We start from the raw sequence: 115,343 nt of genomic DNA on the forward strand, positions 1-115,343 counted from the left end.
GGCTTGCAGGCGGATCTGCTCGCGAACGAGCCGCGCCGACTGACTGAGCACGGCGAGTTCGAGGAAGAAGCCGCCCTGATTGGTGCGAGCGGATGCTGCGCTGCCGAAGTCCGCCGCGTCGAGCCACGCCGTGAGGCGCTCGGCGTCGCCGGCCGAGGCTCGTTCGGAAGCCCGTTCGGCGACCCCGGCGAGGATCGCCCCGAAGTACACCGACATGTCGCTGAGCTCGACCATCGCGAGCCCGCGCAGTCGGGTCGTGATGAGGGAGCGGTGATCGGCGTCGTCAGCCACGACGAAACTGCCGCCGTCGCGACCGCGACGGGTCTCGACGAGGCCCGCCTCGCGCAGGATGCCGAGCCCCTCGCGCACGGTGATGAGCGCGACGCCGAAGCGGCGAGCGAGATCGGGCTCGCTCGGCAAGCGCTCGCCCGCGCCGAGCACACCGAGGATGATGCCGTCGGTCAGGCGCTGGGCGACCTGCTCGGCGCGGCCGGCGTCGGCGAGCTGGGCGAACACGGCCTCGCGCGCGCCCGGTCCGACCCTCGACTCCATGCGTTCAGGCTAGCCGAGCGATTCGGGCGCGGGTGGCGGCGCGCGCAGAAATCATTCAAGATAGGATGAATTGAAGCGGCGTGCTGGCCGCCGACATGCGAAGGCGGATGGGATGCACGAGCGACGCACCGGCGACGAGACCGTGCTGCCTGCAGGGGCGCCTGCCGGCGTGCTCGCCGGCGTGCGGGTCGCCGACTTCTCGCGCGTGCTCGCAGGGCCGTACGCCACGATGATGCTCGCCGACTTCGGCGCCGACGTCGTGAAGATCGAGTCGCCCGGCGGCGACGACACCCGCCACTGGCGCCCGCCCGTCGACGCGAGCGGCCAGGCCACCTACTTCGGCAGCGTCAACCGCAACAAGCGATCGGTCGCCCTCGACCTCACGGATGAGTCGGGGCTCGCCGAGGCGCGGCGGCTCGCGGCATCCGCCGATGTGGTGATCGAGAACTTCCGGCCCGGCGTCATGCAGCGCTTCGGGCTCTCGTACGACGACGTGTCGGCGACCAATCCCGGCGTCGTCTACTGCTCGATCACAGGCTTCGGCACAGGAGAGGGCGCCGCGCTCGCCGGCTACGACCTGCTCGTGCAGGCTGTCGGCGGGCTCATGTCGATCACGGGCGCTGCCGACGGCGAACCCGCGAAGGCCGGAGTCGCGCTCGTCGACGTGCTCACCGGGCAGAACGCGGTCGCCGGCATCCTGCTCGCCCTGCGCGAGCGCGACCGCACCGGCCGCGGCCAGCTCGTCGAGGTCAACCTCATGCAGAGCCTGCTCTCGGCGTTGACGAACCAGGCGGCATCGACCCTCGCGACGGGCGTGCCGCCGCAGCGCCTCGGCAACGCGCACCCGAGCATCGCTCCCTACGCCGTGTTCCGCGCCGCCGATCGCGAGCTCGTGATCGCGGTCGGCAACGACAAGCAGTTCCGGGCGCTCGCCGAGGTGCTCGACGCTCCGCGCCGGTCGAGTAGCGAGCGAAGCGAGCGTATCGAGACCAAGCCGGGTCTCGATACGGCCCTGGCGGGCCTACTCGACCAGCGATTGCCGGCGCTGGCCGACGACCCGCGGTTCGCGAGCAACGTCGAGCGGGTCGCGCATCGCGCCGAGCTCACGGTGCTCATCGAGGAGCGGCTCGCTGCGGCATCCGCTGCGCAGTGGATCCAGGCCCTCAGCGTCGCCGGCGTGCCCGCGGGGCTCGTGAACGACGTCGGCGAGGCGATCGCGTTCGGCGAGACGCTCGGCCTCGAGCCCGTCGCCGAGATCGCGTCGGGTGCCCGCACGAGCCGCACCGTCGCGAACCCGATCGGCCTCTCGCAGAGCCCTGCCGTTTACCGCACTCCGCCGCCTTCGCTCGACGAGCACGCCGGCGCCGACTGGCATCCGACCCCCTCGAAAGGAACGCACCCGTGACCTCAGCCCCCTCGATCGACGCCGTGTTCGACCTCGACGCCCTGCTCAGCGCCGAGGAGCGCGACTGGCAGCTGAAGGCGCGCGCGTTCGCGCAGGAGCGAATCCTGCCGGTCATCGAAGACGACTTCGAGGCCAAGCACTTCCGCCGCGAGTTCGTGAAGGAGCTCGGCGATGCCGGCTTCCTCGGCATGCACCTGCAGGGCTACGGATGCGCCGGAGCGGGCGCCGTCTCATACGGCCTCGTGTGCCTCGAGCTCGAGGCGGCCGACAGCGGCTGGCGCACCTTCGTGTCGGTGCAGGGCTCGCTCGCGATGAGCGCGATCCACAAGTACGGCTCCGAGGAGCAGAAGCAGCGCTGGCTTCCCGGCATGGCCGCGGGTGACCTCGTCGGCTGCTTCGCGCTCACCGAACCGCAGGGCGGCTCCGACCCAGCCGGGATGACGACGACCGCGCGCCGTGACGGCGACGGCTGGGTGCTCGACGGTGCGAAGCGCTGGATCGGCCTCGCATCGGTCGCCGACGTCGCCGTGGTGTGGGCGAAGGTCGACGACGCCGAGTTCGGCGGTGGCGACGGGCGGCCCACGGTGCGCGGCTTCCTCGTGCCGACCGCGACGCCCGGCTTCACGGCGACGCCGATCGACGGCAAGCTCTCGATGCGCGCCTCGGTGCAGTGCGACATCGAACTCGACGGCGTTCGCGTCGGTGACGACGCGCTGCTGCCCGGAGCGAAGGGTCTCTCGGGTCCGTTCGGCTGCCTGAACGAAGCGCGCTACGGCATCGTCTGGGGCGCGATGGGCGCCGCGCGTTCGTGCCTCGAGGCGGCGATATCGCGCTCGACGTCGCGCGAGGTGTTCGGCAAGCCGATCGGCGCGAACCAGCTCATCCAGGCGAAGCTCGCCGACATGTTCCTCGAGGTCGAGAAGGGCGTGCTGCTCGCCCTGCACCTCGGCCGGCTCAAAGAGCGCGGTGCGCTCACGCCCGCGCAGATCAGCGTCGGCAAGCTCAACAGCGTGCGCGAGGCGCTGCACATCGCGCACGAGGCGCGCGCCATTCTCGCGGGCGACGGCATCACGAACGCGTGGCCGGTCATGCGGCATGCCGCGAACCTCGAGTCGGTGCGCACCTACGAGGGCACCGACGAGATCCACCAGCTGATCCTCGGGCGCGAGCTCACCGGGCTCAACGCGTTCTGAGGCACTCCCACGACCGAATCCGCTCGCTCGCACGTCGAGTGGGCGAACCTGGCGATTCGGCGGGCGAACGGCAACCAAGATCGCCCACTCGAGGACAGGCGCATGATGGACGGCAGCAGAAGCGGAAGGTACCGAGATGACTGAGACGAACATGGCAGCGGAGGCCGCGCGCGTGGCGCCGCGCGACGAGCTGCGGCACGACGACGATCCGATCGTGACGGATGCCGCGACCGACGTCGAGGTGGCGGTGCGGCTCGCCGCGGCCTCCGGAGTCGATCGCTCGTCGCGCGCCGATCGGGCCCGCTGGCTGACCGCTCTCGCCGACGCGATCGAGGCGCATCGCGACGAGCTCGTGGAGCTCGCCGGCGAAGAGACCCACCTCGGTGCCGCACGTCTCTCAGGAGAGGTCACGCGCACCGCGACGCAGCTGCGCTTCTTCGCGGGCGTCGCCCTCGAGGGCTCGTACGTCGAGGCGACGCTCGATGCGCCCGATGCCTCGCTCACCCCGCCCCGCGCCGACCTGCGCCGCATTCTGCGCCCGATCGGCGTCGTGGCGGTGTTCGCCGCATCCAACTTCCCGTTCGCGTTCTCGGTGCTCGGCAACGACACCGCTTCGGCGCTGGCCGCCGGATGCGCGGTCGTGGTCAAGGCGCATCCCGGCCATCCCCGACTCTCGCGGCGCGTCGCCGAGCTCGGGCGTGCGGCGCTGGCCGGCGCGGGCGCTCCGGCTTCGGCGCTCGCCCTCGTCGACGGCTTCGATGCGGGCACCGCGCTCGTGCGGCATCCGCTGGTCTCGGCCGTCGGCTTCACCGGCTCGACGCGCGGCGGCCGCGCGCTCTTCGATCTCGCCGCGGCACGGCCCGCGCCGATCCCGTTCTACGGCGAACTCGGCTCGATCAACCCGGTGGTCGTCACGTCGGCCGCGGCGGCTGCGGATGCCGCGGGCATCGCCTCGGGGCTCGCCGGCTCGTTCACCCGCGACGGCGGTCAGTACTGCACGAAGCCCGGACTCGTGTTCGTGCCCGAGGGTGCCGGGTTCGAGCGCGAGCTTGCGACCGCGCTCACCGAGGCGCCGTCGCAGGCGCTGCTCACCGACGGCATCGCCGCGGCCCACGACACCGGGTCGGCGGCGCTCGTTGCCCGTGACGACGTCGAGTTCGTCTTCGCCGGCGAACGGATAGCGGATGCCTCGACGCCCGTGATTGCCGCCGCGCCCGTCGTCGTCGCGACCTCGGCTGAGGCGTTCGTCGCAGCACATGAGGTGTTCCTCGAGGAGTGCTTCGGGCCGCTCACCGTGCTCGTGCGCTACGCCGATGCCGCATCGCTCGCCGCCGCGCTCGCGGTGCTCGAGGGGTCGCTGACCGGCACGATCCAGCACGCCCCGGGCGAAGACGTCGCCGAGCTGACCGTCGCGCTCGAACGCGTCGCCGGCCGGGTCGTGTTCAACGGCTGGCCGACGGGCGTCGCGATCGCGTGGGCTCAGCACCACGGCGGTTCGTGGCCCGCCTCCACCGCGTCGGTGCACAGCTCGGTCGGGGCGACGGCCATTCGCCGCTGGCTCGCGCCGATCGCCTATCAAGACGCCCCGGCGAGCGTGCTGCCGCCCGAGCTCGCCGACGGCAATCCGCTCGGCATCCCCCGACGCGAAGACGGCGTGCTCATCTCCGCGCCTCACTAGCTGCTGACGAGGGGCCGGCCGCACGGGCCGCCCCCTCGTCGTGTGTCGAGAACCTCAGTTGATGCCGGGTATGACGAGCCAGCGGTTGACGAGAATCAGCCAGAGCGCGATGAGCACGATCGCGGCGATCGTGATGCTCAGCCCAGTGCGACCGCGGACGATGAGTGCGACCACGAGCACGATCAGGGTCGCGATGCCGAGCACGAGCGAACCGAACGGGATGCCCGGCAGGAACAGCGAAAGTACGAACAGCGCCGCGACGATGACCTCGATGATGCCGACGATCGAGGTGCCGCGGCCGCGGAGGCGACGAATGCCGTCGATGAGCGCGAGCACACCGCCGACGAGAGCGATGACGAGAAGCCAGGACAGGGTGAACACGGGTAGGGGGTTCCTTCCGATCGGTGTGGGGGAGCACCACGGCGACGGAGGGGACTCCATCGCCGCGGCCCAGCCTATCGACGGGCCCCTCTGCAGCTCGGGAGGGTTGCGCGGGGCGCTCGACCACGGTATGCCGCAAACGGAATGCGATCGCGGGCACGGACGGCGCGAGTTCCCGCCCGGCGGGGAATGAAACGCGGGGTAACGCCGTTTTCTCCACGGGCGAGGTCGTGATGGACTCGACTCGAAACCCGATCCCCGTGCACGGCACCACGTCGCGGGCACAGCACTCCCCACGAACGGAGCTCCACATGTCTCGCGCACCCCGCGTTCGCACCCTGCTCGGCCTCGCCGCAGCATCCGTCGCCCTCGTCACCCTCGCCGCCTGCTCGAGCGGCGCGCCGGCATCGAGCGATGCCGCGAGCGACGACGAGTACGGACTCGTGAAGGCTGGAACGCTGACTGTCGCGACCGAGGGCACCTACCCGCCCTTCACATACCACGAGGGCGGCGCAGGCGAACTCGTCGGCTATGACGTCGAGATCGCCGAGGCCGTCGCCGAGAAGCTCGGCCTCGAGATCCAGTTCGAAGAGACGCAGTGGGACGCGATCTTCGCGGGTCTCGACGCCGGCCGCTTCGACGTCATCGCGAACCAGGTGTCGATCAACCCCGAGCGCGAAGAGAGCTACCTCTTCTCGACGCCGTACACGGTGTCGCCGAGCGTCGTCGTGGTGAACGAGGGCGATGACTCGATCTCGAGCTTTGAAGACCTCGAGGGCAAGACCACGGCGCAGTCGCTCACGAGCAACTTCTACCAGCTCGCCGTCGACGCGGGTGCGAACGTCGAGGCCGTCGAGGGCTGGGCGCAGGCCGTCGCCCTCCTCGAGCAGGGCCGAGTCGACGCGACCGTGAACGACAAGCTCACCTACCTCGACTATCTCAAGCAGACGCCCGACGCCAAGCTCGCCGTGGCCGCCGAGACCGATCCGAGCGAGAGCGCCCTCACGTTCGCGAAAGACAAGACCGCACTCGTGAAGGCCGTCGACGAGGCACTCGCCGAACTCCGCGAGGAGGGCGTGCTCGCTGAGCTCGGCGAGAAGTACTTCGGCGAGGACGTCTCGCAGTAGCGCTCGACCGCAAACACCGGCGGATGCCGCGTTCCCCTGATTCGCACGGACGACAGCGTCCGAGTGGAATCATGGGGGGCGCGGCATCCGCCGTATTCCGGAAGGCGGTGAGGCGATGACCGAGTGGCAGCTCGCGCTCGACTCGTTCTGGCCATTGTTCTGGGGCGGCATCAGCGGCACCATCCCGCTCGCAGTGGCCTCCTTCGCGCTCGGCCTCGTGCTCGCGCTCGGCGTCGCGCTCATGCGCATCAGCCGCAATCGGGTGCTGAGTGGCATCGCGAGGTTCTACATCTCGGTGATCCGCGGCACGCCGCTGCTCGTGCAACTGTTCGTGATCTTCTACGGCATGCCGTCGATCGGAATCACGATCGACCCGTGGCCGAGCGCGATCATCGCATTCTCGCTCAACGTCGGCGGGTACGCGGCCGAGGTGATCAGGGCGGCGATCCTCTCGGTGCCGAAGGGGCAGTGGGAGGCCGGGTTCACGATCGGCATGTCGCCGGGCACGACCCTCGTGCGGCTGATCCTGCCGCAGGCGGCTCGAGTGTCGGTGCCGCCGCTGTCGAACACCTTCATCTCGCTCGTGAAGGACACCTCGCTCGCCTCGCTCATCCTCGTGACAGAGATGTTCCGAGTGGCGCAGGAGATCGCCGCGTTCAGCCGCGAGTTCCTGCTCATCTACATCGAGGCTGCGCTCATCTACTGGCTGTTCTGCCTCGTGCTCTCGAGCGGGCAGAACCTGATCGAGAAGAGGTTGGATCGCTATGTCGCCCACTGACGCCGACCCGCTCGCCCCGATCGCCGCGCCCGACGACTCCGTGCTGCTCACAGCCCGCGGCATCCGCAAGTCGTTCGGCGACAACGAGGTGCTGCGCTCGATCGACCTCGAGGTGCGGCGCGGCGAGGTCGTCGTGCTCATCGGCCCGAGCGGCTCGGGCAAGACCACCGTGCTGCGTTCGCTCAACGGGCTCGAGACGCCCGGCGGCGGCACCATCGAGTTCGCCGACGGGCCGGTGCTCGACTTCGCGAAGCCGATCACGAAGGCGCAGCGCTACGCGCTTCGCGATCGATCGGCGATGGTCTTCCAGCAGCACAACCTCTTTCCGCACATGACCGTGCTGCAGAACGTGATCGAGGGCCCGATCCGGGTGCAGCGAGTGCCCAAGGCGCAAGCGATCGCTGAGGCATCCGCTCTGCTCGACCGGGTCGGCCTCGCCGAGAAGCGCGACGCCTACCCGTTCGAGCTCTCGGGCGGGCAGCAGCAGCGGGTGGGCATCGTGCGAGCGCTCGCCTTGAAGCCGCAGGTGCTGCTCTTCGACGAGCCGACGAGCGCGCTCGACCCCGAACTCGTGGGCGAGGTGCTGCAGGTGATCAAGGAGCTCGCCGACGAGGGCTGGACCATGGTGGTCGTCACGCACGAGCTGAGTTTCGCCCGGCAGGCGGCCGACGAGGTGCTCTTCATGGACGGCGGCGTCGTGGTCGAGCGCGGCGAGCCCGGCACGATCTTCACCAACCCGACGCACGAGCGCACGCGGCGGTTCCTCGACCGCATCCTGCGGCCGCTCGAGGATGGCGGCGAGGCTCCGCCGGTCGAGTAGCGGAGCGTATCGAGACCCGCATTCAGGTCTCGATACGGCGCTGGCGCGCCTACTCGACCGGCGGCGCTCGTCGCGGCACGCCCGCTAGCGTTGAAGCATGGCCGGCTCGCGACGCACCAGCGCTGACGGGCAGCAGCGGGCGCGGCGGGCGCTCGGAGTCTTCCGGCTGCTGGTCGCGGTGCTCGAGATCGCCGCGCTGGTCGGCAACTTCCAGTACGTGCTCGGCTTCCGGCTCTTCGCGACCGCCAACTTCTTCAGCTACTTCACGGTGCAATCGGCGTTCGCGGCGGTCGTCACGCTCGGCATCGCCGGCGCGTTCGCGCTCTTCGCCCCGCGCGACCCCGCGTGGCTCGGGGTGCTGCGCACCATGGTCACGGTCTACGTGCTCGTCTCGGGCATCGTGTTCGCGATCATCGTCGCGCAGGCGTCGACCCGCGACTACCGCATGGACGTGCCGTGGTCGGACACCGTGCTGCACTTCGTGGTGCCGGCGCTCGCCGTGGCCGCGTGGACCGCCGACAGCATCATGGCCGTGAACCCGCGGGTGCCGTGGTCGACCGCCGGCTGGGTGCTCGTGTTCCCGTCGATCTGGCTCGTCTACACGTTGCTTCGCGGCGCCGACATCGGCTGGTACCCGTACTTCTTCCTCGACGAGGCACAGGTCGGTGGCCCCGTGGGCGTCGCCATCTACTGCCTGCTCGTGCTCGTGATCTTCGTGTCGCTGACGGCGGGGCTCGTTGCCATCAATCGAGCGTTGTGGCGAAGGGCGCGAGCGCCTCGAGCACCGCTGCCTGGAACGCCTGATCGTCGAGTGCTTCGAGCCGAGTCGCCTGCCCTGCGGCGATGAGGCCGACGAGCACGGGCTCGCCGGTCGCAGCGCCGACATCGATCCACGCGGCCACGGGGGAGGGCGCCCCGACGACGGTCAGCACCTCGACGGTCGGGGTCTCGTCGGGGTCTTCGGGTTCGCCGCCCGGGCCGTCGAAGTCGCCATCGGGCGAACCGGGTGCGCCCGTGGCATCCGCTCGCCAGAACGCCTCGTCGAAGCGCAGCCAGACCGTGTCGACGACTCCCATGCCGAGCATGGCGATCGCCCGCTGGTGCATGAGCGGCAGGGCGGGGCTGAAGCGCACGGTGTCGGTCTTGAGCACGCCGAGCGGCACCGTGACGATCGCCCGATCGACGTTGAGGGACTCGCCGGAATCGAGCCGCAGGCTCACTCGGCGATCGTTGTAGGCGATGCGCGTGACGACGCTCGATACGGCGATGTCGAGGGGCTTCGCGAGCTCGTCGACGTAGTCGGCGAGGCGACCGGTGATGAGGTTGCCGAGACGCTGCAGGCGGCGCGGGTCGTAGCGGCCGGCGGACACCGCGGATGTCGCTGCACCGGTCGACGGTTCGACGCCGCTGCGGATGGTGTGCGCGAGCCAGTCGGCAGGGCTCACGCCCGTGGCGTCGGGCGAGGACGACAGTGGTGCGGCGCCCGAGCCGGCGAGTGCGGCCGCGAGCGAGACGTCGGCCGGCTGCTCGCTCGCCCACTGCTGGGCGGTCGCGATCGCGTTGGGCCCCGTCGCCGGGATCGGCACGCGGGCGCCCTCGGCGGTGGTGGCCGAGAGGTCGGGAACGAAGGGCACGGTGTCGACGGATGCCTCGTGCATGGCGTCGAGCAGGGCCGCGTCGTCGCCCGCGAACACCGTGCCGAGCTCGATCGGCGTGTCGAATCCCGCGGCGTCGACGGAGTGCGCCCGCCCGCCGAGCCGGTCGCGCGCCTCGATCACGACGACCTCGAAGCCGGCGTCGACGAGTTCGCGCGCCGCCGTGAGGCCCGCGATGCCGGCGCCGATCACGGCCACGCGTTCGCCCGGTTCGCCCAGGCGGGCGATGTCGTCGGCGGCGCGCAGCCCCGATGCTCGCGCGCCCTCGAGCGTGCCTGGGGCGTCGGCATCGGTCGCCTCGCCGGAGATGACGATGCGCTCGCCGACCGGTTCGCCGAGCCGCTCGCGCAACTCGGTCGGGGCACCGACGGCGTCGAAGCTGAACGCGCCTCGCGCGAACGGGTCGCGGCCCCAGCGCGAGCGCCGCATCGCGGTCGGCAGCGGCACGCCGTTCGTCGGCGAGGGCGGAGTCGTGGTCGGCGCCGCGGTCGTCGGCACGGGGCTCGGGCCGGGCTCCGACCAGGTGCAGCTCGCGAGAGCGAGCGTCGCGATGCCCGAGAACGAGGCGGCGAGAAAGGTTCGCCGGCCGATGCCGCCGGGCGCCGCCCGAGAGTCCATGTGATTCAGGCTAGCCGACGGCCCGGCACCCGGGAGGTTGCGGGCTCGCTCACGCGGAGATCGACGGGTCCACCGCGCGGAATGCGGTCGCGAATCGCGGCAGGCTCGCCTCGATGGTCTCCATCGTCGCCGTGAGGCAGATCCGGAAGAAGCCGGGTGTCTCGAACATCCGGCCCGGCAGCACGAGCACGCCCTCGCGGTCGAGCGCCGCGGCGAAGGCGGCATCATCGCCGATCGGTGACTCGGGGAACAGGTAGAACGTGCCCTCGGGCACCGTGACTCGATAGCCGATGTCGCGGAGGGCGGCCACCATGACGTCGCGCTTGCGCTGGAAGAGCGGGAGGTCGAATTCCAATGTCTCGAGCTGGGGGAGCGCATACTGCATCGAGGCGTTGGGGAAGAGCCATCCGCCGGTGATCTGGATCGCCTCGATCGCGTTGCGCAGCAGCTCACGGTCGGGCATCGTCGGTGGCACCGCGAGGTAGCCCATGCGCTCACCCGGTGAGAGCAGCGTCTTGCCATAGCTGTAGGCGAGGAAGCTCCAGGCGTAGAACTCGACCGGGCTGCGGAACCGCGTGCCGTCGAACACGATGCGGTTGTAGGCCTCATCGGAGATGAGGAAGATGCGGCGGCCGTTGCGCTCGGAGGCGGCATCGAGCAGGGCGCCGAGCCGCTCGAGCGTCTCGACGGGGTAGATGCGGCCGGTCGGGTTGTTCGGGCTGTTGACGATCACGATACGCGTGCGGGGCGTGATCGCTTCTGTGATCGCGTCGAGGTCGAGGTCGAAGGTCGTGCGATCGATCGGCACCTTCACCGGCACGAGGCCGGCCTCGCGAACGAGTCCCTCGTAGAGGAACCACGGCGGCAGGCTGTACACGACCTCGTCGCCGACATCGCCGACGATCTTGAGGGCGGTCGATATCGCCGCGAATCCGCCCGTCGTGAGGTGCACGTCCTCGTTCTCGAACGGGATGCCGACATGCCGTCGCAGAGATTCGGTGGCGGCCGCGATCGCCCCCGCGTCACCGAAGTTGTATGCGAACCATAGCTCGTGCTGCGGGATCAGCGCCTCTCGAAGGATCTCGACGTACGCCGCAGACGGCTGGTCGTGCGGGTCGCCGAAGGTGAAGTCGAGCACGCCGGGCTCGTGCCGGCGGCGCTCGTATCCCGAACGTCGATAGAACTCGTACAGCAGCTGGAACGGCGTCGCGCCCTCGACGTTCGCAACGCGATCGGAAGTGAGTCGTTCATCCATGAGCGCTTCCCTCGGGTTCTGGGAGGCTCCGTCGGCACGGAGACCCCGTGAATGCCGCCATGGTACTCCGCAGAGAGGCCCGCGTCCTCGGGGAGAGCCCGGGCGCGGGCCTCAGTGCAGTCGTTACACCGCGAGGTACTCGTCGGCGACGCTCAGCGCCTCGTCGATGATGTCGAGCCCGCGCACGAGCTCGGCTTCGGTGATCACGAGCGGCGGTGCGACGTGCAGGCGGTTGAAGTGCACGAACGGCCAGAGGCCGGCACGCTTGCATGCTGCCGCGACGGCCGCCATCGGCGCGGCATCCGCCCCGCTCGCGTTGAACGGCACGAGCGGTTCGCGGGTGCCGGCGTCGCGCACGAGCTCGATCGCCCAGAACAGCCCCATGCCGCGCACCTCGCCGATCGAGGGGTGGGCCGCTGCCATCGCGCGGAGTCGGGGCTCGACGACCCGGGCGCCCAGGTCGCGCACCCGCTCGAGGATCCCGTCGCGCTCGAACACCTCGAAGGTCGCGACGCCGGCGGCGCAGGCGAGCGGATGCCCCGAGTAGGTGAGCCCGCCGGCGAACGCCACCGTGTCGAAGTGCGAGGCGATGCGCTGCGAGATGACCACGCCGCCGAGCGGCACGTAGCCCGAGTTCACGCCCTTGGCGAAGGTGATCAGGTCGGGCACGACGTCGAAGGCGTTGACGGCGAACCACTCGCCGACGCGGCCGAAGCCGACCATGACCTCGTCGGCGATGTAGACGATGCCGTAGCGGTCGCAGAGCTCGCGCACTCCCTGCAGGTACCCGGGCGGCGGCACGAGCACGCCATTGGTGCCGACGATCGTCTCGATGATGATGGCGGCGATCGTGCCGGCGCCCTCGAGCGTGATGACCTGCTCGAGGTGCTCGAGAGCGCGCGTCGCCTCGTGCTCGGGAGAGTCGGCGTGGAACGAGGAGCGGTACGGGTACGGGCCCATGAAGTGGGCGACGGAGCCGTCGCTCGGCTCGTTGGCCCAGCGGCGCGGGTCGCCCGTGAGCGAGATCGCCGTCGCGGTGCCGCCGTGGTAGCTGCGGTACATCGACAGCACCTTGCGCCGGCCCGTCACGGCGCGCGCCATGCGCACGGCGTACTCGTTGGCGTCGGCCCCACCGTTCGTGAAGAAGACCTTGTCGAGGTCGCCCGGTGCGACCTCGGCGATGCGACGGGCGAGGTCGCCGCGCACGTCGTTCGCCATCGACGGCTGGATCGTCGCGAGCCGCCCCGCCTGCTGCTGGATGGCGGCGACGAGGTCGGGATGCTGGTGCCCGAGGTTCAGGTTCACGAGCTGGCTCGAGAAGTCGAGGTACGCGTTGCCGTCGTAGTCCCAGAAGGTCGAGCCCTCGCCGGCCGCGATCGGCAGCGGGTCGATGAGCGCTTGCGCGCTCCACGAGTGGAAGACGTGTGCCCGGTCGTCGGCGCGCACCTGAGCCTCTGCGGCGGCGTCGGGCAGCGGATGCACCGTGCCGGACCGGTCTGCGTACACGGCTTCGGTCTCGGCGGTGATGGTGTCGGTCATGCGGTTGCCTTTCGGAGCCTCGCCGGTCGAGTAGCGAAGCGTATCGAGACCTCTCGGGTCTCGATACGGCGCTGGCGCGCCTACTCGACCGGCGGAAGGGATCAGTGGTTCTGGGGGAAGCCGAGGTTGATGCCGCCGTGCGCGGAGTCATTGCGCGTGGCCGGGTCGATCCAGCGGGCGGTCACGGCCTTCTCGCGGGTGAAGAAGTCGAAGCCGTGGGTGCCGTAGGCTTTCGCGTCACCGAACAGCGACTGCTTCCACCCGCCGAAGGAGTGGTAGGCGACGGGCACGGGAATCGGCACGTTGATGCCGATCATGCCGACCTGCACCTCGTTCTGGAAGCGGCGTGCTGCGCCGCCGTCGTTGGTGAAGATCGCGGTGCCGTTGCCGAACCGGCCCGAGTTGATCAGGTCGAGACCCTCGTCGTACGTGGCCACGCGAACGATCGAGAGCACCGGGCCGAAGATCTCCTCGGTGTACGCCCGCGAGGTGGTGGGCACGTTGTCGATCAGGGTCGGGCCGAAGAAGAAGCCCTCTTCATGGCCGTCGACCGTGAACCCGCGGCCGTCGACCACGATCGTCGCTCCGTCGGCCTCGGCGATGTCGACGTAGGAGGCGACCTTGTCGCGGTGCACGTCGGTGATGAGCGGGCCCATGTCGGGTTCACTGAGCTTGCCGTCACCGGCGTCGATGCCTGCGCCGTTGCCGATCTTCAGCTTCGCGATGCGCTCGCTGATCTTGCCGATCAGCTCGTCGGCGACCGGCTCGACGGCGAGAACGACCGAGATCGCCATGCAACGCTCGCCGGCGGCGCCGTACCCGGCGTTCACGGCCTGGTCGGCGACGAGGTCGAGGTCGGCGTCAGGCAGCACGAGCATGTGGTTCTTGGCGCCGCCGAGCGCCTGGACGCGCTTGCCGTGCTTCGACGCGGTCTCGTAGATGTACTGGGCGATCGGGGTCGATCCGACGAACGAGATCGACTGCACGATCGGCGAGGTGAGCAGGCCGTCGACGGCGAGCTTGTCGCCCTGCAGCACGGTGAACACGCCGTCGGGGAGCCCAGCGTCCTTCCAGAGCTGTGCGATCCAGAGCGCCGCAGAGGGGTCCTTCTCGCTCGGCTTCAGCACGACGGCGTTGCCGGCGGCGATCGCGATGGGGAAGAACCACATGGGAACCATGGCCGGGAAGTTGAAGGGGCTGATGATGCCGACCACGCCGAGCGGCTGCTTCAGCGAGTACACGTCGATGCCGGTCGAGACGTTCTCGGAGTAGGCGCCCTTGATCAGGTTGGGGAACCCGGTCGCGAGTTCGACGACCTCCTGGCCGCGCATGATCTCGCCCATCGCATCGGAGACGACCTTGCCATGCTCGGCCGTGATGATCGCCGCGAGCTCGCCCTTGCGCGAGTTCAGCAGCTCGCGGAACGAGAACATCACGGTCTGCCGCTTCGCGATCGAGTAGCCGCTCCACAGCTCGAACCCGGCCTGCGCCGACGCGATCGCCGCGTCGATCTCAGCCTGGTCGGCCAGCGCGACCTCGGCCCGCACTGCACCCGTCGCTGGGTTGTACACCGGGGCCGTGCGGCCCGAGCCCGACGCGCGCAGCGCGCCGTCGATCCAGTGTCCGATCAGCCGCACGTCGGGGGCCGACGCAGGCGAGGAAGCGGTCTCGGTGATGCTCATGGCAGTTCCTTCGCTGGTGTGCCCGCGGGCGTGTCGATGCCGAAATCGGACAGAGTGGCCGACGTCGACTAGGCTTCGTGTTTCCAGTGTTGCAGAGGAGGAACGGTGAATCCCGTGGCAGAACGTCGCGAAGATGAGGCGATCCAGACGAATCGTCCGGTCGGTGCGATCGCGGGCGACGGCCTTCCGACGGTGCGTGAGATCCTCGCGATCCCCGCCGTGGCTCGGGGTCTGCCCGAGGTGCTCTCGAGCGACGCGACGCTCGATTCGCACGTGCGCTGGGCTCACGTCTCCGACAGCGCCGGAGTGGCTCGACTGCTCGACGGCGGCGAGCTGCTGCTCTCGACCGGGTCGGGCTGGCCGACCGAGCCGGCCGACCTCACCGCGTTCATCGTCGGGCTCGTCGAGGCGGGGCTCGCGGGTCTCGTGCTCGAGCTCGGCGTGCACTACCGCTACGTGCCGGCCGTGGTCGAGACGGCGGCACGCGAGCACGGGCTCGCCCTCGTCGCGCTGCACCGCGAGGTCAAGTTCGTCGTGCTCACCGAGGCGGTGCACAGCCGCATCATCTCGGAGCAGACCGCGGCGCTGCGGGCCCGCGACGAGGTGCGCGAGCGCTTCACCGCCCTCGCGCTGCGGGGTTCGCCGCCCGACTTCATCGTGCAGCAGCTGGCCCAGACGCTCGGCGCCGCGGTCGTGCTCGAGAACCTCGCTCACGAGGTCGTCGCCGCCGAGGTGCCGCTCTCAGCCGAAGAGGAGCTCTTCACCAGGTGGGAGGCGCGCTCGCGGCTCGCGCATCGCCAGCATGACGAGCAGCGCCGGCGCACCCTCGGCGTCGCGGCCGACGAGTGGCTCATCGTGCCGGTCGAGGCGCGGGGCATCCGCTGGGGTCATCTCATCGCCCTGCCGGGGCCGGCGCACCCGGCCGGACGCACGAGCGTGCTCGAGCAGGGCGCGATCGCCCTCGCGCTCGGTCGTCTCGCCGACGGCGCCGCCGACGAGTGGGTGCGCCTCGGTCGGCAGCGGCTCGTCGACGGACTGCTCGCCGGCAGGTTCGCCGGGCTGCCGGCCGCGTCGGCCCGGGTCGAGGCCGCCGGCCTGCCGATCGACGGCGCCCGGCTCTTCGGCCTCGTCGCTACGGGTGCCGTCGTGACCTCGACGGCAGCGGAGGTCGCGGCTCGCGAACTCGGCGGGCGGGTGCTCGCCGGCGCGGTGCCCGACGGCACGCTTCCGATGCCCGGCATGGTGGCGCTGCTCTCGTTGCCGGCGTCGCGCCGGTTCGACGACGCGTCGGCCCGAGCGCTCGCCCAGGCGCTGGTTGCCGGGGACTCGGGCGCGCTCGAACGCCTCGTCGTCTCGATCGGCTCGGAGGCGACCACACTCGAGGCGCTGCTCGGCTCGGTGCAGGAGGCGATCGACCTCGCGCGCGGGCCGGCACCGCGAGCGGCTCGCGGCCCCGTGCTGCGACGCGCCGACGATCGCCCGCTGATGAAGCTGGTGACCGCGCTCCGTGACGACCACCGCCTGCTCGAGCACGGCGAGCGCATGCTCGAGCCGCTCATCGACTACGACCTCGCGCGCAGCGGCGACCTGCTCGACGTGCTCGCCGCCGTGCTCGCGCATCCGGGCAACCGCACCGCAGCGGCATCCGCTTCGCACCTGTCGCGATCGGTGTTCTACCAGCGGCTCGCGCTCATCAGCGAGCTGCTCGGGGCCGACCTCGATGACGGCGAGACGCTGACTGCGCTGCACCTCGCGCTGCTCGTGCGACGCAACATCGTGCGGTGACCTGAGCGGCGTCGACGCGCCCTGCGGTTGCCTGGGGCCACGACCAATGGCGCTCCGGTGGCGATCCGGTGGTCGATCCGACCGGCGGCGCGCCATCGTCAGGTCAGTGTGTGCGGACATCGACGGTGCAGGCGGCAGGGATCTTTACGCCGCAGCCCAGCGACCCCTAACGTCTCCCCAGCCCCGAACTGCATTCGGGATCTTCGGATTGGAGCACGGATGGCGCAGCACAGCGGACTTCGCAGCAACGCGGTGGGACTCGGCGGGGCGGTCATCATGTCCGCCGCGCTCATGGGCCCGGCGGTCTCGGTCTACTTCAACCCACAGGTGGTGGCAGGCAGTGCCGGCCCTGCCATGCCCCTCGTGTTCGTCATCGCACTCGTCGTGATGCTCGTGCTCGCGAGCAGCATCATGGCGATGGCGCGGGTGTTCCCGAGCGCCGGCTCGTTCTACACCTACGTCTCGCGCGGGGTCGGCCCCCGCACGGGCTTCGTGACGGGCGGCCTGATGTTCCTCGCCTATGCCTTGCTCGTGCCCGCCGAGCTCGCACTCATCGGCGTCTACGCGCAAGACGTGCTCGCCGGATACGGCGTGCACGTGCATTGGACCATCATCTCGGCGATCTTCACGGTGCTGATGATCGTGCTGTCGCTGCGCGGCATCTCAGGGTCGCTCCGCACCGCAGCCATCCTGTTCTGCGTCGAGGTCGGCGTCATCGTAGTGCTGAGCGCGATCGTGCTCGTGCAGGGCGGCGCCGATGGGCTCACCCTCGAGCCGTTCAACCCGGCGGCGTCTCCGACCGGCCTCTCGGGCATCGCGCTCGGCATGACCTTCGGCATCCTCTCGTTCGTCGGTTTCGAAGCCGCGACCACGCTGGGCGAAGAGGTGCGGAATCCGCGCCGGAACGTGCCGCGCGGCATCCTGTACTCGCTGCTGCTCGTCGGTGCGATCTACGTCTTCTGCACCTACAGCGAGATGATCGGCTTCGGTGTCACCGGGGTCGGCGAACTCGCCGGCAGCGCCGCACCCTTCAACGTGCTCGCGCGCGAGTACGCTCCCTGGCTCGAGCTGCTGATCGGCCTCGCCGGAATCTCGAGCATCTTCGCCGTCACCATGAACGCGAACAACGGCATCGTGCGCATCATCTTCGCCATGGGGCGCGAGGGGATGCTGCCGAGCGGTCTCGGCCGCATCCATTCCGTGCATCGCACCCCGACGAACGCGATCTGGCTGCAGGCCGTCGTCTCGGTCGTCTTCACCTTCGGCCTGGGGCTGCTCGCCGGGCCGTTCAACACCTACGTCTACCTCGGCTCGATCCTGACGCTCGCGATCATCCCCGTCTACATCCTCACGAACATCGCGTGCATGCGGCACTTCGCCCGCGAGGGCCGCAGCGAGCGCGCGGTGTGGCGGCATGTGGTGCTGCCGGTCCTCGGCATCCTGTTGCTCGCCATCCCGATCTACGGGCAGGTGTATCCCGTGCCGGCCGAGCCGCTGCGCTACTTCCCGTACGTCGTGCTGGCGTTCATCGCGATCATGGCGGTCGTCGCCGTGGTGTTCGGACGCCGGCGCCCGGAGGTGCTCGCCCGGGCCGGTGCGGTGCTCGCGGGCAGCGACGCGGATGCTTCAAGTGACGCGGATGTCCCGGAGCGGCCGGACACCTCGGGCACCGTGCCGGAAGGTGCCGCCGCGGTCGGCGAGCAGAGCGATGCCGGAGGCCGCTGAGCTGCGGGCGGCCGTCTCGATCGGGCTCGACCTCGCGGTCGAGCTCATCGGGGCGGCTCGCCGCCGCGCGGAGCAGATCGGGGTCGCGGTGAGCATCGCAGTCGTCGACGGCGGTGGGCATCTCGTCGCCTTCGCCCGCATGGACGGCGCCGAGATCGCGGGACCGACCCTCGCCGTCGACAAGGCGTTCACGGCGGTCGCCCATCGCGTTGCGACGTCGGAACTCGGTGCGCTCGCCGCTCCGGGCGGGTCGCTGTTCGGCCTGCATGCGAACGGCGGCGGGCGATACGTGCTGTTCGCGGGCGGCGTGCCGCTGGCGATCGACGGCGTCGTGCTCGGTGGAGTCGGGGTGAGCGGCGCCGACGCGGCCGACGACGAGTCGTGCGCGTACGCCGCCTCGGCGGCGTTCGCGGAGGCCGGCTCCGCGCGCTGAATTCGGTGGGTCCTGTCGTTTACTTGCTATTGACAAGTGCACTTGCAAAGAGCAAGCTAGGTCTCGCAACACCACCCAGACCAGTTCCAGCCATCGGAGGCCACCATGACCGCGACCAGCATCTTCGTGAATCTGCCCACCACCGACCTCGACCGCTCGAAGGCGTTCTACGAGGCGCTCGGGTTCAGCATCAACCCGATGTTCACCGACGAGAACGCGGCCTGTGTCGTGCTCGGCGAGAACATCTACTTCATGGTGCTCACTCGTGAGTACCTCGGCACCTTCACCGACAAGCAGATCATCGACCCGAAGACGCAGGCGCAGGCTCTCATCGCGCTCAGTCGCGAGTCACGCGATGACGTCGACGCGGTGCTCGGCAAGGGACTCGCCGCCGGTGGCAACGAGCCGCGCGAGGCGCAGGACTTCGGCTTCATGTACTCGCGCGACCTCGAAGACCCCGACGGCAACATCCTCGAGTTCCTCTACATGGCGCCGGAGGCCGCCGAGAAGGGCCCCGATGCCTACCTGAGCCAGCAGGGCGCCGACGCGGCGTCGACGCCGGCCTGACCGGGTCGGCCTCGTGGCCACTCGCGGGGCTCGCGGCTTCGGCCAGCACAGCGGCGCGGCTCGGGCGCTCGAGCGGGTCGGCGATCGATGGGCGCTGCTCATCGTTCGCGACCTGCTCGTCGGCCCGCGCCGTTACGGCGACCTGAAGACCGGGCTCCCACGCATCCCCACCAACATCCTGAGCGACCGGCTCAAAGAGCTGCAAGAGGCCGGCGTCGTGCGGCGTGTACCCACCGTGCGCGGCGGCTACGAGCTCACCCCGCTCGGGCGCGGCCTCGAGCCGGTGGTGCTCGCCCTCGAACGCTGGGGATGGTCGGTGCCCGGCGAGCCGGCCGACGATGACCGAGTGTCGGGCGATGCAGTGACCATCGCGCTGCGCGCGGCATTCCGGCCGGATGCCGCAGCGACGCTGCCGCCCACCGAATACGTGCTGCACGTCGGCGAGGTGTCGGTCTCGGCGATCGTCGTCGGCGCGAGCCTCGACGTGATGCCGGTCGGCGCAGGCGCGCTGCCCCAGCCGCGACGCCGCTCAGCCTTCGAGCCCGTGCCGCAGACCGTGCTCGACCTCGAGGTCTCGCCCGCGTCACTTCGCGAGTTCCTCGCCGGTGATGCCGGCCTCGCGACCGTGCTCGCCGGCGAGACCGAACTGCTCGGGCGCTTCGGATCGACCTTCCGCATCGAGCCCGTCGGTCCGTCGAACAATGCGTCGTCGGCCGCAGCCGCAGCAGCCTGAGAGCGGGGCTCAGCCGATGAACACCTTGCGCAGCGTCTCGCGCACGGTCCAGATCGTCTTCATGCCGGCCTCGAGGCGCACGACGGCGCCCGGAGCAAGCACGATCGGGTCGGCGGCAGGGTGCTCGAACTCGACCGTCGCCGCGCCCGCGAGCACGACGAAGACCTCGTCGACCTCGACGTCGCGCATCGCGCCGGGCGTCATCTCCCAGACTCCGATCTCGCCGGCGCTCGAGGTGTCGAGGGCGAGGTAGCCCGTGGTCGGTGCCCCGGCGACGATCTGCTCGGCCGACACCGGTTCGTGCGCGAGGCGAGCGGATGCGGCATCCGTCACCGTTCCAGCGAGAAGCCGCAGCTCGTCGCTCATGAGTCGAACCCCAGCCCGAGGGCGTCGAGCGTCTTCAGCAGCACGTTGCGCTTGCCGCGGTCGTGGTCGGCCCGGTCGAGCGACCAGCGCGTGGCGTTGATGCCGATCGCGGCAGCCGGCTCTGGTGGGAATGGCAGCGGGCGCTTCCGTACCATCTCGAGCGAGGTGCGCTCGTTGTCGCGACCCTCGAGCAGGTCGAGCATGACTTCGGCGGCGAAGCGCGTCGAGCCCACGCCGAGGCCCGTGAAGCCCGCCGCGTAGGCGATGCGGTCATCGCGGGCCGTGCCGAAGAACGCCGTGAACTGGGTGCTCGTGTCGATCGCGCCCGCCCACTGGTGGCTGAACTGCAGGCCCTCGAGTTGCGGGAACGTCGTGAAGAAGTGGCTCGCGAGCTTCTGCCACGTCTCTGGCCGGTTCTCGTAGTCGCTGCGCACCTTGCGGCCGTAGTGGTAGATCGCGTCGTAGCCGCCGAAGAGGATGCGGTTGTCTTTCGAGAGCCGGTAGTAGTGGAACTGGTTCGCCATGTCGCCGATGCCCTGGCGGTCGTTCCAGCCGATGTCGGCGAGCTGCTTCGGCGACAGCGGCTCGGTCATCAGCACGTAGTCGTAGACCGGCACGGTCATCAGGCGGTTGCGCTTCAGCAATGACGGGAACACGTTCGTGGCGAGCACGGCATGCGCAGCGTCGACCCGGCCGCCATCGGTGACGACCGAGACGGCGCCCGTCGATCCCGGCGTCTCGAGGCGCTTGACGGGGGAGTGCTCGAAGATCTCGACCCCGAGCTCTTCGGCGACCCGGGCGAGCTCTGCGGCGAGCCGTGCCGGATGCAGCATGCCGTTCGTCCGCTGCTCCCAGACTCCCGCGAGATAGGTGGGCGAGGCGACCGAGGCCTGCACCTGCGCCTCATCGAGATAGACGATGCCCTCTTCGCCGCGCGCGACGGCCTCGGCATGCCACTCGCGCAGCCACTCGACCTGGTGTTCCTCGATCGCCGGCGCGAGCTGGCCGGTGCGCTCGAAGTGGAAGTCCATGCCGAGCTCGGCCTCTGACGCTTCGATCGCGTCGAGGTTCTCGATGCCGAGGCGGTGGAGCGTCGGCATCTCCTTCGGCCAGCGGGCCATGCCGTTCTCGTCACCGTGAGTGAGGCTCGCCTCGCAGAAGCCGCCGTTGCGGCCCGATGCCGCCCAGCCGATGGACTTCGCCTCGACGAGCACGACGTGCGCGTTCGGGTTGCGGCGCTTGGCGAGCACCGCGCTCCAGAGGCCGGTGTAGCCGCCGCCGACGACGACGAGGTCGGCCACGCGCCGCCCCGTGAGCTTCGGGCGACCGCCGACGGCGCCGGCGGGCAGGTCGTCGAGCCAGAACACCGAGTGCCTGGTGGCGGCGAGTGCGTGCTCGACGACGGATGCCGGCGGCTGACGTCGTTCGAAGACGGTGGTTCCCACTGCGATCACTCCGATGCGGTTGTGGTGGATTCCATCCTCCCGCGCGCACAGTGCCCGCCGCTATGGGCCAGGTGTCGCGACATCCGCTCGCCTCCGGACAGGGTGGCCGGATACGGCGGATGCGTACATGTCGGTGCGGGCACGCGAAGATGGCACGTGACCGATTCGATCGACTACTCCCGTTACGAGATCGAGTTCGACGCCGACTTCTCCGGCAGCGACCTCGACCCGGCCCAGTGGCTGCCGTACTACCTGCCGCAGTGGTCGAGCCGTGAACGCAGCCGCGCCCGCTACGAGATCGGCGAGGGGCGTCTCACGCTGCGTGTCGATGCCGACCAGTCGCCGTGGTCCGAGGAGTACGACGGGTCGGTGCGGGTGTCGAACCTGCAGACGGCGGTGCGTTCCGGGCCGCTCGGCAGCGCGTCTGGTCAGCACCCGTTCCGCGAGGGGCTCGTCGTGCGGGAGGCGCAGCCCGACGTGCGGCTCTACACCCCGCGCTATGGAATCGTCGAGGTGCGCGCCGCTGCGACCGTCGGCGAGCACAGCATGGCGGCGCTGTGGATGATCGGCGTCGAAGACCGGCCAGAGCAGTCGGCTGAGATCTGCGTGTTCGAGATCTTCGGGCGTGAGATCGGCGAGCACGAGGCGCTCGTCGGCATGGGGGTGCATCCCTTCAACGACCCGTCGATCCGTGACGACTTCGCGCGGGTGGCGATGCCGGGCGACGCTCGGCAGTTCCACGACTACGCCGTCGAGTGGGCGCCGGGGTCGACGGTGTTCTTCATCGACGGCCGTGAGGTGCATCGCAGCGACCAGTCGCCTGACTATCCCATGCAGTTGATGCTCGACCTGTTCCACTTCCCGCCCGAATCGGGTGAGGGCGTCGAATATCCGCAAGCGTTCACGGTCGAGTGGGTCCGGGGCTACCGCCGCCTCGCGTAGCGGCAGGGGAGGGCAGGAACGTCAGGCCTGCGGGGCGTGCGCCTCGAGGAACTGGTAGACCTCGGTCTGGTCGACGCCGGGGAACGTGCCGGTCGGCAGCGCCGCGAGCAGCGAGGTCGGGGTGCGGGCCGCCGGCCACGAGGCATCCGCCCACCGATCGGCGAGGCTGGTCGGTGCCTGGCAGCACGCGGGGTCGGGGCACCGCGACACCGCACGATGCGGTGTCTCGCGCCCGCGGAACCACTTCACGTGCTCGAACGGCACGCCGACCGACACCGAGTACTCGCCCTCTTTCGCCTTCTCGATGCGCGAGGTGCACCAGAACGTGCCCGACGGAGTGTCGGTGTACTGGTACCACGGGCTGAACCGGTCTTCGACGTCGAACACCGTGCGCGCGGTCCAGTTGCGGCACATCGTCGTGCCCTCGATCGCGCCGAGGGCATCGGACGGGAAGCGCACGCGATCGTTCTCGTACGCCTTGATGATCGTGCCCGACTCGTGCACCTTGGTGAAGTGCACGGGGATGCCGAGCCGCGCCGTCGCGAGGTTCGTGAACCGGTGCGCCGCGGTCTCGTACGAGACGGCGAAGGCGTCGCGCAGCTCCTCCATCGAGATGCGGCGCAGGTTCTTCGCCTCGGTCAGGAACCGCACTGCTGCCTGCTCGGGCAGCAGGATCGCGGCCGTGAGGTAGTTCGTCTCGATGCGCTGGCGCAGGAAGTCGGCGTAGCCGGCCGGCTCCTCGTGGCCGAGCAGGTGGCTCGCGAGGGCCTGCAGGATCGGTGAGCGGGAGTCGCGCGACGGCGACTGCTGTGTCGGCAGGTAGACGCGCCCGTTGCGCTTGTCGGTCACCGAACGGGTGGAGTGCGGCAGGTCGCCGACGTAGTGCAGCGAGTAGCCGAGGTGGCTCGCCATGTCGGCGACCAGCTGGTGAGAGACCGGGCCGCCGGTGTGGCCGACCGCTTCGAGCAGCTCGGCCGCCTTCGCCTCCAGCTCGGGATAGAAGTTGTCGCGAGCCCGCATCTCGTCGCGCAGCTGGGCATTCGCGCGGCGCGCCTCTTCGGGGGTCGCGGCACGCTCGCGGTGCAAGCGGTCGATCTCGTTGTGCAGGCTCAGGATCGTCTGCAGGGTCTGGTCGTTCATGCCCTTCGCGACGCGGAACGACGGCAGGCCGAGCGCGGCGAACACCGGCCCGCGCTGTGCGCGCTCGACGGCGATCTCGAGGGCGGCGCGCTCCGAAGGGGCATCCGCTCGCAGCAGTTCGTCGACGCTCGTGCCGAGCGCGAGGGCGATCGTGCGCAGCATCGAGAGTCGCGGCTCGCGCTTGCCGTTCTCGATCGCGCTGACCTGCGAAGGCGCCCGGTCGATCGCCGTGGCGAGCTCGCCGAGGGTCAGGCCACGGGCCGTTCGGCGATCGCGGATGCGGCGGCCGAGCGTGAGCGCGTCGACCTCGTCGGCACTCGACTCGGCAAGGTCGGGGGAGGGATTCGCGCTGCGATCCGCGGTGATCATGCCTTCGATGGTGACACGGGCGAGGGGATGCCGCAAACGGAAGAATCTCGAAACTTCTGCCGTTGGCCAGTGGATTCCCGATATTCACCTCGATCATGTCGAATGCGGCGTTGAAAGAACATGATTCTGCGGCGGACGCTGCTCAAGCCGATGGACTCAGTCGTGGTTTCAGCTCGTTCGCGAAGAAGTCCATGAACCCGTCGGGGTCGGGCCCGTTGTTCATCAGCACGACGTGGTCGTAGCCGACCTCCTCGTACCTGCGGATCGCGTCGAGGTGCTTGGCGACATCGGGCCCGCAGGGCATCGTGTTCGCCACGTCCTCCGGCCTGACGACTTCGGCGGCCGCCTCGAAGTTGGACGGATTCGGGAGCTCGCTCATGACCTTCCATCCCGTGAGCGACCAGCGGCTCGTCTCGAATGCCGACTGGACCGCCTCCTCCTCGGTCTCCGCCCACGCGAGACCCACCTCGCCGTACCTCGGGCCATCGCCCCCTGCAGCGCGGTACGCCTCGAGCAGCTCGGTCTTCGGCTCGGTGCCGAACATGCCGTCGCCGAGTTCGGCGGCGAGCTCGGCGGCATCCGGGCCGCCTGCCGCGACCGCGATGCCGGGCAGCTCGTCGGGAAGGTCGAACACGCGGGCGTCCTCGAGGTCGAGGTACTCGCCTCGGTACGACTGGTACCCGCCCGACCACAGCAGACGGATGATCTCGATCGCTTCACGCAGCATATTCTGCCGCTCGGCGACCGCCGGGAATCCGCGCCCCACGACGTGTTCGTTCAGGCGCTCCCCGGAACCGACGCCGAGTGTGAACCGGCCGTCGGAGAGGAGCGCGACGGTGGCGGCCGCCTGGGCGATGATCGCCGGGTGATATCGCACGGTCGGGCACGTGACGCCGGTCGCGAGCCCGAGCCGCGAGGTCTTCGCCGCGATCGAGCCGAGCACGCTCCACGCGAACGGCGAGTGCCCCTGCGAGTCGAGCCAGGGATGGAAGTGATCGCTGATTTCCACGAAATCGAATCCGCTCTGCTCTGCGAGCTCGGCCTGGCGAACGAGTTCTCTCGGAGCGAAGGCTTCAGCAGACAGCTTGTAGCCATATCGGATCATCGGTCCCCCTCGCTGGTCGGTGCAGGGCCGCACCTTCGACGGTGCTGTCGAATCGGCCCGCGATACCGTCGACGTCGGCGACGCTACCCGTGCGTCATCTGGCTCGGAAGCGCTTGCGGCGGACACCCGCAAGGACGACAATGCGCGGGTTGCGCTCCGACCGGTCTGACGTTGCCTGCAGCCAAAGCGCGCAGGCCCGTAGGCGCCCGTTATACGCCGCCGTCGCCGGCCGCGCAAGTCCCTTCTCGCGCGAGCAGCCCCGCTCTAACGTTGCGCGCATCAGCCGGCGTCGACCTCATCATCCTGTCCGACCCCGGCCCATCCCGACGGCGCGACCCGACTCCGAACCGGCATCGATCGACGCTGACCGACACCACGGAAGCGAGAGCAAGATGACCGAGAACACCCCATCCCAGCATTCGGACGACGTGCCGACGACTGGCTCCATGCGTGATGTCGACGCCGGTGCCGGAACGAGCACCGGAGGCGGTTCCGGCGCGACCGGGCGCCACCCGGGCGGTGTCACCACCGACTCTGCCGGCTCCACCGGCGCGGGCCGATCGCCCTCTCTCGCCGACGACGCCGCCTCGGTGGCCTCCGACGCCGGGGAAGCCGGCCACCGAGTGGCCGACGTCGCCAAGGAGGAAGGCAAGGCCGTCGTCGAGGAGACCACGGAACAGGCGCGCCGGCTCGCCGACGATGTCACCACCGAACTGCGCGAGCAAGCGGCGGTGCAGCAGAAGCGGGTAGCCAGCGGACTCCGGTCCGCGGGAGCGCAGTTCACGCACATGGCCGAGGATTCCAGCGAGCCGGGCTACGCCGCCGACCTCGTGCGCCAAGCGGGCCGGCGGGCCGACGATGTCGCCCAGTGGCTCGATGCACGAGACCCCGGTTCTCTCGTGCAAGAGGTGAAGTCGTTCGCCCGCCGGCGACCGGGAGCCTTCCTCGCGATCGCGGTCGGAGCCGGCGTCGTCGTCGGACGGCTGACGCGGGCACTCGCGACGCCGCCCGACCACGGGTCCGCTGCGTCGGAGTCCCGAGCGTCCGGATCGGTTGCACCCGGCGCGAGGACGGTGACGCCTGCCGCCGCCGGAATCCGAACCCCCGGTGCCGGCCAGCCTGGATCAGTGGGTGCACGATCAGTCGGTGCGCCTGGAGGAGGCGTGGCACGATGACCGACGAACCTCGTATCGGCGCGCACGATGCACGGTTGGGATCGACCGATCCGAGAGCGGGCGCGTCCGCGACATCTGCCGACCTGCCCTCGCCATCGCCCACGCCCTCCGAAGTGCACGCCGAGACGACCTCGCTCGGCGACCTCTTCGCAGAGGTCAGCCGTGATGTCTCACTGCTCATGCGGCAGGAGGTCGAACTGGCCAAGGCCGAGATCTCGCAGTCGGCGAAGCGGGCCGGAAAGGGTGCCGGCATGTACGGCGGCGCCGGCATCGCCGGGTTGCTCGCCGTGCTGTTCCTCTCGATCGCGCTCTGGTGGGGACTCGGCTACTGGATCGGCAACGCCTGGTCGGCCGTCGTCGTCGCCGCCATCTGGGCCGTCGTTGCACTCGTGCTGGCGGTCATCGGCAAGAAGGAATTCGACAGCGTCGAGGGCATGCCCGAGACCGTCGAGAGCATGAAGAAGATACCCGAGACGCTGAAGAGAAATGAGGAGAACCGATGAGCGACCCCGAACTGATCCGCTCGGACATCGAGCGGACCCGACGAGAACTCGGTAGCGACGTCGATGCGCTCGCCGACAAGGTCAATCCGGCGAAGATGGCTCACCGCCAGGGCGACCGGATGAGAAACGCGATCGGCCGGCTGACCGACCGGGTCATGGGCACGGCATCCGACGTGGTCGAATCGGCTGAGTCGGCCGTCGACTCGGCAGGCGAGGCCGTGGCCGGAGCACCGCGGAAGGTTGCATCGGCCACCCAGGGCAACCCCATCGCGGTCGGCCTCATCGCCTTCGGCGTTGGATGGCTCGCCTCATCCCTCATCCCGGCATCGAGGCCGGAGCGGGATCTCGCAGAGAAGGCGAAGGAGGCGGCGGCCCCGCTCATCGAGGAGGCGCGAGATGTGGCGCAGGAGTCGGTGGAGCACTTGCGCGAACCCGCCATGGAAGGAGCCGAAGCCGTCAAGGAACGCGCGACCGAGGCGGTCGAAGCCGTGCGCGACGAGGGAGCTTCGGCGGCATCAGACGTTCAGGCCGAAGCCAAGCATGCTGCGGAGCGCCGGATGGAGTGAAGATTCGACGAGCGGATGACGCGAAGCACCCCGCAGAGGACCGGCATCGAAGCCGGAATAGTCAGCTGAGAGGCCACGCCGAGCGTGAGCGCCCGTCGGAGACGAGCGCGGGCTCGCACAGTGTCTCCCTGACGCGTCGATGGGGAGTTCTCCCCGTTCTCGCTGGCTTGCGGCAACTGGTTGGATGGACGGGGCCGCATCGGCCCGCATCAGAGGGGAAAACACACACCATGACTGCAACACGCCCGATCGCCGCCGCATCGCTGGCTCTGCTCGCCCTGCTGTTCACCGGCTGCGCGGCCGGCACCGCCGACACCGGATCGTCGGACGGCGCCAAGACCGAGGCGAGCGTCGAGGCCGAGACCACGGCCGATCAGTCGACGCAAGAGGCGTGCGACCTCATGAAGGGCAGCCTCGAAGAGCTCGTGACCCTCACCAGCGGCGAGAACGCCGGTGCGCTCGCAACCGATCCCGCCGCCGCGGTCACCGCGCTGAAGACCGCTGAGGCGAGCATGCGCGAAGCCGCCGCCGACGTCACGAACGCCGAGATCGCCGCACCCGCGACCGCCGCCTCGGGCGCGATGACGGAGTACGTCGCGTTCCTCGACACCGTGGTCGCCGACCCGGCGAACGCCGACATGGCGAAGCTCGGCGAGCAGGTCACGGCACTGCAGACCGGCATCACCGGCCTCAGCGAGGTCTGCACGCTCTGATCGCCGACGCGATCTGACGAAGCGGCGTCGCGGCCAGGTTCCCCGACGGGGGTGGAAGCACGAGCTTCCACCCCCGTCGGCATTCGGGGATGGGGTGGGGCGCCGGCCGGGGCGCTCAGGCGCTCAGGCCTCGGATGCCGCGAACACCCGCTCGCCCTCGACGAAGGTCTGCAGCACGCGGGTGGCGCCGATCTCAGCGACCGGGCCGGCGAACGGATCGCGGTCGAGCACGACGAGATCGGCGAGCTTGCCGACCTCGATCGTGCCCGTCTCGTCGAGGTGGTTCACGAACGCCGATCCGGCCGTGTACGCCGTGAGCGACGACGCGAGGTCGATCGCCTGCTCGGGCAGGAACGCCTCGAACTTCCCCTCCTCATAACCCGGGGCGGCGATGCGGTTGACGGCGACGTGAATGGCGGCGAGCGGGTTCGGCGTCGACACCGACCAGTCGCTGCCGGCGGCGAGTACCGCGCCCGAGCGCAGCAGGTCGCCGAACGGGTACTGCCACGCATCGCGGGGCGAGCCGAGGAATGGCAGGGTGAGCTCGACCATCTGCGGTTCGAGCGCGGCCCAGAGCGATTGCATGTTCGCGATCACGCCGAGCTCGCGGAAGCGCGGGATGTCGTCGGGGTGCACGACCTGCAGGTGCGCGATGTGGTGCCGGTGATCGTTTCGGCCGTTCGTCGCGATCGTGCGCTCGACCGCGTCGAGGCACTCGCGCACCGCCCGGTCGCCGATCGCGTGGAAGTGCAGTTGGAACCCGAGTGCGTCGAGCCGCGGGGCCGCCTCGTTCAAGATCTCGGGCGGCACGAACGAGATGCCGGAGTTGGAGGTGTTGTGGCCGTGGCCGTCGCAATACGGTTCGAGCATCGAGGCGGTGAAGTTCTCGGCGACCCCGTCTTGCATGATCTTGATGCTCGTCGCGGCGAAGCGCCCGCCCCGGTACCGCGAGCGCTTCTCGACGAGCTCGGGAATCTGCTCGAGCCCGCGCGTGCGGTCCCACCAGAGGGCGCCGACGACCCGACCGGTCAGTGCTCCGGATGCCGCGGCGGCGAGGTAGGCCGGACCGGGGTCACCGGCATCCCCGTAACTGCCGACGATCGCGTCCTGCCACGCGGTGATGCCGTACGAGTGCAGGTAGCGCTGCCCGAGCAGCAGGGCCTCGGTGAGCTGCTCGACGGTCGTCTCGGGAAGCAGCCGGTTGACGAGCGACATCGCGCCCTCGTGCAGCGTGCCGGTCGGTTCGCCCGAGGCATCCCGCTCGATGCGCCCGTCGGCCGGGTCGGGGGTGTCGCGGTCGATGCCCGCGAGGCGCAGCGCCGCCGAGTTCACCCACGCGCCGTGGCCGTCACGGTTCGGCAGGAACGCCGGCCGATCGGGCACCACCCGGTCGAGGGATGCCGCGGTCGGCGTGCCGCCCGGGAACGCCGACATCGACCAGCCGCCGCCGAGCACCCACGGCTCGTCGAGGTGGCTCGCGGCGTAGGAGCCGATGCGCTCGAGGTACTCGGGCTCGGTGACGAACTCCGACAGGTCGCAGCGCATGAGGTCGAGGCCGCCCCACACGGGGTGCACGTGCGCGTCCTGGAAGCCGGGGGTCAGCAGCCGGCCGTCGAGGTCGATGACCTCGGTGCCCGGCCCGATCAGCTCGCGCACCTCGTGGTCGGCGCTGACGGCGACGATGCGGCCGCCGCGCACGGCCACTGCCGAGGCGCGCGAGCGCACGGTGTTCGCGGTGAAGACGGGCCCGCCGGTGAAGACGAGGTCGGCTTGGGTCATGGATGCATCCTTACGTCAGCTGCCGGTCATCGTGCGGGCGATCTGCGTCGCCGAGTCGCCCGCCCGGCGCAGCACCAGCGCCACGAGTCCGAGCGCCACGAGCGTCAGCACGAGCATGATCGTCGAGACCGCCGCGATCTCGGGCCGCAGCCCGCTGCGCAGCGCGCTCAGCACGTACACCGGCCACGGCGTCGTGCCCGACACCTGCACGAACGCGGCGATGACCGTGTTGTCGAGGCTCAGCGTGAACGAGAGCAGGAACCCGGCGAGCACGGCGGGCATCGCGAGCGGCAGCGTCACCCGGCGGAACGTCGTGAACGGCTTCGCATACAGGTCGGCGGATGCCTCTTCGAGCTGTGCATCGAGCCCCACGAGTCGTGCGCGCACGATGTACGAGACGACCGCGATCGAGAACAGCGAGTGCCCGACGACGAGGCGTACGATGCCGTCGTTGAAGATGCTCAGGCCCGCGTCTTGGCCGAGCAGCACGAGCCACGGCAGCAGCGCCACGGCGTCGACGATCTCGGGCGTCACCGAGACGAGCAGCAGCAGGCCGATGAACCAGAGCGCCCACTTGCCGGGATGCCGTGCCATCGCGATGCCCGCGAGGGTGCCGAGCAGGGTGGCGAGCAGTGCGGCGATCGCGCCGGTCTGGATCGACACCCACACCGCGTCGCGGATGACCGGCCGCTCGACGATCGCGAGGAACGCGTCGAATCCGAATCCGCCCCACGAGACGAGCAGGCGGCCCGTGTTGAACGACGACAGGATGATCACGACGATCGGTGCGAAGAGGAACAGGAAGACCGCGACGCTCCACACCGTCAGCGCGACATCCGACCACGACCGCTGCTTCATGCCGCCACCTCCTGCGATCTGGGGGCGACAGATGCCGCGGGTTCGGGCTCGCCGAGCACGAGTCGATTCTGCAGCCGGAACGGCAGGGTCACGAGCCACACGAGCAGCCCGCCGATCGCCACCGTGAGCATGATCACGAGGATGAGGAGCACCGCCATCGCCGAGCCGAGCGCCCAGTTCTGCGCGGTCTGGAACTGGCTCGCCACGAGCTGGCCGACCATGTTGCCCTTCGCGCCGCCGAGCACCGTCGCGGTGATGTAGTCGCCCATGAGCGGGATGAAGACGAGCAGCACGCCCGCGATGACGCCTGGCCGGGCGAGCGGCAGCGTGATGCGCACGAAGGTGCGGGCCTTGCCCGCGCCGAGGTCTTTCGAGGCCTCTCGCAGGGGGTCGCCGACCCGGTCGAATGCGACGAAGAGCGGCAGGATCATGAGCGGCAGGTAGTTGTAGACCACCCCGAGCAGCACCGCGCCGCGGGTGTAGAGCAGGTCGAGCGGGCCGCCGATGATGCCGACCGACTGCAGTGCGGTCGACAGCCACCCCTCAGGTGCGAGGATCACCTGCCAGCCGATCGTGCGCACGAGGAAGTTGGTCCAGAACGGCACCATCACGAGCGCGAGCAGCAGCCCACGACGCGACGGAGGCGCCTTGACCGCCATCCAGTAGGCGACGGGCAACCCGACCACGAGGCAGATGGCGGTGCCGGCGATACCGATCCAGAGGGTGTTGGTGAACGTCTGGAAGAACGTCGGCGAGAGTGCTTCGAGGTAGCGGTCGAAGGAGAGCACGTCGTTGGCGTGCGTGCCGAAGATGCCGGGCTTGTAGCCGAAGCTGAACCAGACGACCATCGCGACCGGCGCCACGAAGAACACCAGGAGCCACGCCCACGCGGGGATCGCGAGCGCGAAGCGCGGCATCCGGAAGCTACGCACCAGCGGCCGCCTTCGTCTTGTTCCAGATGTCGACGCGACGCTGTTGCGCCTCATTCACCTCGCCCTCGCGCATCGTGTCGATCTGCTCTGGTGTGAAGAACACGAGGTCGAGCATGGGCAGCCCGGCGTCGGCCGCAGCCTGCTCGATGCCCGTCGCGCCCGTGTGGTAGCCGATGTAGTCGAGCTCGGCGAGCGAGTTCTCGGGCTCGAGCACGTAGTTGATGAACGCGTGTGCGGCCTCGGGGTTCGGCGCGCCGGCCGCGATGGCCCAGTTGTCCATCCAGATCTCGGTCTCGGGGCCGGGGAACACCCATTGCCAGCGGTCGGGGTCGGGGCTCTCGAGGATGCCGAGGCGTGAGTCGCCGTTCCACGACTGCATGAGCACGTGGGTGCCCTGCGGGATCGCCGAGCCGCCGGGGTAGGAGTCGAACGCCGCGATGTTCGGCGCCAGCGTGTTCACGAGGAAGTCCTCGGCAGCGGCGAGTTCGTCCTCGTCGGTCGTGTTCCAGTCGATGCCGTTCGCCCAGAAGTACGCACCCGTGAGGTCCCCCGGATCGTCGAGCACCGACATCCGGCCGCTCGCTTCGTTCTGCGCTGCGTCGAGGAAATCGGCCCACGTCGTGAGCTCACGGGTGATGACCGTCTTGTCGTAGACGAAACCTGTCGTGCCCCACGCCTTGCAGATCGAGTACGCGTTCTGGGGATCCCACGCGCGGCCGAGGAACGCGGGGTCCATGTACTCGAGGTTCGGGATGAGATCGAGGTTGAGCTCGCTCAGCAGGCCGTTCTCGATCATCTGGGGGATGAACACGCCGGTCGGCACCACGATGTCGTAGCCCGAGGTGCCCTTCGCCGCGACGAGCTTCGAGATGAGCTCTTCATTCGAGCCGAAGGAGTCGAGGGTGATCTTCGGGCCGAGCTCGTCGGTGAACGCCGCGAGCACGTCGGGAGCGTCGTAGTCGCCCCACGTGTAGATCGACAGGTCGCTCTCGAGTTCACCGCCGGTCGCGCGGGGCGCTGTGCCGGTCGCTCCGCCCGGGCTGCACGCGGCGAGCAGGCCGGTCGCGCCGGCCGCGGCGGCGAAGCTCAGGAAGCGGCGACGGGAGAGCTCGGAGCTGATGATCTTCGCGGCGCTCGTGCTCGCGAGGATGCGGACGTGGGGGCGGTTCTCGCTCATATCGGTCTCCGTTGGTCGGTTCGCGGTTGCGGTTGGAGGTGATCTGGTCAGTCGGTCGGCGGGGCGACGTAGCCCGCCGCGGTCGCCGCATCGTCGGCGGGGAAGAGCAGCACGCTCTCGGCGCTCCACGAGCAGACGACGGCGTCGCCGAGGCCGAGCGCCGGCGCCTCGGGGGTCGGGCGCCGCACGATGAGGCTCTCTTCGCCCACGCGCACGAGGTACTGCATCGTCTCGCCGAGGTGCGAGACGCCGATGAGCGTGCCCCGGGCGGTGTTGACGGCAGCGGATGTCGCGGCCGCGGTATCCGCCTCGATGTGCACGAACTCGGGGCGCACGGCAGCCTGGCCGTTGCCGCCTGCCGCGAGCTCGGGCCGAAGGCCGCGCACGAGCGCGTGAGGGGTCTCGACCGCGGCGCCGCCCTCGGCGACCTGCCCGCGGAAGAAGTTCTGCTGGCCGACGAACGCGGCGACGTAGGCTGACGCCGGGCGGGCATAGATCGTGTCGGCGTCGGCGAGCTGCTCGATGCGGCCGTCGCGCATGATCGCGATGCGGTCGCTCATCGAGAGCGCCTCGCCCTGGTCGTGGGTGACGAAGACGAAGGTGATGCCGAGCCGCGACTGCAGCAGCTTCAGCTCGAGCTGCATCTCTTCGCGCAACTGCCGGTCGAGCGCGCCAAGCGGCTCGTCGAGCAGCAGCACCGCCGGCCGGTTCACGAGGGCGCGGGCGAGCGCGATGCGCTGCTGCTGCCCGCCCGACAGCTGGGTCGAGGTGCGGTCCGCGAAGCGGCGCATCTGCACGAGGTCGAGCGCCTCGATGACGCGCTCGCGCACCTCGGCCTTGGGCGTGCGCCGCTGCTGCAGGCCGTAGGCGACGTTCTCGGCGACCGACATGTGCGGAAAGAGCGCGTACGCCTGGAAGACGGTGTTCACGTCGCGGCGGTACGGGGGAGCGCCGAGCACCGAGCGCCCGGAGATGCGAATGTCGCCGGCATCGGGCTGCTCGAATCCGGCGATCATGCGCAGCGTGGTGGTCTTGCCGCAGCCCGACGGCCCGAGCAGCGAGATGAACTCGCCGGCCTCGATCGTGAGCGACAGGCCGTCGACCGCGGTGGCCTGACCGTACCGCTTCGTCACCCCGTCGAGCACCACGCTGCCCGCCGTCTCGTCGGGCTTGCCCGCGGGCTCTTTCGGGGAGACCGCCCTGGCCTCGGTCGCCGGTGTCGTTGTCACGTGATGGCACCTCCCGTTCGCTCGGACGCCACATCGCGTTCGTCGCCATTCAATCCGTGCGACACCCGGTGCGCAATGGCCGAGCCGACGAACGGGACAAACCATCGGGCGGGGCTCACCCGCCCGACAGTTCGTCCGGGAGCCCCGTAACGCCCGCGAAACCGACGCGAGTGGACGCGTCGTGCCGGAATGCCTGACGCAGACCGGCAATACGCGTCCACTCACGTGATCGTTCAGGCGTTCAGCGCGGCGGTCGGTGAGGTGCGGGCAGCTCGTGCCGCCGGAAGGGCGCCCGCGATCGCGCCGACGATGACTGTCGCGCCGACGCCGGCGGCCAGCACCAAGGCGGGCACAGAGACGAGCCAGCCGTTCGCGGCGGCGACCACCGCGGTGATGCCCCACCCGATCGCCGTTCCCGCGATACCGCCGTACAGGGCGAGCAGCATCGCCTCGACGAGGAACTGCGAACGGATGTGTCCGCGCGTCGCGCCGAGGGAGCGGCGCAGCCCGATCTCCTGCCGCCGCTCGAGCACCGTGATGACCATGGTGTTCGCGACCCCGATGCCGCCGACCAGGAGCGCGATCGAGCCGACGCCCACGAGCAGGCCCGTGAACGCCTGATCGATGGAGTTCTTGGCGGCGAGCGCGTCGGAGGGCCGGCTCACCTTCACTTCGCTCGGCGACTCAGGGTCGATCGTCGCGGGCAGGAGCTCGCGCACCTCGGCCACGAGTTCGTCGTCGCCGCGCTCGTAGATGGTCGTCGGCGCGCCCTCGAAGCCGAAGAGCTCGCTCGCGATCGGCCCGCCGATGAGGGCGACGGTGTCGAGCTCGGGCGCAAGCGGGGATCGGTCGAGAATGCCGACGACGGTGAACTGCTTGCCTCCGAGGAGGACCCGGCTCCCGACGCTCACGATGCCGAGACGCTCAGCGGCTTTCGCCCCGAGCACGACCGCCGGGTAGCGCTCGGTCGCTTCGTTCAGCCAATTGCCCGATGCAAGGGGCGTGCTCGTCGCGCCGAGCAGCTCGAGGTCGGCGGCGGCCACCGTGAGTCCCTGGGTCGCGCCGGCGTCGATGTGCTCGTTCCGGTAGACGTGCACCTTCTTCAGCGTGGAGGACCAGCTCGCCTGATCGACGCCCGCGATGCGCCGCACCCGGTCCACCGCATCGACGGGCAACTCCGTATCCTCTCCGAAGAAGTCGGTGCCCGCCGCCGCCGTGAGCAGGTTCGTGCCGAGCGCGGCCAGCTTCTGCTTCACGAGTGCCTCGCTCGAGGTCGAGATACCGACGACCGCGATCATCGCCGCGATGCCGATCGCGATGCCGAGAGCCGAAAGTGCCGCACGCATCGGTCGGGCGCGGAGCCCGTGGAACCCGAGCCCCACCAGGTCGCGCGCCCGCAGCCGCGAACGGAGGCCGTTCACGAGGCGGTCCCGACGAGGTCGCCGACCCGGCGGTCGCCGACGAGTTCGCCGTCACGGATGCCGAGCTGCCGCGGCATCCGCTCGGCGACCTGATGGTCGTGCGTGATCACGACAACCGTCGTCCCCGAGGCGTTCAAGTCGGCGAGGATCGATACGACGGCCGCCCCCGAGCGAGTATCGAGCGCCCCGGTGGGCTCGTCGGCGAGGATGAGCGCCGGCTCGCCGACCACGGCGCGGGCGATCGCGACCCGCTGGCGCTCGCCGCCCGACAATTCCTGCGGTCGATGGTGCGCCCTCGCCGAGAGGCCGACGCGATCGAGCGCGATCGCGGCGCGAGCGCGCCGTTCACTCGCCGGCACTCCCGAATAGAGCAGGCCGGTGGCGACGTTGTCCACCGCGCTGACCCCCTCGGCGAGGTGGTACTGCTGGAAGACGAAACCGATGGCGAACGCCCGGAGCGCCGACAACTCGGAGTCGCTCATCGCACCCGTGTCGTGTCCATCGATGTGGATGTCGCCGGTGCTCGGCCGATCGAGGGTGCCGATGAGGTTCAGCAGCGTCGACTTGCCCGAGCCGCTCGGCCCGACGATCGCGAGCATCTCGCCGCGATCGATGTCGAAATCGACGTGCGAGAGGGCGACGGTCGGCGGCGAGCCATACGAGCGCGACACGCCCCGCAGCGAGACGAGTGGCACGCTCATTTCGCGACCACGACCTCGTCGCCGGCTTCGAGATCGCCGCCGGTCACCTCGACCATGCCGTCGGCGAAGGCGCCGAGTTCGATCGGAACGACCTTCGATTCGCCATCCACGACGACCTCGACCGCCGAACCGCCGCCAGAGGTCGCGAGGAGCGCGAGCACCGGCACCAGCAGAGCGTCCTCCCGTTTCACCGCGGTGAGTTCGCCGGTCACGCCCACATCGTCGAGTCCGTCGGCGGATGCCGCATCGTCGAGGGTGATCGTGACGGGCAGCTTCAGCTTCTTCCCGCCCTGACCGTCGTCCTGCTCGACCGGCGCGCCGACGGCCGAGACCGTACCCTCGGTCGGGCCGCGACCCGGCAGGCTCAGCTGCACTTTCGCTCCCACCACCGCGACCTCCTTGAGGTTCGGCGCGAGGTACGCGGTCACTCGCTTCTCGGTGCCCGAGACGGTGACGATCGCCGGCCCGGCCGGATCGCCGACGACGGCTTTCGCCCCCGAAACACGCAGGGGGCCCGCAGCGAAGACGATGCGACCCGGCTCGATCGTGCCCGTCTCCTCGAGGCCGAGGGCCTCCTGCCACTCCTCGATCGCGTCGGCGGTCGAAGCGGCGAACTCGGTGTCGGGCTCGCGGTCGAAGTAGCCGAGCGCGGCGAGGTTCTGTTCGAGTTGCAGCACGTCAGGGCCGTCGTCCATCCCCGACGTGAACGGCCGCCACATCGGCAATGAGCCGAGGAAGAGCACGACCGGCTGGTTGTCGACGCGGAACAGTTCGCCGCCGCGATCGATCACCGACCCGGCGCCGGGAAGCGCCGTGACCGTGCCGCCGAGACTCGTGCCGAGGTCGCGCACGGCCTCGTAGGCGAGTCGACCCGTCACCCGTACCCGCTCGGTGAGCGGGCCGCGCGCGACGGTTTCGGTCGGAGCGTCGACCGCGTTGCCGATTCCGTCATCGTCGGCAGCCGACGCCGGCGGACGATTCAGCACGAGTACGGTCGCCACGACGCCGATCACGGCGACGCACGCGCCCGCGACGAGCCACGGGGCACGTCGTCTCGGCCGCCGTGTCGTGGCTGCGGCACCCGGAACCTGCTCGTCGGCGGTCATTCGTCGTCCTTCGGCATCTCCGGGAAGCCGGCCTCTTCGTTGCAGGCGTCCATGACCGCCGGGTCGATGTCGTCGGCGGGCATCGCCTGCATCGCGACCACGCCACCGTCGCTCGAGATCTCGGGGTCGGGGAAGTCGTAGCCGGCCTCGCGCATGCACGCAGCGAAGGCGAGCATCGCCTCGTTCATTTCGTCGGCGTCGGGCATGCCCGGCTGCACGGGCGGCTCGCCGACCTTCTCGATGCAGGTCTCGTGCGCCGCATCCATCGCCTCCATGTCGAGCTCGTCGACGTTGAGCGTCGCCGCTGAGTCGTCGCTCGTCTCGGTCGAGCTGGTGGTGCCGCTCATCGAGACGTCGACGCCCTGTTCCTTCATGCAGTCGCCGAATTCGAGCGACCAGTCGTCATACTCGGCCTGGGCGTCGCCTGACGCGAGGTCGGCGCCGTCCGACGCGCCGTCCGACGCGTTGGGCGCGCACGCCGAGAGCGCGATCAGCAGGCCGATGCCGGTCAGGGCGAGCAGTGCACGCGCCCGGCGGGGTCGCGGCCTGGTGAGGTTCGTCATGGGAGTTCCTTTCGTCGCACCCTCGAAGGGCGGGGTCAGGTCCCAGCACACTCACAGCACGGTCGTAGGGGAGTAAAAGCCAGCACTGACGAATTCCTTATGCCGGGCGCGCTTCACTGGAGTCCGGCACGCCTCACCCGAGGACTGCCGAGCAATGGAGGAGCCCCGTGCGCGTGCTGATCGTGGAAGACGAGCCCTACCTCGCCGAGGCCGTGCGAGCCGGACTCGCCCTCGAGGCCATCGCCGCCGACATCGCCGTCGACGGAGCGACCGCGCTCTTCGCGATCGACGTCAACGACTACGACGCGGTGCTGCTCGATCGCGATCTGCCCGGAATCCACGGCGACGAGGTGTGTCGCACGCTCGTGGCGCGCGAAGAACGTCCCGCGATCCTGATGCTCACGGCAGCCCGGCGCCTCGGCGACAAGGTCGGCGGTTTCGAGCTCGGCGCCGACGACTATCTCGCGAAGCCGTTCGAGTTCCCCGAACTCGTCGCGCGGGTGCGGGCGCTCGGGCGGCGCCGATTCACGGCGCTGCCGCCGCGACTCGAAGCGGCGGGAGTGACGCTCGACCCGTTCCGACGCGAGGTGTTCCGCGACGGGCGCTTCGTGCGCCTCAGCCGCAAGGAGTTCTCGGTGCTCGAGGTGCTGATGCGGGCGTCGGGTGGCGTGGTCAGCGCCGAGACACTGCTCGAGAAGGCGTGGGACGAGAACGCGAATCCGTTCACGAACTCGGTCAAGGTGACCATCTCGACGTTGCGCCGCAAGCTCGGCGAGCCGTGGATGATCCGCACCGACCCCGGTGCCGGCTACGCGATCGACGTGCCACGTGGCTGACGCCGCGGTGTCCGCGCCCCGCTCGTTCCGGTTAACGGTCCGAGCGCGACTCGCCCTCACCTACGCCGGACTGCTCACGATCGCCGGCGTCGTACTCCTCGCGATCATCGCCTTCTTCGTCGGCCTCGTGCCGACGTACGACTTCGTGGACGCCACCGCGCTCGACTCGACCGGCTACGGCATCGCGGAACCGGGCGTTCCGGCCGGTGAGGTGATGCCGAGCGAGGGCTGGATCGCGACCGACGAAGGGCTCGCCGCCGCGGCGACGACGGTGCCGGTCACGGTCGCCTCACGCTCCGACATGCTGCAGTTGCTGCTGTGGGTCTCGGGCGGCGCCCTCCTCGTGCTCGCCGCGGGTGGAACCTGGGCAGGATGGTTCGTCGCGGGACGGATGCTGCGCCCGCTGCAGGAGGTCAATCGCGCAGCGCATCGTGCGGCCCGCGGACACCTTGACCATCGCATCGCACTCGCCGGCCCGCGCGACGAGATCACCGATCTCGCCGACACCTTCGACCAGATGCTCACCGAGCTCGAGCGCTCGCTCGGCGCGCACCGCCGGTTCGCGGCGAATGCCTCGCACGAGCTGCGCACGCCGCTCGCGACCACCCGAACGATGCTGGACGTCGCGATCAGCTCGCCCAGATCCTCCCGCGAACCCGGCCTACCCGACATCGCGCTGCTCGAGCGCCTGCGCGAGACGAACGAGCGCAGCATCGCGACTGTCGAAGCGCTGCTGGACCTCTCCGAAGCCGAGGCCGGAGCCGCGGCGACGGTGCCCGTCGAGCTCGCCGAGCTCGCGGCATCCATCGTCGACGATGCCAGGCCCGAGGCCGCGCTGGCCGACGTGCGAATCGAACTGGCCACCTCGCCCGAGACGATCTCGGGCGATGAGGTGCTGCTCAGGCAGATGCTCGCGAACCTCGTGCAGAACGCGATCCGGCACAACGTGCCCGGCGGCGTCGTTCGGGTGTCGACCCGCTCGTCGAGCCGGTGGACGACGATCGAGGTGGCGAACAGCGGAGACGTGCTCGAATCGGCGACGGTCGCCGAGCTGACCGCGCCGTTCTATCGGGTGCGGGGTCGCACGACCGCGGCCTCTCAACGCGGCAGGGGCCTCGGCCTGTCGATCGTCGAGGCGATCGCCGCGCGGCACGGCGCGACCCTGCACCTCGCGCCGCGGGTCAACGGCGGGCTGCGGGTCGCAGTGCGGTTCCCGCGCTGAGCGCGCTGAGCGGCGCTGAGTCCTCAACGCGCCGCGCGTTCTTCCGCGGCGCAGAAAGAACGCGAAAGTTCACCCCGAGATCATTGGTTCGAGGGTGTCGAGCGGGCGCAGTGTGGATGCCAGGCACCCCGAACGACGTCGAGTGAGACGCCGAACGGGAGTCACCGAAGCATCCGCTCAGCACCACTCGGAGGACACCATGACGACGACGAACCGCCCCGGCGACCAGACCCAGACCGCTGCCGAGCTGCAGCTCGAGTGGGACGCCGACCCGCGCTGGGAGGGCGTGAGCCGCGACTACACCGCCGCCGACGTCGTCGTACTTCGCGGCCCGGTTCGCGAGGAGCGCACGCTCGCCAAGCGCGGCGCCGAGCGCCTGTGGCAGGACATCCAGCAGAACACCGGCACAGCGTTCGCGCCGCAGGATGACCCGCAGTGGTCGGCCGCGCTCGGTGCCCTCACCGGCAACCAGGCCGTGCAGCAGGTGCGCGCCGGCCTCAAGGCGATCTACCTCAGCGGCTGGCAGGTCGCCGCCGACGCGAACCTCTCTGGCCAGACCTATCCCGACCAGTCGCTCTACCCCGCGAACTCGGTGCCCGCCGTCGTGCGCCGCATCAACAACGCGCTGCTGCGGGCCGGGCAGATCGAGTACGGCAACGAGGCGCAGACCGGCGTCTCCGACTGGATGGCCCCCATCGTCGCCGACGCCGAGGCCGGCTTCGGCGGCCCGCTCAACGCCTACGAGCTCATGCACCAGATGATCGAGGCGGGCGCCGCGGGCGTGCACTGGGAGGACCAGCTCGCGAGCGAGAAGAAGTGCGGCCACATGGGCGGCAAGGTGCTCGTGCCGACGGCGCAGCACATCCGCACGATCAATGCGGCGAGGCTGGCGGCGGACGTCGCCGGCGTGCCGTCGATCATCATCGCCCGCACCGACGCCCTCGCCGCGACGCTGCTCACGAGCGACCACGACGAACGCGACCGCCCCTTCGTGACGGGCGAGCGCACCGCCGAGGGCTTCTACGAGGTGCAGAACGGCATCGAGCCGGTCATCGCCCGTGGGCTCGCCTACGCCGAGTACGCCGACCTGCTCTGGGTCGAGTCGGCCGAGCCCGACCTCGACCTCGCGCGCCGGTTCGCCGAGGCCGTGCACGCGAAGTTCCCCGGCAAGCGCCTGAGCTACAACTGCTCGCCCTCGTTCAACTGGAAGCGCCACCTCGACGACGACCAGATCGCGAAGTTCCAGCGCGAGCTCGCATCGATGGGCTACGCGTTCCAGTTCATCACCCTCGCGGGCTTCCACGCCCTCAACCACTCCATGTTCACGCTCGCGAAGGACTACAACGAGCGGCACATGAGCGCCTACGTCGAACTCCAGGAGGCGGAATTCGCCTCGGAGAAGCACGGCTACACCGCCACGCGCCACCAGCGCGAGGTCGGCACCGGCTACTTCGACCAGATCGCCACCGCGCTGAACCCCACCAGCGCAACGCTCGCCCTCGTCGGATCGACCGAGGAAGACCAGTTCTGACTCATCCGCTGGTCGAGTAGGCGCGCCAGCGCCGTATCGAGACCTGGTGACCGGGTCTCGATACGCGCTTCGCGCTACTCGACCGACGAACCGAAGGAGACACGATCATGAACACGACACCCAGCATGACCATCGAGCGAGAGCGCACGGATGCCGCGGCATCCGCTGCACCGCACCGTTCGACCTCGCAGCCGAAGCCTGCCACCGGCAGCTTCCAGACCGTCGAGCCTCGCATCGAGATCACGGCGGCCCTCGGCGAGCGGTACGCCGAGATCCTCACGCCCGAGGCGCTCGCCTTTCTCGCGGAGCTGCACGACCGCTTCGCCGGCACCCGGCACGAGCTGCTCGCGGCACGCCTGCAGACCCGCGTCGACGCGGCGAACGGACGCGACCCGAAGTTCCTGCCCGAGACCGAGCGCATCAGGAACGACGCCTCGTGGCGGGTGGCGGGCGCCGGCCCCGGCCTCGAAGACCGCCGCGTCGAGATCACCGGCCCGACCGACCGGAAGATGGCGATCAACGCCCTGAACTCCGGTGCGAAGGTCTGGCTCGCCGATCAGGAGGACGCCACGAGCCCCACCTGGCGCAACGTCATCGAGGGTCAGTTGAGCCTCTTCGACGCCGTGCGCGGCCGGCTCGACCACACGAGCCCCGAGGGCAAGCAGTACCGCGTCACGGCCGAGCAGACCCCGACGATCGTCATGCGGCCGCGCGGCTGGCACCTCGTCGAGAAGCACCTGCGGTTCCACGATCGCGCCGGGCGCGCGATGCACGCCTCGGGCTCGCTCGTCGACTTCGGCCTGTACTTCTTCCACAACGCGCAGGCGCTCATCGCCGCAGGGCGCGGGCCGTACTTCTACCTGCCGAAGCTCGAGTCGCACCGCGAGGCGAAGCTCTGGAACGACATTTTCGTCTTCGCGCAGCAGCGCCTCGGCATCGCGCAGGGCACGGTGCGCGCGACGGTGCTCATCGAGACGATCCAGGCCGCCTTCGAGATGGACGAGATCCTCTACGAGCTGCGCGAGCACTGCGCGGGCCTGAACGCCGGGCGCTGGGACTACATCTTCTCGATCGTGAAGACGTTCCGTTCGCGCGGGCGGCGCTGGGTGATGCCCGACCGCAAGGCCATCACCATGACCGTACCGTTCATGCGCGCCTACACCGAGCTGCTCGTCGCCACCTGCCACAAGCGGGGAGCACATGCCATCGGCGGCATGAGCGCGTTCATCCCGAACCGGCGCGACCCCGAGGTCACCGAGCGCGCACTCGCCGCGGTGTCGGCCGACAAGCGCCGCGAGGCATCCGACGGCTTCGACGGCACGTGGGTCGCGCACCCCGACCTCATCGAGACCGCGCGCGGCGAGTTCGATGCCGTGCTCGGCGACCGGCCCAACCAGGTCGATCGGCTGCGCGACGACGTGCACGTGACGGCGGCGCAGCTGCTCGACATCCCGTCGATCGGCGGCGAGGTGACCGAGGCCGGCGTGCGCGACAACGTCTCGATCGGCATCCGCTACATCGAGTCGTGGCTGCGCGGCACCGGTGCTGCGGCGATCGACAACCTCATGGAGGACGCGGCGACCGCCGAGATCTCGCGCTCGCAGGTCTGGCAGTGGCTGAACGAGAACACGGTCACCGCCGAGGGCACTCGCATCGACCAGACCTCGATCGTGCGCATCATGGCGGCGGCCGTCGCCGAGCTGCCGCGCTTCGAGGGCGACCGGTTCGACGACGCGATCTCGGTGTTCCGCAGCGTCGCGCTCGAGCCCGAGTTCCCGACGTTCCTCACGGTGGGCGCGTACGCGCGCTTCCTCTGAGGCTCAGCCCGAAGGGGCCGGCCCGACCGCATCCGGCGATCCCGGAAGGTGCAACGGCCGGGGCGGCCCCTTCGTGCTGCCAGTGACCTCTGCCAGAATCGATGCTCGTGACCCAGACGACAGAGACCACCGTGCGCATCAGGCCCGCCGAGCCGACGGATGCCGCAGCGCTCTCGGCGCTCGCCGCCGCGACCTTTCCGCTCGCCTGCCCGCCGCACACCACGGCTGAGGCGATCGCGGCCTTCATCGCCGAGCACTTCGGTGTCGGCCACTTCGCGGGCTATCTCGCCGACCGCGACCGCATCCTCCTCGTGGCGGAGGAGCCGGCGACGGATGCCGCGGGCGAGCCCCGGCTCGTCGGATACACGATGCTCGTCGCGGGCGAACCGGCCGATGCCGATGCCGCACGGGCGGTCGCGGCTCGGCCGGCGATCGAGTTCAGCAAGGTGTACGTGCTGGCCGATGCGCACGGCACCGGCACGGGTGCCGCGCTCATGCGCACCTCCCTCGAGGCGGCGCAGGCGAGCGGCGCAGCGACCGCCTGGCTCGGCGTCAACGAGGAGAACGCGCGAGCGATCGCCTTCTACGAGCGCCACGGGTTCGCGAAGGTCGGCCGCAAGCACTTCACCGTCGGCGGCCGCGTCGAAGACGACTGGGTGTTCGAGCGCCCGCTCGCCGTCCCGCCGGTCGAGTAGGCGCTCCAGCGCGCCACACCGCCGGTCGAGTAGGCGCTCCAGCGCCGTATCGAGACCACGCGACGGGTCTCGATACGCTCCTGCGTCGCTACTCGACCGGCGGGTGGGTCGCGCCGATCGTGCGCGCCGCATGGCGCGCGATCCACCAGATGCCGAGGCCAGAGGCGAGGAAGATCCCGCTGAGCACGACCCAGCCCGAGAACCCGTGCTCGATCGCGGTCGCGTTCACGACGAGGGGTGCGGCGAGCGCGCCGACCGAGTAGCCCATGCCGAACACGCCCTGGTAGCTGCCGGCCTGCACGGGGTCGGCGAGCTCGAAGCTCAACCCCCATCCACCGGCCTGGGAGAGCACCTCGGCGAAGGCGTGCGCGACCGCGGCGAGCACGAGCACGGCGACGGCGAAGCCGACCGGCAGCCCCGCCGCCGCCGCGTAGATGATGCACGCCGCCGCCATCAGCCACGCCGCGATGCCCGAGACCCGGGCCGCGACCCGGAGATCGTGCGTGCCACGCGAGAGGGGCACCTGGAAGATCACGACGATCACGGTGTTGAGGATGAGGAGCGCCGCGACCAGGGCTTCGGGCGCCGTGGTCTCGCGCGCGATCCAGAGCGGCACCCCGAGCTCGGCCACTCCGAACTGCATGCCGAAGACGGCGCTGATCGCCGTGAAGAGCAGGTAACGGGGGTCGCGCCAGGGGGAGTGCCGTCGCCACATCCGCCGTTCGGCGGCGGCGGCCGCAGCGCTCGCCGCCGCATCGAAGGAGCCGGTCGCGGTGGTCACTGTCGCGACCGGCGGGCGGTTGGGTGCGTCGACATGGGCCGGCAGCTTCACGAGCTGCACGATGCCGAGCAGGTAGAGCAGGCCGGCGCCGATGATGAGTGCGCGGTAGGCCTCTGCCGAGCCGATGGCGAGGGCGAGCGCACCGAGCCCTGATCCGGCGGCGATCGCGATGTTGGTGACCGTACGCAGCACCGCACGGGCGTGCACCCGGCCGTCGCCCTCGAATCCGCGAGCGATGATCGCCGAGCGGGTCGAGTTGGCAGCCTGCTCGAAGGTGCCGCAGATCACGGCGATGACGAGCGCGCTGATGAAGTCGCCGGCGAAGACGTAGGCGATCAGCGCCACGCCCTCGATCGCGGTGAATCCGATCAGCAGTCGCTTGGCGCTGAACCGGTCGGCGAGCCAGCCTCCGGCGAAGGAGGCGACGACGCCAGCCGCGCTCGCCGCGGCGAGCACGATCGCGACCTCGTGCGGGGCGAGCCCGACGATGAACGTGAAGTACAGCACCGTGACGGTGAGGAAGATGCCGCGGCCGACCCGTGAGATCAGGGTCGCGCCGACGAGGATGCGCAGCACCGGATCGGAGACGGATGCCGCGATGCGGGCCGCGAACGATCGCTTGGCGGGAAGCTCGGGGTCGACGGTCGGGATCGTGCCGGTGTCTTCGGACGGTGCTGCGGTAGGGCTCACTCGTCCATTTCTCGCAGACCCGGCACCGTGGCGAAATTGATGTAGCGTTACGCTTCATGTTGCGATACGTGCTGAGCGAAGGGGATGTCGCGGCGGTGCGTTTCGGCATCTCGCCGCTGTGCGAGCTGGGGCTGTCGCTGCGCGCCATCGACGACCCCTCCCGCTTCCCGCTGCAGTTGCCGTGGCTGCGCCGCACCGAGCAGGCGCGCGCCGACCTCGACATCGAGGCACTGCGCGGGCTGATCGACGGGCGACTCTGGACGCCCGACTTCCTGAACCCGCGGCCCGAGTCGCCGCTGACCCGCCTCGATGACGAGTTCGAGCAGTTGCGCGCGACCCCTCCCGACATCTTCCTCGCCGACCTGGTCGCGGTGCACGGGCATGTGCCGCCGGTCTTCGCGGGATCGCCGAAGGCCGCCATCCGGCGCATCGTGCGGGCCCTGCAAGAACTCTGGGACGCCTCGTTCGCTCCCTACTGGCCGCGCATGCGCGCCGTGCTCGAGGCCGACGTCGTGCACCGGGGCCGGCAGATCGCGCAGAGCGGGCTCTCGACGATGCTGAACGGCATCTCGTCGACGGTCGACTACGAGGGCGGTGTCGTGTCAGTGCACCTCAGAGACCCTGCCGACCGCGAGCAGCGCATCGACGGCCTCGGGCTCACGCTCGTGCCGACGATGTTCACCCGCCGGGGCTCGGCCCCCGTCGGCGACGGCCCCCCGATGATCATGTATCCGGCCCGCGGACAGGGCGCGCTCTGGGAGACCGAGCAGGTGGCGAACCCCGCAGCGGTCGCCGCGATCCTCGGCCAGACCCGGGCGAGCCTGCTCTCCGCGCTCGGCGATCCGGCGTCGTCGACCGAGCTCGGCGTACGTTTCGGGGTGACCCCGTCAGCCGTGAACCAGCACCTGCGGGCGCTTCGCGACGCCGGCCTGCTCGTCTCGACGCGCTACGGCCACAGCGTGCTCTACCTGCGCAGCGAACTCGGCAGCGCCCTGCTCGACGCCCGGGCCGGCTGAGCCTCGAGCCTCACGCGGGGTCGGGCATCACCCGCAGCACGAGCTTGCCGCGCACGTGCCCGGCCTCGATCAGGCGGTGCGCTTCGGCGCCCTGCTCGAGCGGCAACTCCTGCTCGACGTGCACGCGCACCGCACCGTCGTCGATGAGGCGCGTGATCACCGAGAGGGTGCGGGCGTCGGGTGCGACCGAATAACCGGTCGAGCGGATGCCGCGGGCCGCGGCCTCCTCGGCCATGGTCGGCCATGATCCCGTCGGCACCGTCACGATGAGCCCGCCAGGCCGCAACGCGTCGAGCGAACGAGTCCCCGTGGCATCCGTGACATTGCCGATCAGGTCGATGACCACGTCTTGGTCGGTGGCGACCTCTTCGAATCGTTCGGTCGTGTAGTCGATGACGCGACGTGCGCCGAGCTCGCGCACGAAGTCGGCGTTGCGACCCGACGCGGTCGCGGTGACGATGGCACCGAAGTAGGCCGCGAACTGCACCGCGAAATGGCCGACGCCGCCCGCGGCGGCATGGATCAGCACTCGCTGGCCGTCGTGCACTCGCGCCGTGTCGACGACGGCGCCCCACGCCGTGAGCGCCGCGAGCGGCACCGCGGCCGCCTCGGCGAACGAGAGTGACACGGGCATGCGCGTGACGCTCATCGAGCTCACCGAGATCAGTTCGGCATAGCTGCCGCCGACTCGGGGCACCCGGCCCATGCCGTAGACCCGATCACCGGGCTGCAGTGGATGCGCCGTGTACGGCACCGCCTCGACGACACCGGCGAAATCGCCGCCGAGCACGGCCGGGTACGCGGGGATCGCCCCGGCGACGCCTCGGCCGGCACGGGTCTTCGCGTCGATCGGGTTCACGCCCGCCGCGACGATCCGCACGAGCACCTCGTCGCTGACCCGCCTCGGGTCGGGTACCTCGGCCAGGTGCAACTCGTCGGCACCGCCCGTCTGATCGATCACCAAAGCCCGCATCGACACACCCTCCGTGATTCGTCTTCGCACGATAGTCGCTCTCGCTATGATCGCACCGACCCCCGGTGGCGGGTGGCGTCGGTGAACAGGGGAGTGCGCATGCGAGCAGTGTGGGGCGTCATCAGGATCGCGGCTGCGGCGGGCATCATCATCGCGATCGTCGGGCAATTCGCGAAGAGCCTCTCGATGGTCGACGATCCGGTGGTCTTCGTCATCAACTTCTTCAGCTTCTTCACCATCCTCTCGAACGCACTGTCGGTCATCGTGCTGCTGCTCGGCGCCTGGTACGCATTCCGGGCGCCTCGCGACCCCGATTCGTACAACCTGGTGCGTGCGTGCGTCGTGACCTACATGGCCACGACGTTCGTCGTCTACAACCTGCTGCTCCGCGACATCTCACTCGACCAGGCGACGACACTGCCGTGGTCGAACGAGATCCTGCACGTCTGGGCGCCGCTCTACGTCGTGCTCGACTGGGTCCTCGCGCCCGGTCGTCGCCCGATCAGGTGGAAGCGGCTCTGGACCATCGCCCTGTTCCCGATCGTCTGGGCCGTCTACACGATGATCCGCGGAGTCGTCGCCGACTGGTACCCGTACCCGTTCCTGAACCCCGCGATCGAACCCGGCGTCGGATACGACGGCGTGTCCGTCTACGTGATCGCGATCGCCTCGTTCATCCTGCTCGTCGGCGCCGGCATCCTCGGCATCAGCCGCGTGGCGTGGCCGTATCGCGCTGCCGCACCGGTCGAATCCGCCGTACCCGTCGACGACGCACCGGCCCTGTCGCGAACGTCGGTCGAGTAGGCGCTCCAGCGCCGTATCGAGACCACGCGACTGGCCTCGATACGCTCCTGCGTCGCTACTCGACCGGCGGTGCAGGCGCGCTTCAGGCGCGGGTGTGCTGCAGCCAGCGGGCGACGCCCTCGCGCAGCAGCGCGGTCTGCACGTTCAGCCCGTCGTCGCGCGGCGGCAACTCGACGAGCGGGGCATCGAGCCCCGCCGCCCAGCGTTCGGCGAGCTCGTACGGATGCACCGGGTCACGTCGCGCCCCGATGACGAGTGAGCGCACCCCCCGGCCGGCGAGACCCGCGAGCTCGGCATCGGCCGTGAACGCGCGGTTGCGCGGGATCTCGACGAGACGCATGGCCCGACGTGCGGCATCGGGCGCGGCGAACTGCGTGAGCAGCCCGCGGCCGCCGGCGGGCGACACCGCTGCGACCCGCTGGAAGACGGCGCGCTCACGGAACTCCTCGACGCCCGCAGGGCCGGCATCGGCGAGGATCTGGCCGATCACCGGGAAGGCGCGCAGGTTGTCGGGTAACGACTGGTCGCTGAACGACGGTCGCACGAACACGGCATGTTCGATCGGCAGGAGCTCGTCGAGCGCGAGTCGCAGGGCGATCGCGGCTCCGAGCGAGATGCCGATCACCGTGAGCGGGGCGGATGCATCACCGCCCGTGTCGGCGATCGACTCGCGCACCGACGTGGCGACGTCGTCGGCGAGTCGATCGAGCCGGAAGTCGTCGGGCTCGCCGACCGAGAGATAGCCCCCGTGAGCACGGATGTCGGGCGCGATGATGAGCTCGCCGGCACCGATCGCGGCGTGCACCGCCGGGGTGAAGAGGTCGATCGGCTGGCGCCGGTCGGCGCCGAGCCCGTGCAGCACGACGGTGGTCACGCGAGCGCCCCCGGTCGATAGACGGCTCTGGGGTCTGTGGCCGCGCCGTTCGGCCGGATCGCTGCGAGCAGCTGGTTCGCCAGCCCGACGAGGATCGCGATCTGGTCGTCGTCGCGGTCGACCCAGCGGCTCAGCGGCTCAGCGGCGACCGGCACGAAATCGTCGTGCTGCTCCCAGACCACGAGCGTGCGCTCGGCCCCGAGCACGTACTGCTGCCACCAGACCTGGCGCAGGTAACCGCGGGGGATGCCCCGCCACGGCTTGGAGGTGGTCTTGATCTCGCACAGTTCGAGGATGCCGTTCGGCGCGACTCGCAGGCCATCGGGAGTCGCGAGATGCCGACGTTCGAACTCGGAGTGGAACAGCAGCGATGACGGCTCGATGCCGTGCTGCGCCCTGGCCCACTCGGCGATGACGGGCTCGCGCTCGCGGCCGTGGTCGGTGTAGCGGCTGCCGCCGAAACTGTAGCGGCTGCCGTGCAGCTTCTCGTGCGCCGCGGTGCGCACCGACTCGCGAGTGGCGAGCTTCGCGGCATCCGTCGCGGTGATGCCTTGCGACCGCGCTCGCAGCCAGGCCACCCGGTCGCTCGAATCGGCCACGACTCGGGACTGGCACGCGTGCCGCGGGGGTTCGGCGACCGCGACCGGCGTTGTCACACTCTCGAGATCGAAGAGGGCGAAGGGGGTGTCGGGCACTCTCCGAGCGTACCCTTCGGCACCCACCTCCACCCGCGTCACACGCGGCCGGATCGAAGCGATCGGGGCGAGTTCCGGGAAGGAGGGGTCAGCGGGCTGCGAGGGCGTCGATGCCCTCGGGCGAGAGCGCGTGGTGGATCGCGAGCATGCTCGCGCCGAGCACTGCGGCGTTCTCGGCGGCCGCCGACTGCACGATCGTCAGGTGCTCGGTCGCGAGCGGCATCGAGCGCGTGTAGACGACCTCGCGCACGCCGGCGATCAGGTGTTCGCCCGCTCTCGCCATCGAGCCGCCGATCGCGACGACCGAGGGGTTGACGAGGCTCACGCACGCCGTGAGCACCTCGCCGATGTCGCGGCCGGCCTGGCGAACGGCCTGGATCGCCTCGATGTCGCCGTGCTTGACGAGTTCGACGACATCGTTCGAGGTCTCTGCCTCGATGCCCTGTTCGCGAAGCGCCCTGGCGATCGCCGGACCCGAGGCGAGGGCCTCGAGGCATCCGCGGTTGCCGCAGTGACAGGGCACGTCGCTGCCGCGGGCCACGCGAACGTGGCCGATGTCGCCGGCGATGCCCTGCGCGCCGCGCTGCAGCATGCCGCCCGAGATGATGCCAGAGCCGATGCCGGTGGCGACCTTCACGAACATGAGGTGCTCGACCTGCGGCCAGGCGAGCGCGCGCTCGCCGAGCGCCATGATGTTGACGTCGTTGTCGACGAGCACCGGAACCTCGAGGTGCTGCTGCACCCAGCCGGGCACGTCGAAGCGGTCCCAGCCGGGCATGATCGGCGGGTTCACGGGTCGGCCCGTGGAGTGCTCGACCGGTCCGGGCACGCCGATGCCGATGGCGGCGAGATCGTGGCGGTCGCGGCCGAGGCCGTCGATCAGCGCGCGGCCGGCTTCGACCATCCAGCCGAGCACCGCCTCGGGGCCTTCTGCGATGTCGCGTCGTTCGGAGTGCTCGGCGAGCACGGTGCCGGCGAGGTCCGTCACGGCGATCGTCGCGTGCGAAGCGCCGAGGTCGGCCGCGAGAACGATGCGGGCCGACGGGTTGAGTGCGAACTGCGAGGGGGGCCGGCCGCCCGTCGAAGCCGCATCTGCCACGGGGGAGACGAGTCCGAGTTGCATGAGCTCATCGACTCGCGCCGCGATCGTGGAGCGCGCGAGCCCCGTCGTCTGCGCCAGCGATGCGCGCGTGCGGGGTTCTCCGTCGCGCAGCAGCTGGAACAATTCGCTCGCCCCGGAGAGGCCGAGAGCCGATCCGCGATTGACATCCACCATTCGTCGAGTAAAGCACACCACCTTCAGTCGAAGGTATATCTCGAAGACGTAACGGCTCCGGCAACTTTTGCCGAACGACTAGCAAAAGATGCTGCGATGTGTCAGCATGTCCCCATGACAACGGACGTCACCGCCCCAACCCGCACACTTCGCGCGGGTTTCGTCGGCGGCGGCTTCATGGCCGCCGTTCATTCCCGTGCCTCTCGAGCAGCAGGCGGCGGACTGGCTGGCGGTGCATCCTCGTCTCCTGAGCGCGCCCGCAGCGCCGCCGACCGCCTCGGGCTCGGCGTGGCGTTCGACTCGGTCGACGAGATGGTTGCCTCGCCCGACATCGACGTCGTGCACATCTGCACGCCGAACGTCACCCACGCCGCCATCGCGCGTGCCGCACTCGAAGCGGGCAAGCACGTGATCTGCGAGAAGCCGCTCGCCACCACGCGCGCCGACGCCGAGGAGCTGACCGAACTCGCCGCCTCGCGCGGGCTCGTGACCGCGGTTCCCTTCGTCTACCGGTTCCACCCGATGGCGCGCGAGGCGCGTGCACGGGTCGCCGCCGGCGAGATCGGCCGACTCATCAGCGTGCAGGGCGCATACCTGCAAGACTGGCTCGCCGCCCCGCTCGACGACGACTGGCGCGTCGACTCCGCCCTCGGCGGGCCGTCCCGGGCCTTCGCCGACATCGGCTCCCACCTCGTCGACCTCATGGAGTTCGTGAGCGGCGACCGCATCGTGCGGTTGAACGCGTCGAGCCGCACCGTCTACGAGGCCAGGGCCACCCACGACGACATCGCCACCGAAGACCTCGTCGCGCTCGTCGTCGAACTCGGCTCGGGTGCGGTCGGCACGCTGCTGGTCTCGCAGGTCGCACCCGGTCGCAAGAACGCGCTGTCGATCGAGCTCGCGGGCAGCGATGCCAGTGTGCGATTCGAGCAGGAGCGCCCCGACACGCTGTGGGTCGGGCGGGTCGGCATGTCGACGACGATCGAACGCGACCCGGCACGCATCAGCCACGACGCGGCCCGACTCTCGGTGGTGCCGGCGGGGCATCCGATGGGCTATCAAGACGCCTTCAACGCCTTCGTCGCCGATGCGTACGCGACGATCAACGGCGGGAGCCCCGAGGGGTTGCCGCGCTTCGAAGACGGCCTTCGCGCCGTTCGTGTGACGGAGGCCGTGCTCGACTCTGCGGCGTCCGGTGACTGGGTGGAGGTATCCGCATGACCGCAGACGCGCAGCAGACGGGGGTCGCCCCCGTGCTCGTGGCCACCGGCCTCGAGAAGTCGTTCTTCGGCGTCACCGTGCTTCGAGGCGTGGGATTGACGCTCCGGCCCGGTGAGGTGCACGGACTCGTCGGCGAGAACGGCGCCGGCAAGTCGACCTTCATGAAGATCTTGGCGGGCGTCTACCAGCGCGACGCCGGCACGATCGAGTTCGATGGCCAGGAGGTGACCTTCTCGCACCCCGTGCAGGCAGCGCACGCCGGCCTCGCGACGGTGTTCCAGGAGTTCAACCTGCTTCCCGAACGCAGCGTCGCGCAGAACGTCTTCCTCGGTCGTGAGCCCAAGCGCAGGGGCTTCGTCGACAAGAAGGCGATGATCGCCGAGACACGTTCGCTCCTCGCCGAGCTCGGCATCGACTCGATCGACGCGGATGCCCCGGTGCGAACGCTGACCGTCGCCGAACAGCAGATCGTCGAGATCGTGAAGGCGCTCTCGGTCGACGCGCGCGTCATCCAGATGGACGAGCCGACGGCCGCGCTCGCCGACCACGAGGTCGAACTGCTCTACGTGATCATCCGCCGCCTGCAGGCGCGCGGGGTCGCGGTGATCTACGTCTCGCACCGCCTGAAAGAGATCTTCGACCTCTGCGACACCATCACCGTGCTGAAAGACGGTGCGCTCGTCTCCACCGGCCCGGCCGCCGAGCTGACCACCGATGAGCTCGTGCGACGCATGGTCGGTCGCCCGATCGAGGCCTATTACCCCGAACCCGAACCCGACACCGTGATCGGCGAGCCGCGGCTGGTGCTGCGCGGCGTCGGCAACGCCTACGTCGATGGCGTCGACCTCGAACTCCGCGCCGGAGAGATCGTGGGCATCGCCGGGCTGCAGGGCTCCGGCCGTACCGAACTCGTCGAGGGCGTGTTCGGGGTCACCCCGTTCACTCGGGGTCAGATCATCCTCGATGGCACCCCGCTGACGATCACGAGCCCGAGGCAGGCGGTGAAGAAGGGCATCGCGCTCATCACCGAAGACCGCAAGGCCCAGGGCCTCGCGCTCAACCAGTCGATCCTCGACAACGCCCTGCTCGTCATCCGCTCGGTGTTCGCGCGGCGCACCCGAGACGTTCGGCGCGAGCTTCCCGGGGTCTTCTCGAGCCTCGAGGTGGTCTCGCAGGGCGTCGACCAAGAGGTGCAGTACCTCTCGGGCGGCAACCAGCAGAAGGTCGTGCTCGCGAAGTGGCTCGCCACGAAGCCGCGCCTGGTGCTCCTCGACGAACCGACGCGAGGCATCGACGTCGGCGCGAAGGTCGCGGTGTACCAGCTCATGCGCCGACTCGCGAAAGAAGGGGTGGCCATCCTGATGATCTCGTCCGAACTGCCGGAGGTCATCGGAATGTCCGACCGCATCGTCGTCATGCACGACGGCCGGGCCTCGGCGGAACTGCCGGCTCGCAGTGACGAAGCCACCATCCTCAGTGCTGCGACCGGTGCGGTCTCGGCCATCGATCTCGTTGGAGGTGCGGAATGAGCACGGTTGCTCCTGCACGACGGGCCCGCCGTCGTCAGCTCGACTCGTCGGTGATCGTCGGCATCGCGCTCGTCGCCGTCATCGTCGTCGGCGCGATCCTCGTGTCGACCGTCGGTCGCAACTTCTTCAGCCCGGGCAACATCCGCGACATCCTCACCGGAATGAGCGTGCTGGGCTTCGTCGCCATCGGGCAGACCCTCGTCGTGCTCTGCGCGTCGCTCGACCTGTCCGTTCCGTACGTGATCAGCCTCGCGAGTCTGATCGGTGCCGACCTCATGGCTGGCAATCCCGCGAACATTCCGTTCGCCGTGCTCGTCGTGCTCGTGGTCGCCGGCGCGATCGGCCTCGCGAACGGCCTGATCGTGACGAAGCTGAAGGTGAACGGCTTCATTGCGACGCTCGGCACCGGTCTCATCATCAAGGGCTATCTCGACACGAACTACAAGGGCACGAGCGGCGAGGTGCCGTACGAGTTCCAGCTCATCGGCGCGACGGGCATCGGGCCGGTCCCGGTCTCGACCATCATCATGCTCGCGGTGGCGCTGCTCGCCGCGTTCTTCCTCGCCCGCACCCGCACCGGACACCACATGTTCGCCGTCGGCGGCAGCGACCAGGTCTCGCGCCTGTCGGGCCTGCGCACCGCTCGGCCGGTCATCATCGCCCACGTGCTGTGCTCGATCTCGGCTGCTCTGGCGGGCCTGCTGCTCGCCAGCCGGCTCGGCGTCGGCAGCCCGACCGTGGGCACCCAGGGCGGCTACGACCTGCTCTCGATCGCTGCGGTCGTGCTCGGTGGCACGTTGCTCATGGGCGGCCGTGGGTCGATCTGGGGCACCATCGGCGGCGTCGCGATCTTCGCGGTCATGGACAGCGTCATGAGCGTCATGCAGGTCAACCCGTTCCTGAAGGACGTCGTGCGCGGTGTCGTCATCGTCGCGGCCGTCGCCATCTACACGAGCCGCACCGTCGAACGACGCCGGCCGCGCTTCGGCCCGGGCGGCAGCGTCTCGGAGGCCGGCAGCAAGCCCATCGGCGATCTCGCCGCCACCAAGGAAGGAGCAGTGCGATGACCACCGTCTCCCAGGCGCCACCCACCACGGGCGATCGGCTCGCCGCCTTCGCGCGAAACCTCATCAGCCCGCGCGGGGCCGTGTTCCTGTTGCTCGTCGTGCTGCTCATCGCGATCACCGTCTACAACCCGTCGTTCGCCGAGCCGAGCCAGTTCATCCGGTTCGTGCAGCGCGTCGCACCGATCGCGATCGTCGCGATCGGCCAGTACTTCGTGATCGTCGGCGGTGAGTTCGACCTCTCGATGGGGTCGCTCGTGACTGCGCAGGTCGTCATCGCCGGCAACCTCATCGGCCAGGACGACGCGAAGTCGATCCCCGTGCTGCTGCTGATGCTCGTGTTCGGCGCGTTCATCGGCCTGATCAACGGGCTCATCGTGACGTTCCTCAAGGTGCCGAGCTTCATCGTCACCCTCGGCATGATGCTGGCGCTGCTCGGCGGCGTGCTCTACTGGACCGGCGGCGCGGCCACCGGCAACCCCGCCGACAGCTTCCGCGAGATCGGACGAGGCGGCATCAGAGACCTCCCGATCATCGAGATCCTGCCGTGGTCGGTCGTCGTACTCGTCGTCGTGCTCGTGCTCGCCATCTGGTTCTCACGTCGCCCCTTCGGCCGCATGATCGTCGCCGTCGGCGACAACGCCACGACCGCGGCCTATGGCGGTGCACGCATCTGGTGGGTCAAGTCCTCGGCATTCATCATCTCCTCGCTCTCTGCGACGGTCGCCGGTGTGCTGCTCGTCGGCTACGCCGGCGTGCACCCGAGCGTCGGGCGCGGCTACGAGTTCATCGCCATCACGGCGGTCGTGCTCGGCGGCGTGGTGCTCGGGGGCGGTCGCGGCTGGGTCGTCGCCGCAGCAGCCGGAGCGTTCGCCCTCGAGGCGCTCTTCACGCTGCTGAACTTCGCCGGAGTGCCCTCCACCTACCGCGACGCCGTGCAGGGTGCGATCATCATCCTCGCCGTCGCCTATGCGGCCACCACGTTCCGAGCGCGCCGCAAGGGCCACGCGCTCGAAGCGCCCGCGACCCACGCGTCACCCGACGCGCCACCGACTTCACCTGAGGCGAGCCAGACTTCGCCTGAGGCGAACCAGACTTCGCCTGCACCTCGAGCGAAGGAGCCTGATGCAACTGCATCGGCTCGTCCTGCACCGATTCCCTCGACGCAGAGGGCTGACAACGAAACCAAGGGAGGTTTGTGATGCGACGCAGGTTCACTGTTGCATCTGCCATGGTCGGCGCTCTTGCGCTGATGACTCTGGCTGGCTGTACCACCGACCCGAATGTGGGCGCGCCCACTGACGAGGCGGCACCGAGCGAGGAAGCGGTCGAGTGGTTCGACCAGGAGCTCTTCGACAAGCAAGACGCCGAGCGGGATGTCATTCCCGCGGGCCCCGAAGGCCAGCCGTGGCTCCAGCACATCAACGCGGAGATGGTCGACACGTCGGAGTTCACGAGCCCCGGCGCCAAGAAGGCGTGCTTCGCGAACGCCTCGATCTCCAACCCGTGGCGCCAGACGGGCTGGATCACGATGAACGAGCAGCTGAAGGTGCTGCAGGAGTCCGGCGCGATCTCCGAGATGGAGACCCGCGACGCCCAGGACTCGGATGACACGCAGATCGCCGACATCGATTACTTCATCAACGAGGGCAACTGCGACGTCTTCCTCATCTCGCCGAACTCCACGGCGGCGATGACGCCGGCGGTCGAGCGTGCGTGCGACACCGGCAAGCCCGTCGTGGTCTTCGACCGCGGCGTGCAGACCGACTGCCCCGTCACGTTCATCCACCCCATCGGTGGATTCGCGTGGGGCATCGACACCGCTGAGTTCCTCATCGACGAACTCGAAGAGGGCGACAAGGTCGTGGCACTCCGCATCCTCGCTGGTGTCGACGTGCTCGAGCAGCGCTGGGCCGGGGCCGAGAAGCTCTTCGACGAGGCCGGCATCGAGGCTGTCGACTACTTCACCGGCGCCGACCCCGCAGAGATCAAGAAGATCATCTCCGACGAGCTCGCCAAGGGCGACGTCGACGGCATCTGGATGGACGCAGGTGACGGTGCCGTCGCCGCCATCGAGGCCTTCGAGGATGCTGGAGCGGACTACCCCGTCATGACGGGTGAAGACGAGATGAGCTTCCTCCGCAAGTGGAAGGAGACGGGGCTCACGGGTCTCGCTCCGGTGTACTCCAACTTCCAGTGGCGTACGCCCCTCATCGCGGCGCAGAAGATCTTCGCCGGCGAAGAGGTTCCGAAGGAGTGGGTGCTGCCGCAGTCGCCGATCACCGCTGAGGAGGTCGACGAGTACCTCGCACTGAACGAGAACATGCCCGACGGCCACTACGCGAAGTTCGGCGGAGAAGACCTGCCCGGTTACCCGCAGGTCTGGGAAGACCGCATCATCCCGTAACACCCGATCGCTACGGTGATCACACGGGTGCGGTGGAGCCTCACGGCTCCACCGCACCCGACTCGCAGTTCGAAGGAGCACGCATGCGCCGCATCATCGGTGTCAACACCTGGGTCTGGACCTCACCGCTCGATGACGCGGGCCTCGCCGAGATCGCCGCGAAGGCGGCGGGCATGGGCTTCGGCGCGATCGAGCTGCCGGTCGAGAACCCGGGCGACTGGTCGCCGGATGCCGCGGCCGACGTGTTGCGCGAGCACCGGCTCGCTCCCGTGGTCTGTGGCGCCATGGCGCCCGGCCGCAACCTCATCGCTGCGCCCGGCTCCGAGATCGTCGCAACCCAGAACTACCTCGTGCACTGCGTCGGCGTCGCCGAGCAGCTCGGTGCGCGCGTCGTGCTCGGTCCGTTCACCGCCGCCACCGGGCGCACCTGGCGTATGGACGCCGAGGAGCGCGCTGCCCGCTACGTCGAGCTGCAGGCCAGCCTCGGGCCGGTCGTGCGGGCTGCGGAGCGCAGCGGCATCCGTCTCGCCATCGAGCCGCTGAACCGCTACGAGACGAGCCTCGTGAACACGGTCGAGCAGGCGCTCGAGGCACTCGGGCCGTTGCTCGGGCCGGGCCTCGGCCTCGCCCTCGACAGCTATCACCTGAACATCGAAGAGAAACGCATCGGCGACGCCATCCGTCTCGCGGGCGAGCACCTCGCCTATGTGCAGGTGTGCGGCAACGATCGCGGTGCGGTCGGCGACGATCACATCGACTGGCCCGCCTTCCTCGACGCGCTCGACGACGTCGGCTACTCGGGCCCCCTCGGGCTCGAGAGCTTCACGGGCGACAATGACACCATCGCGGTCGCCGCCTCGGTGTGGCGGCCGCTCGCGGCATCGCAAGACGAACTCGCGGAACGGAGCATCCGCTACCTGACCGCCCTCCAAGACGAACGGGAGCGCGCATGACCGACCGGCAGCAGTCGAACGAGCAGACGGATGCCGCGGCATCCGCGACCCGCCCAGTCACGCTCTTCACGGGCCAGTGGGCCGACCTGCCCTTCGAGGAGGTCGCGCGCCTCGCAGCGAAGTGGGGCTACGACGGGCTCGAGATCGCCTGCTCGGGCGACCACCTCGACCTGAAGCTCGCCGAAGAGGAGCCCGGCTACCTCGACGAACGCCGAGAGATCCTGAAGCGCCACGGGCTCTCGGTGCACGCGATCTCGAACCACCTCACGGGCCAGGCCGTCTGCGACGACCCCATCGACTTCCGCCACGAGGCGATCGTGCGCCCCTACACGTGGGGCGACGGCGACGCCGAGGGCGTTCGCCGGCGCGCAGCCGACGACATGAAGCGCGCGGCGCGGGTCGCTCGCGCCCTCGACGTCGACACCGTCGTGGGGTTCACCGGTTCGGCGATCTGGCCCTACGTCGCGATGTTCCCGCCCGTTCCGGCGTCGGTGATCGACGCGGGCTTCGAGGATTTCGCGAACCGGTGGAACCCGATCCTCGACGTGTTCGACGCCGAGGGCGTGCGATTCGCGCACGAGGTGCACCCCTCCGAGATCGCCTACGACTACTGGAGCTCGGTGCGCACGCTCGAGGCGATCGACCGGCGGCCCGCCTTCGGGTTCAACTGGGACCCGTCGCACATGATGTGGCAGAACATCGACCCCGTGGGCTTCATCTGGGACTTCAAGGACCGCATCTACCACGTCGACTGCAAGGACACGCGGCTGCGCCCGCAGAACGGCCGGGCCGGAGTGCTGGGCTCGCACCTGCCGTGGGGCGACCCACGACGGGGCTGGGACTTCGTGTCGACGGGCCACGGCGATGTGCCGTGGGAGGACTCCTTCCGCGCGCTCGAGGCGATCGGCTACGACGGGCCGATCTCGGTCGAGTGGGAGGATGCCGGCATGGACCGGCTGCACGGCGCAGCGGAGGCGGTCGGATTCATCCGCTCGCTGCTCTGGCCGACGCCGACCGCCTCGTTCGACGCCGCGTTCTCGAACCAGTAGTCCGTCAGTCGGGGATGCTCCAGTAGTACGCGACCCCGCCGGGGTGCAGCTCGGTGATCGCCCAGTCGACCGAGCGATCCCACGTCGGGTCGGTGTGTCCGGCGTAGCGGATGTCGATCGTGCCGTCGGCGGCCGTGTCGACCGAGGTCACGATGCCGGTGTGGTCGCGATCGCCCGAGTCGTCCCAGTCGAACTGCACGACGTCGCCGACCTTCACCGAGGCGCGATCGTCGTCGCCGAGTGCGGTCGCCCGCTCGGGGTGCTCGTCGAGGTAGTCGCGCAGCGCGGTCGAGCTGATCCACGCGTCGGAGCTGCCGTAGGCGTCGCCCGACTCGTCGTACCACCACTCGTCGTCTTCGACCCAGCCGCGTGCGAGCAGGGTCTGGCTCGTGAAGTTCACGCAGTCGTTCTCGTCGATGAACCCGAACTGCTCGCTCTCGCTGTCGGTCCAGTGCTCCTGCGCGTACTCGAGCTGCGCGGCGACCGCACTCGAGTACGCCGAGAAATCGGCGACCTGCGCTTCGGACTCCGAGGTCTCGATGCCGGGGCCGTCGACTCCCGACGCCGTGTCGCGGTTCGTGCCGTCGGGATCCTGACGGCTGGCGCCGTTCGTCTGGACGAGCGCCCAGGCGCCGCCGGCCACGGCGAGCGCCCCGACGAGACTGAGGGCGACGATCATGCGGCGCAGGCGATGGGTTCGGTCGAGTGCAGAGGGGGACATCCACTTCACGGTACGAAAGGAATCTGGACAGCCGCTGTTCGTGCCGGCTCGGCGAGCGCTCGACGACCGGTGTCGATGCAGCGGACTACTCGCCGGCCGGCTCCGGCACGGGCACGAGCCCGGCGACCGAGTTCGCCGCTTCGGCGAGCAGGTCGAGCCAGCGCATGTTGAGCGCGGGCTCGCGATTGCCCGTGTAGATGAACTGCAACGACACCGAGGGGTGGATCCAGATCGCGATCCAGCCGCGCTCCTCCTGCCACGAGAACGAGAAGCTCTCCTGCCGTCGCAGCTTGTTCGTCATGACCATCTGGAGATGCGCCAGCACGCGGTCGTCGAAGTCGGCATGCCGTTCGTGGCCGTAGATGAACATGCCCATCTTCGCCTCCGATGGTTGCGGTCGCAGCGAACGACCGGCACCCCAACGCTACTCCTGCAGGCCTCCGGTTCACCGGTGGATCGTGGAGGCCCTGGGCGGCTCAGTCCGCGACGCTCCAGTAGGAGACCTTCGTCTCGGGATGTCTCGGGTGGTCGTCGACCGACCGATCCCACGTGGCATCCGTGTGACCGGCGTAGGAGACGTCGAAGGTTCCGTCGTCGCCCTCGCGCACGGCGGTGACGATGCCGGTGTGGTCGCGGTCGCCCGAGTCGTCCCAATCGAACTGCACGATGTCGCCGGGCTTCACCTCGGCGCGCTGACGATCGGAGAGCGGTGTCGCCCGGTCGGGGTGTGCGGCGAGGTAGTCGCGGAAGATCGTCGACGAGCGCCATGCCGGGGCGTGGGCATAGGCGTCGCCGTCCTCTGAGTACCACCATTCCTCGTCGACCTCCCATCCGCGTTCGATGAGGGACTGCGAGGCGAAGTTCACGCAGTCGTCGACGCCGAGCACGCCGTAGCGCTCGCTCGAGTCGGCGTCCCATCGATCGCGCACGTACTCGAGCTGGCGCAACACGGCCGTCGGCAGCTCGGGATCGAGTTCGAGCGCCGCCGCGTTCGGGTGGCTGCCGTCGCCTCCCTGGGTTCCCGGGCCGGTCGGGGCCGTCGCGGCGATGATCGCGACGACGAGCCAGACGACGAGGCCGATGGCGACGAGGGCTGCGCCACCCGCAACGAGACGCCGCCGCAGGTAGGTCTCGCGGGCGGGGCGTTCGGGTGGGGGATTCACTCCATCCACCGTAGGTGCGGATGGTCGTGTGCAATTCAGGTGCGGAGTCGGCGTGTCGCCGGTTCAGCGGCGTGTCGGGGCCGTGACACACCTCCGCTCCTGAATTGCGCACGTGTCGCCGCGCCCGACCGCGCAGTCGCCGAGGTGGGAGCGTCTGGAGCGTACGCGGCATCCGCTCATCGAAGTCATAGGAAACGCATAGGCCCGCGCGGATACTGGAGACATGAGCATGAGCCCCGCGCCGACCCAGCACCGCGCCCCAGCCATCGCCAAGGGCGACGGCTCGATGGTGCGCGTGCTCGTGGTCGACGACGAGCACTCGCTCACCGAATTGCTCAAGATGGCACTGCGCTACGAGGGGTGGGACGTGCGCACCGCGGCCGACGGGTACAGCGCGGTGAAGATCGCGCGCGAGTTCCGGCCCGATGCGATCGTGCTCGACATCATGCTGCCCGACATCGACGGCCTCGAGGTGCTGCAGCGGGTGCGCGCCGACGGTGCCGAGACACCGGTGCTGTTCCTCACCGCCAAGGATTCGCTCGACGACCGCATCGCGGGCCTCACCGCCGGCGGCGACGACTACGTCACGAAGCCGTTCAGTCTCGAGGAGGTCGTGGCGCGTCTGCGCGGACTCATCCGTCGCTCGACCCTGACGCTCGCGCAGGCGAAGGACCCGGTGCTCGTCGTCGGCGACCTCACGCTCGACGAGGACTCGTACGAGGTCGCCCGCGGCGGCGTGCCCATCGAGCTCACCGCGACCGAGTTCGAGCTGCTGCGCTTCCTGATGCGCAACCCCCGCCGGGTGCTCTCGAAGGCGCAGATCCTCGATCGGGTCTGGTCGTACGACTTCGGCGGCAAGGAGTCGGTCGTCGAGCTCTACATCTCGTACCTGCGCAAGAAGATCGACGCCGGCCGCGAGCCGATGATCCACACGGTGCGCGGTGCCGGGTACATGCTGAAGGCCGTCGGATGACGCGGCCGGGCGATCCCGGCTATGCCGCGTCGGCCCGCGCGACGCTGACGGCGGCTACCGCGGCCGTCGGCGACGCCGGTGCCGGTGAGAGCGATGATGCGAGCGACCAGGCGACGGATGCCTCGACGGCACGCCGCTCGTGGACGCTCCAGCGCCGGCTGCTCGCCGTCGTCGCCGTGCTGCTCGTCGCCGTGAGCGCCACGATCGGCATCGTGACGGTGCTCGTCTTCCACACCTCGTCGGTCGACCGTCTCGACGCGAGTCTGCGGGCGGCCTCGACGCGCGCGCTCGAGGTCGCCGCGCCCGGCATGTCGGTCGACCCGGCGGCGAGTGTCGACGAGTTCCTGCGCGTGCCCGGGCAGCCCGAGGGCACGCTCGGCGCACTCGTGCTGCCCGACGGCAGGGTCTTCGCGAAGTACATCTCGACCGGGGGCGAGCTGCCCGAGCCGGGCGAGGGTGCCACGCTGAGCCTCGCCGACGTGCTCGCCGACGGGCAGCCGCACACGATCACGGCGGGCTCGCTCGGCGACTATCGCGCACTCGCCGTGCAGATCCAGCCCGAGTTCCGCGTCGTGCTCGCCCTGCCCCTCGCCGACCTCAACGCCCAGACGGCGCAACTGGCCTGGACGATCGCAATCGTGGCGCTCGCCGGGCTCGCGGTCGCGCTCGGCTTCGGCACGCTCATCGTGCGGCGCGCCCTCGCCCCGCTCGCCAACGTCACGGCCACGGCGCAGCGCGTCTCGGAGCTGCCCCTCGAGCGCGGCGACGTCGACCTCACCCAACGGGTCGCCGACACCGACGAGCGCACCGAGGTTGGCCGCCTCGGCGGTGCCTTCAACCGCATGCTCGGCCACGTGGCATCCGCCCTCTCGGCTCGTGAGCAGAGCGAGCAGAAGGTGCGGCGCTTCGTCGCCGACGCGAGCCATGAGTTGCGCACGCCGCTCGCCTCGATCCGCGGCTACGCCGAGCTCACCCGCCTGCACGGCGGCGAGCTGCCCCCCGACGTGGTGCACGCGATCGGCCGCATCGAGTCGGAGTCGGTGCGCATGACCGAGCTCGTCGAAGACCTGCTGCTGCTCGCCCGGCTCGACGAGGGCCGCGAGCTGGCGGCGCTGCCCGTCGACCTCGGTCGCGTGGTAGTCGAAGCGGTCGGCGATGCGCAGGCGGCCGGCGCCGACCACGAGTGGGAGGTGCGTCTGCCCGATGAGCCGGTGGTCGTGACGGGCGATGAGCCGCGCCTGCGGCAGGTCGTCATGAACCTGCTCGCCAACGCGCGGGTGCACACGCCCGAGGGCACCTCGGTCGTCGCGTCGCTCGACCGTGACGGTGACGATGCCGTGCTCACCGTCGACGACGACGGCCCGGGCATCGCGCCCGGCCTCGTCGACTCGCTCTTCGAACGGTTCGCCCGGGGCGATTCGTCGCGCTCGCGGCTGGCCGGCAGCACCGGGCTCGGGCTCGCGATCGTGCGTGCCGTCGTCGCCGCCCACCACGGTGAGGTGTCGGTGGCGAGTGAGCCGGGGCGCACGACCTTCAGCGTCAGGCTGCCGCTCCAGGGCGTGTCGACCCCCGAATAGGGGGGCTCGGGGCATCCGACTGCATAACCTGAGGGGCACCGGGTGATCGCCCTCGCCTCCGACGCGCGAGTGGGCTGTGCCCGATTCGTGCGAAGGAGCATGCAGATGAAGCCATCGATCCCACGAACCGGCGCAGGGCGCCGAGGCCGCGGCGTCGCGATCGCCGTGGCCTCGGCACTCGCCGGCGGACTCGTCATCGTTTCCACTCCGGCGTATGCGACGCCGGCCGAGCCGACGTTCGTCGACGGCCTCTCGCAGGCCGTCTTCACGAAGTCCTCGGCCGAGTGGATCAACGAGGAGGCGTGGGTCGAGAGCGAGGTCGACTCCGATCGCGACGGCAGGCCCGACCTCGTGCACATCGACGTGAGCCGCGTGCCCGAGACGGCCGACGGGCTCAAGGTGCCCGTGCTCATGGAGATGAGCCCGTACTACGCGGGCGGCACGGAGGTCACGAACTGGCCGGTCGATCACGAGATCGGCCAGCCGCCGACCGAGAAGCCCGATTGGCCCGCCTACACGCCGGTGAACCGCACGAGCCCGCGCATCTCGGGGTCGCTCGAGAACACCTGGGTGCCGCGCGGCTTCGCTGTCGTGCACGCCGAGGGCCTCGGCAGCGGCTGGTCGGAGGGATGCCCGACGTCGGGCGGCCTCAACGAATCGCTCGCCGGCAAGGCGGTCGTCGACTGGCTGAACGGCCGCGCCACGGCCTACACGAGCCTCGACCGCACCACCGAGGTGTCGGCGGACTGGACGACGGGCCGGGTCGGCATGATCGGCACCTCGTACAACGGCACCCTGCCGATCGGCGTGGCGAGCACCGGCGTCGAGGGGCTCGAGGCGATCGTGCCGGTCTCTGCGATCTCGAGCTGGTACAACTACTACCGCTCGGAGGGCGCGGTACGCGCGCCCGGCGGGTACCAGGGCGAAGACCTCGACGTGCTCGCCGACTACGTGCACACGCGGTTCGACCAGGAGATCTGCCAGCCCATCATCGAGGAGCTCCGCGCGAATCAGGACCGCGTCACCGGGGACTCCAGCCCGTTCTGGGACGAGCGCGACTACCTCGCCTCGGCTGAGAACTTCTCGGCGGCCACGCTCGTCGCCCACGGGCTCAACGACTGGAACGTCATGACGAAGAACGCCTCCGACCTCTACGAGGCGCTGAAGGCCCAGGGCGTGCCCCACCAGATCTACCTGCACCAGGGCGGGCACGGCGGCAACCCCAACGACACGCTGCTGAACCGCTGGTTCACCCGCTACCTCTACGACGTCGAGAACGGCGTGGAGCAGTTGCCGAAGGCCTACGTGGTGCGCGAGGACCGCACGCTCACGGAGTACGCCGAGTGGCCCGACCCGGCCGCAGAGCAGGTCAAACTGAAGTTCGCGGCAGCCGCCGCTGCCGACGGCGTCGGCACCCTCGCGGTCTCGCGCGACGGCTCGCGCGCCACCGAGAACCTGATCGACGACGCGAGCCTGACGGCAGCCGCGCTCGCCGCGGCCGAGAACTCGCCGAACCGGCTCGCGTACCGCACGCCGGTGCTCGGCGAGCCGCTTCGACTCTCGGGCACTCCGTCGGTCTCGGTGAAGCTCTCGGTCGACCGGACGAAGGCGAACCTGACGGCACTGCTCGTGGAGTACCCCGCGACGGGGTCGCCGAAGATCATCACGCGAGGCTGGGCGGATGTCGAGAACCGCGACTCCGCCGCGACGACCACGCCGATCGTGCCCGGTGAGGCCTACACCTTCGATGTCGAACTCGAGCCGAAGGACTACGTGTTCGCGGCCGGCTCGCGCATCGGCGTGGTGGTGGTGTCGTCGGACAACGAGTACACCGTGCGTCCGGCGCCCGGCACCGAGCTCACCCTGCAGCCGTCGGCCTCGACGGTGCACCTGCCGTTCGTCGGCGGGATGGGCGCGCTGCAGCAGTCACTGCGCGCCGCGGGATAACACTCGGCCGGGCCGCTCGCCCGAACCGACGAGCGACGGGCCCGTCGATACCGCACCCGCGGTGTCGACGGGCCCGTTGCTCGTTGCTCGTTGCCGGCTGCACTGCCGGGTTGCCGCATTGCCGCGTTGCCGTCAGCGGATGGGCTTGCCCGTGATCTTGAAGTTCCGGCTGGCCGTGTCGCTCGTGTTGCCGGCGACATCGCTGGCGCGTGCGGCGATCGTGTGCTTTCCGTGCGCGGTGACGCCGAACGGGGCGGCGTACGCCTGCCAGACTCCGCCGTCGAGCGAGTACTCGATCGACGCGACGCCGGATGCATCGTCGGCCGCGAGCACCGTCACGAGCACCTCGCCCTTGGCCTTGTACTCGTCGTGCTTGCCGTTGCTCTTGCCGGGCGACTGCTCGCCGTCGCCCTTCGGCTTGCCGTTGCCGTTGCCGGGCGCCTCGGGCGCGTTCGCGTCGAACACGATCTGCAGTGTCGGCGCTTCGACATCGATCGGTGCGATGCGCACGTCGACGCTCACGTCGGGCGAGTCGGACTCGGAGGCGAGCGCCGGCGATGCCGCGAAGCACAGGGCGCTCGCGAGCACGGCAGCGGGCACGATCGCCGCCAGTGCAGAACGTCGTCGGTGCGTGCGCGTGTGCGGTCGATGCGTGCCCATGCGTGTCATGTGGTTCCCCCCGGAGCCTGATCGCGATCGACGGAGCCGACCGATGACGTGGTTCGTTCGTCGCCGGGAACGCGGGCAGCCTCTTGCCGGCCGGCCTCGCGTGCCTGAACGATGAGCTGTTCGACCTGCTTCGCCCGGCGACGGCGGCCCCAGAGCAGCCCCGTCACGATGAGGGCGAGGGCGAGCAGGATGATGAGGTGCGGCCAGGGAATCGCCCAGACGGTGACCTCGTGCACGGTCGGCGTGAGCTCCTGCTCAGAGCCGTCGGGAGTGATCACCGACTCGGTGATGGTGAGCGGCACCGTCACGACCCCGATCGGCCAGACCTCGGGAAGGTCGATTCGAACGGTGCGGCGGTCGCCGGGCAGCAGCTCGATCGGTGCTGCGGCCTCGGTCTCGGCCTCGGGCACCCTGGCGTCGCCGTGCTCGGCGTAGCCCGACACCGCGAGGCGCACGTTGCCGGTGTTCTCGGTCGTGTAGTCGAGTTCGATCGCACCCGGTTCGAACGGGTTCCACGACGTGACGTAGTTCGCGGCGATGTCGATGTCGAGACCCGGCTCGACCGTGCCCGTGACGCGGGTCATCACCCGGAATCCGACGCGGCTCTCGACGCCGAGGCTGGTGCCGTCGCCGGCGCTCTGCGTCAGGATCGATGCCGCGATGCCGGCCGCGTGGTCGCCGGGGGTCGCGTCGTCGGGCACTGAGACGGTGAACGGCAGCACGACCGTGCCGCCCGCTGCCACGGTGACCTGGTCGTCGGCGCTGATCCACGTTCCGGCATCGACCGACTCCTGGTCGGAGGGAAGCATGTTGAATCGGCCGGTCGGGGTGAAGTACCCGTCGGCGGCGGTGATCGAGAATGTCACGTCGCGATCGCTGAAGTTCCTGACCGCGAGGTGCTCGGTCGCGGTCGCTCCGGGGTCGAGCTCGAGCTCGACCCACGAGCGGCCGTCGGGTGCGGTCTCGTCGGCGGGGCTCATCGCCCAGGTGACCGAGGACTCCTCGCCTTCGGCGGCGGCCGCCGGTGCAGCGAAGGCGCCGGCCATCGCGAGCGCGACACCGGCGATGGCGAGCAGTCTCGCGCCGGAGGTGCTGAACACGGCGAATCCGGCTCGGGCCATCTCATCTCTCCTTCGACTGAGTCGGGCCGGCATCTTCGTCGAATGTCGAGCCACCCGGAGACAGCGTACGGGGTCGATGGCCCTGACCGCGCATGGTTCGGCCGAGGCGGAGCAGTCGGTCAGTCGCCGGCGGCTGAATCGCTGAGCCGGCCGAGCAACTCGGCGAACTTCTCGATCTCCTGCGGCTCCCAGGTTCCGAGCCGTTCGCGCAGCTCGGCCTGGTTCTCTCGCCGGATCGCGTTCACGCGTTCGATGGCAACCGGCGTCGCTGCGAGCAAGCGTGCCCGCGCATCGCGTTCGTCGACGCGGGACTCGATGAGCCCGAGCTCTTCGAGCATGCGCACCTGACGGCTCAGCACGCTCTTGTCGGTGTGCAACTCCTCGGCGAGGGCGCCCGCGTGCGCGGGCCCCCTCGAGACGAGTGTCGACACGACCTTGTATCCCAAGGGCTGCAGATCGGGGTGCAGCTGGGTGGCGTACCGCTTCCAGTTGGCGCGAACCCGGTGGAACAGCCGGCCGAACTGCTGCTCCACTTCGGCGATGGCGCGCAGGGCGTCGGTGTCGGGTTCGACGGTCATGCCGGTCATCTTAGGCTCGGCCGCCCCTGGGAGAGGCATCGGCAGCATCCGCGGCATTCGCCGCATTCGCCGCACCGGTGCCGACGGCGGGCAGCGCACCGGTGACCGGCACCGCCACTGCGCCCTCGGTCACCTCGAAGAGCTCTTCGCCGGCCTGCTCGAGCTCTCGCTCGAGGGGTGACCCTGAGCGCTCTTCGGCCTTCGCCCGCTGAATCGCGCTCTGCGTGCCGAGGTCGGCGTTGGGCAGGAAGATCACGGCGATGAGGGTGACGATCGCGAGCGGCACCGCGGCGAGGAAGACGGTGCCGACGCCCGTGCCGTATGCCGACTCGACGATGACCCGCAGGAAGTCGGGCAGCGCGCTGATCTGCGGGATCGTGCCGCTCGAACCGAGTGCTTGCGCGGCCTCGGCCTGCTGCTCCGGCGGAAGCCCGCCGACACCGCTCTTGATGTTCTCGGCGACGACGGTGCCGAGGATCGATCCCATCACTGAGACGCCGATGGTGCCGCCGAGGCTGCGGAAGAACGTGACGGCGCTCGTGGCGACGCCCATGTTCTTCACGGCGGTGGTGTTCTGCACGACGAGCACGAGGTTCTGCATGACCATGCCGACTCCGGCGCCGAGCACGAACATCGAGACGCCCACGTACCAGAAGTTCGTGTCGTAGTGCAGTTGGGCGAGCAGCAACGTGCCGATGGTCAGGAGCACGCTGCCGAGCACCATGAACGCCTTCCACTTGCCGCGGCGGCTCACGAGCGCGCCGATGACAGTGGAGGAGATGAGCACGCCGGCCATCATCGGAATGGTGAGGAGGCCCGACTCGGTCGGCGTCGCGCCGCGAGCGAGCTGCATGTACTGGCTGAGGAACACCGAGGTGCCGAACATCGCGACACCGACCGAGATCGACGCGATGACCGAGAGCGTGAACGTGCGGCTCTTGAAGAGGCCCATCGGAATGACCGGCTCGGCGACCTTCAGCTCGACGATGACGGCGATGACGAGCAGCAGCACCGCAGCACCGACCATGAGGAGGCTCGGCATCGAGGCCCACTCGAACTCGTTGCCCGCGAAGGTGACCCAGAGCAGCAGCAGCGAGACACCGGCCGAGATCAGCACGATGCCGAAGTAGTCGATCGAGACCTTCGTCTTCGGGCGCTTCGGCAGGTGCAGAGTGCGCTGCAGCAGGATGAGCGCGGCGACCGCGATGGGCAGGCCGACGAAGAAGTTCCAGCGCCACCCGAGGCTGTCGGTGATGACGCCGCCGAGCAGGGGGCCGCCGACGGTGGCGACGGCCATGACCGCACCGAACAGGCCGGCGTACTTGCCGCGCTCGCGCGGGCTGATGATGTCTGCCATCACGATCTGGCTGAGGGCGGCGAGACCGCCGGCGCCGAGGCCCTGGAAGACGCGCATCGTGATGAGCGTGCCGGCGTCTTGCGAGAAGCCGGCGAGTGCCGACGCGACCACGAAGATCACGAGTGCGAGCTGCAGCAGCAGCTTGCGATTGAAGAGGTCGGCGAGCTTGCCCCAGATGGGCGTCGAGACCGTGGTGGCGAGCAGGGTGGCCGTGACGACCCAGGTGAACGCCGACTGGTCGCCGCCGAGGTCGGAGATGATGACCGGCAGCGAGCTGCCGACGACGGTCGAGGCGAGCATCGACACGAACATGCCGAGCAGCAGGCCCGAGAGTGCGGTGAGCACCGCGCGGTGGGTCATGCCGCTCTCGGTGAGTTCGACGGATGCGGCCGCGTCGGGCTTCTTCTTGGGTGCGCGAGTGCGCGAGGCGAGTGCCATGGAGCTCCTGAAAATTGATTGACTATCGTCAACTATAAACAGATAGTAGACCTATGTCAACTAACGCCGGGGCCCGACGGTCACTCGATGACGGCGGTCGCCTCCAGTTCGACGAGCGCATCCGCTCGGCCGAGCGCGGCGACGACCAGCACCGTCAGCGCGGTCGGGTGCGGGCCCCAGACGCGTGCCGAAGCTGCATACCCCTCGTCGACCGATTGCCCGGCCGCCATGTAGACCGCGAGCCGCACGACGTTCGTCTGATCGGCGCCGGCCTCGGCGAGCACGGCGAGCACGTTCTTCAGCGCCTGCTCGGTCTGGGCGCCGAAGCCGCCGGGCACGATCGCGCCCGAGGAATCGGTGCCGTTCTGACCGCCGACGTGGATCGTGCGGTGCGCTCCGCTAACCAGCACGCCCTGGCTGAATGCCGGATTCGAGTGCAGACTCGCTGGGTTCAGGTGTGTGATCTCCATATCGGGAGTCTCTCTCCGTCCGCCGACATCGGCCAGCCCCGGCGGCGAGCGGTGCCTGATTTTGCAGATGCCGCGGCATCCGTTAGCCTGTACGGAGCCGAAGACCGCTGGTTGTCGTGCGCCTCGAGAGAGATGCCGACCGAAGTACTTGTGAAAGCAAGGGCCCGCGCAGGTGTGACGAAGACTTCCGGGTGACCGGCCAAGCTCCGCGCAACTGCGCCGGAGCTTTTTTCTTTCCCATTCACGTTCCAGCGCTCCAGGCCGTGCATCGCTCCCGCGGTGCACGTTGAAGACACAAGGAGTGGCCATGGCGAACAAGGAAGCCTCGGTTGCCGAACTCACGAACCTGTTCGAGAGCTCGACCGCCGTTCTGCTGACCGAATACCGCGGCCTCACTGTTGCCCAGCTCAAGACGCTGCGCAAGTCCATCAGTGAGGACGCGAGCTACGCCGTGGTGAAGAACACGCTGACCAAGATCGCTGCGAACAAGGCCGGAATCTCGTCGTTCGACGACGAGCTCGCCGGTCCGTCCGCGATCGCATTCGTGCACGGTGACCCGGTCGCCGTCGCGAAGGCCCTGCGTACCTTCGCCAAGGCGAACCCCCTCCTCGTGGTCAAGGGCGGCTATTTCGATGGCAAGCCCCTGACCGCAGAAGAGGTAGGCAAGCTCGCCGACCTCGAGTCCCGCGAAGTGCTGCTGGCGAAGCTCGCCGGCGCATTCAAGGCCTCGCTGTTCGGAGCCGCATATCTGTTCAACGCACCGCTGTCGAAGGCCGTTCGCACGGTCGACGCGCTGCGTGAGAAGCAGGAGTCCGCTGCGTAGGCGAGAGCCTGCGAAGCGGTGAGTACCCAAAGAATCTAAGGAGATAAATCATGGCGAAGCTGTCCACTGAAGAGCTGCTCGAGCAGTTCAAGGGCCTGACCCTCATCGAGCTCTCGGAGTTCGTCAAGGCATTCGAGGAGACCTTCGAGGTCACCGCTGCTGCCCCCGTCGCCGTTGCCGGCGTTGCGGGCCCCGCGGCTGCTGCTGAAGAGGTCGAAGAGCAGACGGCGTTCGACGTCGTGCTCGAGGCCGCTGGCGAGAAGAAGATCCAGGTCATCAAGGTCGTCCGCGAGCTCACCTCGCTCGGCCTCGGCGAGGCCAAGGCCGTCGTCGACGGCGCTCCCAAGGCTGTGCTCGAGGGCGCAACCAAGGAAGCCGCTGACAAGGCCAAGGCTGCTCTCGAAGAAGCCGGCGCCACCGTCACCCTCAAGTAATCCCGTCCCTCGCGAGAGGGTCGCTGCTTGAGGTGACTCGCGTCACCTGAACGACACGGATGCCCCGTGGCTCACGAGCCACGGGGCATCCGTCGTCTGTGCGCGCTCAGGCCGGGCAGTGGCCATTCGCGATCTTCGCGTCGACCTCGACGTAGCGGGGCCGGTAGTTGTCGACCTCCTCGTAGAGGTCGTTCGTGTCGAAGCTGTTCACGTTGTACGTGATGAGCAGGGTGTGTCCGTCACCGAGCTCCGGGTGGGCCTTCGCGTTGTACGTGAAGACGTTGCCCGAGGTCTCGGGGGTTCGGTAGAGCTCGGTCTTCCCGGTGAACGGGCCTTCGAGGCTCGCACTGCGATACATCACGATGCTCGCGCTGAGCGCCTCGGTCGCGTCGCCGGTTACGAGGGTGAAGCGCCCCTGGAAGTGGCTCACGCTGAACTCGTTCGACACGCCTTCGAGGATGCGCTTCGACGCGGCGGGGTCGTTCGTCCAGCCCGCGTCGCCGAGGTACTCCCACGGCTGCGTGGTGAGGCCGCCGGCGGGCACGCGAGCGAGGTGCGCGAACTTCTGCGCCTGCAGGTCTTCGACCCCGTACACATAGGTGTAGCCGTCGTCGGCGTTCTCGTAGATCGCCGACCCCCACTGCACCCCCTCCGACGGCACATCGTCGACCGAGACGAGCGCCATGCCGTCGAGGTCGAACGTGGCCACGGCGCTGCGGGCGAACCCGAAGTCCCACATGCCGTCGCCGGTGCGCTCGAACTCGAGCAGCATCACCTTGAGCTGCTCGCCTTCGACCGTCGCGTCGCCGTACCAGTACCAGTTGCGCATCTCGTCGCCGCCCTCGACGTGCACGAGCGAGGCGGGGGCGGCCTCGGTGCCTCCGGTGTGCGTGGTCAGAGCGCCGTGGTCGTCGACGATGATCGAATTGTGCACGAAGGGCGAGTCGAGCGGGCGGCCGTGGTCCTCGTCGACCTCGCCGAGGAAGGTGTCGGAGTAGATCCAGGCGACGCTGCCATCGGGGAGCGGCACGCTGTACGCGGAGTCGGCGCCGGTCCAGCGTCCGGCGGTGTCGCCGTAATCGCCGAATCGGTCGCGCAGTTCTTCGTTCACCGACGACGAGATGCGCGCGCAGCCCTCGGCTGCGGCGGCGGTGAGTGGTGCGGCGGTCGCGCCGAGCACGAGTGCTCCGGTCGCTGCCAGCAGCCCCAGTCGCCCGGCACGCGAGGTGGTTCGTCGAAGCATGGTGTGGCTCCCTTCCGGCGTCCTCGCCGGATCGGGGACTCGGTCGCGGATGCGAGCGAATCCTGTTAACGTTACCAATAGCGGAGCGTAGCAGTGGCGCAGGAGCCCGACAAGGGCCGCGTGAGCGCGTCGAGCGGTCTCCGTGTCGGCGCGGTAGTAGCGTGAGAGCGGCCGGACGGGCGGCCGGGTGCGGAAGGATTCAGCCAGATGTCCGAACTGACCCAGGGTGGTCGGCAGCCGACGATCAAAGAGGTCGCGGTGCACGCCGGGGTCAGCCCCATGACGGTCTCGCGCACGCTCGCCGGCGGAGTCAATGTGCGTCCCGACCTGCAGGAGAAGGTGCTCGCGGCGGTGCGCGAGCTCGGGTACCACCGCAACGAGAACGCTCGCAGCCTTCGACCCGGGCAGACGAGCGGCCTCATCGGCGTCGCGATCACCAACCTCGGCAACCCCTACTACGGCAACTTCGCGCTGGGTGTCGAGGAGGTCGCCGCCGAGTACGGCCGACGCATCGTGCTCGGCAACACGGGTGAAGATCCCGCGCGCGAACGGCAGCTCATCGCCGACTTCATCGGCAGGCAGGTCGAGGGGCTCGTGCTCGTGCCGTCGGGGGGCGCTTCCGATCACCTGCAGCCCGAGCGACTCGGCGACGTTCCGATCGTGCTCGCGTCGCGCCGGGTCTACGGTCTCGATGTCGACGCCGTGCTGCTCGACGACGTCGGCGGCGCCTATCGCGGCACGAGGTCGTTGCTCGAGGCCGGGCACACTCGCATCGGCTTCCTCGGCAACGTACGCTCCGTCTTCACCGGACAGCGGCGATACGAGGGCTTCGCTCGCGCGCTGGCAGAGCGCGGCATCGAGCCCGACGAGGTGCTCGTGCAGCGCGACCAGCAGGAAGTCGATTCGGCTCGCGCGGCGATGCGGCGCCTGCTCGACCTCGACGATGCGCCGACGGCCGTGTTCAGCGCCAACAACCGGAACACCGTCGGCGCCTTGAAGGAGATCGGCCGCCGACTGCGCGCTGGGGCGGATGTCGCCGAGTTGCCGGCGATCGTCAGCTTCGACAACTTCGAGCTCGCCGAGCTCATGCCGGTGCCGGTCGCCGTGATCGACCACGACGCGCGCCAGCTCGGACGGGAGGCTGCGCGGCTGCTGCTCTCGCGCCTGAGTCCCGGTGGCCGACGAGTACCTGCGCGCCTCGTCGAGATGCCGGTCACGCTCTCGGCGTCGCCGGTACCGGTGGTGGTCTCCGGCGACTGAACGGGTCGGCGGCGGCCGGCCGGTCGGCGCCTCCGCTTGCGATGATCTGCGTGGTTCGCTATGGTAACGTTACCAACGATCGACACCCGCGACGAGGAGGATGGGGCGCATGACGCAACTCACCATCGACCTCGGCGGCACGGCCGTCAAGCTGGGCGTGTTCGATGCGAACCGGCTGCTCGACTCGGCCGAACTCGCGGCCGCCGACGGTCGACTCGTGCTCGACGAGGTCGCCGCCGCAGCGGATCGGATGCTTCGAGGCGCACGCGCCGACGGCATCGCGATCGCCGTGCCCGGCATCGTCGACCCTGAGTCGCGCCGTCTCGTCGCCGCGCACGGCAAGTACGCCGCGCTGCACGGCGTCGATCTCGCCGAGTGGTCGCATGCTCGGTTCGGCGTGCCCGCAGTCGTCGAGAACGACGCTCGCGCCGCACTCATCGGCGAGATGTCGGCCGGCAGCGCGCACGGTGCGCGAGACGCCGTCCTGATCGCCCTCGGCACGGGCATCGGCACCGCCGCCGCGATCGACGGACGAATCATCCGCGGCGCCCACGGCCATGCCGGCGTGCTCTCGGGTCATGTCACCGTCGATCTCGACGGGCCGCGCTGCCCCTGCGGCAACCTCGGCTGCGCCGAGGCCCTGGCCAGCACATGGGCGCTCGGCGAGGCCATCGCGCGGCGGGCCGTCTCGATCGGTCCCGAACTCGCGCGTCGGCTCGGGGCGGAGCGCGCGATCGGCATCCGCGATCTCGTCGAGACCCGCAATGAACCCGAGTCCGCCGCGGTGCTCGAGCGGTACGTGCGTGTCTGGGGTGCGGTCGTCGTCGGTCAGTGCCACGCGTTCGATCCCACGGTCGTCGTCGTCACCGGCGGCGTGATGAGGTCGCGCGACGTCGTGCTGCCCGCGCTCGTCGAATACGTGCACGAGCACCTGTGGTCCTCATCCTTCCGGCCGGCGTTCGTGACGCCCGAAGCGCCCGCGCTCTCGGTGCTTCGCGGACTCGCCGCGCTCGCACTCGATTCCGCTACAGCAAGGGATACCCATGGCCCACGATGACCCGAACGCCGATCTGACCCTCGAGCAGTACATGGCGGGTGAGGGCAGCAGCTACGTGAAACTGCCGAAGGTCGCGCTGCCCGCCGGATCCGAGGTGCTCATCGGCGACGAGGCGTGGCGACGCGCGCTCGAGATCGCCGCCGCGAGATCGAGCGTGCAGGCACCGGTCATCGCGGTCGACGTGTATCCGGGCGGTGACGTCGATGCGATTCGGCAGCGCATCGCCGAGGCGGTGCCCGCCGCGGTGATCGTGGATCTCGAAGAGGCGGCAGCGCTGCCGAACGAGGCGATCGAGGCGCTCATCGGGCGCAACCTCACCGACGACCGGGTGTTCGGTGTGATGAGCCACTTCACGGTCGACGAGTTCTACGACCAGGAGCTGGTCGTTTCGCTGCGCGAACAACTCGGCCGGCGCTCCTCGCCGACCTTCGTCGTGGGCTGGGGTGCCGATGCCGCCCTCGCGCGGGCCGCCGACGCACTCGTGCTCGTCGACCTCGCGCGCTGGGAGATCCAGCAGCGCCAGCGTGCGGGCGGCACGAACTGGCGTGCAGGCAACGGGGGTGAAGACGCTCTGCGCAAGTACAAGCGCGGCTTCTTCGTCGAGTGGCGCACCGCCGACCGGCACAAGCGCACCCTGTTCGACCGAATCGACGTCCTCGTCGATGGCAACGCGGCATCGGCCGCCGCGGGCGCCGTCGAGGGCGACGCCTTCCGCGGCGCGCTCGCCGCGACATCCGCCGCCCCCTTCAGGGTCGTGCCCTTCTTCGATCCGGGCGTCTGGGGCGGCCAGTGGATGAAGAGCACGCTCGACCTCGATCCGTCGGCCAGCAACTACGCCTGGTGCTTCGACTGCGTGCCCGAAGAGAACTCGCTCCTGCTCGAGGCGGACGGCCGCGTCGTCGAGATCCCCGCGCTCGACCTCGTGCTCATGCACCCGCGCGAACTGCTCGGCGAGAAGACGTTCGCGCGGTTCGGGGCCGAATTCCCCATCCGATTCGACTTCCTCGACACGATGGACGGCGGCAACCTCTCGATGCAGGTGCACCCGCTCACCGACTACATCCGCGACACGTTCGGGATGTCGTACACGCAGGATGAGAGCTACTACCTGCTCGACGCGGCCGACGACGCCGTCGTCTACCTCGGCGTGAAGACGGGCGTCGACCCCGAGGAGATGGTCGGAGCCCTTCGGGCTGCGACCGATGGCGAGCATCCGTTCGACGCCGAGCGCTACGTCAATGTGTTCCCGGCGAAGAAGCACGACCACTTCGCGATTCCGGCCGGCACCGTGCACTGCTCTGGCGCCGACTCGATGGTGCTCGAGATCTCGGCGACGCCGTTCATCTTCACCTTCAAGCTCTGGGACTGGGGCAGGGTCGGCTTCGATGGCGTGCCTCGACCGGTGCATCTCGACCACGGTGAGCGCAACATCCAGTGGGAGCGCGATACCGAGTGGGTCGAGCAGAACCTCGTCGGCCAGGTCGAAGAGCTCCGGCGCGAGCCGGGACTCGTCGAAGAGCGCACCGGCCTGCACGAGCTCGAGTTCATCGAGGTGCGCCGGCACTGGTTCGACGACGAGGCATCGCACGACACCGACGGAACCGTCAACGTGCTGAACCTGGTCGAGGGCGACGAAGTCGAGGTCGTGAGCCCGACCGGGGCCTTCGAGCCGTTCGTCGTGCACTACGCCGAGACCTTCATCGTGCCGGCGGTGGTCGGCACGTACCTGGTTCGGCGCACCGAGCGCTCACGCAGTGAGCGGTTCGCCACCGTGAAGGCGTACGTGCGGGGCACGCGCGACTCCGACGACTGATCACCCGACGCACGACTCACGAAACCAGCACCACGGCACCACGGCACCACGGCACCACCACATGAACCGTTGCCTTGCGGCGACTGGGTATCGTTGATACCTTGGCGAAGCGGTTGGTAACGATACCAAAGGACAAGGGAGTTCCAGTGAATTCACGACGCACGAAGTTCGGGGCCGGGGCGGCCGCGCTGGCCGCATCCGCGATGCTGCTCGCAGCCTGCTCGGGAGGCGGCGCGGCCGACTCCGGAGAGACGACCGGCACGCTCGACTTCTATACCAACAAGGCCGCGTGGGAGCCCGATTTCGACGAGCTCAACGGTGCCAGCGAGGCATCCGTCGACATCTCGCTCAACACGACCGGCTACTCGGACGCCGACCAGTACGACGCGTTCATCAAGCAGTCGTTCCGCACCTCGAAGAGCCCTGGCCTCTTCACCTGGCAGACCGGCAGCTCGCTCACGGAGCTCGTCGACGAGGGGCTCATCGCCGAGACGACCGACATCTGGTCGAACGCCGTCGACGAGGGCTGGGTCACCGAAGACCTGCGCGAGACGTACACGGTCGACGGCAAGCAGTACTGCGTGCCGATGAACATCGCCTACTGGGTCATGTACTACAACACGAAGATCTTCGAGGAGCAGGGCATCGAGGTGCCCACGACCTGGGAGGAGCTCGACGCTGTTGCAGAGAAGCTGACCTCGGCCGGCGTCACGCCGTACTACCAGACGAGCACCCTCTTCACCTTCCAGTGGTTCCAGCAGATGGTCGCGGGCACGGACCCCGAGCTCTACGAGGGTCTCTCGACCGGTGAGGTGAAGTACACCGACCCCGAGATCGTCGACATCATGAACCTCTGGCTCGAGCAGCAGGAGGCAGGCTGGTTCAGCGACGCCGGCAGCACGGTCGACCCGGCTGTGGGTCTGAAGCAGGGCGACTACGCCATGATCAACTTCGGTTCCTTCTTCAACGGGTCGCTCGACGGAGCCGGCATGGTCTCCGGCGAGGACTACGACATGTTCGTGATCCCGAAGACGAACGCCGACCTCGAGCGCACCCCGGTCGCCGTGGAATCCGGTCCGCTCTGCGTCGCCGAGAACTCCTCGCAGAAAGCTCTCGGCCTCGCGTACTCCGAGTGGTGGATGTCGGATGAGGCGCAGACCGCGTGGAGCGAAGCCCGCGGCGACGTGGCATTCAACCCGAAGGCGACCGTGGCCGACCCGATGCTCGCCGAGCTCGGCAGCACGGTGGCCAGCGACGACTACCTCGTGTACGACCGCTACTTCGAGGCGACGCCCACTCCGATCCTCACCGTGGCGCTCGAGCAGTTCGGCGCATTCATCGCCAATCCCGGCGACCCGATGCCGTTCCTCGAGACCATCCAGGCCGAGGCCGACAAGTACTGGGCCGACCAGGAGTAACGGCGTATGGCGTCTCGTGGTTCGCAGTACCAGTGGTCCGCCCGGGGCTTCATCGCCCCGGGCGTGATCCTGGTCGCCGTCCTCCTCTACCTGCCCCTGCTGTGGACGACGTTCCTCAGCTTCACCGAGTACAACGGCCTCGGCGACCCCGACTGGATCGGTCTCGGCAACTTCGCCGAGATGTTCGAGGACCCGGGTTTCATCGGCTCGCTCCTGAACACCCTGCTCTGGGTCGTCGGCACGCTGCTCATTCCAGTGGGCATCGGCCTCGCGCTCGCCCTCCTCACCTGGAACCTGCCGGGAGGGGTGTGGCTGCGGGTTCCGTTCCTGATTCCCTACGCCCTCTCGGGCATCGGCGTCGGCCTGATCTGGTCGTTCATCCTCTCGAGCAACGGCGCGCTCGACCAGGCGCTCGGCGCCTTCGGCATCACCGAGACGCCGCGCTGGCTCGTCGACGCCCCACTCAACACCGTTGTGATGATCATCGCGGCGGCGTGGCAGGGCGTCGGCGTCAACGCCCTGCTCTTCACCATCGGACTCAATTCGATTCCGAAGGAGCCGCTCGAGGCGGCGCGGGTCGACGGGGCCACCGGAGGCCGTCTGTTCACGAGCATCCTCTGGCCGATGCTTCGGCCGCTCACCGCGGTCGTCGTCGGACTCTCGATCGTCGCGAGCCTCAAGACCTTCGACATCGTGCTCAGCATGACCAAGGGCGGCCCCGGTCGGGTGTCGGAGACGCTCGCGCTCACGATGTACAAGGAGACCTTCGTGAACAGCGACTACGGACTCGGCTCGGCGATCGCCGTGTTCCTGACGATCGTGACCATGATCGCCGCCATCCTGTACCTGCGCGAGCAGCTCTCGAAGAAACACGAGATCTAGCCATGTCGAGAATTCTCCGCACGACCGTGCTCATCGTCTTCGGCGTGATCTGGCTGCTGCCGGTCTACCTGCTGCTCGTCAACGCGGCGAAGTCGCCCCTCACCTTCACCTCGACCACCTCGTGGGTGCCGACCGACTTCTCGCTCTTCGGCAACATGGCCGAGGCGTTGCAGCTCTCGGGCCTCGGCGACAGCGTGCTGAGCACCCTGCTGTACGCCCTCGTGTCGCCGGCCATCGCGGTGCTCGTCGGTGCCGCCGCTGGATTCGCGATCGTCGCGCTTCGCCTGAAGCACGGTTTCGCCTGGTTCGTCGTGATCTTCGGCGGCACGGTGTTCCCGCTGCAGATGGTGCTGCTGCCACTCTTCGACGGCTACTCGCGTGTCGGCCTCTTCGACACCCAGTTCGGCATGATCCTCATCTACACCGCGATCTCGATTCCGTTCTCGGCGTTCGTGATGCGCAACTTCTTCACGGGAGTCGCGCACAACGTGTTCGAGGCCGCCGTGCTCGACGGCGCGACGACGTGGCGCATCTTCATCCGCCTGTACCTGCCGATGGCCTCGAGCGCGCTCGTCGCGATCTTCATCCTGCAGGCCACGTTCGTCTGGAACGACCTGCTGCTCGGCCTGACGCTCAGCCAGTCCGACGACGTCCGTCCGATCGTGACGACCCTCGCCGGCATGCAGAGCACCTATGGCGGGGCGCAACTCTCGACGGTGCTCGCAGCCGGCGTGCTCGTCTCACTGCCGACGGTCGTGCTGTTCCTCTTCACGCAGAAGTTCTTCGCCCGCGGCCTCGCGCTCGGACAGTACTAGGAGACCGATGTCCCTCATTCCCACGGTCGACGACCTCGCGGCCGACCCCGTCACACATCACTACGACGACATGATCGCGCCAGCGGGCCTGACGAACTTCCTCGGCACCGTGCGTGTCGATCACGACCTCACCGCGGTGAGTGCGACCACCTTCCCGCCGGTGTCGCAGGGGCTCGCCAAGACAGCGGTGCTCTTCGTCGACGGCCGCATCTTCGAGTCGTACTGCACGCCCGTCACGCACGAGTGGCGGGCGGATCGGGTCGTTCGGCGGGCGAGCCTGCCCGGCCTCGACCTCGAGACGACGACCGTGTGCGTGCCCGGCAGCACCGCGCTCGCGATCGACGTACGGATCACGAACACGGGCGCGGGGCGGCGCTCGGTACCCGTCATGCTCACACTCGCCTCGCGCGCCACGCGAGCGGCGGAGGCCTGGCTCGATGCCGAGACGCCGAGCGAACGCAATGCGGTCGAGACGGATGCCTCGCGGCTCGTGTTCTCGAACGAGGCGGGCACTGCATGGAGCGTGCAGGGCGTCGACACCGACGCATCCGTTCGCCTGAGCGGGGTCGCCGAGTCGCCCGACGAGTACGAGGTCGGCATCGGCGGCACCGGACGGGGCGGCGACGTGACGGTCGTGCTCGAACTCGCGCCGGGGGAGACCGGCCGCTTCGGCTACGTGCACGCCACCGCGACGTCGCGTGCAGCAGCGCTCGCCGAGTTCGACCGGGCGGCGGTCGACGTGCCCGGGGCGGTCGCAGCATCCGAGCGGTTCTGGAACGCCCAGCTCGAGGCGGCCTTCACACCCGGCAACGCCGAGTTCTCGGGTCACCTGCCCGTGCTCGAGACCACGTCGGACGCGTTGCGCAAGCTGTACTGGTGGGGCGTGCTCGGCGTCATCTGGTTCCGCCGTGACTTCGCGGGCAACGTGCTCGGCCGCAGCTACGACACGCTCATGCCGAACTACTGGGCGACGACGACGTTCATCTGGGACTACAGCCTGAGCTCGATCACGCACGCGCTCCTCGACCCCGAGCCGATGAAGCGGCAGCTCAGCCGCTGGATCTCGAGCGACACGCATTCGCACTTCGGCACCTCTTCGCTCACCGGTGGCCCCGTCGGCCGCTGGTACTCAGTCAACGACTACGCGATGACCCGGCTCGTGAACGACTACGTGCGCTACACCGCAGACACCGGTTACCTCGACGAGGCGCACGGCGACGGCCGCGCAACGGTCGATCACCTGAAGTACTGGTCGCTCGCGTGGCAGGAGCTGCGGGGGGACTCGCCGCTCGCCGACTACGGCGAGATCGACAACCTGCTCGAGTGCGTGAGCTCCTACACGCACGAGGTCGCGAGCTTCAATGCGGCGAACGTGTGGAACCTGCGCACGACGGCCGCGATCCTCGAGTCGCGCGGCGATGCGAGCGGTGCTGCGGAACTGCTGGCCGAGGCGGATGCGCTCGTGGCATCCGTCATCGATCTCTACCTGCCGGGCGAGGGATTCTTCGCGGCGCAGCAGCCCGACGGTTCCCGGCTGCCGGTGCGGCACTGCTATGACTTCAACCTCGTGGGCACGACGATCGCTGCCGATCTCGACGAGCGGACCCGCCGCGAGATGGTCGCGTTCTTCGAGCGCGAGCTGCAGACGCCCGCCTGGATGCGCTCGCTCTCGCCGTGGGACGCCGACGCGAGCTACAGCGTGCGGCCCGACCACCAGTGGAACGGCGCGTACCCGGCGTGGCCGGCGGATGCCGCGCGGTCGCTCGTGGCCCTCGGCGAACCCCAGCGCGCGCTCGACTGGCTGCCCGGACTCGCCCGCTCGACCAACCAGGGGCCGCCGTCGCAAGCGCACTTCCAGGAGGAGGCGATGCCGCCGATCAACGGCGGCGCCCGCAAGGCTCCGCCGCAGCTGCCGTACATCATCGATTGGGCCTGCTCTTCGGCCGGGGCGTACGTCGCGCTCGTGATCGAGTCGCTCTTCGGTGTCGACCCCTCGATCGACGGACTCGGCACGGTGAACGGATGCGTCGGGGCGCTCGATCCCGACGCGGTGCTGCGCGGCCTCCGCGTCGGCGGCCGGCTCGTCGACGTGCACGCGAGCGGCGCGGTGGTCGACACGGTCGAGCCTTCATGAGCGCCGGCGATCTGCGCGACATCCCGCTCGACACGGTCGAAGTACGCGGCGCGATCACCATCGAGCGCACCGAACGCGGCCTGCTGCCTCGGCGCCTTCCGGCATGGGCTCGGGCGCAGATCCCCGACCCGTTCATGGTGCAGACCACCGCCGAGAGCGCGGGCATCCGGCTCGCACTCCGCACCGCGGCATCCGTCATCGAGCTCGACGTGTCGGCCACTCGCATGGCCGCCGACGAGACCGTCTCGCTGCCGCCGAGCCACTACGACGTGACCTCGGGTGGCGAGCTGGTGGCTCGGGCCTCGTCCATCGCCGGCTCGAGATATGTCTTCTCCTTCGAACAGCCGCTGGGCTACGCGGCGCCGGGACCGCCGACGACCGTGCGAATCAGTGACATCGACGGTGGCGGTCGGGAACGGGAGCTCGAGCTCTGGTTCCCATTCACCGACGAGGTCGAAGTGCTCGGTCTGCGAGCGGATGCCCCGGTCACACCGCCCGCGCCCGACGGCCGGCCGCGCTGGCTCCACCACGGCAGCTCGATCAGCCACGGCTATCGGGCCGACTCGACGACGGGCACCTGGCCCGTGGTCGCCGCGCTGCGTGCCGGCGCCGACCTCACGAGTGTGGCGTTCTCGGGCAACGCGATGCTCGATCCGTTCACGGCGCGCACGATGCGGGACGCCGCGGCCGACCTCATCAGCGTGAAGGTCGGCATCAACCTCGTGAACGGAGACGTGATGCGCATGCGTGCATTCCGTCCAGCCGTGCACGGATTCCTCGACACGATCCGTGAGGGACACCCCGAGACGCCGGTCGTCGTCGTCTCGCCGATCTGGTGCGCACCGGTCGAACGTGCAGCCGGGCCGACGGTGCAAGACCCGACCCGGACGTACGAGTGGTCGATCGCCGGCGGAACGTCCGCAGAGGTCGCACAGGGCAAGCTCTCGCTCGCGACGATCAGGACCGAGCTTCGCGACATCGTCGATCGACGCAGGCCCGAGGATCCGAACCTGAGCTACCTCGACGGCCTCGAGCTCTACAGCGAGCGCGATGCGCAGCGGATGCCGCTTCCCGACAACCTCCACCCGGGTCCTGACGCGCAGCACCACATCGGCGAGCGCTTCGCCGAGCTCGTGCTCGAGCCGTTCATCGCGGCCCGCAGCCGTTGAGCCGCAACGACATGGATGCCCCGTGGCTCACGAGCCACGGGGCATCCGTCATTCGGGGTCGGCCGTCAGGCGCGAGCGATCAGCAGGTACTGATCGCCTTCCACGCGCCCCACTGCAGCGAACCGGGCGCCTCGTTCTGGTTCCACCACTGCGCCTCGTAGTTCGCGCCGCCGTAGCTCACACGCGAACCCTGCACGTAGACCGCGCCGCTCGACCAGGCGGCGCAGCTGCCCGGGTTTCCGCCGCCCGGGGTGCCGCCGTCGCCGTCGCACTCGGCGACCTTCGCCCACGGGTCACCGCCGGTCGGGGTGTTGTTCTGGCTCCACCATTTCGCGCGGTACTCGGCGCCCTGGTAGCTGACGACCGCACCGGTCGTGTACGTCGCCGAGGGGCTCCATGCCGCGGCCGTGCATTCACCCGGATCGGGTGTGGGCGTGGGCGTCGGGGTGGGCGTCGGAGTCGGCGTGGGGGTCGGCTCGGGGTCGACCGGCCCGCCGCCGCCGCCGCGGAACTTGTCGGCGAGGGTGCCGATCAGCTCGCCGTTGCGGTCGCCCGAGAGCTCCCACCACATTCCGCCGCCGAGTCCCTTGGCCGCGATGTAGTCGGCCTTCTGCGCGATGGTGCGGGTGTCGTCGTAGCTCCACCACTGCGTGCCGTTGTAGCGCCAGGCGGCGCCGATCGCGGCGTCGTAGTACCCGGTGCCGAGGTTCTTCAGCTTGTCGTAGTCCTCATTGCCGGCCTCGTACGTGCCGGGCCCGGCTTGCGTCGCAGGGCCCCACGGGGTCGACGATGTCGCTCCCTGCCAGCCGCGGCCGTAGGCTGCGAGCCCCAGGCCGAGCTGTGCGGGGTCGATGCCCGCATTGACGTAGGCCTTGACCGCCTTGTCGACGCTGAACTTCTGCCCGGCGGGCCGTGGGTCGGCAGGGTCGTCATAGAGATTGCCCTGATGGCCGGTGAGCGTCGGATCCCATGCGCCCCAGAGGTCGTAGCCCTGGATGTTGCCGTAGTCGAGGGCGTCGAAGAGCGCCGGGTCGTTCCAGCCGCCCGCCGAGATGTCGGCGGGGTTCGCGGGCAGGAACGCGCTCAGCAGATACGGCTTGCCGGATTGAGTGGTCAACGCGTCGAGCTGCGTACGGAACTCCTGGATGAGCTTCTTGAAGTTCGCCTTGTCGTTCACGAGGTCGACGTGGTTGCCCTCGAGTCCCGAGTTGGTGCCGGGCCACTCCCAGTCGAGGTCGATGCCGTCGAAGACGCCCGCAGCCGCGCCCGCGCCGCCGCGACCGTCGATGACCGGCAGGTTGCCCTTGATGTAGAGATCGATACAGCTCGAGACGAAGGTCTTGCGCGAGGCATCCGTCGCCGCGGCCTTCGAGAAGTTCTTCGACCAGGTCCAGCCGCCGAGCGAGATGAGGGCCTTGAGCTCGGGGTTCTTCGCCTTGAGCTGCTTGATCTGGTTGAACGAGCCGGCGAGCGGCTGATCCCACGTGTCGGCCGTGCCCGCGACGGAGTTCGCCGCGGTGTAGCCCATGCCGAAGTCCGCCCACGCGTCGCCGGCGCCGTCGGAACCATTGGGCCCCGTGCCCTGCGCCTTGTTGGCGATGAAGCACTTCAGCGTCTCGTGATGGATGTTGCCGAAGGCGTAGTTGATGTGCGTGAGGTCGGCCGCCGCCCCCGAGGCCTGCAGCTTCTGGAGCTTGAAGTCGCGAGCGTAGACGCCCCATTGGGCGAAGTAGCCGACATTGCGGTAGCCGTTGAGGCCCGCCGCAGTCGTGGTGGAGTCGGGGGCTGCCGACGCGGCAGCCGCCGTGAGCGCGCCCATCGCGATCACGGCGGCGGTGGCGATTGCTGCGATCGCCGCCGTTCCGCCGCGGCGCGGTCTTCTGGCTTCTGACATGAGTCACCTTCACTGTGCGTCGTCGGGTGCGGCAGGGTGCCGCCGGTGCACTCACGGTAGGCAGTGGGTGGTTTGTAAGGCGTCCGTACAATCCACATGCCTCGAGCGGATGCGGCCGGCACACATACGTAGGGCTACGTACGGGTCGCCGGTGCCGCCGGGGCGCTCGGTGCTCGATGCGCGAGCAGTGCGAGTTCGACCCGGGAATGAACGCCGAGTTTGGCGAAGACGCGGGCGACGTGCACCTCGACGGTGCGCACCGAGACGAAGAGCTCGTTCGCGACGTCGCGATTGGAGTAGCCCTCGGCGACGAGCTCGGCGACCTCGAGCTCCCGTTCGGTGAGTGGAGTGCTCCACGCGACGCTCGATTCGGATGCTGCGCCGTCGTCGTGCGGGATCGGCGCTGGCGTCACCGCCGGCGTCGTCGCGGGCGGGGGTGAGGTCGTGGTGGAGGGGCCGGCGGGGAGCGCGTCGAGGTCGGCCTCGGCGGCCTGCGCCCAGGCATCTGCGCCGATCTCGCCGAAGAGGCGAGCGGCGCCCACGAGATGCCGGCGAGCGTCGGCGAGGTCGCCGTCGGCGGTGAGCCGCCGACCGAGCTCGAGCTCGACCCGGCTGCGCTCGAAGGGCGACAGCAGTCGGTGGGCGACCGCGCCCGCATGCTCCACCACGGTGGCGAGGGTCTCGATCGAACACGTCGCGATGAGCTCGCGAAGCACCGCCGCTTCGTGCTGAACGGGGGAGTAGCCGGGGTGATCGGCGGTTCGCGCGGCGAGTCGCGCCTCGTGCATGCGGCCGGCGAGGGCCCACGCGGGCGCCTCATCGAGGCCGGGCAGGTGCAGCCCACCCCTGCGTCGGCCGAACGCGCCGTCGGCGGCGAGTGAGAGCAGGGTCGCCGCCTCCGTCATGCGGCCGTCGAAGGAAGCACGGATGGCGCGGTCGACGAGCAGTTCGCCGCCGAGGTGCCGGGCTGTCGCCGCCGGAGTCGTCGCCTCGAGCGCGGTTGCGAGCGTGCCGGGCCGACCGAGCACGCAGATGTCGAGTCGACGTGCGAGTGCGACGCCGAGCCCGGCGAACGCGAGCGCGATCGGCGTGCTGCAGGCAGCGGCGTGCAGCTCACTGCGCGCGCGGCTGAGATCGCCGGCCCAGAATTCGATGAGAGCGGCCGCGACCCGCCGCTGCGCCTCTCCCAGCGGGCTCGGCCGGTGCGTGCCCCACGCGGGCATCGCCGCCGGGCTGACGGCGCGGAACGCACCCCGCTCCGAGGGGTGCAACGCCCTGAGCGCGGCGGCGTGGTGATCGGCGCGGCCGAGTCGCAGGGCATGACCGACCGCCGCCTGCAGTTGCCGTCCGGGCGGCGCCCGCCATCCGTCGACCACGTCGACCGTGCCCGGCGCTCCCGGTTCGCCTGGCTGGCCGAAGACGTCGCACCAGGCATCGCCGAGCGCGAGGTCGAGAGCGACCTCCGCGTCGGGCTCGTCGGTGCCGTGCTCGGCAACGAGCAGCCGGCCCTGACGCAGCAGCTCGGCCGATTCGACCGCGTTGCCCCGCTCGGCGTGCAGGTTCGCGGCCGTGACGATCGCTCGCACGAGGTGCGCGATCCGAGACTGCGGCGGGTGAGGCTCGAGCCTCGCGAGCTGCTGCTCGAGCGCCATGTCGGCGACGTGCCCCTCGTGCAGCGTCGCGGCGTGCACGAACGCGGCGAGTGCGGCCGCGACGGTGTCGGCATCGGTCGAGGAGACGGGGTCGCGCAGCCAGTCGACGGCGTCGTCGACGAGGCCGGCTTCGAGGGCCGCCACGCCGGCGATGGTCTGGGCCGCGGCGCGCTCGTCGCCCACGGCGTGGCAGGCCGCTTCGCGGGCGACGGCGTGCGCCCACTCGGCGTCGCCCGCGTCGCACGCCTCGCGAGCGACCGCGAGGAGCGGCCCGACGAGCGTGCGGTTGCCGTCGAGCGTGCTGAGCGCCCGGTGCCAGAGCGCGAGCCGCTCGTCGCCGAGCCCGGCGTGGGCGCGAGCGGATGCCGCGTGGGCATCGGTGCGCTCGGCGAGGCTCGCAGTCTCGTGCACCCAGATGCGCACGCGCGGATCGGCGAAGGCGAATCGCCCTGCGGCGATCACGAGATGATCGGACACGCACCCCGAGATGGCCGCGCCGATCGGCACCTCTGCCGCGATGAGCATGACGTCGGTACGGTCGGACACGCTCACCGCGGCGTGGAGGAGGACCCGCCGGGTCGCCGGATCGAGTGCGGCGAGCCGGGCGCCGAGCGCCTCGTGCACGGCGCGAGAGAGGGGCAGCGGATCGGGTAGCGCCGAGCCGCCGCGGAGCTGGGCCGGCGTGAGCAGCCTCGCGGTGTCGAGCACGGCGTGGGGGTCGCCGGCCAGAGCGGCGCAGAGCCGGGCCGCGACATGGGGCGACGCCACGATGCCGTGATGCCCCAGCAGGTCGAGCGCGCCCGCAGCATCGACCGGCTCGCCCCCGGGGACCGACTCATCGAGGGCGACGACGAGGGCACGCATGGTCAACTCTGGGTGCGACACAAATGACGCTCCGCTCGACGTCGAGGCTCACTGGTTGCCCGATCGTAGCAAGCCGCGGGCGTTCGCTCGTGGATTCATCCACAGCTCGAGCGCGCCCCGGAGTTCAGCGAGGCGCTCGGGTGGTGCTCGCCCGCACGACGAGGCGAGTGGGCAGCGGTGCACCGGAATCGGGCAGCGGATCGGCGACCTCGCCCTCGCCGAGCAGGCGCAGCACGACGTCGACCGCGAGGCGCCCCTGCTCGCCCGGGTACTGCTCGATCGTGGTGAGGTCGAACATCTCGGCGTACTCGTGCCCGTCGACGCCGACGATCGAGAGATCGAGCGGCACCGCGATGCCGAGGCGATCGGCTGCGCGCATGGCGCCGAAGGCCACCTCGTCGGATGCCGCGAACAACGCCGTCGGCCGGTGGTTCGGGTGCCCGAGCAGCTGCAGCGCGGCGCGGTAGCCGTCGGGCGTGCTCATCTCGGTCTCGACGATGTCGCTCGGTGCCGGAGTGATGCCCGCCGTCGTCATCGCCTCGAGGTACCCGGCCCTGCGCTGCCCGGCGACGCTCGCGGGGTGGTCGAGTGCGCCGGCCCCTGCCAGGTGCGCGATACGGGTGTGCCCGAGGTGCAGCAGGTGCTCGGTGGCGAGAGTGCCGACGGCGCGATCGTCGACCGCGAGTCGTGCGGCGGCACCGCCGCTGCCGCCGAGGCACACGAGCGGCTTCTCGCGATGTTCGAGCGCGTCGACCTCGTGCCCACTGAGGTCGACGCCTACGGCGATGACGGCATCGACGCGCTTGCGGGCGAGGAAGAAGTCGAAGACCCGTGCGCGCTCGGGGCCGGTCTCGGCGACGTTGTAGAGCGTCAGGTCGTAGCCGGCGGCGAGGAGTGCGCGCTCGATGCCCTCGAGCACTTCGCCGAAGAACCAGCGGTTCACGAACGGGATCACGACGCCGACGTTCTTCGTGCGTCCGGTGACGAGGCTCGCGGCATCGGGCGAGACGATGTAGCCGATCTTCGACGCAGCGGCCACCACTCGCTGCCGGGTGTCGTCGGCCACGTAGCCGCGGCCGCTGAGGGCTCGCGAGGCCGTCGCCTTGGAGACGCCCGCCAGTCGCGCGACATCGCCGATCACCGGCATCCGCGCCTCCCTCCGTCGGGCCGCTCCGATGCCGAGTGTACTGCCGAGACGATCGAATGTGGAACCGTTTCCTGTCGCTCTCAGCGACCGTGCTTCGCCGAAGGCTCGCGATATGTGAGCGCTCTCTCGTAGCATCTGCGCGAGTCGAATCGTGGTGTCCGAACCGTGACCTGCGATGACTTGTGAGGAATCGACGCGTGTCCTACCGTGGATGCTGGAACCGGTTCCCGGCTTCGCCTGCATCACACGCACTCAACGAGGAGATGACATGAGAATCAGACGGCATCGCCGTTGGATGGCCCCCGTGGTCGCGGCCGCGGCGATCGGCCTCGCACTCACGGGCTGCACCGGCGACATCGCTGAGCAAGACGCTGCCGACGTCGACTGCGGGCCCTACGAGGAGTACGGCACGTTCGAAGACAAGGCGGTCACGGTCGCCGGCACGATCCTCGACCTCGAGGCCGATCGCCTCATGGAGGCGTGGGCCGACTTCGAGACCTGCACGGGCATCGAGGTCGACTACCAGGGCTCGAGCGAGTTCGAGGCGCAGATCGCGGTGCTCGCCGAGGGCGGCAACGCGCCCGACGTCGGCATCGTTCCGCAGCCCGGCCTGCTCGCTCGCCTCGCGACGGGTGGCTGGCTGATCCCCGCGTCCGAGGCCGTCGAGGCCAACGTCGACGAATGGTGGTCGGAGGACTGGAAGCAGTACGGCACCCACGACGGCACCTTCTACGCCGCGCCGCTCATGGCGAGCATCAAGGGTTACGTCTGGTACTCGCCGGCCGAGTTCGAGGAGAAGGGGTACGAGATCCCGAAGACCCTCGACGAGTTGAACGACCTCTCCGCCACGATCGCGGGCGAGGGCGAGCACAAGCCATGGTGCGTCGGCCTCGAGTCCGGTGACGCCACCGGCTGGCCCGGCACCGACTGGGTCGAGGACTACATGCTGCGCCTGCACGGGCCCGACGTCTACGACCAGTGGGTGACGCACGGCATCCCGTTCAACGACCCGCAGGTCGCCGAGGCCTTCGACGCCGTCGGTGAGGTGCTGAAGAGCGAAGACATGGTCAACGGCGGTATCGGAAACGTCTCGACACAGGTCACCGAGGCGTTCCAGACCGCCGGCCTGCCGATCCTCGACGGCGAGTGCTCGCTGCACCACCAGGCTTCGTTCTACGAGACCTTCTGGAACCCCGAGGGCGGCGACGAGGTCACGGTCGCTTCCGACGGCGACGTGTTCGGCTTCCTGCTCCCGCCGGTCAACGCCGATGACCCGCTGTCGGTCACCGGTGGCGGCGAGTTCCCGGTCGCCTTCCGCGATGCAGAAGAGGTCGAGGCGTTCCGCGCCTTCCTGTCGAGCGACACGTGGGCGAACAACCGGGTGAGCCTCGGCGGCGTCATCAGCGCCAACACCGGCGTCGACCCCGAGAACGCGTCGAGCGAGCTGCTGACGCAGTCGATCGAGATCCTTCAAGATCCCGAGACGACGTTCCGCTTCGACGGATCCGACCTGATGCCCGGTGCCGTCGGTGCCGATTCCTTCTGGAAGGGCATCGTCGCCTGGGTGACCGGCGGCGAGACGCAGCAGGTGCTCGACACCATCGAGTCGAGCTGGCCCGCGCAGTAGCGCTACGCGCGCCGATAGCGGCATGATCGAGGGGCGGGGCATGACAGCCCCGCCCCTCGTCACCCCACTTCAACGAACACTCCAGATTCAGTGAAGAACCTCGGGAGGCACGATGACCACCGCCGATCTGCTCGGCAAGCTACTCCAGGTGGTGATGGGGCTCGCCGTCTTCGCGGCGGTCGTGGGCCTGCTCATCTTCTTCATCGACAAGGCCCCGAAGAAGGGTCGAGATTACTGGCAGCTCACCTTCTTCCTGCTTCCGGCGATGCTCTTCATCGCCGTCGGCCTCGTCTACCCGGCGATCCGCACGAGCCTGCTCGCCTTCCAAGACCCGAGCGGCGACTGGACCCTCGCCAACTTCGTCTGGACCTTCACCCAGCCGGCGGCGATCCGCACGCTGATCAACACGATCATCTGGGTACTGCTCGTGCCGACCATCTCGACCGCGATCGGCCTCGCGTACGCCGTCTTCATCGACAAGTCACGCGGTGAGCGCTACTACAAGGTCATCCTGTTCATGCCGATCGCGATCTCGTTCGTCGGCGCCGGCGTGATCTGGCGGTTCGTCTACGAGTACCGCGGGGGCGACCGCGACCAGATCGGTCTGCTGAACGCCATGGTCGTCGCAGCGGGCGGCGAACCGGTGCAGTGGCTGCAGACCGACCCGATCAACACCTTCCTGCTGATCGTCGTCATGATCTGGATCCAGACGGGCTTCGCCATGGTGTTGCTGAGCGCCGCCATCAAGGGCGTGCCGACCGAACAGATCGAGGCGGCGCAGCTCGACGGCACCAACGGCTGGCAGCGGTTCCTGAACGTCACGGTGCCCGGCATCCGCGGCGCGCTCGTCGTCGTGCTCACCACCATCTCGATCGCGACGCTGAAGGTCTTCGACATCGTGCGCACGATGACCGCCGGAAACTTCAACACGAGCGTCATCGCCAACGAGATGTACACGCAGGCGTTCCGTGCGAGCGAGGTGGGCCGTGGTTCGGCGCTCGCCCTCATCCTGTTCGTGCTGGTGCTGCCGATCGTGATCTACAACGTCAATGTGCTCCGCAAGCAGAGGGAGATCCGATGAGCAGCGTCGCCCCCGCCGACCTCCCCGTCGGCAAGAACCTCGGCTCGCTCGAGGCCGCCGAGGCCGCCGAGACCGCCGAGTCCACTGAGCGCGGCACCAAGACGGCGCGCGTCAAGAAGCGGTTGACGTCGCGCACCGCGACGATCATCTCGCTCATCATCGCCGTCGTCTGGACCATCCCCACGTTCGGGCTCCTCGTCTCGTCGTTCCGGCCGGCCGACCTGATTCGCGACACCGGCTGGTGGACGATCTTCCAGAACCCGGGCTTCACGCTCGACAACTACGCCGATGTGCTGATCTCGACCTCGTCGTCGTCGCCGCAGCTCGGCGCGTACATCGTGAACTCGATCGCGATCGCGGTGCTGGCCACGTTGATCCCGCTCGTGTTCGCCTCGATGGCGGCCTACGCCTTCGCGTGGATCCGGTTCAAGTGGGTCAACTGGCTCTTCATCTTCGTGTTCGCCCTGCAGATCATCCCGCTGCAGATGGCGCTCGTTCCGCTGCTCCAGATCTTCTCGACCTGGCTGCGCCCGATGCAGGCGTGGTTGCACGACATGATCCCCATCATCCCCGAGCAGAACTACCTGCCACTGTGGCTCGCGCACTCGATGTTCGCGCTGCCACTCGCGATCTTCCTGCTGCACAACTTCATCTCCGAGATCCCGTCCGACGTCATCGAGGCGGCGCGGGTCGACGGAGCCACGCACGGGCAGATCTTCTTCCGCATCGTGCTGCCGCTCGCGACCCCGGCGCTCGCGTCGTTCGCGATCTTCCAGTTCATCTGGGTGTGGAACGACCTGCTCGTCGCCCTCATCTTCTCGGGCGGCACGCAAGACGTCGCGCCGCTCACCCAGCGATTGGCCGAGATGGTCGGCACGAGAGGTCAGGACTGGCAGCGGCTCACGGCGGCCGCATTCATCTCGATCGTCATTCCGCTCGCGGTCTTCTTCGGTTTGCAGCGCTACTTCGTGCGCGGCCTGCTCGCCGGTTCCACGAAGGGGTAGCACGCCGACTCGTCGAGTACGTGCGCCGCGGGCGAACACGGGCCGGGGCTCGGGGGTGCGGATTAGGGTGAACCCATGAGCATGCACGGGGGAGCACCGCGCGTCGGCAGTACCGCCGGTGGCGGTGGTGGTGGTGGTGGCGGTGGCGCGGGCGGCGGCCGCGGCGGCGGTGCAGGCGCGGGTGGCGGCGGCTCGCGCCGGGTCTTCTCGGCTGACGAAGCGGCGCAGCGCGCCGCGAACGCCGAGGCGCCGCGGGTGCCCAACCTGCTCGGCCGCATCGCCGAGCTGTTCGCCCCGCACAAGGGTGCGCTCATCACCACGGTCGTGCTCGTGCTCATCGGCGCCGGGTTCGCCATCATCCCGCCCCTGCTGACCCAGCGGGCGTTCGACGACGGCCTGTTCCCGGTCGACGCGAGCGGCGAGGCATCCGGCCCGAACCTGCCAGTGCTCATGTGGCTCGTCATCGCGATGATCGCCGTCTACATCGTCTCGGCCCTGCTCGGCGTGTGGCAGACGTGGCTCACGGCGACGATCGGCAACAAGGTCATGGGCGCCCTGCGCGTGCGGCTCTTCACGCACCTGCAGGCCATGGAGTTGAGCTTCTTCACGCGCACGAAGACGGGCGTCATCCAGTCGCGCCTGCAGAACGACGTCGGCGGCGTCGCGGGCGTGCTCACGAACACCGTCTCGAGCGTGCTCGGCAACACGGTCACGGTGATCTCGGCGTTCATCGCGATGCTGATCCTCAACTGGCAGCTCACGATCATCGCGCTCGTGCTCATGCCGTTCATGGTCATCGCCCAGCGCCGGGTCGGCCAGGTGCGGGCACGCATCGCGGGCAAGACGCAGGAGTCGTTGTCGGAGATGACGGCGATCACGCAAGAGACGCTGAGCGTCTCCGGCATTCTGCTGTCGAAGAGCTTCACCCGGCAGAAGAGCGAGATCGAGCGCTACGCCGACGAGAACCAGAACCAGATCGAGCTGCAGGTCAGGCAGCAGATGAGCGGCCAGTGGTTCTTCGCCATGGTCAACATCTTCATGTCGTCGATTCCCGCGATCGTCTACCTGGTCGCCGGCTGGCTCATCGCCGGCGGCGCAGCGGATGTCACGGCGGGCACGATCGTCGCCTTCACCACCGTGCAGGCGCGACTGCTGTTCCCGCTCATGGGGCTCATGCGCGTCGCGCTCGACCTGCAGACCTCGAGTGCGCTGTTCGCCCGCATCTTCGAGTACCTCGACCTGAAGCCCGCGATCGTCGACAAGGCCGGTGCTCGCGCTGTGCCGTCGGGCCCCGCGCTCGGCCGGGTCGAGTTCGACGAGGTGTCGTTCCGCTACCCCGATGCCGACGACGACTCGCGGCCGACGCTCGATGGTGTGAGCTTCACGATCGAACCCGGCCAGTTCGCGGCCTTCGTCGGCCCGTCGGGCGCCGGCAAGACGACGGTCTCCTACCTCGTGCCGCGGCTGTACGAGGCATCCGCCGGTGCCGTGCGCTTCGCGGGTGTCGACGTGCGCGACCTCGATCAGGAGTCCCTCATCTCGCACATCGGCATCGTGAGTCAAGAGACCTACCTCTTCCACGCCACCATCGGCGAGAACCTGCGCTACGCGCGGCCCGATGCCTCCGACGCCGAGGTCGAGGCAGCGGCGCGCGCCGCCAACATCCACGAGACCATCGCCTCGTTCCCCGAGGGCTACGACACCGTGGTCGGTGAGCGCGGCTACCGGCTCTCGGGCGGTGAGAAGCAGCGCATCGCGATCGCGCGGGTACTGCTGAAAGACCCCGCGGTGCTCGTGCTCGACGAGGCGACGAGCGCACTCGACACCATCTCCGAGCGCGTGGTGCAGCAGGCTCTCGACGACGCAGCGCGAGGTCGCACCACGATCGCCATCGCGCACCGGCTCTCGACGGTGGTGGCGGCCGACGTGATCTTCGTCGTCGTGGCCGGCCGCATCGTCGAGCAGGGCACGCACGCCGAACTCGTCGGAGCCGAGGGCGTCTACGCCTCGCTGTATCGCCAGCAGGAGGAGCGGCCGGTGCTCGAGGGCTGACGCTCGTCGGGGCCGACCCGCGACGGTCGATTCGCGGGCATGACTTCGGCCGAACACCTTGCGGGGCACGGGGCAGCCGACAGTAGAGTGTGGAACAGCTTGCCGGGGGGCCGAGAGGGGCGACGTGTCGACGACTGAACGAGGCGCGCCTCCTGGGACTCCGTCTGAAGATGACGTTGCATCGCGAGCGGCAACCGCAGCCGGAGCAGCAGAGTCACCACCGCGGCCACCGGCCGCGCCACCAGCGGCGCGTCGCGCGGCGCGCGAGCCGAAGCCACGCGCATCGAAGTCCCGGCGGGTCGGGCTCAGCATCCAGTCGAAGCTGCTCATCATGCTGCTCGGGGTCAGCCTCGTCTCGTCGGTCATCGTCGGCATCATCGGCTTCGTCAGCGGGCGCGAATCGCTGCGCGCCGCGGCGATCGACCAACTGACCACCATCCGGGAGCTGCGCACGGGCGAGCTCGAGCGCGTGTTCGGAGGCGTGCAGACCGGGGTGACGCTCGACTCGCGCAACCTCAGCGCGCAGAACGCCTCGGCCGCCCTGAACGCCGGGTTCGAGGAGGCGCAGTCGCGTCAGCTCACCGAGGAGCAGCGGGCCGAGCTCGAGGCCTACCACGACACCGAGTTCAACCCGGCTCTGGAGGCCCGCGCGGGCGGCACCTACGCCGACAGCGCGTTCATCCCCGAATCCGCCGCCGGGCAGTACCTGCAGTACGAGTACACCTCGCAGGTCTACCGTTTCCCGGGCGGCGAGCTCGACGAAGAGACGGCCATCACCGCGGGCAACGCCGATGACGGCAGCCCCTGGTCGGCAGCGCGCGAGCGGTACCACGACTACTTCCAGCGCATCATCGACGCCTCCGGCTACGACGACGTGCTCATGCTCGACACCGAGGGCAACGTCGTCTACACCGCGTACTCCGGTCCCGATCTCGGTATGAACCTCACGACGGGGCCGCTCAAGGACTCGCAGCTCGCCGTCGCGTACCGCGAGGTGATGGCCACGAACTCGGTCAACGCGCTCGCGACCACCGACTACGAGCGCTACATCCCGTCGCTCAACGTGCCGGCGATCTGGGTGGTCTCGCCGGTCGGCAACTCGGAGCACATCTCGGGCGCCATGGCCGTGCAGATTCCGATCGACATCATCAACGACGTCCTCACTGGCGATGAACGTTGGAAGGAGCAAGGGCTCGGCGACACCGGCGAGGTCTACATCGTCGGCAGCGACGACCTGATGCGCAGCAACTCGCGCCTGCTCATCGAAGACCCCGAGGCGTATGAGAAGCTCGCCGTGGCCAACGGCACCCCGTCGGACCTCGCCGCACGCGAGGTCGAGGTCGGCGGCACGGTGCTCTTGCAACCGGTCACCACCGACTCGGTGCGGCTCGCCCAGCAGGGCAAGTCGGGCACCACGATCTCACGGGGGTACCTGGGCCGCGAGAACATCACGGCGTACACCCCGGTCGACATCGACGGGCTCAACTGGGTCGCGGTCGCCCGCATCGACACCGCTGAGGCCTTCGCCCCGGTGACCGACTTCACGCGCAACCTGGTGATCTCGATGCTCGCCATCCTGCTCGCCGTGAGCGTGCTCTCGATGCTGCTCGCCCAGGTGTTCACGCGCCCGGTGCGTCATCTCTCCGACGCCGTGCGGCGCGTAGCGGGCGGCGATCTCACGGTGCAGGTGCCCGCCGGTTCACGCGACGAGTTCGGCGATCTCGGCAATGCCTTCAACGACATGAGCTCGAGCCTGCGCATCAAGCAGGAGCTCATCGACGAGCAGCGCGGCGAGAACGAGCGGCTGCTGCACACGCTGATGCCCGAGACGGTCGCCAAGCGCTACCAAGACGGCGAGGAGACGATCGCCGAGGTGCACCAAGACGTCTCGGTCATCTTCGCCGAGCTCATCGGCTTCGACGACTTCACGGCGTCGCTGTCGAGCGATGACGAACTCGCGCAGCTCAACTCGCTCATGCGCGGCTTCGACGAAGCGGCGGAGCGAACCGGCGTCGAGAAGGTGCGAACGCTCAGGGGCGGCTATCTCGCGAGCTCGGGCCTCATCGTGCCCCGCGTCGACAACGTGCGGCGCGCCGTCGAGTTCGCGACCGAGCTGCGCACCGTCATCGAACGGTTCAACGCGTCGAACGACGCATCCATCGAACTGCGCGCCGGTATCGCGACCGGCACGGTGACGAGCGGCCTCGTCGGGCGCACGAGCCTCGCCTACGACCTCTGGGGCGATGCCGTGAACCTCGCCTATCGGGTGCGCAGCGTTGACGGCAGGCCCGGTGTCTATGTGAGCCAGGCGGTGAAGGATCGCCTGCAAGACGGAGTGCGCATCGTCTCGGCGGGAACGATCGACACCGCCGACGGCTCCGAGACCGTGTGGCGGGTGGAGTAGTCCATGGACGTCTTCGGCGAGGGCTGGCTGTTCTGGGGCATCGTGCTCGCGGTCGGCGTGCCGCTGCTGCTCGTCGTGCTCACCGAGGTGCTCGGCTGGCTGACTCGTCGGGGCAGCGCGGCCGCGGGCCCCGTGCGGCTGCTCCGCAACTGGGTCGTGCCGGTCGGGGCGCTCTTCGGCCTGCTGATCTTCGCGATCCAGTCGCCCGCCGAACAGGCGTGGGCGCGAGTCGTCGCCACCGTGCTCGGCTTCCTCGTGATCCTCCTCGTGCTGAGCGCCGTCAACGTCGCCCTCTTCGCGAACGCGAAGCCGGGCAGCTGGCGCGAGCGAATCCCGTCGATCTTCGTCGACCTCGGCCGGCTCGTGCTCATCGTCGTCGGTCTCGCCATCCTCTTCTCGTGGGTGTGGGACGCGGATGTCGGCGGCCTCATCGCCGCGCTCGGCGTCACGTCGATCGTCATCGGCCTCGCGTTGCAGAATGCGGTCGGCGGCATCATCTCGGGGTTGCTGCTGCTCTTCGAGCAGCCGTTCAAGCTCGGCGACTGGCTCGACACGGGCAGCGTGCGGGGCCGGGTCATCGAGGTGAACTGGCGCGCCGTGCACATCGACACCGGCGCCGGGGTGCAGATCGTGCCCAACTCCGCGCTCGCGAACTCCTCGTTCACCAACCTCAGCCTGCCGACCGAACTGCACCGGGCGATCGCCACCGTGACCTTCTCGACCGATGACCCGCCGCACGAGGTCATCGACCTCGTCGTCGACGTGGCTCGTGGGCTGCCGATGGCCGTGCCCGACACGCCACCCACGGCGCGATACCTGGGTGCCGCGAAGTACGAGGTCGAGGTGCCGGTCTCGGGTCCGGCCGCGGCGGATGACGCGATCTCGCTCCTGCTCGCGTGGCTCTGGTACGCGGCGAGACGGCGAGGGCTCTCGCTCGATGGCGACGCCACCGACCCCGTCGCCGAGCCCGCCCGGCTCGACGCCGCCCTCGAGCTCATCGGGCCGGCGCTGCGGTTGAGCGCCGAACACCGCGAGCGACTCGCGCCCGCCTGCCACCTCGAGCGCTACGGCACGGGCGAGGTCGTGCAGCAGCCCGACCGCGTGCCCGACATGCTGCGCATCGTCGTCGACGGTCGCCTGGCCCTGTCGATCGTGACCGATCGCGGTGCGATCGAATCCGGCTCGGCAGAGGTCGGCGAGTCCGTCGGCCAGACCGTGCTCACCCGCGAACCCTCGTTCGTGCGCGCCGTCGCCGCCGAGGTCACGACGCTCCTCGTGATGCCGCTCGCCGTCATCGACGAGATCGTGCGCTCGAACCCCGCCGTCGCGCGCGACATCGGCCAGGCGATCGAGAATCGGCGGCGCGCGGCATCCGATGCCCTCGCCGCCGCCGGCATCGTGCGCGGCACGATCGGCGGGCGGCGGTAGGCGGCCGCGCCGGGCCGCCGGTCGAGTCGGCCCGCCAAGGTGGGCCGTCGGTCGAGTAGGCCCGCCAGGGCCGTATCGAGACCTCGTGGGGTCTCGATACGCTCGCTGGCGCTCGCTACTCGACCGGCGGGGAGTCGGGCGAGCGCTCGGCGAGCATGTCGGTCATGAGGTCGATCTCCGATGTCTGGCTGTCGACGATCGACTGCGCGAGCGCCACCACGACATCGTTCGACGAGCGGTCGAGCACGGCATCGGCCATCTCGACCGCGCCCTGGTGGTGCGCGATCATGAGCTCGAGGAATCGGCGTTCGGCCGCGATGCCGGTCAGGCTGCGCAGCTCTTCCACCTGAGCCGGTGTCGCGAGCCCCGGCATGGGTGCGCCGGGCTGGTGAGTGCCCGGGTCGGATGTCGCGTGCGTGCCGTGCCCGGCGGCGCCGTCGACTGAGGGGCGGGTCATCCACGTCATCGACGGCTCGCGACCGGCCTGCGAGATGCCCCACTCGGCGAGCCAGCCGTACATCTGCCCGGCCTGCTGGGCCTGGGTCGTCGCGATGTCGTAGCCGAGCAGGCGCACCTCGGCGTCATCGGTCGCGTCGCGCACGATCATCGCGAGCTCGACGCCCTGCAGGTGATGCACCTGCATGTCGCGGGCGAAGCCGGCCTCGGCGCTCGTGTCGGCGGGCGTCGGGTCGGCGAGCGTCGAGAGCCGGCCGATCGAGAACGCCGCGATCGCAACGACGACGAGGGCGACGGATGCCACGGCGATGGCGGCCACTCGCCCCCCGCGACGCCGGTCGGACTCGACGACGTGCGACTCTGTGTTCGCGGTCACGTCACCTTGCCGGGAGCGTCGAAGGCCCCCGTGCACAGGGCGCCGGGCTCGGGCACGTTCTGGCTCTTCCAGTACTCCTCGAAGAACGTGGGAATGCGCTCGTCGTCGGCCGCGTCGACGGCGAGCTGCGTGTTCCAGCCGCTCAGCACGATCGGCGACGGCAGGTCGTCGAACGGCGAGAGCACCACGTAGGTCGATGGCAGTTGCTTCTTCAGCGCCTCGAGCTCTGCGGCGGGAAGATCGGAGTCGTAGGTCACCCAGATCGCGCCGTGCTCGAGCGAGTGCACCGCGTTCTCGTTGGGCACCGGCTGCTCGTAGACGCCGCAATTGAGCCACATCTGATTGTGCTCGCCGCCGGCCGGCGGGGTCTGCGCGTAATCGACGACGCCCTCGACGTGTCCGGCCTCGTTCTCGAAGGTCTCGACGCCCTCGATCTTCGTGCCGTCGCCGCCCGCGCTGTACGAGGCTGCCTGGGGGGTCAGCACGATCGCCGCGACGATGAGGCCGACCACGGCGACGCCGCCGACGACCGCCGACCAGATGCCGATGCGCCGGTTGCGCTTGGCGCGGGCTTCACGCTTCTTGAACTCGGCGAGCTTGCGTTCGCGTTCTGCGGCGCGTTGCGCCTTCACGCTCAACTGCTTCTTCACGGCGGGGGGAACGGGGGGGGTCGCGCTCACGCGGGGGCCTCTCGATCGGGGACGTCCGTCCAATACGAACGTATGCAGCTGTGAGAATGCCGGGTCGTGGCATCCGCTCGATCGCTTCAACCTCGCGCCGGGCTCGGCGGCGCCGTGGCCGCCCGCGCGATCACCCGTCGACAGCGGCGGGGTGCGCAGTAGGATGGCCAGGTGATCCTCGAGCTGTGTTGTCGCTGACGCCGACGTCGACCGACCCAGCACGCCCGATCGTTCGCCGCTCTCGTCCGCCCACGAAGCGGGCCGAGCCGACCAGCTAGGACACCAGCATGAAGTTCGCAGAAACCATCGTCGACCTCGTCGGCAACACCCCGCTCGTGAAGCTGCAGCACGTCACCGAGGGGGTGACGCAGGCGACGGTGCTGGTCAAGCTCGAGTACCTGAACCCCGGCGGTTCCTCGAAAGACCGCATCGCGGGCCGCATCATCGACGCGGCCGAGCGCGAGGGCAAGCTGAAGCCCGGCGGCACGATCGTCGAGCCGACCTCGGGCAACACCGGCGTGGGCCTCGCGCTCGTCGCGCAGCAGCGTGGCTACAAGTGCATCTTCGTCTGCCCCGACAAGGTCGGCGAAGACAAGCGCAACGTGCTCACGGCCTACGGCGCAGAGGTGGTCGTGACGCCGACCGCGGTCGCACCCGACAGCCCCGAGTCGTACTACGGCGTCTCCGACCGGCTCGCGCGTGAGATCCCGGGCGCATTCAAGCCCGACCAGTACTCCAACCCCAACGGGCCGCGCTCGCACTACGAGACCACGGGCCCCGAGATCTGGCGCGACACCGACGGCGAGGTCACGCACTTCGTCGCCGGCGTCGGCACCGGCGGCACGATCACGGGCACCGGTCGGTATCTGCGTGAGGTGTCCGAAGATCGCGTGCGCATCATCGGCGCCGACCCCGAGGGTTCGGTCTACTCGGGCGGCACCGGCCGGCCGTACCTCGTCGAAGGTGTCGGCGAAGACTTCTGGCCGTCGGCCTACGACCCCGCGGTGCCGCACGAGATCATCGCCGTCTCCGACGCCGAGTCGATCGCGATGACCCGGCGGCTCGCGCGCGAAGAGGGCATCCTCGTGGGCGGTTCGAGTGGCATGGCCGTGGTCGCGGCGCTCAAGGCCGCGGCATCCGCCGGCCCCGACGACGTGATCGTCGTGCTCCTGCCCGACGGCGGTCGCGGCTACCTCGGCAAGATCTTCAATGACAAGTGGCTGCGCGCCTACGGGTTCTCGAACGCTCCCGCCGGCCACACGATCGCCGAACTGCTCGCTGCCAAGGCCGACCGCATCGAGCCGCTCGTCTACGTGCACCCGAACGACACCGTGCGCGAGGCGATCGACCGCATGACCGAGACCGGCGTCTCGCAGCTGCTCGTGCTCGCGGCCGAGCCGCCGGTGGTGCTCGGCGAGGTGCTCGGCGCGCTGCACGAAGCGGCGCTGCTCGAACTCGTCTTCTCGGGTCAGGCGAAGCTCACCGACAAAGTCTCGAGCGTCGTGGGCGAGTCGCTGCCACTCATCGGGGTCAACGAGCCCGTGGCATCCGCTCGCTCGGCGTTCTCGTCGACCCCCGCGATGCTCGTGACCGACGGCGGCAAGGCGCTCGGCGTGATCACTCGCACCGACCTGCTCAGCTACCTCTCGCACTGACCGGGCCCCGAACGCCTACACCACACGCTTTCCAGGAGAACCCCATGCACGACAACGCCCGCTTCGACACCCGCGCGATCCACGCCGGGCAGGAGTTCGACCCGACGACCGGCGCGGTGATCCCGCCCATCTACGCCACCTCGACCTACGTGCAAGACGGCATCGGCGGGCTACGCGGCGGTTACGAGTACTCGCGCGGCGGCAATCCGACCCGCACCGCGCTCGAGACGCAGCTCGCGGCGCTCGAGGGTGGCGCCACCGGCCTGTCGTTCGCCTCGGGCCTCGCGGCCGAAGACGCCCTGCTGCGCACGCTCCTCGCGCCCGGCGACCACGTCGTGATCGGCAACGACGTCTACGGCGGCACCCACCGGCTCATCCGCCGGGTGCACGGCGCGTGGGGCGTGCGGCACACGACGGTCGACACGAGCGACCTCGACGCGGTGCGCGGGGCGATCGAGCCTGGCACGAAGGTGCTGTGGATCGAGACGCCGTCGAATCCCCTGATGAAGATCTCGGATGTCGCGGCGCTCGCCGAGCTCGGCCGGGCGGCGGGCCTGCTCGTGGTCGTCGACAACACGTTCGCCTCACCCGCGCTGCAGCAGCCCCTCGCGCTCGGCGCCGACGTCGTGGTGCACTCGACGACGAAGTACCTCGGCGGCCACTCCGATGTCGTCGGCGGCGCCCTCGTGTTCGCAGCCGGGCTCGGCGACGCGCCCGGCGTCGGTGCCGGCTCCGGTCGCACCGAACTCGCCGACCTCGCCGAGCGCGTGACGTTCACCCAGTTCGCGGCGGGGGCGGTTTCGGGCCCGTTCGACGCGTTCCTCACCTCGCGCGGCATCAAGACCCTTGGCGTGCGCATGGAGCGGCACAGCTCGAACGCCCTCGCGATCGCGCGACGTCTCGAGGAGCACGCCGGCATCGAGCGCGTCTTCTACCCCGGGCTCGAGTCGCACCCCGGCCACGAGCTCGCCGCCCGGCAGATGTCGGGCTTCGGAGGCATGCTCTCGATCGCGCTCGCCGGTGGCGGGGCGGCGGCGCGGCGCTTCGCCGAGTCGACCGAGTTGTTCCAGCTGGCAGAGTCGCTCGGCGGCGTCGAATCGCTCGTGAACTATCCCTCCGAGATGACGCACGCTTCGGTGAAGGGCACCGAAGCCGAGGTGCCCGAGTCGATCGTGCGGCTCTCGGTCGGCATCGAAGACGTCGACGACCTGCTCGCCGACATCGACGGGGCGCTCGCGCGGCTGGCGTCGGTCGAGTAGCAACGAAGGAGCGTATCGAGACCAGGTGGCGAGGTCTCGATACGGCGCTGGCGCGCCTACGCGATACGGCGCTGGCGCGCCTACGCGACCGGCGTTCAGGGTGGGAGAATGGGAGCAGGCGCGCGGCACGAACCGGCGCCTCAGGAGATGAGCTCTCATGGTCTGGTTCTGGATCACCCTGATCGTCGTCGGCATCCTCGCGATCGTCCTCCTCTTCATGTCGGTGAAGATCGTGAAGCAGTACGAGCGCGGCGTGGTGCTGCGATTCGGCCGGTTGCAGAGCGTGCGCGAGCCGGGCATCCGGTTCATCATCCCGATCGTCGACGTGATGATCAAGGTGTCGCTGCGCATCGTGACGCTGCCGATCCAGTCGCAGGGCATCATCACGAAAGACAATGTCACCGTCGGGGTGTCGGCCGTGGCCTACTACCGCGTCGCCGATGCGGTGAAGTCGGTGATCGCGATCGAGAACGTGAAGTCGGCGATCGAGCAGATCGCGCAGACCACGCTTCGACGCGTCGTCGGTCAGCACCATCTCGACGAGGCGCTCGCCGACACGGCTGCGCTCAACGCCAACATCCGCGAGATCCTGGATGTCACGACGCTCGACTGGGGCGTCGAGGTCACACTCGTCGAGCTGAAGGACATCCTGCTGCCCGACTCGATGAAGCGCGCCATGGCGAAGCAGGCCGAGGCCGAGCGCGAGAAGCGGGCGAAGATCATCGCGGCCGAGGGCGAGTCGCTGGCGGCCGTGCAGCTCGGCGTCGCGAGCGACACGATGATGTCGCATCCGCTCGCCCTGCAACTGCGCACCCTGCAGACGCTCGTCGAGGTCGGGGTCGACAAGAACACGCTCGTCCTCTTCCCGGCGCCGCTCATGGCCTCGATCGGCGAGCTCACGAGCTTCATCGATCGGGAGGCGGCGGTCGCGCAGGTGCGCGGACCCTAGGCGCAGTTAGACCGGCGCGATTCCGTTCCGGTAGGCCCAGATGACGATCTGCACCCGGTCGCGGAGCGAGAGCTTGGTGAGCACCCGACCGATGTGCGTCTTCACCGTCGCCTCGGCGAGGTAGACGGTTCGGGCGATCTCGGCGTTGCCCAGGCCTTGCGCCACGAGCCGTACGATCTCGAGTTCGCGCTCGGTCAGGCTCGCCTCGGCGGCCGCGCGCCGACCCGGATCGGGGATCCTGGGAAGCATCAGCTCGACGAACCGGCTCGTCGTCGATGGGGCGAGCACTGCATCGCCGCGGTGCACCGCTCGGATCGCCGCGGCCAGCTCGTCGACCGAGGCGTCCTTCAACAGGAACCCGGATGCCCCGGCGCGCAGCGCCCCGAAGACGTACTCGTCGGCATCGAACGTCGTGAGCACGAGCACCCGTGTGCCGGCATGGTGTTCGAGGATCTCGCGGGTCGCGTCGACGCCGTCGAGCTGCGGCATCCTGATGTCCATCAGCACGACATCGGGGGAGAGGCGCGCCGTCGCGCGCACGGATTCGGCACCCGTCGCGGCCTCGCCGACGACTTCGAGGTCGGCCTGGGCATCGACGCTCGCGACGATGCCGGCTCGCACGAGGTCCTGGTCGTCGACGACGAGCACGCGGATCATACGGTGGGCTCCGCCCGCGTCGGCACCGTGGCGGTCACCGTGAAGCTGCCGTCACCTGCGTCGACGGTCGTGAGGCTTCCGCCGACCGCACGCAGTCGTTCGCCCATACCAAGGAGCCCGAGTCCGGGTTCGATCGTCTCGGCGCCGCCTCGCACGCGCACCCGGTCGTTCGTGATGATCACGGACAGCCGATCGTCGTCCCACCTCAGCGCGAGGTCGACGATCGCGCCGGGGTGCGCGTGCTTGGCGACGTTGGTGAGCGCCTCCTGCACGACGCGGTAGATCGCAACCTGCGCGGCCGCCCCGATCGGAGTCGCCGTGCCCTCGGTCGAATACGCGATGACGCAACCGAGCGAACGCCCCCGTTCGATCAGCTCGGGGAGCTCGGCGAGGGTCGGCTGCGGGAGCGGCCGCGCGTGGGGCGAAGCCTCGTCGTCGCGGATGCCTCGGAGCAGCACCCTGATCTCGTGCAGCGAATCTCGTGCGGTGTCTTCGATCACGGTGAGCGCCGAGGTCGCTCGCGCCTCGTCGAACCGGGCAACCCGGGCCTGGCCGACGATCACCGCAAGGGAGTGGGCGAGCACGTCGTGCATGTCGCGCGAGATGCGGGCGCGCTCCTCGAAGGCAGCGAGCTCCTCGCGCTGCACGCGCTCGCGGCGTTCGCTCTCGGCCCGCTGTTCGGCGAGGTCCGTCGCCAGCAGCTGGGACCGTCGAAGGAGACCCATCGTCCACGCGCACAGCACGACCGCGGTGAAGAGCACGAAGAGCAGCCACGGCGACGGCCCGAATCCGGAGTCCACGACGTTCGGGTCTGTGGCGTAGCGGCCCGCCGCGGCGACGGACCCGACGAGCCCGATCACGAGCGGCATCCGACGTGTTCCGTACGCGGTCGCGGCGTAGAGCGCGATCACGAACACGAGGGACGACGGCAGTACGAAGAACAGGCCCGTGACGGCGACCTCGCCACCGACGCACGCCGCGATCACGAGCAGCGCGACCGACGGGTGCGAGCGCCGCCACAGCAGCGCGGCATGCCCGACGGCCGCGAGCGCGACCACCACCCAGGCGCCGGGGGCCGGGATCGACGCGAACGCGACCAGCGCCGTGAGCGGCAGCAGCATGATCGCGGCAGCGGCGACGAGGAGTACGTCGGAGCGCGTCGGTCTCATGATCACACCACCCAACCTATGCGGCGATGCTCGCTCGGGCGCGAGCGTTCTCGGCATCGCGAGTCGCACCGCGAGCATCGATGAATCCGAGTGTCGCGGTGAGCATCACCACTCCGAGTGCGAGCCACGTGCCGTAGACACCCAGCACCATCAGGGTCGCCCCATCGCTTGCGAACTCGACTGAACCCGCCGCGACTCCGGTCGCTTGCGCCAGCAGCCCGAACACCATGAGGAACCCCATGCTGAGCAGTGCCATCGACGCGAACCAGCCGCCGGCGACGAGCAGCCATGCCGGGAGGGGTACGCGCTGTGATGAGGTAAGGAGCAACACGAGCACGAGTGCTGCGCTGAAGGACAGGAGTTCCATCACTGGGAAGCCGGCGGCGAGGTCGACCGGGGGGTTCGAGTGACCCTGTGCCCACCACACCAGTTTCAGCAACGGATAGGGAACGGCGAAGGCGACGGCGCACCACGCCACGGCGATGCGTGTGCGAGCGGATGCCGCGGCGCCGGCGGCATCGCGGGTATGACCGCCGCGGAGTCGCCATGCCCAGGCGACGGTGACGAGTGCGGCGAGGAGGCTCGCGGCCCGTGCGGTCGCGCCAGGCCAGTCGACGGTCGCGAAGTCGCCGGACGGGATGCCCGTGGCCCAGAAGAATGCGCGGAACCCGTCGAGGACGGCTCCTCCCGATGCGCCGAAGAAGAATACCGCCGCGGCCCAGCCGAGCACGCCTGCCGCACGCATTCCGCGCGTCGAGCTCGTCTTTCGCGCAACGAGCAGAGACCCGAGAGCCAGGGCCACGGCGATGAAGGCGAGCCAACGAGGCGGGAAGACCCGCACGTACTCCTCGGTTGGGCCGATCGCGAGGGATGCGGCGGCGGTGAGGGCGGCGACGGCTGCCGCGCCGATCGTGGCGGCGATGAGGATCGGGCCCGCCGTTCGAGAGTGTTTCGTGATCATGCGCCCAGCCCAGTCGATGTCGACTCGGCGCACATCCACCGAGGGTCGCGGCGACGGGCGACCTCGGTTGCGACATTTGGCAGAAAATCATCGACGGGTGGCGATGCTGCCAGCGGCGAGCGTCGGCGGGATGCCCCAGAATAAGCGAGTGACCACGAATCAGCCCGGGGCAGCGACCGGCACGACAGCGAATGGCGCGGCGGCCACGGGCACGGCAGCGACCGGCACGACGCAACCCGCCCACCGCGGCAGTCTCGGCCTCGTGCAGGGCACCGCGCTCTACATCGCCAGCGTGCTCGGCACCGGCATCCTCGTGCTGCCGGGCCTCGCCGCCGCCGCCGCCGGCCCCGCCTCGATCGTCGCCGTGGCCGCGGTGCTCGTGCTGTCGATTCCGCTCGCCGGCACCTTCGCGGCGCTCTCGGCGCGCTACCCCGACGCCGGCGGCGTGGCGAGCTTCGTGCGCCGTGCGCTCGGCGGCACCGCCGCCCGCATGACCGGCTACTGGTTCTACTTCGGCGTCTGCGTGGGGGCTCCGGTGCTCGCCGTGCTCGGCGGCGAATACGTCGTGGCCGTGCTCGGCATCGACCGGTCGGCCGTGCCGATCATCGGCTTCGCGGTCTTCGTGCCCCCGTTCGTGATCAACTGGTTCGGTGTGCGCGTCGCGGGGTGGGTGCAGTTCGTGCTGACCGGCCTGCTGATCGCCGTCGTCGTGGGCGTCGTCGCCGCCACCTTCCCCGCGGTCGAAGTGTCGAACTTCGAACCGTTCCTGCCCAACGGCTGGAGCGGCGTGTGCGTCGCGATCAGCCTCTTCGTGTGGGCATTCGCCGGCTGGGAGGTGGGCACGCACATCGCGGGGGAGTTCAAGAACCCTCGGCGCACCATTCCGCTCGCCACCGCGATCGCCGTGGCCGTCGTGGGCGTCGCCTACCTCGCGCTGCAGTTCGTCACCGTCGCGGTGCTCGGCGATCGGGCGGGCGACAGCCAAGTGCCGCTGCTCGACCTCGTCGAGACCACCGCGCCCGGCATCGGCCCGGTGCTCGTGGCGATCATCGCGGCGATCGTCACCGTGGGGGTCATGAACGCCTACCTGCCGGCGTTCGGCAAGCTCGGTGCCGCGCTCGGGCGCGACGGCGACCTGCCGAAGTTCTTCGCCAAGGGAGCGGCCGACGGCGAGGTGCCGCGCCGGGCGCTCGCGCTCACCGGCGTGCTGATCGTCGTCTACTTCGGGCTCATGCTGCTGAACAACCTCGACCTCACGGGGTTCATCCTCATTCACACGAGCAACATGGTGGCGATCTACGCCGCCGGCATGCTCGCCGCGACCCTGCTGCTGAAGCGCTGGTCGTTCGGGTGGTGGCTCGCCGTCGTCGCGACGATCATGACCGCGGGGCTGCTCGTGCTCGCCTGGACGAACCTCGTGGTGCCGCTCGTGCTCGCCGTGGCCGCCGTCATCGTCACGATCGTTCGCCGGGTGCGGCGTCGTCGGCATCCGGTGCCGACTGATGCGGCGGCGCCCGCGCCGACCGAGTTGGTCGGCGCCGGCATCGTGGCCGGCATCGCCCCAGGCGTCAGTTCCCCTTCGAACACCACTGCAAAGGACACCGCGTGACTGAGTACCGAGCCCACTTCGACGCCGACATCGCCTTCGTGAACGGAGGCGGTCTTCATGCCGAGGCATTCCGGCTCGACGTGCCGTCGCCCGAGATCTCCGAGAGCGAGGTCGGCGAACTGCTCGTGCGCCACCTCGGGCTCACGCTCGTCGGCCGGGTCGTGCTCACGAACCTCGAGATCGTCGAAGAGGCGCACCGTGGCTCGCGCGGCGTCGGCGTCGCGGGCGAGGTCGGCGACGCGGCATCCGCTGCCCAGCCAGGGTCGCGCGGCCGGCTCGTCGACCTGAGCCACACGATCAGTGCCGGCCTCGTCACCTATCCCGGCCTGCCTGCGCCCTCGATCGCGCCGCACCTCACGCGCGAGGCGTCGCGCGAGAAGTACGCGCCCGGGACCGAGTTCGCGCTGGACGTCATCACGATGATCGGCAACACCGGCACCTACCTCGACAGCCCGTTCCACCGCTATGCCGACGGCGGCGACCTCGCGAGCCTGCCGCTCGAGACGCTCGTCGGCGTGCCGGCCGAGGTCTTCCGGGTGACGGATGCCACTGAGCGCGGCATCCCCGCCGAGGTCTTCTTCGATCGCGACCTCGCCGGCACGGCGGTGCTGCTGCACACGGGCTGGAGCCGTCATTTCGGGCGACCCGAATACGGCACGGGCGCACCGTTCCTCACCGAGGCGGGCGCGCGGCACCTCGCCGACGCCGGGGTCGCGATCGTCGGCATCGACTCGCTCAACATCGATGACACCGAGTCGGGCGGCGAACGGCCGGCGCACTCGATCCTGCTGCACGCCGGCATCCACGTGGTCGAGCACCTGACCGCGCTCGACGAGGTGCCCGTGCGCGGTGCGCGCTTCACGGCCGTGCCGCCTCGAGTGTCCGGGTTCGGGACGTTCCCCGTGCGCGCGTTCGCGGAGGTGCCTGCGCTCGGAGTCGCGGACCAGGGCTCGCCCTTGAGCTGAGCACGGATCCGCGACGGTTCCCTCGTCGCCGCGCGGTGCGCTATTCCGGATCTTGTCGCCGACACGCCGCCCGCTCGCCGCGGCGCGCCGGGCCGGCATCAGAATCTCCGGAGTTGCGCACGCGCACTCGAACCCGCGCCGCGTTGCGGTGGCATCCGTCGTCTTCGTGCGTGAGGATGGACAGATGATCGCTCCCGAGTACTCCCTCCGCGACGGCAATACGATCCCGGCGCTGGGGCTCGGCACGTACGGACTCGACGATCAGGCGGGCATCGACGCGATCACCGCGGGCATCGCCGACGGCTATCGCCTGATCGACACCGCCTACAACTACGGCAACGAAGAGGCTGTCGGCGAGGCGATCCGCCGCACCGACGTCGATCGCAGCGATCTCGTGATCACGACGAAGCTACCTGGCCGCCACCACGGCTTCGACGAGACCATCGCGAGCTTCGAGGAGTCGCGCTCGCGTCTCGACCTCGACTGGGTCGACCTGTACCTGATCCACTGGCCGCTGCCGCGCATCGACAAGTTCGTCGAGAGCTGGCGGGCGATGATCTCGCTGCGCGAGAAGGGGCTCGTGCGGGCGATCGGCGTCTCGAACTTCACGCAGGCGCAGCTCACCCGCCTCATCGACGAGACCGGCGTCGTTCCGGTGGTCAACCAGGTCGAGCTGCACCCGTACTTTCCTCAAGACGAGTTGCGCGCCTTCCACGACGAGCACGACATCCGCACCGAGAGCTGGAGCCCGCTCGCGCGGCGCACCGAACTGCTCGCCGAGCCGACCGTCACCGAGATCGCCGAGACGCACGGCGTCTCGCCAGCGCAGACCGTGCTGCGCTGGCACGTCGAGCTCGAGGCGGTGCCGATTCCGAAGTCGTCGGATGCCGCGCGCCGACGTGAGAACCTCGACGTGTTCGGTTTCGCGCTCACGAGCGAAGAGGTCGACGCCATCTCCGCCCTCTCGCGGGGCCGCATCTGGGGCGCCGACCCCGAGACGCACGAGGAGTTCTGACGCCTCTGATCGACCGGGGCGCGAGAGCGTCGGCTGACCGGTCTGCACCTCGCGGCATCCGACTTGAGCTCAAGTGGGGTTGAAGTCGTAGGCTCGAGAGAGTGACCGAACCGACCGCTCCGACGCCAGCGCCGCCCTCGACCGCCGATCACGATGCCTCGGGGGTCGCGTCGGCCGCGGCATCCGCTGCCCCGTCGTCGCCGAGGCCGGGCGACACGGCAGAGCCGACCCGCCCGGTGCCCGCGAAGGGGCCGCTGTCGATGCCCTACCGGTGGCTGTCGATCGGCATGTTCTCGCTCATCTTCCTCGCCGCGTTCGAGGCGATGGCGGTCACGACGATCATGCCGCTCGTCGCCGAGCAGCTCGACGGCGAGTCGCTCTTCGCCCTCGCCTTCGCGGTGCCGCTCGCCGCCGGCATCATCGGCATGGTGATCGCCGGCAACTGGACCGACCGCTCCGGGCCGATCCCGTCGCTCGTGACCTCGGCCGTGCTGTTCGTGATCGGCCTCGTCATCGCCGGCACCGCCGTGAACATGGAGGTGTTCATCGTCGGGCGCTTCGTGCACGGGCTCTCGGGCGCGGCGGTCATCGTGCCGCTCTACGTCATCGTCGGGCGGGTCTACCCCGAGGCGCTGCGAGCTCGGGTCTTCGCGGGCTTCGCCGCGGCCTGGGTGATCCCCTCGATCGTCGGGCCGTTCCTCGCCGGCGTCGTCGCCGAGGCGATCAGCTGGCACTGGGTGTTCCTCGGTGTGATCGTGCTGATGGTTCCGGCCGCGGCGATGATGCTCGCGCCGATCCTTCGCGTGCGCGATCAGGTGCAGGGCGACCCCTCGGTGCAGTGGAGCATCAGCCGAGTCGGCTGGGCGACCCTCACCGCTGCTGCAGCGCTCGGGGTGTCGCTCTCGAAGGAACTCGGCGACCCGTGGCGCTGGGTCGTCGCGTTCGCCGCGATCGCGCTCGCCGCCTACGCCGCCCGGCCGTTGCTGCCGCCGGGCACCCTTCGGGCCGCGCGCGGCATGCCCGCGACCGTGATGCTCAAGCTCATCGTGGCCGGCGCGTTCTTCGGCAGCGAGATCTACCTGCCGTACCTCTTCATCGAACGCTACGAGTTCTCACCGAGCCTCGCGGGTGCGGTGCTCACCGGCGCCGGCGTCTCATGGGCAGCGGCATCGTGGCTGCAGGGCCGGCTCGAACGAGTCTCGAACACCCAGGCCGTGGTCTGGGGGTCGATCCTGCTCGCGGTGGCGCTCGTCGTGGTGCTGGCCGTGGCGGTGTTCACCCTGCCGCCCGCGATCGCGTTCGTCGCGTGGACGCTCGCCGGTGCGGCGATGGGCTTCATGTACCCCCGCTTCTCGGTCGCAGTGCTCGCGCTCTCGCCGGTCTCGGCGCAGGGCTTCAACAGTGCAGCCCTCACGATCTCGGAGTCCCTCGGTGCGGCCATCGCCCTCGCCATCACGGCGCTCGTCGCGAGCGCGGCCGGCGCCGGCATGTTCGCCGCGGACTTCGCGGTGACCGCGGCGATCGCGATCGTGGCCGTGCTGTTCGCGAGCCGAGTGCGGCCGCGCGCCGAGAGCTGAGCGAGGAGCGCCCGCGCGAGACCGACGGGAGCGCGCGGGGCCGCGCGTCGCTACTTCGCCGCGCGCTTCGGCGCGATGAGGCTGCGCCCGCCGAGGAACTCGACCATCTCGACTGCCGTCGCCTCGAGCACCGGCCCGCGGCCGAACTCCCAGCCGGCGTCGGTGGCCCGAAGGGCGTGCCACTTGATCACGGCGCGAATCTCGGTCGGGGCGGTGGCCGCGAGATGGAGCGCCACCGCTCCGCTCGTGAGCGGGGCGAGCATCGGCGCCAGCGTGGTCTGGCGCACCACGGCGAGGTACAGCAGAACGGCGTGGCTCAGCAGTCGCACCGGGATCTTGCGAGGCCCGGTGCGTGCGAAGTGGGCGAGGCCCCGCAGTCGTGCGGCGGGCTCGCTCTCGGTCGGCTGCACGCCTCGGGGCACGACCCTCGCCAGGTCTCGATCGGCGAGGTGCACGGATGGCTCGGTGTCGATCACGACGGCGGCCTGCTCGAGCACCTCGGCGTACTCCACGCGACGGTCGGAGTGCACGGCCGATTCGTCGGCCCGGTCTCCTTGCGAGAGCGGGAGGTACCGCATGAAGTCGTTCACGACTCCATTCTCCTCGCTCCGTTCTCGCTCTCGACCGCATGAGGACGTTCGGAGCGCTTCTCGCGCGCCCGAATTCGATGTGACTGTCACACATGTGACGGTCACATTCCTCGTCGCGGATGGCATACTGAATGCTCGAACGCATGTGAACGTGCACATGCGCATCGCGAACGGGGTTGATCGTGTCAGACGAGCTGCAGCGGGGGCGAGCCCCGAGCATCCGCGATGTGGCCAGGCTCGCCGGCGTCTCTCACCAGACTGTCTCGCGCGTGCTGAACCACCACCCGAGCCTCCGCCCCGAAACGAAGCAGCGCGTGCTCGACGTCATGGCCGAGCTGCAGTACAAGCCCAACCGCGCCGCGCGGGCCCTCGTCACGAGCCGCTCGCGCACGCTCGGAATCCTCGCGGCGTCGAGCACGCAGTACGGCCCGGCGTCGAGCATCGCGGCGATCGAGACGGCTGCGAGGGCGGCCGGCTACTGGGTGAGCACGGCGAACATCGAGTCGTCGGATGCCGCGTCGATCGCCGACGGCCTCGAGCACCTCGCCGCGCAGAGCATCGAGGGACTCGTCGTCATCGCGCCGCAGGTGCGCGTGTTCGACACCCTCGCCCAACTCTCGATCGACGTGCCGTTCGTCACCCTGCAGACCACCGATCGCGACCTCGGCCCGACCCTGTCGGTCGACCAGATCGCGGGCGCGAGGCTCGCGACCCGGCACCTGATCGAGCTCGGCCACCGCAACATCTACCATCTCGCCGGACCGCAGGACTGGATCGAGGCCGAGGCGCGAATGCGCGGGTTCCTCGATGAGATGAGCGCTCAGGATGTCGCGACGACTGCGCCGATCCTCGGTGACTGGACCGCGGAGTTCGGATACTACGCCGGGCGAGAGCTGCTCACGGTGCGCGACTTCACCGCGATCTTCGCGTCGAACGACCAGATGGCCCTCGGGCTGATGCACGCCGTGCGCGACGCCGGGCTCGACATTCCGCGCGACGTCTCGATCGTCGGCTTCGACGACATCCCCGAGGCGGCGCACTTCTGGCCACCGCTGACGACGGTGCGGCAGGACTTCGCCGAGATCGGCCGCCGTTGCGTCGCCCTGCTGATCGGGGCACTCGACCCGAGCGCGCTCGAGCATCGCCAGTCGATCGTGCCCGAGCTCATCGTTCGCGGCTCCACGGGAGCGCCGTCGTTCTGAGCCCCGCGCCGTCTCGTTACCGTTCTGTAACCCGGCCGAGTTGACAGATCGATCGATCGTGGGGCTAACATGAAACTCGCCATGTGAACGGTCACATTGATCGGGCACCGGCAGCAACCCTGGCCCGACAAAGGAGTCCGACGTGACCACCGCATGCTCCGCGCACGACAGCCGCCTGGCTTTCCGCCCGGCCGCCGCGTGCCGAAGGACCGTGCGATGAGCGGATTCGGGCCGCAGGTCGAGGTGACGATCGCGCGCGTTCGCGCCGACATCGCCAAGCGTCACGCCGACCTCGTGAAGTACGGCCTCGTCGTGTGGACGGGAGGCAACGTCTCGGGCCGAGTGCCCGGCGCCGACCTCTTCGTGATCAAGCCGAGCGGCGTCGGCTATGACGAACTGGCGCCCGAGAACATGATCCTCTGCGACCTCGACGGCAACGCCGTGGCGGGCACGCCCGGCAGCGAGCAGGCGCCCTCGAACGACACCGCGACGCACGCCTACGTCTACCGCAACATGCCCGAGGTCGGCGGCATCGTGCACACCCACTCGACCTACGCCTCGGCGTGGGCGGCTCGTGGCCAGCAGATCCCGTGCGTGATCGCGCCGATGGCCGCGGAGTTCGGCGGCCCGGTGCCCGTGGGCCCGGTGTCCACGATCGGCGATGACTCGATCGGCCGGGGCATCGTCGAGACACTCGCGGACCATCGCAGCCGAGCGGTGCTCATGCGCAACCACGGCCCGTTCACGATCGGCGCGACCGCGCGAGACGCCGTGAAGGCCGCGGTACTGCTCGAAGACGTCGCGCGCACCGTGCACCTCGCTACTGAGGGCGGCACTGTCGAGCCCATGCTGCAGGGCGAGGTCGACGGACTCTTCAGCCGTGCGCAGCTGGCCGGCACGCGCTCGCGCTCCGCCGGGCGTGCGAAGTCGGCCAAGGCCGCCGCGAAGTCGTCGGCGAAGGCCGCGGCAACGACCGCGAAGCCGACGAAGGCCGCCAAGACCACGAAGACCACGCACTCGACGACAACGAAGGCGACGGCAGCGGCGACGACCGCCGCGCCCGCCTCGACCGCCACGACACCGCAGACCGGAGCGGCGGCATCCGATGCCCGCCAGAAGGTCGCAGACCGACGATGACGCATCGATCGGCCACAAGGCTTGCGCAGCCCGCCCCCACGGGCCGGCGCGAGGGGAGACGACCGGCATGGACACGGCCGACTCCGTCTGTCACCAAGACAACGACGTCCATTGATTGACACAGTGAAAGGACACACCGTGAAGAACTCGAAGAAGGTGCTTCTCGCAACGCTCGCGGCCGGGTCGATGCTCGCGCTCGCCGCGTGCTCGGGCGGCGCCGGCGGCGACAGTGGTGACGGCGGCGGCGAAGGCGGCCTCATCGGCGTCGCGATGCCCACGAAGAGCTCGGAGCGCTGGATCCAGGACGGCGACGCCGTCAAGGAGCAGCTCGAGGAGCAGGGCTTCACCGTCGACCTGCAGTACGCAGAAGACGACATCCCGACCCAGGTCTCGCAGATCGAGAACATGATCACCAAGGGCGC

The 115,343-nt window shown here is 69.5% G+C and carries 101 protein-coding genes and 1 pseudogene (2 of these 102 cut by a window edge); 60 read left to right on the plus strand and 42 right to left on the minus strand.

Annotation, left to right across the window (positions count from 1 at the left end; genetic code table 11):
- Positions 1–552, minus strand: partial view of a FadR/GntR family transcriptional regulator gene (locus H521_RS0102610; RefSeq protein WP_022891477.1) — the 5' portion only. The gene continues 219 nt to the left of window position 1, outside the view; 552 of the gene's 771 nt are visible here — the first part of the coding sequence; the start codon lies at positions 550–552; its stop codon lies beyond the left edge, outside the window.
- 112 nt (positions 553–664) lie between these two features.
- Between H521_RS0102610 and H521_RS0102615 the strand changes: the two genes are divergently transcribed.
- From H521_RS0102615 to H521_RS0102625, 3 genes are all read left to right on the plus strand, one after another.
- Entirely contained in the window at positions 665–1,957 is a 1,293-nt protein-coding gene (locus H521_RS0102615; protein ID WP_022891478.1) for a CaiB/BaiF CoA transferase family protein, read from the plus strand.
- On the plus strand, positions 1,954–3,150 hold the full coding sequence (locus tag H521_RS0102620; protein WP_022891479.1) for an acyl-CoA dehydrogenase family protein: 1,197 nt from the start codon (positions 1,954–1,956) through the stop codon (positions 3,148–3,150). The genes H521_RS0102615 and H521_RS0102620 overlap by 4 nt, the downstream gene beginning before the upstream one ends.
- A 136-nt stretch (positions 3,151–3,286) precedes the next feature.
- Positions 3,287–4,828, plus strand: a complete 1,542-nt coding sequence (locus H521_RS0102625) for an aldehyde dehydrogenase family protein (protein ID WP_022891480.1) — start codon at positions 3,287–3,289, stop codon at positions 4,826–4,828.
- 54 nt (positions 4,829–4,882) lie between these two features.
- Here the strand turns inward: H521_RS0102625 and H521_RS0102630 are convergent, their stop codons facing one another.
- Complete coding sequence (locus tag H521_RS0102630; protein ID WP_022891481.1) at positions 4,883–5,209, minus strand: hypothetical protein; 327 nt, start codon at positions 5,207–5,209, stop codon at positions 4,883–4,885.
- A gap of 311 nt (positions 5,210–5,520) precedes the next feature.
- On the opposite strand from H521_RS0102630, the gene H521_RS0102635 reads away from it, so the two are divergent.
- From H521_RS0102635 to H521_RS21120, 4 genes are all read left to right on the plus strand, one after another.
- Positions 5,521–6,336 (plus strand): amino acid ABC transporter substrate-binding protein, encoded by an 816-nt coding sequence (locus H521_RS0102635; RefSeq protein ID WP_022891482.1) that lies wholly within the window; start codon positions 5,521–5,523, stop codon positions 6,334–6,336.
- 115 nt (positions 6,337–6,451) lie between these two features.
- The gene (locus H521_RS0102640) at positions 6,452–7,114 is read left to right on the plus strand and encodes an amino acid ABC transporter permease (protein WP_022891483.1); all 663 of its coding nucleotides are present in this window, start codon (positions 6,452–6,454) and stop codon (positions 7,112–7,114) included.
- Positions 7,101–7,934 (plus strand): amino acid ABC transporter ATP-binding protein, encoded by an 834-nt coding sequence (locus tag H521_RS0102645; RefSeq protein ID WP_022891484.1) that lies wholly within the window; start codon positions 7,101–7,103, stop codon positions 7,932–7,934. Before H521_RS0102640 ends, H521_RS0102645 begins: the two co-directional genes overlap by 14 nt.
- A gap of 97 nt (positions 7,935–8,031) precedes the next feature.
- Positions 8,032–8,781, plus strand: a complete 750-nt coding sequence (locus tag H521_RS21120) for a Pr6Pr family membrane protein (RefSeq protein ID WP_022891485.1) — start codon at positions 8,032–8,034, stop codon at positions 8,779–8,781.
- On the opposite strand, the gene H521_RS21125 is transcribed toward H521_RS21120, so the two are convergent.
- The 4 genes from H521_RS21125 to H521_RS0102670 form a co-directional block, all read right to left on the minus strand.
- Positions 8,678–10,207 carry a flavin monoamine oxidase family protein gene (locus tag H521_RS21125; RefSeq protein WP_022891486.1) on the minus strand — a complete coding sequence of 510 codons (1,530 nt, stop codon included), beginning with the start codon at positions 10,205–10,207 and terminating at the stop codon, positions 8,678–8,680. The two genes, H521_RS21120 and H521_RS21125, sit on opposite strands and share 104 nt — an antisense overlap.
- Positions 10,208–10,256: 49 nt before the next feature.
- Positions 10,257–11,462, minus strand: coding sequence for an aminotransferase class I/II-fold pyridoxal phosphate-dependent enzyme (locus H521_RS21130; RefSeq protein WP_022891487.1), 1,206 nt, complete (start codon positions 11,460–11,462; stop codon positions 10,257–10,259).
- 123 nt (positions 11,463–11,585) lie between these two features.
- Complete coding sequence (locus H521_RS0102665) at positions 11,586–13,001, minus strand: aspartate aminotransferase family protein (protein ID WP_022891488.1); 1,416 nt, start codon at positions 12,999–13,001, stop codon at positions 11,586–11,588.
- Between the two features lie 101 nt (positions 13,002–13,102).
- Complete coding sequence (locus H521_RS0102670; RefSeq protein WP_022891489.1) at positions 13,103–14,683, minus strand: CoA-acylating methylmalonate-semialdehyde dehydrogenase; 1,581 nt, start codon at positions 14,681–14,683, stop codon at positions 13,103–13,105.
- A 105-nt stretch (positions 14,684–14,788) separates the two neighbouring features.
- Here H521_RS0102670 and H521_RS0102675 point away from each other — a divergent pair, with 105 nt between their 5' ends.
- From H521_RS0102675 to H521_RS0102695, 5 genes are all read left to right on the plus strand, one after another.
- Entirely contained in the window at positions 14,789–16,468 is a 1,680-nt protein-coding gene (locus tag H521_RS0102675) for a PucR family transcriptional regulator (RefSeq protein WP_026481814.1), read from the plus strand.
- A gap of 219 nt (positions 16,469–16,687) precedes the next feature.
- A complete protein-coding gene (locus H521_RS21135) occupies positions 16,688–18,193 on the plus strand; it encodes an APC family permease (RefSeq protein WP_022891491.1) in 1,506 nt (501 codons plus the stop codon).
- Positions 18,177–18,626, plus strand: a complete 450-nt coding sequence (locus H521_RS0102685) for a GlcG/HbpS family heme-binding protein (protein ID WP_022891492.1) — start codon at positions 18,177–18,179, stop codon at positions 18,624–18,626. The genes H521_RS21135 and H521_RS0102685 overlap by 17 nt, the downstream gene beginning before the upstream one ends.
- Before the next feature lie 105 nt (positions 18,627–18,731).
- The gene (locus tag H521_RS0102690; protein WP_022891493.1) at positions 18,732–19,193 is read left to right on the plus strand and encodes a VOC family protein; all 462 of its coding nucleotides are present in this window, start codon (positions 18,732–18,734) and stop codon (positions 19,191–19,193) included.
- A 13-nt stretch (positions 19,194–19,206) separates the two neighbouring features.
- Positions 19,207–19,926: a winged helix-turn-helix transcriptional regulator gene (locus tag H521_RS0102695; RefSeq protein ID WP_022891494.1), complete on the plus strand. Its 720-nt coding sequence runs from the start codon at positions 19,207–19,209 to the stop codon at positions 19,924–19,926.
- A gap of 9 nt (positions 19,927–19,935) precedes the next feature.
- Here H521_RS0102695 and H521_RS0102700 read toward each other — a convergent pair whose 3' ends face one another.
- On the minus strand, positions 19,936–20,292 hold the full coding sequence (locus H521_RS0102700) for a cupin domain-containing protein (protein WP_022891495.1): 357 nt from the start codon (positions 20,290–20,292) through the stop codon (positions 19,936–19,938).
- Complete coding sequence (locus H521_RS0102705; RefSeq protein WP_026481816.1) at positions 20,289–21,737, minus strand: NAD(P)/FAD-dependent oxidoreductase; 1,449 nt, start codon at positions 21,735–21,737, stop codon at positions 20,289–20,291. Before H521_RS0102705 ends, H521_RS0102700 begins: the two co-directional genes overlap by 4 nt.
- 156 nt (positions 21,738–21,893) lie before the next feature.
- On the opposite strand from H521_RS0102705, the gene H521_RS0102710 reads away from it, so the two are divergent.
- A complete protein-coding gene (locus H521_RS0102710; protein WP_022891497.1) occupies positions 21,894–22,679 on the plus strand; it encodes a glycoside hydrolase family 16 protein in 786 nt (261 codons plus the stop codon).
- A 21-nt stretch (positions 22,680–22,700) separates the two neighbouring features.
- Here the strand turns inward: H521_RS0102710 and H521_RS21140 are convergent, their stop codons facing one another.
- Together H521_RS21140 and H521_RS0102720 are read right to left on the minus strand one after the other, a co-directional pair.
- Complete coding sequence (locus H521_RS21140; protein ID WP_051159130.1) at positions 22,701–24,188, minus strand: helix-turn-helix transcriptional regulator; 1,488 nt, start codon at positions 24,186–24,188, stop codon at positions 22,701–22,703.
- Positions 24,189–24,330: 142 nt separating this feature from the next.
- Positions 24,331–25,293 carry a TIGR03557 family F420-dependent LLM class oxidoreductase gene (locus H521_RS0102720; RefSeq protein ID WP_022891499.1) on the minus strand — a complete coding sequence of 321 codons (963 nt, stop codon included), beginning with the start codon at positions 25,291–25,293 and terminating at the stop codon, positions 24,331–24,333.
- 446 nt (positions 25,294–25,739) lie between these two features.
- Between H521_RS0102720 and H521_RS24855 the strand changes: the two genes are divergently transcribed.
- The 4 genes from H521_RS24855 to H521_RS0102740 all read left to right on the plus strand — a co-directional run bounded on the left by H521_RS24855 (position 25,740) and on the right by H521_RS0102740 (position 28,250).
- Complete coding sequence (locus H521_RS24855) at positions 25,740–26,468, plus strand: hypothetical protein (RefSeq protein ID WP_156891249.1); 729 nt, start codon at positions 25,740–25,742, stop codon at positions 26,466–26,468.
- Positions 26,465–26,971 carry a phage holin family protein gene (locus H521_RS0102730; protein ID WP_022891501.1) on the plus strand — a complete coding sequence of 169 codons (507 nt, stop codon included), beginning with the start codon at positions 26,465–26,467 and terminating at the stop codon, positions 26,969–26,971. The genes H521_RS24855 and H521_RS0102730 overlap by 4 nt, the downstream gene beginning before the upstream one ends.
- The gene (locus H521_RS0102735) at positions 26,968–27,537 is read left to right on the plus strand and encodes a DUF3618 domain-containing protein (RefSeq protein WP_022891502.1); all 570 of its coding nucleotides are present in this window, start codon (positions 26,968–26,970) and stop codon (positions 27,535–27,537) included. The genes H521_RS0102730 and H521_RS0102735 overlap by 4 nt, the downstream gene beginning before the upstream one ends.
- 230 nt (positions 27,538–27,767) lie before the next feature.
- The gene (locus H521_RS0102740) at positions 27,768–28,250 is read left to right on the plus strand and encodes a hypothetical protein (protein WP_022891503.1); all 483 of its coding nucleotides are present in this window, start codon (positions 27,768–27,770) and stop codon (positions 28,248–28,250) included.
- 123 nt (positions 28,251–28,373) lie between these two features.
- Here H521_RS0102740 and H521_RS0102745 read toward each other — a convergent pair whose 3' ends face one another.
- The 9 genes from H521_RS0102745 to H521_RS0102785 form a co-directional block, all read right to left on the minus strand.
- Positions 28,374–30,029 carry an amidohydrolase gene (locus tag H521_RS0102745; protein WP_022891504.1) on the minus strand — a complete coding sequence of 552 codons (1,656 nt, stop codon included), beginning with the start codon at positions 30,027–30,029 and terminating at the stop codon, positions 28,374–28,376.
- A 15-nt stretch (positions 30,030–30,044) separates the two neighbouring features.
- Positions 30,045–30,887: an ABC transporter permease gene (locus H521_RS0102750; protein WP_026481820.1), complete on the minus strand. Its 843-nt coding sequence runs from the start codon at positions 30,885–30,887 to the stop codon at positions 30,045–30,047.
- Positions 30,884–31,804, minus strand: a complete 921-nt coding sequence (locus tag H521_RS0102755; RefSeq protein ID WP_040423476.1) for an ABC transporter permease — start codon at positions 31,802–31,804, stop codon at positions 30,884–30,886. Before H521_RS0102755 ends, H521_RS0102750 begins: the two co-directional genes overlap by 4 nt.
- Positions 31,805–31,811: 7 nt before the next feature.
- Positions 31,812–32,996 carry a polyamine ABC transporter substrate-binding protein gene (locus tag H521_RS0102760; protein ID WP_022891505.1) on the minus strand — a complete coding sequence of 395 codons (1,185 nt, stop codon included), beginning with the start codon at positions 32,994–32,996 and terminating at the stop codon, positions 31,812–31,814.
- A 47-nt stretch (positions 32,997–33,043) separates the two neighbouring features.
- Positions 33,044–34,225, minus strand: a complete 1,182-nt coding sequence (locus H521_RS21150; RefSeq protein ID WP_022891506.1) for an ABC transporter ATP-binding protein — start codon at positions 34,223–34,225, stop codon at positions 33,044–33,046.
- Between the two features lie 233 nt (positions 34,226–34,458).
- Positions 34,459–35,646 carry an ABC transporter permease gene (locus tag H521_RS0102770; protein ID WP_022891507.1) on the minus strand — a complete coding sequence of 396 codons (1,188 nt, stop codon included), beginning with the start codon at positions 35,644–35,646 and terminating at the stop codon, positions 34,459–34,461.
- On the minus strand, positions 35,643–36,347 hold the full coding sequence (locus H521_RS0102775; RefSeq protein WP_022891508.1) for an ABC transporter ATP-binding protein: 705 nt from the start codon (positions 36,345–36,347) through the stop codon (positions 35,643–35,645). Before H521_RS0102775 ends, H521_RS0102770 begins: the two co-directional genes overlap by 4 nt.
- Positions 36,344–37,453, minus strand: coding sequence for a peptidoglycan-binding domain-containing protein (locus tag H521_RS21155; RefSeq protein WP_022891509.1), 1,110 nt, complete (start codon positions 37,451–37,453; stop codon positions 36,344–36,346). The genes H521_RS0102775 and H521_RS21155 overlap by 4 nt, the downstream gene beginning before the upstream one ends.
- Positions 37,450–38,016, minus strand: coding sequence for a hypothetical protein (locus H521_RS0102785; RefSeq protein ID WP_022891510.1), 567 nt, complete (start codon positions 38,014–38,016; stop codon positions 37,450–37,452). Before H521_RS0102785 ends, H521_RS21155 begins: the two co-directional genes overlap by 4 nt.
- 167 nt (positions 38,017–38,183) lie before the next feature.
- Here H521_RS0102785 and H521_RS0102790 point away from each other — a divergent pair, with 167 nt between their 5' ends.
- From H521_RS0102790 to H521_RS0102810, 5 genes are all read left to right on the plus strand, one after another.
- Positions 38,184–38,852, plus strand: a complete 669-nt coding sequence (locus H521_RS0102790) for a response regulator transcription factor (protein ID WP_022891511.1) — start codon at positions 38,184–38,186, stop codon at positions 38,850–38,852.
- Positions 38,845–40,074 (plus strand): sensor histidine kinase, encoded by a 1,230-nt coding sequence (locus H521_RS0102795; RefSeq protein ID WP_022891512.1) that lies wholly within the window; start codon positions 38,845–38,847, stop codon positions 40,072–40,074. The genes H521_RS0102790 and H521_RS0102795 overlap by 8 nt, the downstream gene beginning before the upstream one ends.
- A 199-nt stretch (positions 40,075–40,273) precedes the next feature.
- Positions 40,274–41,605 (plus strand): isocitrate lyase, encoded by a 1,332-nt coding sequence (gene aceA, locus H521_RS0102800; RefSeq protein WP_022891513.1) that lies wholly within the window; start codon positions 40,274–40,276, stop codon positions 41,603–41,605.
- Positions 41,606–41,712: 107 nt separating this feature from the next.
- A complete protein-coding gene (aceB, locus tag H521_RS0102805) occupies positions 41,713–43,422 on the plus strand; it encodes a malate synthase A (protein ID WP_022891514.1) in 1,710 nt (569 codons plus the stop codon).
- A 107-nt stretch (positions 43,423–43,529) separates the two neighbouring features.
- Positions 43,530–44,117 carry a GNAT family N-acetyltransferase gene (locus H521_RS0102810; RefSeq protein ID WP_022891515.1) on the plus strand — a complete coding sequence of 196 codons (588 nt, stop codon included), beginning with the start codon at positions 43,530–43,532 and terminating at the stop codon, positions 44,115–44,117.
- An 88-nt stretch (positions 44,118–44,205) separates the two neighbouring features.
- Here H521_RS0102810 and H521_RS0102815 read toward each other — a convergent pair whose 3' ends face one another.
- Positions 44,206–45,588 carry an MFS transporter gene (locus H521_RS0102815; protein ID WP_022891516.1) on the minus strand — a complete coding sequence of 461 codons (1,383 nt, stop codon included), beginning with the start codon at positions 45,586–45,588 and terminating at the stop codon, positions 44,206–44,208.
- A 56-nt stretch (positions 45,589–45,644) separates the two neighbouring features.
- Here H521_RS0102815 and H521_RS0102820 point away from each other — a divergent pair, with 56 nt between their 5' ends.
- Positions 45,645–46,604 (plus strand): ArsR/SmtB family transcription factor, encoded by a 960-nt coding sequence (locus H521_RS0102820; RefSeq protein WP_022891517.1) that lies wholly within the window; start codon positions 45,645–45,647, stop codon positions 46,602–46,604.
- Between the two features lie 10 nt (positions 46,605–46,614).
- On the opposite strand, the gene H521_RS0102825 is transcribed toward H521_RS0102820, so the two are convergent.
- Positions 46,615–47,565, minus strand: a complete 951-nt coding sequence (locus H521_RS0102825) for an NADP-dependent oxidoreductase (protein WP_245560918.1) — start codon at positions 47,563–47,565, stop codon at positions 46,615–46,617.
- Between the two features lie 111 nt (positions 47,566–47,676).
- Here H521_RS0102825 and H521_RS21160 point away from each other — a divergent pair, with 111 nt between their 5' ends.
- Positions 47,677–48,381, plus strand: a complete 705-nt coding sequence (locus H521_RS21160; protein ID WP_084511897.1) for a Pr6Pr family membrane protein — start codon at positions 47,677–47,679, stop codon at positions 48,379–48,381.
- 82 nt (positions 48,382–48,463) lie between these two features.
- Here the strand turns inward: H521_RS21160 and H521_RS21165 are convergent, their stop codons facing one another.
- The 3 genes from H521_RS21165 to H521_RS0102845 form a co-directional block, all read right to left on the minus strand.
- Positions 48,464–49,255, minus strand: coding sequence for an alpha/beta fold hydrolase (locus tag H521_RS21165; RefSeq protein ID WP_022891520.1), 792 nt, complete (start codon positions 49,253–49,255; stop codon positions 48,464–48,466).
- Complete coding sequence (locus H521_RS21170) at positions 49,252–49,950, minus strand: YqaJ viral recombinase family protein (RefSeq protein ID WP_022891521.1); 699 nt, start codon at positions 49,948–49,950, stop codon at positions 49,252–49,254. Before H521_RS21170 ends, H521_RS21165 begins: the two co-directional genes overlap by 4 nt.
- An 88-nt stretch (positions 49,951–50,038) precedes the next feature.
- Positions 50,039–51,226 carry an ROK family transcriptional regulator gene (locus tag H521_RS0102845; protein WP_026481826.1) on the minus strand — a complete coding sequence of 396 codons (1,188 nt, stop codon included), beginning with the start codon at positions 51,224–51,226 and terminating at the stop codon, positions 50,039–50,041.
- A gap of 114 nt (positions 51,227–51,340) precedes the next feature.
- Between H521_RS0102845 and H521_RS0102850 the strand changes: the two genes are divergently transcribed.
- The 7 genes from H521_RS0102850 to H521_RS0102880 all read left to right on the plus strand — a co-directional run bounded on the left by H521_RS0102850 (position 51,341) and on the right by H521_RS0102880 (position 59,449).
- Positions 51,341–52,447, plus strand: coding sequence for a Gfo/Idh/MocA family protein (locus H521_RS0102850; RefSeq protein WP_022891523.1), 1,107 nt, complete (start codon positions 51,341–51,343; stop codon positions 52,445–52,447).
- Complete coding sequence (locus tag H521_RS21175) at positions 52,444–53,976, plus strand: sugar ABC transporter ATP-binding protein (RefSeq protein ID WP_022891524.1); 1,533 nt, start codon at positions 52,444–52,446, stop codon at positions 53,974–53,976. The genes H521_RS0102850 and H521_RS21175 overlap by 4 nt, the downstream gene beginning before the upstream one ends.
- On the plus strand, positions 53,973–55,043 hold the full coding sequence (locus tag H521_RS21180) for an ABC transporter permease (protein WP_022891525.1): 1,071 nt from the start codon (positions 53,973–53,975) through the stop codon (positions 55,041–55,043). The genes H521_RS21175 and H521_RS21180 overlap by 4 nt, the downstream gene beginning before the upstream one ends.
- Positions 55,040–56,242, plus strand: coding sequence for an ABC transporter permease (locus H521_RS21185; RefSeq protein ID WP_022891526.1), 1,203 nt, complete (start codon positions 55,040–55,042; stop codon positions 56,240–56,242). The genes H521_RS21180 and H521_RS21185 overlap by 4 nt, the downstream gene beginning before the upstream one ends.
- Before the next feature lie 29 nt (positions 56,243–56,271).
- Positions 56,272–57,447: a substrate-binding domain-containing protein gene (locus H521_RS0102870; protein ID WP_425393562.1), complete on the plus strand. Its 1,176-nt coding sequence runs from the start codon at positions 56,272–56,274 to the stop codon at positions 57,445–57,447.
- 83 nt (positions 57,448–57,530) lie between these two features.
- On the plus strand, positions 57,531–58,400 hold the full coding sequence (locus H521_RS0102875) for a sugar phosphate isomerase/epimerase family protein (protein WP_026481828.1): 870 nt from the start codon (positions 57,531–57,533) through the stop codon (positions 58,398–58,400).
- Positions 58,397–59,449, plus strand: a complete 1,053-nt coding sequence (locus tag H521_RS0102880; protein WP_022891529.1) for a sugar phosphate isomerase/epimerase family protein — start codon at positions 58,397–58,399, stop codon at positions 59,447–59,449. The genes H521_RS0102875 and H521_RS0102880 overlap by 4 nt, the downstream gene beginning before the upstream one ends.
- A 4-nt stretch (positions 59,450–59,453) precedes the next feature.
- Here H521_RS0102880 and H521_RS0102885 read toward each other — a convergent pair whose 3' ends face one another.
- The 3 genes from H521_RS0102885 to H521_RS24860 form a co-directional block, all read right to left on the minus strand.
- Positions 59,454–60,170 (minus strand): amidase domain-containing protein, encoded by a 717-nt coding sequence (locus H521_RS0102885; RefSeq protein ID WP_156891250.1) that lies wholly within the window; start codon positions 60,168–60,170, stop codon positions 59,454–59,456.
- Positions 60,171–60,255: 85 nt separating this feature from the next.
- The gene (locus H521_RS0102890) at positions 60,256–60,546 is read right to left on the minus strand and encodes a DUF7882 family protein (protein ID WP_022891531.1); all 291 of its coding nucleotides are present in this window, start codon (positions 60,544–60,546) and stop codon (positions 60,256–60,258) included.
- Positions 60,547–60,646: 100 nt separating this feature from the next.
- A complete protein-coding gene (locus H521_RS24860; RefSeq protein ID WP_022891532.1) occupies positions 60,647–61,333 on the minus strand; it encodes an amidase domain-containing protein in 687 nt (228 codons plus the stop codon).
- A 229-nt stretch (positions 61,334–61,562) separates the two neighbouring features.
- Here H521_RS24860 and H521_RS0102900 point away from each other — a divergent pair, with 229 nt between their 5' ends.
- The 3 genes from H521_RS0102900 (at position 61,563) to H521_RS0102910 (ending at position 65,830) form a co-directional block, all read left to right on the plus strand.
- Positions 61,563–62,306, plus strand: coding sequence for a response regulator transcription factor (locus H521_RS0102900; RefSeq protein WP_026481830.1), 744 nt, complete (start codon positions 61,563–61,565; stop codon positions 62,304–62,306).
- Positions 62,303–63,883 carry a sensor histidine kinase gene (locus H521_RS21195; protein ID WP_022891534.1) on the plus strand — a complete coding sequence of 527 codons (1,581 nt, stop codon included), beginning with the start codon at positions 62,303–62,305 and terminating at the stop codon, positions 63,881–63,883. Before H521_RS0102900 ends, H521_RS21195 begins: the two co-directional genes overlap by 4 nt.
- Before the next feature lie 105 nt (positions 63,884–63,988).
- On the plus strand, positions 63,989–65,830 hold the full coding sequence (locus tag H521_RS0102910) for a Xaa-Pro dipeptidyl-peptidase (RefSeq protein WP_084511899.1): 1,842 nt from the start codon (positions 63,989–63,991) through the stop codon (positions 65,828–65,830).
- Between the two features lie 132 nt (positions 65,831–65,962).
- Here H521_RS0102910 and H521_RS0102915 read toward each other — a convergent pair whose 3' ends face one another.
- From H521_RS0102915 to H521_RS0102935, 5 genes are all read right to left on the minus strand, one after another.
- Positions 65,963–66,490: an OmpL47-type beta-barrel domain-containing protein gene (locus H521_RS0102915; protein ID WP_156891251.1), complete on the minus strand. Its 528-nt coding sequence runs from the start codon at positions 66,488–66,490 to the stop codon at positions 65,963–65,965.
- 5 nt (positions 66,491–66,495) lie between these two features.
- Complete coding sequence (locus H521_RS21200; protein ID WP_022891537.1) at positions 66,496–67,620, minus strand: WxL protein peptidoglycan domain-containing protein; 1,125 nt, start codon at positions 67,618–67,620, stop codon at positions 66,496–66,498.
- A gap of 119 nt (positions 67,621–67,739) precedes the next feature.
- Positions 67,740–68,198, minus strand: coding sequence for a MarR family winged helix-turn-helix transcriptional regulator (locus tag H521_RS0102925; protein ID WP_026481832.1), 459 nt, complete (start codon positions 68,196–68,198; stop codon positions 67,740–67,742).
- A gap of 10 nt (positions 68,199–68,208) precedes the next feature.
- Positions 68,209–69,915 carry an MDR family MFS transporter gene (locus H521_RS21205; protein ID WP_051159167.1) on the minus strand — a complete coding sequence of 569 codons (1,707 nt, stop codon included), beginning with the start codon at positions 69,913–69,915 and terminating at the stop codon, positions 68,209–68,211.
- Between the two features lie 158 nt (positions 69,916–70,073).
- Positions 70,074–70,463 (minus strand): RidA family protein, encoded by a 390-nt coding sequence (locus H521_RS0102935; RefSeq protein WP_022891540.1) that lies wholly within the window; start codon positions 70,461–70,463, stop codon positions 70,074–70,076.
- 307 nt (positions 70,464–70,770) lie between these two features.
- Between H521_RS0102935 and rplJ the strand changes: the two genes are divergently transcribed.
- Both rplJ and rplL read left to right on the plus strand, forming a co-directional pair.
- A complete protein-coding gene (rplJ, locus tag H521_RS0102940; protein ID WP_022891541.1) occupies positions 70,771–71,286 on the plus strand; it encodes a 50S ribosomal protein L10 in 516 nt (171 codons plus the stop codon).
- A 50-nt stretch (positions 71,287–71,336) separates the two neighbouring features.
- Complete coding sequence (gene rplL / locus H521_RS0102945; protein WP_022891542.1) at positions 71,337–71,720, plus strand: 50S ribosomal protein L7/L12; 384 nt, start codon at positions 71,337–71,339, stop codon at positions 71,718–71,720.
- 106 nt (positions 71,721–71,826) lie between these two features.
- Here rplL and H521_RS21210 read toward each other — a convergent pair whose 3' ends face one another.
- Positions 71,827–72,963, minus strand: coding sequence for a glycoside hydrolase family 183 protein (locus tag H521_RS21210; RefSeq protein WP_022891543.1), 1,137 nt, complete (start codon positions 72,961–72,963; stop codon positions 71,827–71,829).
- Positions 72,964–73,170: 207 nt separating this feature from the next.
- On the opposite strand from H521_RS21210, the gene H521_RS21215 reads away from it, so the two are divergent.
- The 8 genes from H521_RS21215 (at position 73,171) to H521_RS0102990 (ending at position 83,511) form a co-directional block, all read left to right on the plus strand.
- Positions 73,171–74,223: a LacI family DNA-binding transcriptional regulator gene (locus tag H521_RS21215; RefSeq protein WP_022891544.1), complete on the plus strand. Its 1,053-nt coding sequence runs from the start codon at positions 73,171–73,173 to the stop codon at positions 74,221–74,223.
- Between the two features lie 109 nt (positions 74,224–74,332).
- Positions 74,333–75,280 (plus strand): ROK family protein, encoded by a 948-nt coding sequence (locus tag H521_RS0102960; RefSeq protein WP_022891545.1) that lies wholly within the window; start codon positions 74,333–74,335, stop codon positions 75,278–75,280.
- Positions 75,267–77,093, plus strand: coding sequence for a class I mannose-6-phosphate isomerase (locus H521_RS0102965; protein WP_022891546.1), 1,827 nt, complete (start codon positions 75,267–75,269; stop codon positions 77,091–77,093). Before H521_RS0102960 ends, H521_RS0102965 begins: the two co-directional genes overlap by 14 nt.
- Positions 77,094–77,239: 146 nt before the next feature.
- Positions 77,240–78,511, plus strand: a complete 1,272-nt coding sequence (locus H521_RS0102970) for an ABC transporter substrate-binding protein (protein ID WP_022891547.1) — start codon at positions 77,240–77,242, stop codon at positions 78,509–78,511.
- 6 nt (positions 78,512–78,517) lie between these two features.
- Complete coding sequence (locus tag H521_RS0102975) at positions 78,518–79,393, plus strand: carbohydrate ABC transporter permease (RefSeq protein WP_022891548.1); 876 nt, start codon at positions 78,518–78,520, stop codon at positions 79,391–79,393.
- Positions 79,394–79,395: 2 nt separating this feature from the next.
- The gene (locus tag H521_RS0102980) at positions 79,396–80,208 is read left to right on the plus strand and encodes a carbohydrate ABC transporter permease (RefSeq protein WP_022891549.1); all 813 of its coding nucleotides are present in this window, start codon (positions 79,396–79,398) and stop codon (positions 80,206–80,208) included.
- 7 nt (positions 80,209–80,215) lie between these two features.
- The gene (locus H521_RS0102985) at positions 80,216–82,342 is read left to right on the plus strand and encodes a glucosidase family protein (RefSeq protein WP_022891550.1); all 2,127 of its coding nucleotides are present in this window, start codon (positions 80,216–80,218) and stop codon (positions 82,340–82,342) included.
- Positions 82,339–83,511, plus strand: coding sequence for an SGNH/GDSL hydrolase family protein (locus tag H521_RS0102990; protein WP_022891551.1), 1,173 nt, complete (start codon positions 82,339–82,341; stop codon positions 83,509–83,511). Before H521_RS0102985 ends, H521_RS0102990 begins: the two co-directional genes overlap by 4 nt.
- 79 nt (positions 83,512–83,590) lie before the next feature.
- Here H521_RS0102990 and H521_RS0102995 read toward each other — a convergent pair whose 3' ends face one another.
- The 3 genes from H521_RS0102995 to H521_RS0103005 form a co-directional block, all read right to left on the minus strand.
- A complete protein-coding gene (locus H521_RS0102995) occupies positions 83,591–85,405 on the minus strand; it encodes a glycosyl hydrolase family 18 protein (RefSeq protein WP_022891552.1) in 1,815 nt (604 codons plus the stop codon).
- A 134-nt stretch (positions 85,406–85,539) separates the two neighbouring features.
- A complete protein-coding gene (locus H521_RS0103000; RefSeq protein ID WP_022891553.1) occupies positions 85,540–87,921 on the minus strand; it encodes a helix-turn-helix transcriptional regulator in 2,382 nt (793 codons plus the stop codon).
- A 124-nt stretch (positions 87,922–88,045) separates the two neighbouring features.
- On the minus strand, positions 88,046–89,068 hold the full coding sequence (locus H521_RS0103005; RefSeq protein WP_022891554.1) for a LacI family DNA-binding transcriptional regulator: 1,023 nt from the start codon (positions 89,066–89,068) through the stop codon (positions 88,046–88,048).
- Between the two features lie 268 nt (positions 89,069–89,336).
- Between H521_RS0103005 and H521_RS0103010 the strand changes: the two genes are divergently transcribed.
- The 6 genes from H521_RS0103010 (at position 89,337) to H521_RS21225 (ending at position 98,664) form a co-directional block, all read left to right on the plus strand.
- The gene (locus H521_RS0103010) at positions 89,337–90,695 is read left to right on the plus strand and encodes an ABC transporter substrate-binding protein (protein WP_026481837.1); all 1,359 of its coding nucleotides are present in this window, start codon (positions 89,337–89,339) and stop codon (positions 90,693–90,695) included.
- A gap of 112 nt (positions 90,696–90,807) precedes the next feature.
- The gene (locus H521_RS0103015) at positions 90,808–91,776 is read left to right on the plus strand and encodes a carbohydrate ABC transporter permease (protein WP_022891556.1); all 969 of its coding nucleotides are present in this window, start codon (positions 90,808–90,810) and stop codon (positions 91,774–91,776) included.
- Positions 91,773–92,780: a carbohydrate ABC transporter permease gene (locus H521_RS0103020; protein WP_022891557.1), complete on the plus strand. Its 1,008-nt coding sequence runs from the start codon at positions 91,773–91,775 to the stop codon at positions 92,778–92,780. The genes H521_RS0103015 and H521_RS0103020 overlap by 4 nt, the downstream gene beginning before the upstream one ends.
- A 75-nt stretch (positions 92,781–92,855) precedes the next feature.
- Complete coding sequence (locus H521_RS21220) at positions 92,856–94,832, plus strand: ABC transporter ATP-binding protein (protein ID WP_022891558.1); 1,977 nt, start codon at positions 92,856–92,858, stop codon at positions 94,830–94,832.
- A 331-nt stretch (positions 94,833–95,163) separates the two neighbouring features.
- On the plus strand, positions 95,164–97,236 hold the full coding sequence (locus H521_RS0103030) for an adenylate/guanylate cyclase domain-containing protein (RefSeq protein WP_040423482.1): 2,073 nt from the start codon (positions 95,164–95,166) through the stop codon (positions 97,234–97,236).
- A gap of 3 nt (positions 97,237–97,239) precedes the next feature.
- Positions 97,240–98,664, plus strand: coding sequence for a mechanosensitive ion channel family protein (locus tag H521_RS21225; RefSeq protein WP_022891560.1), 1,425 nt, complete (start codon positions 97,240–97,242; stop codon positions 98,662–98,664).
- 115 nt (positions 98,665–98,779) lie between these two features.
- Here H521_RS21225 and H521_RS0103040 read toward each other — a convergent pair whose 3' ends face one another.
- Positions 98,780–99,496 carry a DUF305 domain-containing protein gene (locus tag H521_RS0103040; protein ID WP_022891561.1) on the minus strand — a complete coding sequence of 239 codons (717 nt, stop codon included), beginning with the start codon at positions 99,494–99,496 and terminating at the stop codon, positions 98,780–98,782.
- Positions 99,493–100,176, minus strand: coding sequence for a thioredoxin-like domain-containing protein (locus H521_RS0103045; protein WP_022891562.1), 684 nt, complete (start codon positions 100,174–100,176; stop codon positions 99,493–99,495). Before H521_RS0103045 ends, H521_RS0103040 begins: the two co-directional genes overlap by 4 nt.
- Positions 100,177–100,463: 287 nt before the next feature.
- Here H521_RS0103045 and H521_RS0103050 point away from each other — a divergent pair, with 287 nt between their 5' ends.
- From H521_RS0103050 to H521_RS21230, 3 genes are all read left to right on the plus strand, one after another.
- A complete protein-coding gene (locus H521_RS0103050; protein WP_022891563.1) occupies positions 100,464–101,831 on the plus strand; it encodes a cystathionine beta-synthase in 1,368 nt (455 codons plus the stop codon).
- A gap of 44 nt (positions 101,832–101,875) precedes the next feature.
- Entirely contained in the window at positions 101,876–103,090 is a 1,215-nt protein-coding gene (locus H521_RS0103055) for a cystathionine gamma-synthase (RefSeq protein WP_022891564.1), read from the plus strand.
- A 157-nt stretch (positions 103,091–103,247) separates the two neighbouring features.
- Positions 103,248–104,039, plus strand: a complete 792-nt coding sequence (locus tag H521_RS21230) for a slipin family protein (protein ID WP_022891565.1) — start codon at positions 103,248–103,250, stop codon at positions 104,037–104,039.
- 6 nt (positions 104,040–104,045) lie between these two features.
- Here the strand turns inward: H521_RS21230 and H521_RS21235 are convergent, their stop codons facing one another.
- Genes H521_RS21235 through H521_RS24865 form a run of 3 tightly spaced genes read right to left on the minus strand, consistent with a single transcriptional unit; the run spans position 104,046 to position 106,826 of the window.
- Positions 104,046–104,696 (minus strand): response regulator, encoded by a 651-nt coding sequence (locus H521_RS21235; RefSeq protein ID WP_022891566.1) that lies wholly within the window; start codon positions 104,694–104,696, stop codon positions 104,046–104,048.
- Positions 104,693–105,865: a sensor histidine kinase gene (locus tag H521_RS0103070; protein ID WP_156891253.1), complete on the minus strand. Its 1,173-nt coding sequence runs from the start codon at positions 105,863–105,865 to the stop codon at positions 104,693–104,695. The genes H521_RS21235 and H521_RS0103070 overlap by 4 nt, the downstream gene beginning before the upstream one ends.
- Before the next feature lie 16 nt (positions 105,866–105,881).
- Positions 105,882–106,826 carry a hypothetical protein gene (locus H521_RS24865; RefSeq protein ID WP_156891254.1) on the minus strand — a complete coding sequence of 315 codons (945 nt, stop codon included), beginning with the start codon at positions 106,824–106,826 and terminating at the stop codon, positions 105,882–105,884.
- 148 nt (positions 106,827–106,974) lie between these two features.
- Here H521_RS24865 and H521_RS21245 point away from each other — a divergent pair, with 148 nt between their 5' ends.
- The 4 genes from H521_RS21245 (at position 106,975) to H521_RS21255 (ending at position 111,992) form a co-directional block, all read left to right on the plus strand.
- Positions 106,975–108,435, plus strand: coding sequence for an APC family permease (locus H521_RS21245; protein ID WP_245560919.1), 1,461 nt, complete (start codon positions 106,975–106,977; stop codon positions 108,433–108,435).
- Positions 108,432–109,400, plus strand: a complete 969-nt coding sequence (locus H521_RS21250; RefSeq protein WP_022891570.1) for a cyclase family protein — start codon at positions 108,432–108,434, stop codon at positions 109,398–109,400. The genes H521_RS21245 and H521_RS21250 overlap by 4 nt, the downstream gene beginning before the upstream one ends.
- Before the next feature lie 184 nt (positions 109,401–109,584).
- Positions 109,585–110,415 (plus strand): aldo/keto reductase, encoded by an 831-nt coding sequence (locus H521_RS0103090; protein WP_026481839.1) that lies wholly within the window; start codon positions 109,585–109,587, stop codon positions 110,413–110,415.
- A gap of 101 nt (positions 110,416–110,516) precedes the next feature.
- A complete protein-coding gene (locus tag H521_RS21255; protein ID WP_022891572.1) occupies positions 110,517–111,992 on the plus strand; it encodes an MFS transporter in 1,476 nt (491 codons plus the stop codon).
- A 50-nt stretch (positions 111,993–112,042) separates the two neighbouring features.
- Here H521_RS21255 and H521_RS0103100 read toward each other — a convergent pair whose 3' ends face one another.
- Complete coding sequence (locus H521_RS0103100; protein ID WP_022891573.1) at positions 112,043–112,582, minus strand: hypothetical protein; 540 nt, start codon at positions 112,580–112,582, stop codon at positions 112,043–112,045.
- Positions 112,583–112,764: 182 nt separating this feature from the next.
- Between H521_RS0103100 and H521_RS0103105 the strand changes: the two genes are divergently transcribed.
- The 3 genes and pseudogenes from H521_RS0103105 to chvE form a co-directional block, all read left to right on the plus strand.
- Positions 112,765–113,784 carry a LacI family DNA-binding transcriptional regulator gene (locus H521_RS0103105; protein WP_026481840.1) on the plus strand — a complete coding sequence of 340 codons (1,020 nt, stop codon included), beginning with the start codon at positions 112,765–112,767 and terminating at the stop codon, positions 113,782–113,784.
- A gap of 216 nt (positions 113,785–114,000) precedes the next feature.
- Positions 114,001–114,672 (plus strand): annotated as a pseudogene (locus H521_RS21260) (L-ribulose-5-phosphate 4-epimerase); the annotation flags it as partial.
- A gap of 435 nt (positions 114,673–115,107) precedes the next feature.
- Positions 115,108–115,343 carry the start of a multiple monosaccharide ABC transporter substrate-binding protein gene (gene chvE, locus H521_RS0103115; RefSeq protein WP_051159170.1) on the plus strand. 844 nt of this gene lie beyond the right edge of the window, so the window shows 236 of its 1,080 coding nt (coding positions 1–236); it begins with the start codon at positions 115,108–115,110; its stop codon lies beyond the right edge, outside the window.

Source organism: Agromyces subbeticus DSM 16689, assembly GCF_000421565.1.
GTDB lineage: Bacteria > Actinomycetota > Actinomycetes > Actinomycetales > Microbacteriaceae > Agromyces > Agromyces subbeticus.

Bases quoted from the DNA above. Each gene is read 5' to 3' on its own strand.
- H521_RS0102615 (WP_022891478.1), top strand. From the start codon at position 665: ATGCACGAGCGACGCACCGGCGACGAGACCGTGCTGCCTGCAGGGGCG.
- H521_RS0102625 (WP_022891480.1), top strand. From the start codon at position 3,287: ATGACTGAGACGAACATGGCAGCGGAGGCCGCGCGCGTGGCGCCGCGC.
- H521_RS0102635 (WP_022891482.1), top strand. From the start codon at position 5,521: ATGTCTCGCGCACCCCGCGTTCGCACCCTGCTCGGCCTCGCCGCAGCA.
- H521_RS0102640 (WP_022891483.1), top strand. From the start codon at position 6,452: ATGACCGAGTGGCAGCTCGCGCTCGACTCGTTCTGGCCATTGTTCTGG.
- H521_RS0102645 (WP_022891484.1), top strand. From the start codon at position 7,101: ATGTCGCCCACTGACGCCGACCCGCTCGCCCCGATCGCCGCGCCCGAC.
- H521_RS21120 (WP_022891485.1), top strand. From the start codon at position 8,032: ATGGCCGGCTCGCGACGCACCAGCGCTGACGGGCAGCAGCGGGCGCGG.
- H521_RS21125 (WP_022891486.1), bottom strand. From the start codon at position 10,207: ATGGACTCTCGGGCGGCGCCCGGCGGCATCGGCCGGCGAACCTTTCTC.
- H521_RS21130 (WP_022891487.1), bottom strand. From the start codon at position 11,462: ATGGATGAACGACTCACTTCCGATCGCGTTGCGAACGTCGAGGGCGCG.
- H521_RS0102665 (WP_022891488.1), bottom strand. From the start codon at position 13,001: ATGACCGACACCATCACCGCCGAGACCGAAGCCGTGTACGCAGACCGG.
- H521_RS0102670 (WP_022891489.1), bottom strand. From the start codon at position 14,683: ATGAGCATCACCGAGACCGCTTCCTCGCCTGCGTCGGCCCCCGACGTG.
- H521_RS21135 (WP_022891491.1), top strand. From the start codon at position 16,688: ATGGCGCAGCACAGCGGACTTCGCAGCAACGCGGTGGGACTCGGCGGG.
- H521_RS0102685 (WP_022891492.1), top strand. From the start codon at position 18,177: ATGCCGGAGGCCGCTGAGCTGCGGGCGGCCGTCTCGATCGGGCTCGAC.
- H521_RS0102690 (WP_022891493.1), top strand. From the start codon at position 18,732: ATGACCGCGACCAGCATCTTCGTGAATCTGCCCACCACCGACCTCGAC.
- H521_RS0102700 (WP_022891495.1), bottom strand. From the start codon at position 20,292: ATGAGCGACGAGCTGCGGCTTCTCGCTGGAACGGTGACGGATGCCGCA.
- H521_RS21140 (WP_051159130.1), bottom strand. From the start codon at position 24,188: ATGATCACCGCGGATCGCAGCGCGAATCCCTCCCCCGACCTTGCCGAG.
- H521_RS0102720 (WP_022891499.1), bottom strand. From the start codon at position 25,293: ATGATCCGATATGGCTACAAGCTGTCTGCTGAAGCCTTCGCTCCGAGA.
- H521_RS24855 (WP_156891249.1), top strand. From the start codon at position 25,740: ATGCGTGATGTCGACGCCGGTGCCGGAACGAGCACCGGAGGCGGTTCC.
- H521_RS0102730 (WP_022891501.1), top strand. From the start codon at position 26,465: ATGACCGACGAACCTCGTATCGGCGCGCACGATGCACGGTTGGGATCG.
- H521_RS0102735 (WP_022891502.1), top strand. From the start codon at position 26,968: ATGAGCGACCCCGAACTGATCCGCTCGGACATCGAGCGGACCCGACGA.
- H521_RS0102740 (WP_022891503.1), top strand. From the start codon at position 27,768: ATGACTGCAACACGCCCGATCGCCGCCGCATCGCTGGCTCTGCTCGCC.
- H521_RS0102745 (WP_022891504.1), bottom strand. From the start codon at position 30,029: ATGACCCAAGCCGACCTCGTCTTCACCGGCGGGCCCGTCTTCACCGCG.
- H521_RS0102750 (WP_026481820.1), bottom strand. From the start codon at position 30,887: ATGAAGCAGCGGTCGTGGTCGGATGTCGCGCTGACGGTGTGGAGCGTC.
- H521_RS0102755 (WP_040423476.1), bottom strand. From the start codon at position 31,804: ATGCCGCGCTTCGCGCTCGCGATCCCCGCGTGGGCGTGGCTCCTGGTG.
- H521_RS0102760 (WP_022891505.1), bottom strand. From the start codon at position 32,996: ATGAGCGAGAACCGCCCCCACGTCCGCATCCTCGCGAGCACGAGCGCC.
- H521_RS0102775 (WP_022891508.1), bottom strand. From the start codon at position 36,347: ATGAGCGTGCCACTCGTCTCGCTGCGGGGCGTGTCGCGCTCGTATGGC.
- H521_RS21155 (WP_022891509.1), bottom strand. From the start codon at position 37,453: ATGACCGCCGACGAGCAGGTTCCGGGTGCCGCAGCCACGACACGGCGG.
- H521_RS0102785 (WP_022891510.1), bottom strand. From the start codon at position 38,016: ATGACGAACCTCACCAGGCCGCGACCCCGCCGGGCGCGTGCACTGCTC.
- aceA (WP_022891513.1), top strand. From the start codon at position 40,274: ATGACGACGACGAACCGCCCCGGCGACCAGACCCAGACCGCTGCCGAG.
- aceB (WP_022891514.1), top strand. From the start codon at position 41,713: ATGAACACGACACCCAGCATGACCATCGAGCGAGAGCGCACGGATGCC.
- H521_RS0102820 (WP_022891517.1), top strand. From the start codon at position 45,645: ATGTTGCGATACGTGCTGAGCGAAGGGGATGTCGCGGCGGTGCGTTTC.
- H521_RS21160 (WP_084511897.1), top strand. From the start codon at position 47,677: ATGCGAGCAGTGTGGGGCGTCATCAGGATCGCGGCTGCGGCGGGCATC.
- H521_RS0102845 (WP_026481826.1), bottom strand. From the start codon at position 51,226: ATGGTGGATGTCAATCGCGGATCGGCTCTCGGCCTCTCCGGGGCGAGC.
- H521_RS0102850 (WP_022891523.1), top strand. From the start codon at position 51,341: ATGACAACGGACGTCACCGCCCCAACCCGCACACTTCGCGCGGGTTTC.
- H521_RS21175 (WP_022891524.1), top strand. From the start codon at position 52,444: ATGACCGCAGACGCGCAGCAGACGGGGGTCGCCCCCGTGCTCGTGGCC.
- H521_RS21180 (WP_022891525.1), top strand. From the start codon at position 53,973: ATGAGCACGGTTGCTCCTGCACGACGGGCCCGCCGTCGTCAGCTCGAC.
- H521_RS21185 (WP_022891526.1), top strand. From the start codon at position 55,040: ATGACCACCGTCTCCCAGGCGCCACCCACCACGGGCGATCGGCTCGCC.
- H521_RS0102870 (WP_425393562.1), top strand. From the start codon at position 56,272: ATGGTCGGCGCTCTTGCGCTGATGACTCTGGCTGGCTGTACCACCGAC.
- H521_RS0102875 (WP_026481828.1), top strand. From the start codon at position 57,531: ATGCGCCGCATCATCGGTGTCAACACCTGGGTCTGGACCTCACCGCTC.
- H521_RS0102880 (WP_022891529.1), top strand. From the start codon at position 58,397: ATGACCGACCGGCAGCAGTCGAACGAGCAGACGGATGCCGCGGCATCC.
- H521_RS0102885 (WP_156891250.1), bottom strand. From the start codon at position 60,170: ATGTCCCCCTCTGCACTCGACCGAACCCATCGCCTGCGCCGCATGATC.
- H521_RS0102890 (WP_022891531.1), bottom strand. From the start codon at position 60,546: ATGGGCATGTTCATCTACGGCCACGAACGGCATGCCGACTTCGACGAC.
- H521_RS0102900 (WP_026481830.1), top strand. From the start codon at position 61,563: ATGAGCCCCGCGCCGACCCAGCACCGCGCCCCAGCCATCGCCAAGGGC.
- H521_RS21195 (WP_022891534.1), top strand. From the start codon at position 62,303: ATGACGCGGCCGGGCGATCCCGGCTATGCCGCGTCGGCCCGCGCGACG.
- H521_RS0102910 (WP_084511899.1), top strand. From the start codon at position 63,989: ATGAAGCCATCGATCCCACGAACCGGCGCAGGGCGCCGAGGCCGCGGC.
- H521_RS0102915 (WP_156891251.1), bottom strand. From the start codon at position 66,490: ATGGGCACGCATCGACCGCACACGCGCACGCACCGACGACGTTCTGCA.
- H521_RS21200 (WP_022891537.1), bottom strand. From the start codon at position 67,620: ATGGCCCGAGCCGGATTCGCCGTGTTCAGCACCTCCGGCGCGAGACTG.
- H521_RS0102925 (WP_026481832.1), bottom strand. From the start codon at position 68,198: ATGACCGTCGAACCCGACACCGACGCCCTGCGCGCCATCGCCGAAGTG.
- H521_RS21205 (WP_051159167.1), bottom strand. From the start codon at position 69,915: ATGACCCACCGCGCGGTGCTCACCGCACTCTCGGGCCTGCTGCTCGGC.
- H521_RS0102935 (WP_022891540.1), bottom strand. From the start codon at position 70,463: ATGGAGATCACACACCTGAACCCAGCGAGTCTGCACTCGAATCCGGCA.
- rplJ (WP_022891541.1), top strand. From the start codon at position 70,771: ATGGCGAACAAGGAAGCCTCGGTTGCCGAACTCACGAACCTGTTCGAG.
- rplL (WP_022891542.1), top strand. From the start codon at position 71,337: ATGGCGAAGCTGTCCACTGAAGAGCTGCTCGAGCAGTTCAAGGGCCTG.
- H521_RS21210 (WP_022891543.1), bottom strand. From the start codon at position 72,963: ATGCTTCGACGAACCACCTCGCGTGCCGGGCGACTGGGGCTGCTGGCA.
- H521_RS21215 (WP_022891544.1), top strand. From the start codon at position 73,171: ATGTCCGAACTGACCCAGGGTGGTCGGCAGCCGACGATCAAAGAGGTC.
- H521_RS0102960 (WP_022891545.1), top strand. From the start codon at position 74,333: ATGACGCAACTCACCATCGACCTCGGCGGCACGGCCGTCAAGCTGGGC.
- H521_RS0102965 (WP_022891546.1), top strand. From the start codon at position 75,267: ATGGCCCACGATGACCCGAACGCCGATCTGACCCTCGAGCAGTACATG.
- H521_RS0102975 (WP_022891548.1), top strand. From the start codon at position 78,518: ATGGCGTCTCGTGGTTCGCAGTACCAGTGGTCCGCCCGGGGCTTCATC.
- H521_RS0102980 (WP_022891549.1), top strand. From the start codon at position 79,396: ATGTCGAGAATTCTCCGCACGACCGTGCTCATCGTCTTCGGCGTGATC.
- H521_RS0102985 (WP_022891550.1), top strand. From the start codon at position 80,216: ATGTCCCTCATTCCCACGGTCGACGACCTCGCGGCCGACCCCGTCACA.
- H521_RS0102990 (WP_022891551.1), top strand. From the start codon at position 82,339: ATGAGCGCCGGCGATCTGCGCGACATCCCGCTCGACACGGTCGAAGTA.
- H521_RS0102995 (WP_022891552.1), bottom strand. From the start codon at position 85,405: ATGTCAGAAGCCAGAAGACCGCGCCGCGGCGGAACGGCGGCGATCGCA.
- H521_RS0103000 (WP_022891553.1), bottom strand. From the start codon at position 87,921: ATGCGTGCCCTCGTCGTCGCCCTCGATGAGTCGGTCCCCGGGGGCGAG.
- H521_RS0103005 (WP_022891554.1), bottom strand. From the start codon at position 89,068: ATGCCGGTGATCGGCGATGTCGCGCGACTGGCGGGCGTCTCCAAGGCG.
- H521_RS0103010 (WP_026481837.1), top strand. From the start codon at position 89,337: ATGAGAATCAGACGGCATCGCCGTTGGATGGCCCCCGTGGTCGCGGCC.
- H521_RS0103015 (WP_022891556.1), top strand. From the start codon at position 90,808: ATGACCACCGCCGATCTGCTCGGCAAGCTACTCCAGGTGGTGATGGGG.
- H521_RS0103020 (WP_022891557.1), top strand. From the start codon at position 91,773: ATGAGCAGCGTCGCCCCCGCCGACCTCCCCGTCGGCAAGAACCTCGGC.
- H521_RS21220 (WP_022891558.1), top strand. From the start codon at position 92,856: ATGAGCATGCACGGGGGAGCACCGCGCGTCGGCAGTACCGCCGGTGGC.
- H521_RS0103030 (WP_040423482.1), top strand. From the start codon at position 95,164: ATGCTGCTCGGGGTCAGCCTCGTCTCGTCGGTCATCGTCGGCATCATC.
- H521_RS21225 (WP_022891560.1), top strand. From the start codon at position 97,240: ATGGACGTCTTCGGCGAGGGCTGGCTGTTCTGGGGCATCGTGCTCGCG.
- H521_RS0103050 (WP_022891563.1), top strand. From the start codon at position 100,464: ATGAAGTTCGCAGAAACCATCGTCGACCTCGTCGGCAACACCCCGCTC.
- H521_RS0103055 (WP_022891564.1), top strand. From the start codon at position 101,876: ATGCACGACAACGCCCGCTTCGACACCCGCGCGATCCACGCCGGGCAG.
- H521_RS21230 (WP_022891565.1), top strand. From the start codon at position 103,248: ATGGTCTGGTTCTGGATCACCCTGATCGTCGTCGGCATCCTCGCGATC.
- H521_RS21235 (WP_022891566.1), bottom strand. From the start codon at position 104,696: ATGATCCGCGTGCTCGTCGTCGACGACCAGGACCTCGTGCGAGCCGGC.
- H521_RS0103070 (WP_156891253.1), bottom strand. From the start codon at position 105,865: ATGAGACCGACGCGCTCCGACGTACTCCTCGTCGCCGCTGCCGCGATC.
- H521_RS24865 (WP_156891254.1), bottom strand. From the start codon at position 106,826: ATGATCACGAAACACTCTCGAACGGCGGGCCCGATCCTCATCGCCGCC.
- H521_RS0103090 (WP_026481839.1), top strand. From the start codon at position 109,585: ATGATCGCTCCCGAGTACTCCCTCCGCGACGGCAATACGATCCCGGCG.